General features: G+C 46.8%; 98 protein-coding genes, 1 tRNA gene, 1 pseudogene and 1 riboswitch (1 of these 101 running past the window's edge). Of the genes and pseudogenes, 41 read left to right on the forward strand and 59 right to left on the reverse strand.

The annotated features are described in order from the left end of the window. Positions 1–625 carry the 3' portion of a hypothetical protein gene (locus AC07KQ_RS13675; protein ID WP_003606211.1) on the forward strand. 548 nt of this gene lie to the left of the window's left edge, so the window shows 625 of its 1,173 coding nt (coding positions 549–1,173); its start codon lies beyond the left edge, outside the window; it ends in the stop codon at positions 623–625. A 160-nt stretch (positions 626–785) separates the two neighbouring features. Here AC07KQ_RS13675 and AC07KQ_RS13680 read toward each other — a convergent pair whose 3' ends face one another. The 9 genes from AC07KQ_RS13680 to yycF all read right to left on the reverse strand — a co-directional run bounded on the left by AC07KQ_RS13680 (position 786) and on the right by yycF (position 12,248). Continuing rightward, on the reverse strand, positions 786–2,633 hold the full coding sequence (locus AC07KQ_RS13680) for a heavy metal translocating P-type ATPase (protein WP_003568179.1): 1,848 nt from the start codon (positions 2,631–2,633) through the stop codon (positions 786–788). Positions 2,634–2,999: 366 nt separating this feature from the next. Continuing rightward, the gene (locus AC07KQ_RS13685) at positions 3,000–3,437 is read right to left on the reverse strand and encodes an Hsp20/alpha crystallin family protein (RefSeq protein ID WP_003571862.1); all 438 of its coding nucleotides are present in this window, start codon (positions 3,435–3,437) and stop codon (positions 3,000–3,002) included. A gap of 159 nt (positions 3,438–3,596) precedes the next feature. Beyond that, the gene (locus tag AC07KQ_RS13690) at positions 3,597–4,001 is read right to left on the reverse strand and encodes an iron-sulfur cluster biosynthesis family protein (protein ID WP_003568183.1); all 405 of its coding nucleotides are present in this window, start codon (positions 3,999–4,001) and stop codon (positions 3,597–3,599) included. A 612-nt stretch (positions 4,002–4,613) separates the two neighbouring features. Further along, positions 4,614–5,942 (reverse strand): S1C family serine protease, encoded by a 1,329-nt coding sequence (locus AC07KQ_RS13695; RefSeq protein WP_003571864.1) that lies wholly within the window; start codon positions 5,940–5,942, stop codon positions 4,614–4,616. Between the two features lie 509 nt (positions 5,943–6,451). After that, positions 6,452–7,270, reverse strand: a complete 819-nt coding sequence (locus AC07KQ_RS13700) for an MBL fold metallo-hydrolase (RefSeq protein ID WP_003568187.1) — start codon at positions 7,268–7,270, stop codon at positions 6,452–6,454. A 69-nt stretch (positions 7,271–7,339) separates the two neighbouring features. Then, positions 7,340–8,137, reverse strand: coding sequence for a two-component system regulatory protein YycI (locus tag AC07KQ_RS13705; protein WP_003568189.1), 798 nt, complete (start codon positions 8,135–8,137; stop codon positions 7,340–7,342). Positions 8,138–8,191: 54 nt separating this feature from the next. After that, complete coding sequence (locus AC07KQ_RS13710) at positions 8,192–9,619, reverse strand: YycH family regulatory protein (protein WP_003568191.1); 1,428 nt, start codon at positions 9,617–9,619, stop codon at positions 8,192–8,194. Further along, positions 9,609–11,519, reverse strand: coding sequence for a cell wall metabolism sensor histidine kinase WalK (gene walK, locus AC07KQ_RS13715; protein ID WP_003568194.1), 1,911 nt, complete (start codon positions 11,517–11,519; stop codon positions 9,609–9,611). The genes AC07KQ_RS13710 and walK overlap by 11 nt, the downstream gene beginning before the upstream one ends. Before the next feature lie 15 nt (positions 11,520–11,534). Next, a complete protein-coding gene (gene yycF / locus AC07KQ_RS13720; RefSeq protein WP_003658889.1) occupies positions 11,535–12,248 on the reverse strand; it encodes a response regulator YycF in 714 nt (237 codons plus the stop codon). Between the two features lie 578 nt (positions 12,249–12,826). Here yycF and AC07KQ_RS13725 point away from each other — a divergent pair. From AC07KQ_RS13725 to argH, 4 genes are all read left to right on the forward strand, one after another. Continuing rightward, positions 12,827–13,501, forward strand: coding sequence for an alpha/beta fold hydrolase (locus AC07KQ_RS13725; RefSeq protein ID WP_003568198.1), 675 nt, complete (start codon positions 12,827–12,829; stop codon positions 13,499–13,501). A 100-nt stretch (positions 13,502–13,601) separates the two neighbouring features. After that, entirely contained in the window at positions 13,602–15,050 is a 1,449-nt protein-coding gene (locus tag AC07KQ_RS13730; protein WP_003568200.1) for an ABC transporter substrate-binding protein/permease, read from the forward strand. A gap of 52 nt (positions 15,051–15,102) precedes the next feature. Next, complete coding sequence (locus AC07KQ_RS13735) at positions 15,103–16,323, forward strand: argininosuccinate synthase (RefSeq protein WP_003568202.1); 1,221 nt, start codon at positions 15,103–15,105, stop codon at positions 16,321–16,323. After that, positions 16,316–17,698, forward strand: coding sequence for an argininosuccinate lyase (gene argH / locus AC07KQ_RS13740; RefSeq protein WP_003568204.1), 1,383 nt, complete (start codon positions 16,316–16,318; stop codon positions 17,696–17,698). Before AC07KQ_RS13735 ends, argH begins: the two co-directional genes overlap by 8 nt. A gap of 354 nt (positions 17,699–18,052) precedes the next feature. On the opposite strand, the gene AC07KQ_RS13745 is transcribed toward argH, so the two are convergent. The 4 genes from AC07KQ_RS13745 to AC07KQ_RS13760 form a co-directional block, all read right to left on the reverse strand. Continuing rightward, positions 18,053–19,153, reverse strand: coding sequence for a DUF871 domain-containing protein (locus tag AC07KQ_RS13745; protein ID WP_003568208.1), 1,101 nt, complete (start codon positions 19,151–19,153; stop codon positions 18,053–18,055). Between the two features lie 12 nt (positions 19,154–19,165). Next, a complete protein-coding gene (locus tag AC07KQ_RS13750; protein WP_003568211.1) occupies positions 19,166–19,585 on the reverse strand; it encodes a DUF3284 domain-containing protein in 420 nt (139 codons plus the stop codon). Between the two features lie 55 nt (positions 19,586–19,640). Continuing rightward, the gene (locus AC07KQ_RS13755; protein WP_003568213.1) at positions 19,641–20,999 is read right to left on the reverse strand and encodes a PTS sugar transporter subunit IIC; all 1,359 of its coding nucleotides are present in this window, start codon (positions 20,997–20,999) and stop codon (positions 19,641–19,643) included. 168 nt (positions 21,000–21,167) lie between these two features. Continuing rightward, positions 21,168–21,878 carry a GntR family transcriptional regulator gene (locus tag AC07KQ_RS13760; RefSeq protein WP_003568214.1) on the reverse strand — a complete coding sequence of 237 codons (711 nt, stop codon included), beginning with the start codon at positions 21,876–21,878 and terminating at the stop codon, positions 21,168–21,170. A 116-nt stretch (positions 21,879–21,994) separates the two neighbouring features. Here AC07KQ_RS13760 and AC07KQ_RS13765 point away from each other — a divergent pair, with 116 nt between their 5' ends. Together AC07KQ_RS13765 and AC07KQ_RS13770 are read left to right on the forward strand one after the other, a co-directional pair. Then, entirely contained in the window at positions 21,995–22,327 is a 333-nt protein-coding gene (locus AC07KQ_RS13765; RefSeq protein WP_003568216.1) for a PTS sugar transporter subunit IIB, read from the forward strand. Further along, on the forward strand, positions 22,327–22,656 hold the full coding sequence (locus AC07KQ_RS13770; RefSeq protein ID WP_003568218.1) for a PTS lactose/cellobiose transporter subunit IIA: 330 nt from the start codon (positions 22,327–22,329) through the stop codon (positions 22,654–22,656). The genes AC07KQ_RS13765 and AC07KQ_RS13770 overlap by 1 nt, the downstream gene beginning before the upstream one ends. 143 nt (positions 22,657–22,799) lie before the next feature. Here AC07KQ_RS13770 and AC07KQ_RS13775 read toward each other — a convergent pair whose 3' ends face one another. Beyond that, positions 22,800–23,351, reverse strand: a complete 552-nt coding sequence (locus AC07KQ_RS13775; protein ID WP_003568219.1) for a GNAT family N-acetyltransferase — start codon at positions 23,349–23,351, stop codon at positions 22,800–22,802. 137 nt (positions 23,352–23,488) lie between these two features. Between AC07KQ_RS13775 and AC07KQ_RS13780 the strand changes: the two genes are divergently transcribed. The 6 genes from AC07KQ_RS13780 to AC07KQ_RS13805 all read left to right on the forward strand — a co-directional run bounded on the left by AC07KQ_RS13780 (position 23,489) and on the right by AC07KQ_RS13805 (position 29,670). After that, positions 23,489–23,953 carry an NUDIX hydrolase gene (locus AC07KQ_RS13780; protein ID WP_003568221.1) on the forward strand — a complete coding sequence of 155 codons (465 nt, stop codon included), beginning with the start codon at positions 23,489–23,491 and terminating at the stop codon, positions 23,951–23,953. Next, positions 23,950–24,471 (forward strand): kinase, encoded by a 522-nt coding sequence (locus AC07KQ_RS13785; protein ID WP_003568223.1) that lies wholly within the window; start codon positions 23,950–23,952, stop codon positions 24,469–24,471. Before AC07KQ_RS13780 ends, AC07KQ_RS13785 begins: the two co-directional genes overlap by 4 nt. A gap of 432 nt (positions 24,472–24,903) precedes the next feature. Beyond that, the gene (locus AC07KQ_RS13790) at positions 24,904–25,527 is read left to right on the forward strand and encodes a hydrolase (protein ID WP_003568226.1); all 624 of its coding nucleotides are present in this window, start codon (positions 24,904–24,906) and stop codon (positions 25,525–25,527) included. Positions 25,528–25,787: 260 nt separating this feature from the next. Beyond that, a complete protein-coding gene (locus AC07KQ_RS13795) occupies positions 25,788–27,209 on the forward strand; it encodes an MFS transporter (RefSeq protein WP_003568228.1) in 1,422 nt (473 codons plus the stop codon). Between the two features lie 277 nt (positions 27,210–27,486). Further along, positions 27,487–28,680 carry an MFS transporter gene (locus tag AC07KQ_RS13800; RefSeq protein WP_003568230.1) on the forward strand — a complete coding sequence of 398 codons (1,194 nt, stop codon included), beginning with the start codon at positions 27,487–27,489 and terminating at the stop codon, positions 28,678–28,680. 60 nt (positions 28,681–28,740) lie between these two features. Then, positions 28,741–29,670 carry an aldo/keto reductase gene (locus AC07KQ_RS13805; RefSeq protein ID WP_003568232.1) on the forward strand — a complete coding sequence of 310 codons (930 nt, stop codon included), beginning with the start codon at positions 28,741–28,743 and terminating at the stop codon, positions 29,668–29,670. Between the two features lie 125 nt (positions 29,671–29,795). On the opposite strand, the gene AC07KQ_RS13810 is transcribed toward AC07KQ_RS13805, so the two are convergent. The 5 genes from AC07KQ_RS13810 to AC07KQ_RS13830 all read right to left on the reverse strand — a co-directional run bounded on the left by AC07KQ_RS13810 (position 29,796) and on the right by AC07KQ_RS13830 (position 34,675). Further along, positions 29,796–30,161: a DUF956 family protein gene (locus AC07KQ_RS13810; RefSeq protein WP_003568234.1), complete on the reverse strand. Its 366-nt coding sequence runs from the start codon at positions 30,159–30,161 to the stop codon at positions 29,796–29,798. A 261-nt stretch (positions 30,162–30,422) separates the two neighbouring features. Beyond that, on the reverse strand, positions 30,423–31,334 hold the full coding sequence (locus AC07KQ_RS13815; RefSeq protein ID WP_003568236.1) for a PTS system mannose/fructose/sorbose family transporter subunit IID: 912 nt from the start codon (positions 31,332–31,334) through the stop codon (positions 30,423–30,425). Between the two features lie 17 nt (positions 31,335–31,351). After that, positions 31,352–32,167, reverse strand: coding sequence for a PTS mannose/fructose/sorbose transporter subunit IIC (locus AC07KQ_RS13820; RefSeq protein ID WP_003568238.1), 816 nt, complete (start codon positions 32,165–32,167; stop codon positions 31,352–31,354). Between the two features lie 27 nt (positions 32,168–32,194). Then, positions 32,195–33,169: a mannose/fructose/sorbose PTS transporter subunit IIA gene (locus AC07KQ_RS13825; protein WP_003568240.1), complete on the reverse strand. Its 975-nt coding sequence runs from the start codon at positions 33,167–33,169 to the stop codon at positions 32,195–32,197. Between the two features lie 234 nt (positions 33,170–33,403). Then, a complete protein-coding gene (locus tag AC07KQ_RS13830) occupies positions 33,404–34,675 on the reverse strand; it encodes an MFS transporter (RefSeq protein ID WP_003568242.1) in 1,272 nt (423 codons plus the stop codon). A 357-nt stretch (positions 34,676–35,032) separates the two neighbouring features. On the opposite strand from AC07KQ_RS13830, the gene AC07KQ_RS13835 reads away from it, so the two are divergent. Next, positions 35,033–36,052, forward strand: a complete 1,020-nt coding sequence (locus AC07KQ_RS13835) for a helix-turn-helix domain-containing protein (protein ID WP_003568246.1) — start codon at positions 35,033–35,035, stop codon at positions 36,050–36,052. Positions 36,053–36,218: 166 nt separating this feature from the next. Here AC07KQ_RS13835 and AC07KQ_RS13840 read toward each other — a convergent pair whose 3' ends face one another. Continuing rightward, positions 36,219–37,067, reverse strand: coding sequence for a helix-turn-helix domain-containing protein (locus AC07KQ_RS13840; protein ID WP_003568248.1), 849 nt, complete (start codon positions 37,065–37,067; stop codon positions 36,219–36,221). Continuing rightward, a complete protein-coding gene (locus AC07KQ_RS13845; protein WP_003568250.1) occupies positions 37,064–37,939 on the reverse strand; it encodes a helix-turn-helix domain-containing protein in 876 nt (291 codons plus the stop codon). Before AC07KQ_RS13845 ends, AC07KQ_RS13840 begins: the two co-directional genes overlap by 4 nt. A gap of 426 nt (positions 37,940–38,365) precedes the next feature. After that, a riboswitch (Lysine riboswitch) is annotated at positions 38,366–38,538 on the forward strand. 103 nt (positions 38,539–38,641) lie between these two features. On the opposite strand from AC07KQ_RS13845, the gene AC07KQ_RS13850 reads away from it, so the two are divergent. The 3 genes and pseudogenes from AC07KQ_RS13850 (at position 38,642) to AC07KQ_RS13860 (ending at position 41,345) form a co-directional block, all read left to right on the forward strand. Continuing rightward, positions 38,642–40,249: an ABC transporter permease subunit gene (locus AC07KQ_RS13850; RefSeq protein WP_003568253.1), complete on the forward strand. Its 1,608-nt coding sequence runs from the start codon at positions 38,642–38,644 to the stop codon at positions 40,247–40,249. 3 nt (positions 40,250–40,252) lie between these two features. Beyond that, positions 40,253–40,999 carry an amino acid ABC transporter ATP-binding protein gene (locus AC07KQ_RS13855; RefSeq protein ID WP_480156573.1) on the forward strand — a complete coding sequence of 249 codons (747 nt, stop codon included), beginning with the start codon at positions 40,253–40,255 and terminating at the stop codon, positions 40,997–40,999. A 147-nt stretch (positions 41,000–41,146) separates the two neighbouring features. Then, a pseudogene (locus AC07KQ_RS13860) lies at positions 41,147–41,345 on the forward strand (hypothetical protein). Positions 41,346–41,367: 22 nt separating this feature from the next. Here AC07KQ_RS13860 and AC07KQ_RS13865 read toward each other — a convergent pair. From AC07KQ_RS13865 to AC07KQ_RS13880, 4 genes are all read right to left on the reverse strand, one after another. Further along, on the reverse strand, positions 41,368–41,622 hold the full coding sequence (locus AC07KQ_RS13865) for a hypothetical protein (protein WP_003568256.1): 255 nt from the start codon (positions 41,620–41,622) through the stop codon (positions 41,368–41,370). Between the two features lie 25 nt (positions 41,623–41,647). After that, positions 41,648–42,922 carry an ABC transporter substrate-binding protein gene (locus AC07KQ_RS13870; protein WP_003568258.1) on the reverse strand — a complete coding sequence of 425 codons (1,275 nt, stop codon included), beginning with the start codon at positions 42,920–42,922 and terminating at the stop codon, positions 41,648–41,650. 180 nt (positions 42,923–43,102) lie between these two features. Then, the gene (locus tag AC07KQ_RS13875; protein WP_013246148.1) at positions 43,103–43,813 is read right to left on the reverse strand and encodes a DUF975 family protein; all 711 of its coding nucleotides are present in this window, start codon (positions 43,811–43,813) and stop codon (positions 43,103–43,105) included. A 72-nt stretch (positions 43,814–43,885) separates the two neighbouring features. Beyond that, positions 43,886–44,224, reverse strand: a complete 339-nt coding sequence (locus AC07KQ_RS13880) for an iron-sulfur cluster biosynthesis family protein (protein WP_003568263.1) — start codon at positions 44,222–44,224, stop codon at positions 43,886–43,888. A 157-nt stretch (positions 44,225–44,381) separates the two neighbouring features. Between AC07KQ_RS13880 and AC07KQ_RS13885 the strand changes: the two genes are divergently transcribed. The 5 genes from AC07KQ_RS13885 (at position 44,382) to AC07KQ_RS13905 (ending at position 48,648) form a co-directional block, all read left to right on the forward strand. After that, the gene (locus tag AC07KQ_RS13885; RefSeq protein ID WP_003568265.1) at positions 44,382–44,705 is read left to right on the forward strand and encodes a hypothetical protein; all 324 of its coding nucleotides are present in this window, start codon (positions 44,382–44,384) and stop codon (positions 44,703–44,705) included. A 181-nt stretch (positions 44,706–44,886) separates the two neighbouring features. Further along, positions 44,887–45,360, forward strand: a complete 474-nt coding sequence (locus AC07KQ_RS13890) for a PH domain-containing protein (RefSeq protein WP_003568267.1) — start codon at positions 44,887–44,889, stop codon at positions 45,358–45,360. Continuing rightward, positions 45,350–46,915, forward strand: a complete 1,566-nt coding sequence (locus AC07KQ_RS13895) for a PH domain-containing protein (RefSeq protein WP_003568269.1) — start codon at positions 45,350–45,352, stop codon at positions 46,913–46,915. The genes AC07KQ_RS13890 and AC07KQ_RS13895 overlap by 11 nt, the downstream gene beginning before the upstream one ends. Further along, the gene (locus tag AC07KQ_RS13900) at positions 46,905–47,681 is read left to right on the forward strand and encodes an AAA family ATPase (RefSeq protein ID WP_003568271.1); all 777 of its coding nucleotides are present in this window, start codon (positions 46,905–46,907) and stop codon (positions 47,679–47,681) included. The genes AC07KQ_RS13895 and AC07KQ_RS13900 overlap by 11 nt, the downstream gene beginning before the upstream one ends. 97 nt (positions 47,682–47,778) lie before the next feature. Then, complete coding sequence (locus AC07KQ_RS13905) at positions 47,779–48,648, forward strand: fructosamine kinase family protein (protein WP_013246149.1); 870 nt, start codon at positions 47,779–47,781, stop codon at positions 48,646–48,648. Between the two features lie 116 nt (positions 48,649–48,764). Here the strand turns inward: AC07KQ_RS13905 and AC07KQ_RS13910 are convergent, their stop codons facing one another. The 3 genes from AC07KQ_RS13910 to AC07KQ_RS13920 all read right to left on the reverse strand — a co-directional run bounded on the left by AC07KQ_RS13910 (position 48,765) and on the right by AC07KQ_RS13920 (position 52,615). After that, positions 48,765–49,505: an amino acid ABC transporter ATP-binding protein gene (locus tag AC07KQ_RS13910; RefSeq protein ID WP_003568275.1), complete on the reverse strand. Its 741-nt coding sequence runs from the start codon at positions 49,503–49,505 to the stop codon at positions 48,765–48,767. Continuing rightward, positions 49,502–50,911, reverse strand: coding sequence for an amino acid ABC transporter substrate-binding protein/permease (locus AC07KQ_RS13915; protein WP_223602832.1), 1,410 nt, complete (start codon positions 50,909–50,911; stop codon positions 49,502–49,504). The genes AC07KQ_RS13910 and AC07KQ_RS13915 overlap by 4 nt, the downstream gene beginning before the upstream one ends. A 243-nt stretch (positions 50,912–51,154) precedes the next feature. Further along, the gene (locus AC07KQ_RS13920; RefSeq protein ID WP_003571929.1) at positions 51,155–52,615 is read right to left on the reverse strand and encodes an ABC transporter substrate-binding protein/permease; all 1,461 of its coding nucleotides are present in this window, start codon (positions 52,613–52,615) and stop codon (positions 51,155–51,157) included. Between the two features lie 207 nt (positions 52,616–52,822). Between AC07KQ_RS13920 and AC07KQ_RS13925 the strand changes: the two genes are divergently transcribed. Beyond that, positions 52,823–53,371 carry a GNAT family N-acetyltransferase gene (locus tag AC07KQ_RS13925; RefSeq protein WP_003568281.1) on the forward strand — a complete coding sequence of 183 codons (549 nt, stop codon included), beginning with the start codon at positions 52,823–52,825 and terminating at the stop codon, positions 53,369–53,371. Positions 53,372–53,478: 107 nt separating this feature from the next. Here the strand turns inward: AC07KQ_RS13925 and AC07KQ_RS13930 are convergent, their stop codons facing one another. Then, complete coding sequence (locus AC07KQ_RS13930; protein WP_003568283.1) at positions 53,479–54,102, reverse strand: stage II sporulation protein M; 624 nt, start codon at positions 54,100–54,102, stop codon at positions 53,479–53,481. A gap of 365 nt (positions 54,103–54,467) precedes the next feature. Between AC07KQ_RS13930 and AC07KQ_RS13935 the strand changes: the two genes are divergently transcribed. From AC07KQ_RS13935 to AC07KQ_RS13960, 6 genes are all read left to right on the forward strand, one after another. Then, complete coding sequence (locus AC07KQ_RS13935; RefSeq protein ID WP_003571931.1) at positions 54,468–55,403, forward strand: AAA family ATPase; 936 nt, start codon at positions 54,468–54,470, stop codon at positions 55,401–55,403. Positions 55,404–55,407: 4 nt separating this feature from the next. After that, the gene (locus tag AC07KQ_RS13940; protein WP_003568287.1) at positions 55,408–56,400 is read left to right on the forward strand and encodes a DUF58 domain-containing protein; all 993 of its coding nucleotides are present in this window, start codon (positions 55,408–55,410) and stop codon (positions 56,398–56,400) included. Next, positions 56,393–58,555: a transglutaminase domain-containing protein gene (locus AC07KQ_RS13945; protein WP_003568288.1), complete on the forward strand. Its 2,163-nt coding sequence runs from the start codon at positions 56,393–56,395 to the stop codon at positions 58,553–58,555. The genes AC07KQ_RS13940 and AC07KQ_RS13945 overlap by 8 nt, the downstream gene beginning before the upstream one ends. 479 nt (positions 58,556–59,034) lie before the next feature. Continuing rightward, positions 59,035–60,144, forward strand: a complete 1,110-nt coding sequence (locus AC07KQ_RS13950) for a glycosyltransferase family 4 protein (protein ID WP_003568290.1) — start codon at positions 59,035–59,037, stop codon at positions 60,142–60,144. A gap of 165 nt (positions 60,145–60,309) precedes the next feature. After that, complete coding sequence (locus tag AC07KQ_RS13955; RefSeq protein WP_003568292.1) at positions 60,310–60,957, forward strand: sugar O-acetyltransferase; 648 nt, start codon at positions 60,310–60,312, stop codon at positions 60,955–60,957. 22 nt (positions 60,958–60,979) lie between these two features. Beyond that, positions 60,980–61,774 carry a Cof-type HAD-IIB family hydrolase gene (locus AC07KQ_RS13960; protein WP_003568295.1) on the forward strand — a complete coding sequence of 265 codons (795 nt, stop codon included), beginning with the start codon at positions 60,980–60,982 and terminating at the stop codon, positions 61,772–61,774. A 139-nt stretch (positions 61,775–61,913) separates the two neighbouring features. Here AC07KQ_RS13960 and AC07KQ_RS13965 read toward each other — a convergent pair whose 3' ends face one another. The 6 genes from AC07KQ_RS13965 to AC07KQ_RS13990 form a co-directional block, all read right to left on the reverse strand. Beyond that, positions 61,914–63,308: an aspartate ammonia-lyase gene (locus AC07KQ_RS13965; RefSeq protein WP_003568297.1), complete on the reverse strand. Its 1,395-nt coding sequence runs from the start codon at positions 63,306–63,308 to the stop codon at positions 61,914–61,916. Between the two features lie 154 nt (positions 63,309–63,462). Then, a complete protein-coding gene (locus AC07KQ_RS13970; RefSeq protein WP_003568299.1) occupies positions 63,463–64,047 on the reverse strand; it encodes a YdeI/OmpD-associated family protein in 585 nt (194 codons plus the stop codon). A 111-nt stretch (positions 64,048–64,158) separates the two neighbouring features. Then, the gene (locus AC07KQ_RS13975; RefSeq protein ID WP_003568301.1) at positions 64,159–64,578 is read right to left on the reverse strand and encodes a YjdF family protein; all 420 of its coding nucleotides are present in this window, start codon (positions 64,576–64,578) and stop codon (positions 64,159–64,161) included. A 650-nt stretch (positions 64,579–65,228) separates the two neighbouring features. Next, the gene (locus AC07KQ_RS13980; protein WP_003571934.1) at positions 65,229–66,407 is read right to left on the reverse strand and encodes an NAD(P)-dependent malic enzyme; all 1,179 of its coding nucleotides are present in this window, start codon (positions 66,405–66,407) and stop codon (positions 65,229–65,231) included. 192 nt (positions 66,408–66,599) lie between these two features. Beyond that, a complete protein-coding gene (locus tag AC07KQ_RS13985; protein WP_003568305.1) occupies positions 66,600–67,925 on the reverse strand; it encodes a 2-hydroxycarboxylate transporter family protein in 1,326 nt (441 codons plus the stop codon). Positions 67,926–68,221: 296 nt separating this feature from the next. After that, the gene (locus AC07KQ_RS13990; protein WP_013245374.1) at positions 68,222–69,466 is read right to left on the reverse strand and encodes an ISL3 family transposase; all 1,245 of its coding nucleotides are present in this window, start codon (positions 69,464–69,466) and stop codon (positions 68,222–68,224) included. Between the two features lie 138 nt (positions 69,467–69,604). Here AC07KQ_RS13990 and AC07KQ_RS13995 point away from each other — a divergent pair, with 138 nt between their 5' ends. Both AC07KQ_RS13995 and AC07KQ_RS14000 read left to right on the forward strand, forming a co-directional pair. Continuing rightward, a complete protein-coding gene (locus tag AC07KQ_RS13995) occupies positions 69,605–71,092 on the forward strand; it encodes a Spo0B domain-containing protein (protein WP_043926006.1) in 1,488 nt (495 codons plus the stop codon). Further along, on the forward strand, positions 71,070–71,759 hold the full coding sequence (locus AC07KQ_RS14000; protein WP_003568311.1) for a response regulator: 690 nt from the start codon (positions 71,070–71,072) through the stop codon (positions 71,757–71,759). Before AC07KQ_RS13995 ends, AC07KQ_RS14000 begins: the two co-directional genes overlap by 23 nt. 254 nt (positions 71,760–72,013) lie before the next feature. On the opposite strand, the gene AC07KQ_RS14005 is transcribed toward AC07KQ_RS14000, so the two are convergent. The 3 genes from AC07KQ_RS14005 to AC07KQ_RS14015 all read right to left on the reverse strand — a co-directional run bounded on the left by AC07KQ_RS14005 (position 72,014) and on the right by AC07KQ_RS14015 (position 74,156). Continuing rightward, positions 72,014–72,871, reverse strand: a complete 858-nt coding sequence (locus tag AC07KQ_RS14005; protein WP_003571944.1) for an NAD(P)-dependent oxidoreductase — start codon at positions 72,869–72,871, stop codon at positions 72,014–72,016. A 257-nt stretch (positions 72,872–73,128) separates the two neighbouring features. Continuing rightward, positions 73,129–73,638, reverse strand: coding sequence for a ClbS/DfsB family four-helix bundle protein (locus tag AC07KQ_RS14010; protein ID WP_003568315.1), 510 nt, complete (start codon positions 73,636–73,638; stop codon positions 73,129–73,131). Positions 73,639–73,757: 119 nt separating this feature from the next. Then, positions 73,758–74,156: a hypothetical protein gene (locus AC07KQ_RS14015; RefSeq protein WP_016385607.1), complete on the reverse strand. Its 399-nt coding sequence runs from the start codon at positions 74,154–74,156 to the stop codon at positions 73,758–73,760. Positions 74,157–74,346: 190 nt separating this feature from the next. On the opposite strand from AC07KQ_RS14015, the gene AC07KQ_RS14020 reads away from it, so the two are divergent. After that, on the forward strand, positions 74,347–75,645 hold the full coding sequence (locus AC07KQ_RS14020) for an APC family permease (RefSeq protein WP_274991151.1): 1,299 nt from the start codon (positions 74,347–74,349) through the stop codon (positions 75,643–75,645). A gap of 80 nt (positions 75,646–75,725) precedes the next feature. Here AC07KQ_RS14020 and AC07KQ_RS14025 read toward each other — a convergent pair whose 3' ends face one another. The 5 genes from AC07KQ_RS14025 to AC07KQ_RS14045 all read right to left on the reverse strand — a co-directional run bounded on the left by AC07KQ_RS14025 (position 75,726) and on the right by AC07KQ_RS14045 (position 80,878). Further along, positions 75,726–76,655: a DUF7916 family protein gene (locus tag AC07KQ_RS14025; RefSeq protein WP_003568321.1), complete on the reverse strand. Its 930-nt coding sequence runs from the start codon at positions 76,653–76,655 to the stop codon at positions 75,726–75,728. Positions 76,656–76,837: 182 nt separating this feature from the next. Next, positions 76,838–78,076, reverse strand: coding sequence for an MrcB family domain-containing protein (locus AC07KQ_RS14030; protein ID WP_003568323.1), 1,239 nt, complete (start codon positions 78,074–78,076; stop codon positions 76,838–76,840). 1,066 nt (positions 78,077–79,142) lie between these two features. Continuing rightward, positions 79,143–79,382, reverse strand: a complete 240-nt coding sequence (locus AC07KQ_RS14035) for a hypothetical protein (RefSeq protein WP_164998036.1) — start codon at positions 79,380–79,382, stop codon at positions 79,143–79,145. Between the two features lie 133 nt (positions 79,383–79,515). Then, positions 79,516–79,588: transfer RNA gene (locus AC07KQ_RS14040), tRNA-Lys, on the reverse strand. A gap of 369 nt (positions 79,589–79,957) precedes the next feature. Further along, positions 79,958–80,878 carry a ribose-phosphate diphosphokinase gene (locus AC07KQ_RS14045; RefSeq protein WP_003568380.1) on the reverse strand — a complete coding sequence of 307 codons (921 nt, stop codon included), beginning with the start codon at positions 80,876–80,878 and terminating at the stop codon, positions 79,958–79,960. A gap of 199 nt (positions 80,879–81,077) precedes the next feature. Between AC07KQ_RS14045 and AC07KQ_RS14050 the strand changes: the two genes are divergently transcribed. Then, positions 81,078–82,007 carry an alpha/beta hydrolase gene (locus AC07KQ_RS14050; protein WP_003568382.1) on the forward strand — a complete coding sequence of 310 codons (930 nt, stop codon included), beginning with the start codon at positions 81,078–81,080 and terminating at the stop codon, positions 82,005–82,007. 96 nt (positions 82,008–82,103) lie between these two features. Here the strand turns inward: AC07KQ_RS14050 and AC07KQ_RS14055 are convergent, their stop codons facing one another. From AC07KQ_RS14055 to AC07KQ_RS14075, 5 genes are all read right to left on the reverse strand, one after another. Next, positions 82,104–83,060: an alpha/beta hydrolase gene (locus AC07KQ_RS14055; protein WP_003571988.1), complete on the reverse strand. Its 957-nt coding sequence runs from the start codon at positions 83,058–83,060 to the stop codon at positions 82,104–82,106. A gap of 117 nt (positions 83,061–83,177) precedes the next feature. Then, positions 83,178–84,332 (reverse strand): mannitol-1-phosphate 5-dehydrogenase, encoded by a 1,155-nt coding sequence (locus AC07KQ_RS14060; protein WP_013246154.1) that lies wholly within the window; start codon positions 84,330–84,332, stop codon positions 83,178–83,180. A gap of 3 nt (positions 84,333–84,335) precedes the next feature. Next, positions 84,336–84,779, reverse strand: coding sequence for a PTS mannitol transporter subunit IIA (locus AC07KQ_RS14065; RefSeq protein ID WP_003658978.1), 444 nt, complete (start codon positions 84,777–84,779; stop codon positions 84,336–84,338). 4 nt (positions 84,780–84,783) lie between these two features. Then, on the reverse strand, positions 84,784–86,841 hold the full coding sequence (locus AC07KQ_RS14070) for a BglG family transcription antiterminator (RefSeq protein WP_003568390.1): 2,058 nt from the start codon (positions 86,839–86,841) through the stop codon (positions 84,784–84,786). Between the two features lie 36 nt (positions 86,842–86,877). Continuing rightward, on the reverse strand, positions 86,878–88,704 hold the full coding sequence (locus AC07KQ_RS14075; RefSeq protein WP_003568392.1) for a PTS mannitol transporter subunit IIBC: 1,827 nt from the start codon (positions 88,702–88,704) through the stop codon (positions 86,878–86,880). 401 nt (positions 88,705–89,105) lie between these two features. On the opposite strand from AC07KQ_RS14075, the gene nagB reads away from it, so the two are divergent. From nagB to AC07KQ_RS14110, 7 genes are all read left to right on the forward strand, one after another. Continuing rightward, the gene (gene nagB, locus AC07KQ_RS14080; protein WP_003571992.1) at positions 89,106–89,816 is read left to right on the forward strand and encodes a glucosamine-6-phosphate deaminase; all 711 of its coding nucleotides are present in this window, start codon (positions 89,106–89,108) and stop codon (positions 89,814–89,816) included. A gap of 290 nt (positions 89,817–90,106) precedes the next feature. Further along, entirely contained in the window at positions 90,107–90,892 is a 786-nt protein-coding gene (locus tag AC07KQ_RS14085; RefSeq protein WP_003568396.1) for a Cof-type HAD-IIB family hydrolase, read from the forward strand. A 342-nt stretch (positions 90,893–91,234) separates the two neighbouring features. Further along, on the forward strand, positions 91,235–91,495 hold the full coding sequence (locus AC07KQ_RS14090; protein WP_003568398.1) for a hypothetical protein: 261 nt from the start codon (positions 91,235–91,237) through the stop codon (positions 91,493–91,495). 10 nt (positions 91,496–91,505) lie between these two features. Next, positions 91,506–91,682 (forward strand): hypothetical protein, encoded by a 177-nt coding sequence (locus tag AC07KQ_RS14095; protein WP_003568400.1) that lies wholly within the window; start codon positions 91,506–91,508, stop codon positions 91,680–91,682. Between the two features lie 570 nt (positions 91,683–92,252). Further along, positions 92,253–93,317, forward strand: a complete 1,065-nt coding sequence (locus tag AC07KQ_RS14100) for an efflux RND transporter periplasmic adaptor subunit (RefSeq protein ID WP_013246156.1) — start codon at positions 92,253–92,255, stop codon at positions 93,315–93,317. Beyond that, positions 93,310–93,999 carry an ABC transporter ATP-binding protein gene (locus tag AC07KQ_RS14105; RefSeq protein ID WP_003568404.1) on the forward strand — a complete coding sequence of 230 codons (690 nt, stop codon included), beginning with the start codon at positions 93,310–93,312 and terminating at the stop codon, positions 93,997–93,999. The genes AC07KQ_RS14100 and AC07KQ_RS14105 overlap by 8 nt, the downstream gene beginning before the upstream one ends. After that, a complete protein-coding gene (locus AC07KQ_RS14110) occupies positions 93,986–95,176 on the forward strand; it encodes an ABC transporter permease (RefSeq protein WP_003571997.1) in 1,191 nt (396 codons plus the stop codon). The genes AC07KQ_RS14105 and AC07KQ_RS14110 overlap by 14 nt, the downstream gene beginning before the upstream one ends. A gap of 156 nt (positions 95,177–95,332) precedes the next feature. Here the strand turns inward: AC07KQ_RS14110 and AC07KQ_RS14115 are convergent, their stop codons facing one another. Next, positions 95,333–101,293, reverse strand: a complete 5,961-nt coding sequence (locus AC07KQ_RS14115) for an MBG domain-containing protein (RefSeq protein WP_013246158.1) — start codon at positions 101,291–101,293, stop codon at positions 95,333–95,335. Positions 101,294–102,016: 723 nt separating this feature from the next. Between AC07KQ_RS14115 and AC07KQ_RS14120 the strand changes: the two genes are divergently transcribed. Beyond that, positions 102,017–103,102, forward strand: a complete 1,086-nt coding sequence (locus AC07KQ_RS14120) for an iron-containing alcohol dehydrogenase family protein (RefSeq protein WP_003568411.1) — start codon at positions 102,017–102,019, stop codon at positions 103,100–103,102. Between the two features lie 143 nt (positions 103,103–103,245). Here AC07KQ_RS14120 and AC07KQ_RS14125 read toward each other — a convergent pair whose 3' ends face one another. From AC07KQ_RS14125 to rpmH, 10 genes are all read right to left on the reverse strand, one after another. Next, the gene (locus AC07KQ_RS14125; RefSeq protein ID WP_274991085.1) at positions 103,246–104,445 is read right to left on the reverse strand and encodes an amidohydrolase; all 1,200 of its coding nucleotides are present in this window, start codon (positions 104,443–104,445) and stop codon (positions 103,246–103,248) included. Then, complete coding sequence (locus AC07KQ_RS14130) at positions 104,442–104,930, reverse strand: threonine/serine exporter family protein (protein ID WP_480156574.1); 489 nt, start codon at positions 104,928–104,930, stop codon at positions 104,442–104,444. The genes AC07KQ_RS14125 and AC07KQ_RS14130 overlap by 4 nt, the downstream gene beginning before the upstream one ends. A 1-nt stretch (position 104,931) precedes the next feature. Further along, positions 104,932–105,696, reverse strand: a complete 765-nt coding sequence (locus AC07KQ_RS14135) for a threonine/serine exporter family protein (RefSeq protein ID WP_003568534.1) — start codon at positions 105,694–105,696, stop codon at positions 104,932–104,934. Positions 105,697–105,857: 161 nt separating this feature from the next. Then, positions 105,858–106,067 carry a hypothetical protein gene (locus tag AC07KQ_RS14140; RefSeq protein ID WP_003568420.1) on the reverse strand — a complete coding sequence of 70 codons (210 nt, stop codon included), beginning with the start codon at positions 106,065–106,067 and terminating at the stop codon, positions 105,858–105,860. Positions 106,068–106,329: 262 nt separating this feature from the next. Next, on the reverse strand, positions 106,330–108,231 hold the full coding sequence (gene mnmG / locus AC07KQ_RS14145) for a tRNA uridine-5-carboxymethylaminomethyl(34) synthesis enzyme MnmG (RefSeq protein WP_003568422.1): 1,902 nt from the start codon (positions 108,229–108,231) through the stop codon (positions 106,330–106,332). A gap of 41 nt (positions 108,232–108,272) precedes the next feature. After that, positions 108,273–109,661 (reverse strand): tRNA uridine-5-carboxymethylaminomethyl(34) synthesis GTPase MnmE, encoded by a 1,389-nt coding sequence (mnmE, locus tag AC07KQ_RS14150; RefSeq protein ID WP_003568424.1) that lies wholly within the window; start codon positions 109,659–109,661, stop codon positions 108,273–108,275. A 512-nt stretch (positions 109,662–110,173) separates the two neighbouring features. Continuing rightward, a complete protein-coding gene (jag, locus tag AC07KQ_RS14155) occupies positions 110,174–110,938 on the reverse strand; it encodes an RNA-binding cell elongation regulator Jag/EloR (RefSeq protein WP_003568429.1) in 765 nt (254 codons plus the stop codon). 17 nt (positions 110,939–110,955) lie between these two features. Beyond that, the gene (yidC, locus tag AC07KQ_RS14160) at positions 110,956–111,792 is read right to left on the reverse strand and encodes a membrane protein insertase YidC (protein ID WP_003568431.1); all 837 of its coding nucleotides are present in this window, start codon (positions 111,790–111,792) and stop codon (positions 110,956–110,958) included. Positions 111,793–111,936: 144 nt separating this feature from the next. Further along, entirely contained in the window at positions 111,937–112,293 is a 357-nt protein-coding gene (gene rnpA, locus AC07KQ_RS14165) for a ribonuclease P protein component (protein WP_003658992.1), read from the reverse strand. Positions 112,294–112,621: 328 nt separating this feature from the next. Beyond that, positions 112,622–112,762, reverse strand: coding sequence for a 50S ribosomal protein L34 (gene rpmH, locus AC07KQ_RS14170; RefSeq protein ID WP_003568442.1), 141 nt, complete (start codon positions 112,760–112,762; stop codon positions 112,622–112,624). Between the last annotated feature and the right edge of the window lie 920 nt (positions 112,763–113,682).

The following is a 113,682-nucleotide window of genomic DNA, read 5'->3' on the forward strand; positions in this document are numbered from 1 at the left end:
CCTAGCCATCAACGCCATTGAAAATGTCGAAAATCAGGACTTTGCCAAAAACGTGTTGCCATTGGTCCAAGTAGCGAAGAAATCACAAGCTAACAATGATACGACCGTGGCAATGGAATCGACAGACACATCTTCAACCAAGCAAACCGCAACTACTGGTCGGCAAAATCAGCAAGACACTGGTGAACCAGCTAGCGGCGTGTCTGGGAATCACGCGACAACTGCAGGTCAAGCTTCTGATCAAACAAGTCAACCGAGCCAGAAAGCTCCGAGTCAACCGACTACTTCACCGAGTGGGACAAGTTCAAGCACCGACAATAATGCTGGTGCAAGTGCTTCCTCGTCAATATCAGCATCAGCCAACAAAGCAGAGCCCATGACGGCCGTTTTGAGCGGCGGTTTGTATAAAACCTATGACGATGCAGTTGCATCCATCAAAATCCAAGGCAAAGCCGTTGATGACATGACGATCAGGTCTGTCACAATGAGCGACGGTTCCTTTCAGTGGACTTGGGGACCAAACGGCGACAGTGGTAGCAGTAGTTCAAAACCAAGTTCCTCTGCGCCATCTTCTTCCAATCCCACAGGGCAAGATGCAAACAAAAACAGTCAACCGCAGCATTAGACCTTTGCTACTTTCGAAAATCGCTGATAATGGCCTCTTCTCCCACCATCATCAGCGTTTCGCTACGTTATCATATCATTCAAACAACTTTTAAGTCTCACAAAAGACCCGCATCAGTTCGACAGCTACGTCGAATTGATGCGGGTCTTTGGGTTTTCTACTAGTTGATCTGCTGAATCTGTTCACGTTCAGCAGTTGCCCGGACAGGATCCACAAGTGCCTGCCGATGCAAGCCATTGCGCGCTCGCAGAGCATAGAGAATCGTCACGGTATCGACAACTTCTTGCAGCATTGCGCCAATAATTGTTGGAATGACACCGAAGCTGGCGATTAACATCAAACCTGTACAAATCGCAATGCCGATGAGGACCGCTTGCTTGGCAATGACCATGGTTTCCTTAGCAATTAAAGTGGCCGCAGCAACTTTCGCCAAATCGTCGCGCAGAACCACGGCATCAGCCGATTCGCTTGCCGCGGTTGCCCCATGTGCACCCATTGCAATGCCGACATCAGCAATCGCCAATGAAGGTGCATCATTGACACCATCACCAACCATCACAACTGGCCGGCCATCCTTAGGGACGTTATCCAAAACTTCAATCTTCTGTTGTGGCAATTGTTCCGCATAGACTTGGTCAATGCCGACCTGTGCCGCCACTTTATCAGCGATTGACTGCTGATCGCCAGAAATCATAATCAGCTTAGCATCATTTAATTCATGCAGTTTCGTCATCGTTTCTTTTGCTTCTGGACGAATCTGATCGGAAAATGTGATCGCACCTGCGTACTGGCCATCAACATTCACATACACGGCAGTCGTATCAACCGTAGCCTTCGTCCCAGCAAACTCGGCTTTACCGACCTTGACTTTGCGGCCATCCACCGTGGCATTAACGCCAAAGCTAGTTGTTTCCGACACATCTGTCGCTGGCAGCCGATCAGCTGTCGGCACAGCATCTGTCAGTGAACGCGCCAAAATATGAGTCGATTGACCTTCCGCACTTGCGGCTAGCTTCAAAAGCTGATCCTGTGAGAAACCGGCTTGTGGCAAAATCGTCGCAACTTTTAAAATACCGCGTGTCACGGTGCCGGTTTTATCAAAGGCAAAGGTTTTAGCATCACTTAACTTTTCTAGCGTAGTCCCTGACTTGACAATGATCCCGTTGCGGCTATTACGACTCATGCCGGAGACCATCGCAATTGGCGCGGCCAGAATCAGCGGACAAGGCGAGGCCACAACTAATACCTGTGCAAAGCGAACTGGGTCGCCAGAGAAGAACCAGCCAAGACCCGCAATCACATAAGCAATCAACGTAAATGGTACCGCATAACGATCAGCCATCCGAACAAAATGTGCTGGCCGCGCTTCAGATTCCTTAACCAGTTTAATAATCCCTTGATACTGACTATCTTCAGCCCGTTGCGTGACCTTAACAGTTAGGGCAGCGTCACCATTGACGGTCCCAGACATAATATCACTACCTGCGTTTTTGGCAACCGGTTTAGATTCACCCGTCAAACTGGCTTCATCCACCAAACTCTCACCTGCCAAAACCGTACCATCAACTGGCACGACTTCCTGCGGCTTAACCAAAATCGTTTCGCCAACTTGGACGGCCTCAACTTCAACATCTTTAACGTGTCCATCAACCATACGATGCGCGGTTGTCGGTGCATTTTCGAGTAATTGCTTTAATTCACTGCTTGCTTTTGTTGCTGCGTAGCTTTCAAGCGCATCGCCACCAGTCAGCATCAATAACACGATCATCGCAGCCCAATACTGGCCAACCGCCAAGGTGGCAACAACCGCCGTAATGGCAAGCAAGTCAACGCCGAAGTTACCAGAACGAATTGTCTTCACCATGCCCCAGAACATAATTAAAGCAATGATTGACCCCATCACCGTGATCAGCCCTTGCGCGATCAATGGTTGCTTTAAACCGAAAGCAAAGACTAGCGCAATGGCACTTACAGCAAGCACCATCATTAATTGCCAGTTCTTTTTCATCACTGCCACTCCCTTTTTCTAAGTACCCCAATTATAACCATTACAATCTGAAAGCACAACCTTTTTTAGAACGAATATAATCTGTCCCACTTAGATGCTCGACATTCATGGTTTCTATTAATTGAGCCATGACTAAACTCTTCTACCGAAAATCAACTCTATTGTCCATCATCCCCAACCAGTACGCTTAAACCGGCAATGATTGACCCCGTTAATTTTATGGCTTCCCTAATATTCACTTCACATTATACGCTTCTCATATGATAAGGCTCACATAACTTGCTTTTTTAACAAAATAAAAGACCGCACCATTAAAATCGGTACGGTCTCTCGTATATAGATGAAGCTAGGCAAATAATTCGTAGATCAATCAATGTTGATCTGATGATTGCCCTTTTGGTCGCTTGTCATTTTTGGCAGATCGATCGTCAGGACACCATCATTGACCTTGGCGCTAATCTGACCTTCATTGACATTTGGCAGCCGATAACTACGACTCATGCGGCCATAGCTACGTTCTGACATTAACATGTTACCGTCGTTATCAGCATGATCAGCCTGCTCCTCATGTTTAACGGCAATGCTGAGCACATCACGATCGTAACTCAGACTGATATTTTGCTTCTCAATGCCAGGCACATCAACTTTCACAACATACGCCTGATCGTTTTCCTGAATATCAGTCTTTAGAACCCGACTGCGATCAACATTTGCTGGTGTCAAGCTGTCAAAAAGATGACGACCCAAATCGTTAAAGAAAGGATCGCTCAGCCAATCATTACGACGCATCAAATCATTAGCCATATTCGAATACTTCCTTTCATATCGAAGGCATTTCATGTCTTCCCTACAACACCTTTAGTATACCACAAAAATTAGCACTCGCAAACGTCGAGTGCTAATTTTGTGGTCCTATTCAATGACTGGTTGATGCAAAAAGTGACTTAATAGCCCAGAGCTACCTTAGCAAATTTTGCCGCCCAGTTTTGTCATGTCATCCCGACGTTGTGCATCATTTTGTGGTAAGGCGGCGTCCTTATTCAAGGTCACAGCCCCATCAAGAATGCCGCTGTCATCACGCAGAGCCAACGATGCGTTTTTGAAATCAAGTGTCAGACCACTGCCGAAATAATCCGTTTCTGGGTCACCCGTTGTCAGTTTGAAACCAGCTTCGTTGTCCAGTGGCAGCGCATAATCTTGATCATCCTCATCGGCAACCACTAACTGATATTTATTTCCAATGGCACAAGAACCGCCAAGTTTGGAATATTTGCTTGAGCCGTCATCCAGTGCCAAGAATAACCGTTGATCCTGATTGACATGATCCTTCAAGTAAGTGACTGCTGCTGGTTTGATTGAGATTTGCATCCGAACCATCCTCTCTATTGAGTTGTGCACAACCTTTTTACCTTCTTTATCGTACTCACATTTCCAAATGAAGTCAAATTCGGAGTTTTTCGCAACGACCAACAGGTTATCCACACGTCTTATCCACATGTTTATAACTTCATACGCCAAATATAGTATTAAGTATTCGAATTGACACCAAATAGGCGATTTAAAAAATTCAAGCAAAAAATTTTTAAAAAGAAGTCATCCACAGTTTTTGATCGTTCGATTTCACAAACTTCAGCTCACGCATCCCGTTCCAGCCGCTGGGAACAAACGTTTTGTCACAAGTTAAAAAAGTTTATCCACAGGTTATCCCCAAGTCAGTGAATAACTTAGTCACACCCCAGAATCTTAGTTATGAACAGTATCCACAGAGTTATCCACAGGCAAAGCATCAATTTTAGGTAAAAGTTACCCACTCTTGACAAATCTTTTTCTTGAACTTTTCCACAGGTTGGCCCCTTGAATTTTCGGATAAAAGCTCAAAACTGCAGAGAAACCGCTTGCCACTAACTTCGCAAGTGCATCAAAAAATCCTCGATCCAGAAACGAACATTTTCTGACTCGAGGATTATCTATTTGTGTGATTTAGTTCTTAAGGTCGCTTGTCGTTTGCGACAGCTTCACAGAGACTGTCTGCTGTTCTCCGGCACGATACAAAGTCAATTTAATCGTGTCGCCCACCTTGTGTTTGTATAGCTGTGTATGCAAGGCTGCGGTGTTTGAGGTGCTTACCCCATCAAGGGCCGTGATCACATCATACTGCTTCAAACCAGCAGATTTAGCACTGCTGCCGCTGGTAAAGCCAGCAACCACAACACCATCCGTCACACTAGCAGGCAACTTCAGAACCGATTTCTGCTGTGTTGCAGAAACAGTGGATAAGTCACGAACTTCGATGCCAAGCGCTGGTCGAACCACTTTCCCGTTAGCAACGAGTTGATTGATGATTGAAACGACTTCATCACTTGGAATTGCGAAGCCCATGCCTTCAATGGTGGCATTACTGCCAGAGTTGCCGGATAATTTCATAGAGTTAATACCGACGACTTGCCCTGAAAGATTAATCAGCGGACCACCGGAATTCCCAGAATTAATCGCTGCATCCGTTTGAATAACCGTTGCCTGACCTGTTGTGTTACCACTGTCATCAGTGACATCCACTGTCCGACTCTTTGCGCTGACAATCCCTTGCGTCACACTTGTCGCGTATTGGGAACCGAGCGGAGAACCAATCGCTAAGACAGTTTGACCGGTAGCAATCTTGCTAGAATCTCCGAAGCTGGCTACTGTATTGACCTTGCTACCATCGATGGTCAGCACTGCCAAGTCAGACGTCGAGTCCGTTCCAACAAGACTGGCCGTTAGTTTCGTACCATCGCTCAAAATGACTTCCAACTTATCTGAACCACTAACAACATGGTTATTCGTCACGATATAAGCTTTGCCATCTTTCTTTTGATAAATGACACCCGATCCTTCACTGGCCTCTTGAAGACTGGACGAACTGCTCTGCGAACTACTACTGCTTTGACTGTCTTGTCCAAAAATACCTTCGAGACCGCCAAATGTGTCTAGACCATCACTGTTGCTCTCGGCTTTTTGCATATTCACAACGGAAACGACAGCGCCTTTAACCTTCGCAAAGGCTTGTTCCGATGCACTGCTTTCATTAACAGAAACGTTGGAAATCTTCGTCGTACCGGCTTTCCCTGACGTATCGGTTACACCGAGACTTTGACTGTGGTTGATTGCCAAATAGGCAGTCCCGCCGCCAACACCGCCACCTATCAAGGCTGCCACAACAGCAACAATCGCAATCTGCTTCCAGCCGCTATTCTTAGGCTTTTTTGGTGCCCGCTGTGGCTGTTGCTCGTTTTGTGGTGTCTCTTGAAAGTTATGACTTCCATTATCCATAACGGAATTCCTCCTTTAAACGCGCTCGTTTGCCCAGAAACTGACTCATAAGACCTAGCCGTTTGGCTGAGGCCGCTGATACATTGGTTTTTACCTGGACTAGTTCGCGCTCTATGGGCAGTTCTAACTCGCCCTGATTACATTTATAATTGTAAGGGGCGATTTTGACGAAATTATGAACAACCTCGGGATTTTTTAATACAGTCTCAGACCCGCGGTATCGCGATATTAGTTCGTGGGGTTGCTTATTTTTTTGCACCATCAATAAAAAATGAAAGGCAGTGAATATGCGACCGGATTTTTGGGTCGGGATATTCACTGCCTTGGGTAGCGTGTGGTAGCGTTGGATGACGGAAAATGCTTAAGACGCCACCGCTGTTGCTGCGGAAACGCGCTCGCAGTCGCAGAAACCTCCATGTAAGGACCTCAGGCGCAATGGCCAAAGCCCAGCCATCACGCCTGAGGCCACTTACATTCCGGTTTCTAAGCGCTCCTGCTCGCGCTTTGCTTTATACCACAAACAGCGGATCTGCAACTGCAGGATCGGTGTCGTAGATACGAAAGTCGTGATCGACGGCTAGGCCTTGTTGAGCTAATAGTGAAGCGACGGTTAGGTGTGCGAGTGGTTTATTATTGTTGTGCGGAGAAAGGTGTCCTAAATAAATGCGCTTGGTTCGCAGCCCGATAACATCCATCAAGGCATCAGCGCCGTCCTCATTGGAAAGATGGCCTTGGTCGCCTAAAATACGCTGTTTTAGTGGCCATGGATAAGGCCCCGTTCGTAACATCTCAAGATCATGGTTACATTCCATGACATAGGCATCTGCATCACGAATGGTACCTGCAACACGGTCAGAAACATACCCTGTGTCCGTTAGAATCGTGAAGGTTTTCCCGTCATGATGGAACTGATAGAACTGCGGCGCCGCAGCATCGTGTGAAACGCCGAAACTCTCAACATCCAAATCACCTAATGTCAACGTTGCGCCCATGTCAAAAAGCCGCAATTGGTCTTCTGGAATTTTGCCAACACTTTTGGGCAGTGCCGCAAAGGTTTTTGCATTCGCATACACACTCAGTTTCGGATAACGTCGTGCTAAAACACCGACACCACGGACATGATCACTGTGTTCATGGGTGATGAAGACACTATCGACATCTGTCAGGTCGCGCCCGATGCTTTGCATCAGCGTCTCGATCTTTTTGCCGGACAAGCCGGCGTCGACCAGCACCTTATGACCCGGCGTTTCAATATAGGTTGCGTTGCCTGAACTGCTGCTAGCAAGGACACTGACACGCATCCCAAAATCTTCGCCCACGATCAACATCTCCCATCTTCTACCATTTAACTGATGAACAAATTGATCATCCAGTTGTTATTTCATTACATTCTAACACTAATTGTCATTACGATTCTTCATAACGGTTCGGGTAATGGCATTCACGCGTTTAACCGTCACATTGCCGGTTGCACGGTTTTTAACACCGATATACCACGCTGGCACGTACACCGTGCTCCCCTTTGCATCTAACAAGTAACTATAGGCCAATTTAGTAGATACAATCGCGGAATTGTTCGGAATATCGTTATCTCGATACAACGTAATCACCGCATCCTGTTCACTCATTAAATTTAAGCGGTCGCGCAAAACACTTAACTTTGCAAGGTAAGTTTGGCTATAACTGACCAACCGATCGTCAACTACATGCAAGGTCACTGCAGCCCGCCGATCATAGATCAAGCCAGCCTTGGGGTGCTGAGCAAAGACAACACGTTCATCACTGGAAAGCGCCGGCGCATATTCGTATTCGCTGCCATGGTAAATACTGTCTTTCACAAATGTCGTCAGTTGGCGTATTTGCTGACTCTTTTTCAAAGTGATCGGCGTGTCTAAGCTTGCCTGCAACTCTTGGTAATCACCTTCACTGATGCTGACCTGTTGCTTCACCAACTTGCTGTGCGCAGCACTTAACGCTGTGTTCGCCTGACTTGCAAGATAATCGCCTTCTGGTGTTTGCTTGCTCAAATGCGGCAGCTTAATCTGGTCACGCGTAATGTCGGTGATCGTGGCGGCATCTCCACTTTTGGTTGTTGCCAAATCGACCTGCTGCGCCTGAAAAAAGCTAATGCCTAAGAAAATATTCAGACCGACAAACACGACTAGAAAAATCCATTCAATGCGTCGAAAATCCACAAGATCGCCTCCCTCAGCGTGCCCGAAGCTGCGTTGTTACGCTGTTAACATGACTTATTGCGACTGACTTGAACCTGATGTGCTGACACTCGCGCTTGCTGCATCATTACTCGGTGTAGCCGTGCTGGCAGCTGTTTGTTCACTAGCAGCATTAGCCTGCTGATCTGTTTGGTGATTGATCCAACTCTGATAATCGCGGTATTCGCCTTTCATCTCAATATAATACGTCGGCTGCAAATCGACCACTTGTTGATCATTGCTGCTGCCCGTCCATTGATAGCCAATCAAAATATCCGTAATTTGATTGGCGCGATAGCCAGCGGCTTCTAATTGACTCAGGATCGTCGCAGTTGCTGGCAAGGTCTGGGCAGCTTGATCGGTTGGGATCGGGACGGTCAAATTGGTGTTTGAGAAATTAATCTCTTCAGATGTCTGGGTATAGCGCACCGTAACATCCCCTTTTTGATAGCCATTAAAAATCGGAAAGCCCTGAACAAAGGTCTTATAAATAACAGCACTGCGACTTGCGTCATATTGAAAATAACGCATGCTGGCCAGATTGGTCATCTGCAAATCACTAAGCCCTTCAAACGTCGCATGGAAGAAATTAGCTAACCCAGTACTAGGAAAATTGGCCGCATAATTTTCAAACTCGATTGCCCCAGTGGATGAATCAGCTGTCATCCGCCGAGTTGATCCGGCGGTGTATAACGTACTATCGCCAATTTCTCGTGAATCCACGTTGCTGGCGGTTTTCGATGGCATTAACAGCGAAACATAGTAATTAGCACTCTGTTGATCCATCAGATAGGCATATGGCTGCAACTTAATTGGACGGGTGAAGAAAGCGACTTCGCTATTGCCCAAGCGTCTCTCCTCGACCGGAAAGGCCCCTGTAGCTTGTTTAGCCACCGCATCGCGTAACTTGTTGGTTGTAACGTTAGCCATTTTGGCCTCGTAAACCGTTCTTGTCGCGTCATTGATAAAAATCAGTTTATTGCCTGATCCATCTAAATCAAACAGGATCCGGTTAAAATGAAAATCAGCTGATTTTAGATTAGGCTGCTTGTTAAAGAACCATCGCTCAAAATGATTAAAACTCATCACGTCTTGGTAAACTAATTGTAGACTGCCATTTTGAGTCAAAAAGTTCTCATAGTTATTCTGCGAAACTTTTCCAATGGTTTTGATCTGTTGCATATGCCAACTTGCCATCTCTTGATGGACACGTGATCCCATACTGGCATTTGCCTGAAAGAGCATTTGCTTCTGGTCGCCATGCGTGTAGTACACGCGACTAGGAAGATAAACCGTTGCTTCCATCTTTTTAACATTGGGATCATTTTCAGTTGTGACCTGCATGCTTGAAGTGCTGCGCCGTTCCTGACGCGATGGATTACGCCAAATTAAGGATGTGAAAATAAAACTCAAGATCACCATGGCGATCAGGCTGATTCTTAAGATCCAATTACTAAGCTTCATCCCAATCATCACCTCCGTCTGTGATCGGTTCATACGGCAGTGAGATATAGAAGGTGCTGCCGCGGCCTTCTTGCGAATCGACCCAAATTCGGCCATGCAAGGCTTCAACAACTTCCTTCGAGATTGCCAATCCTAAACCGGTACCGCCTTGCTTGCGTGATCGTGCCTTGTCGACCCGATAGAAGCGATCGAAGATTTTGCCCAGATCTTGACGTGGAATGCCAAGTCCTTGATCACTAATCGATAGGATCACGTGGTCATGCGTCTGGAACAGCCTCGCCGTGATGGTCCCGCCATCCGGACTGTATTTAATCGCGTTGTTCATAATATTATCAATCACTTGCATAAATTTATCGGTATCAATTTCGACCCATAAGTCCTGATCAGTAATCTCGCGCTTAATCGAGTACCGTTTCTTTTGACCATCTGGCTGTGGCAGCGGTTGGGCCGTTTTGGCTTCACCCGTGTGTTCATTATCGGTTTTTAACATCATGTCAAAACGATCAAGCACATAATTGAAGAATTCGTTGAGATTAACGGTTTCCAAATTGAACTTGCTGGTGCCGGAATCAAGCCGTGACAAGCTCAAGAGATCATTAATCATCCGAATCATCCGATCCGTTTCTTCTTGGGTCACGTTGAGAAAACGTGGCGCCAGCTTTGGATCTTTCCACGCACCATCACTCAAAGCTTCAATGTAACTGCGAACTGATGTGAGGGGCGTCCGCAATTCATGTGACACATTGGAAACAAATTCCTTGCGATCACGATCAATCTTTTGTTGTTCGGTAACATCGTGCAAAACAGCGACCAAACCGGAAATAAACCCGGTTTCCCGCTGGATCAGACTAAAATCGACACGTAGAATCAATTCATGATCCAGTTGCTCCGAAAAGTCCAACAACAGTTCTGTTTGATGTTCCAGCAGATCGCGCAACGTGTAATCCTTAGCGATGTTCAACAGCTTTAGAATTGAAACACCGATGACATCTTCATTCTTGGTGTTCAGGAAATTCAGTGCCGTCTGGTTGATGATGATAACATTCCCACGCCGATCAGTCGCGATAACACCGTCCGTCATGTGAGCCAGCACACTATCCAACCGCCGACGTTCCGCTTCAGACGCCTCTTGTGCTTCTTCAACGCGAACACTGAGGTTGTTAACGGCAACTGCCAACTGACCCAGCTCGTCTTGTCCATAAATCCGAACCTGTCCAGAATAATCGCCGCGCGCCATGCGAATCGCTTGCTTCTTCATTTCATCAATTGGACGAGTAATAGCCCGGCTGATGACAATCGATAGTAAAGTGCCCAGTAAGCCAGCTACTAAACTTGAGATTAGGAAAATGCCCACGATTTTATTGATGCTATCGTAGGCCTGTTCCATAGATGCCGAAATGGCAATGGCGCCGATCACTGAATTGTTGTCGCCTGTCGCATTCGGATTTTTGATCGGGATCACTTTATAATAAGTTGATCCCGTTCGATCACGGTATTCATAACCTTCGTATTGCTGGCCAGAATACAATGTGTTTTTAATGCTGGAGTTAGCTGACTTTTGCCCCACATTGGTTTGCGCATTAATATCACTGTCGCCGCGAATAGTGCCCTTCGCATCAACCACTTGTAAATCCGCCGAGTTGGCAATATCTGCCTGGCTCAACGTGCTTTTAATATCATCATTGGCGCCTTCTGTATCAGTCCGCAACAAATCCGCGGCCAGCTTATCTTGAATATAGCTGTCCACGTTCACACTGGTCTTAAACTGCTCAATGTTTTGCTGCTCAAGGGTCTTAACAAAGTAAGCCCCAATTAACTCCAACGTCACGACTAGCAAGAGAATAAAGACGATCGCAATTTTGAAGTGGATTGACTGAAAGAAGCGAATCTTTTTATTCAACAGTGGTGCTCCTAATTATTCAGCATCGGGATTCCGCAGATAGTAACCGACACCGCGTCGAGTCACCAGCCATTCAGGGTGAGACGGGTTGTCTTCGATTTTTTCACGCAGACGGCGGACGGTCACATCGACGGTGCGGACATCACCAAAGTAATCGTAGCCCCAAACGGTTTGCAGCAGATGCTCACGGGTCATGACCTGCCCAAGGTGTCGAGCAAGGTAGTGCAGCAGCTCAAATTCACGGTGGGTTAATTCGATGTTTTCACCGCGTTTAGAGACTGTATAGGCATCGGGGTGAATCGTTAGATCTCCGACTTCTAATTCCTTGTTTGCTTCGTCTTCTTCATTGCTGGCTGCGTTGGATGATGCGGTTCGGCGCAAGTTAGCTTTGACACGTGCCACCAGTTCACGATTGGAAAATGGTTTGGTGACGTAATCGTCAGCACCGAGTTCCAACCCGAGCACTTTATCAATTTCTGAGTCCTTAGCTGTCAGCATAATAATTGGGGTGTCATGTTCTTTACGAATTTGTCGGGCGACTTCAAGCCCATCAATTTTTGGTAACATCAGATCAAGTAAAATTAAGTCGGGTGACTCTGCTTCGACTTTTTTCAAGGCTTCTTCGCCATCATAAGCGGTTACGACATCGTAACCTTCTTTATCCAAATTAAACTTGACGATATCAGAGATAGGCTTCTCATCGTCAACGACCAGGATTTTTTTCGCCATCATTGGCCCTCCTTGGTTTAAGATACACTACTATAGTATAACGGTTTTAGGGAAAGAGCGCGAGGGGCCCAGTTTGAAACCGAAGCATAAGCGGCCTTAAGCCTAAATGGCAGGACTTAGTTCATTTAAGCTTGAGGTTCTTATATGCAGGTTTCTGGGACCGCGAGCGCATTTTCTACAAGCACGTTAGGTCGCACTTCGATAGATTCCGGCTTGCATTAAATGCTGCTGCAAGCTGGCTCCGCGGCGATTGGGCTGGAACGCACTGGGCACGACTTTTAGCCAACGCGCAAGCCCGGCGCGCTGTCTAAAAGCTCGGCCTTTTCCTAAAGCGGGAAAACCACCCGCTTAAGGAAAATTTCAGTGCTGAGCCCATCGCCGCTCCGCCAGCTTGCCTTTCTATCCAATGTCTCAATATCACATCATTTCAAATCAGTGCTGTTAATTCATAAGCAAGCTTGAAAGGGTCAGTTAATAAACACTTCGCTATTGACCTCGTCTTCACACTAAACGCGCATCGCTATTCCGGTGCTTGCCGACATTTAATCACCCAATTATGAATTTTGGAGGTTGCTAATATGTTCTTTTATCATGATCAGCTCAGGCTTTACTATCAACGGCGCGGTTCGGGACCAGTGATCGTGTTGTTGCATGGGAATGGTGAGGACCATACGATTTTTGCTAACCTGATTGAGCAATTGGCACCGCTGTATACGGTGATTGCAGTGGATAGTCGCGATCATGGTCAGAGTTCGCGGACGAATCGCTTGAGTTATGATGCGATGACGGCAGATTTAGCGGCCCTGATCACTGGCTTGGAGCTTGAGCAGCCGATTTTACTTGGCTTTTCTGATGGCGCGATTGTGGCATTGCAGTTGGCGATTCGTCAACCCCAGTTAGCCGGCGCTTTAATTCTTGCTGGGGCGAATCTGACCCCGCAAGGCTTACGCTGGTATTCGCGAGTTGCTTTTCGGGTTGCTGCCGATTACCATCCGTCACCTAAAATGGCAATGATGCTCCATGAACCGCAAATCACACCGGCCATGTTGCATCGGGTGGCCATACCAACATTGGTCCTTGCAGGCAGTCGTGACTTGATTGCACGAAAAGAAACGCTCACCATTGCGACTAATATTCAAAACGCCGAGCTGCATATTCTTCCCGGTGAAAATCACAATTCTTACATCAAAGACAACGCGAAACTCTGGCAATTGATTCGGCCTTTTCTTGCTGGTTTAAACAGAACAGACTAAAGTTTAGCCTGTATTTTTTTTGCATATTTAACATTTTCCTTGCATATTCATATAAATGAGTATATATTCAATCCATAATCACAAATGAGGAGTGAAACATATGCGGGGAATCAAACATTGGGCCATGGCCTTCATTGCGCTGGTGGCTATGCTCGTCGGCTTCGCTGCAAATCAGCCGGTACCAACGGCGGCAGCAAGCGAGGATCTGGCGGCAATTCAAAAACGTGGTTACTTGGTTGTTGGTCTGTCAGCCGATTACGCACCACTTGAGTTCCATGCCACCCTCAATGGGGCCGATACCATTGTTGGTGCAGATATCTCCATGTCAAAACAGATCGCCAAAGACATGGGCGTGAAACTGCAGATCAAGGAAATGAACTTCACCGCCTTAATTGGTGCCTTGAAAACCGGCAAAATTGATTTGATCGTCTCCGGTATGTCAAAAACCCCTGAACGTGAAAAAGAAGTCAATTTTTCAACGCCTTACCTATATGAGACACAGGTTATGGTGATTCGGAAGGCTGATAAAGCCAAGTATAAATCGATCGCTGATTTTTCCGGCAAAAAGGTCGGGGCTCAAAAGCAAACGACGCAGGAGCAGCTTGCTAAAACGCAACTCCCAGGTGCCAAAATTTCAAGTCTCGACAAGGCCAATGATGTCATTGCTCAAGTCTCCTATAACAAGCTGGATGGTGCCGTTTTAGCCAGCACCATCGCTGATTCTTATGTGGCGCGGACACCAAGCTTAATGGTACTCAATCCGCATTTTGCTACCCCCAAAGCACCAACGGCCATTGCCGTCAGCAAACAAAATTCAGCCCTGCTCGCTCAGGTCAACAAGACAATCAGTAAGGTCAAAGGCGCCAAATACAAGACCTATCTGCAAGCCGCTTATAAACTACAGGATCAAAACCAAAGTTTCTGGGCTAAATATGGCAACTACTTCCTTCGTGGCGCACTCTACACTCTGATCTTTGCGGTTCTAACTGTTTTCTTCGGGACTGTGATTGGCACGCTGCTCGCCTTGATGAAACTAAGCCACAGTTGGTTTGCCAAGGCAATCGCGAACGTCTACATCGAATTCATTCGCGGTACCCCATTACTGGTGCAGGCTTTCATCGTCTTCTTCGGAACGCAAATTCTCGGTCTCGATCTTAGCGCATTCGTTGCCGGTGCCATCGCCATGGCCATCAACTCAGGTGCCTATGTTGCCGAAATCATTCGTGGTGGGATCAACTCCGTCCCGATCGGTCAAACCGAGGCCGCCCGTTCACTCGGACTCCATCAAGGTCAGGCCATGCGTTATGTCATCCTGCCGCAAGCCACCAAGAATATCTGGCCAGCGTTGGGTAATGAATTCGTCACCGATATCAAGGAAAGTTCCGTCTTGTCCGTGATCGGTGCCACTGAATTGATGTTTGAAGGAACCGTCGTTCAAGGTGCTTCATTCAAACCATTCTTACCGCTAGTTGTTGTGGCAATTCTCTACTTCATCATGACCTTCACCCTTTCACGCCTGCTGCGACTGATTGAAAAACGCTTTAATTAAGATCAAAGTAACGCTCAAATAGCACCTCAAAACTAAGGAGGATTTTTAACTCATGACAGAAAAAATCGTACTGGCATATTCAGGCGGCTTGGACACTTCGGTTGCCATCCCGTGGTTAAAAGACAAAGGCTATGAAGTGATTGCGGTGGTATTAAATGTCGGCCAGCCAAACGCCGACTTTGACGCCATTCAGCAAAAAGCACTGAACGTCGGTGCACTCGATTCGATTGTGGTTGACGCCCAAGATGAATTTGCCGATCACTATGTTGCCCCGGTCATTAAAGCTAATGCCTTATACGAAGGCGACTATCCGCTGGTTTCCGCCTTATCTCGGCCATTGATCATTGAACATCTGGTGAAAATTGCCCACGCGCAAAATGCCACAGCGATTGCCCATGGTTCAACCGGTAAAGGCAATGACCAAGTTCGCTTTGAAGCCGCGATCCACGCCTTGGACCCGGAAATGAAAATCGAAGCCCCGATCCGTGATTTTCACTGGTCCCGTGAGGAAGAAATTGATTACGCCAAGGAGCATAACGTCCCGGTACCAATTGGTAAAAAATCTCCTTATTCCATTGATGCCAACCTCTGGGGCCGTGCAAATGAAGCCGGCATTCTTGAAAATCCTTGGAATCAGGCACCAGATGATGCTTGGGGTATGACAGTTTCCCCGGAGGCCGCTCCTGATGACCCAACTTTTATTGATCTCACCTTCAAGCAAGGCGTTCCGGTGGCGTTAAATGATGAACCCATGGCACTGGCAACGATGATCAAGGAGCTAAACAAGCTGGCTGGCGACAATGGCATTGGCCGGATTGATAAAATCGAAAATCGGCTAGTTGGCATCAAGTCGCGTGAAGTCTATGAAGCACCAGCCGCTGCTGTCATTATGGCGGCCCACCACGATCTAGAAAACCTGACGCTTGAACGTGACGTTCAGCATTTTAAACCAACGATCGAAGATAAAATCACCAACATGATCTATGAAGCGCAGTGGATCTCACCGTTGTTTGATGCCTTGATGGCGTTCATCGACAAGACCCAGGCTGTTGTTAATGGCACAGTGAAAATGAAGCTTTACAAAGGCAACGCTACAGCCGTTGCTCGCAAATCCGCCCACAACTCGCTTTACGATGAAGATCTCGCGACTTACACAAGCGCTGATTCCTTCGATCAAGAAGCAGCAGCTGGCTTTATCAAACTCTGGACCTTGCCGACAACCGTTTTCGAGCAAGTCAACCATGTGCACTCCGAGGAAAAACAACATGACTGATAAGTTATGGGGCGGTCGGTTTACTGAAAAAGCGGCACACTGGGTTGATGCTTTTGGAGCCTCCATCGGTTTTGATCAGCAAATGGCCCAAGAAGATTTGGAGGGGTCGCTTGCACATGTCAAGATGCTGGGCAAAACCGGCATCATCCCCCAAGCCGATGCCGACACGATCACGGCGGGTTTGCAGCATCTGCAGAAGGAATTGGCTGCTGGCAAACTGCACTTCACGGTTGAAAATGAGGATATCCATCTTAATATGGAAGCCCTGTTGACCGCTGAAATCGGCCCCGTTGCTGGCAAACTGCACACTGCCCGCTCGCGCAATGATCAAGTCGCAACCGATCTGCACCTCTGGCTGAAACATCGCCTACCAACAATCAAAGAAGCTTTGACCAACCTGCAAACCGTGTTGGTTGGTCAAGCCAAGGTCCACGCAGCAACAATCATGCCCGGTTATACCCATATGCAACACGCCCAGCCGATCACTTATGGTCATTATTTGTTGGCGTATTTCGAAATGTTCCAGCGCGATTGGGAACGTTTCGACTTTACCCAAAAGCACACCGACATTTTGCCATTAGGGGCAGCCGCCCTCGCTGGTACGACCTTCCCGATTGACCGGACGCTGGTTGCTCAAGAGCTGGGATTTGACCAAATTTATCACAACAGCCTCGATGCTGTTTCAGACCGCGACTTTGCGCTTGAGTTTCTCAGCAATAGTGCCATTTTGATGCAGCACTTGAGTCGCATGGCAGAAGAGCTCATTCTTTGGTCCACTTACGAGTTTAATTACATTGAACTCGGCGATGATTTTTCAACCGGTAGCTCAATTATGCCGCAAAAAAAGAATCCTGATTTTGCGGAACTTATTCGTGGCAAAACTGGCCGTGTTTATGGCGCCTTAATGGGCTTGTTGACAACGATGAAGGCAATCCCGTTGGCTTACAACAAAGATATGCAAGAAGATAAAGAACCCATTTTCGATGCTTATAACACTATTCTTGGCTCTTTGCACATTTTCACTGGCATGTTAAGCGACCTGACCGTTCACGAAAAACGGATGGCAGAGGCAACCACGCATGACTTCAGCAATGCAACGGAGTTAGCGGATTACCTCGCGACAAAGGGTGTGCCATTCCGGCAGGCACATGCCATTGTTGGTGAGTTGGTACTCAAGGGGATCAAAACCAACACTGCCTTGCAGGAAATGCCGTTAAGCGAGTTGCAAGCAGCCGCACCGCAAATTCAGCAGGATGTTTACGCTGAATTAACGTCAAAGGCCGCCGTAGATCGCCGGACTTCGTTAGGTGGTACTGCGGTTAGCAATGTGTTGAAAGAAGTTGCTCGCGATGAGGAAATGATTGCTTCTCACTAGCGGTACGTGATCAACCTTGGCATTCACGAAATAATTGAGGTTGGAATATCGTTTTACAGGCACTAAAAGACGACTGGTTTCCCTACTACGTGGAGAAATCAGTCGTCTTTAGTTTTTTGATAAATAGCTCGTAGGAAGTCAAAGATCCCAGTGCCAAGGCGGCGCAATCGTAGGCCAGATGGGGCTCAGTTGCGCAAACAACACAGCGACCGGGCTTTGTCGCTGATGTTGTTAGGCGACTTCGAGACCGGTCTTTGGGCTCGAAGTGCCATCACCGCTCTAGCTATGCGTCGCCACCCCATCTGGCCGGAGATTGCGGAGTTTGGCACGGCAAAGAATCTTTAGCCTACCCTATTAAGCATTCGTTTTTTCAAGAACAAATGTTGACCACGGGCGAATAAGATCCAGAAAGCCTAGATCATCAGCACTGACTTGGCCAATTTTATTGCGCTGACCGTCATCGGCAAATGGCGTTAGCACAATTTGAAGCTCGCCTTTGTAACGGCCATAAGCATCATTCACAACAAGGATATCGCCGCGTTCAAAGGACTGGTGATTGTCATGCGGCGCAATGCTTTCTTTGCCATACTTCACCCGCGGTTGTGTATCGCGCAGTAAGTAGGCTGAGGCATCGCCACGGTAGAGATGCGGCGCTTCAAAGGCAATCTTCGCCTCAATTGGCAACATCCCCGGCAGCATATCAGCATGCAAAATCGGATATGCTGCCACGAAGTTAGCAGCCACCTGTTGCAACTCAGCTTCACTAGCAAAGGCATTGCCGATGATGACATCATCAATCAAACCGGTCATGACTAAGTGGCTGGTTTGGCTGGCGATGCTTCGATGGCGATCGCTTTCCATTGTTGGCAGACCATCATTAACCGCCCATGGACCGATCTTGCCGGTTGGCGAAGAGACAAACGCCGCTGTGTGCAGCCCATAATCACGATATTGCTGAGAGTACTCAGCAAAAATCTGATCACTTAATCCCGTAAAGGCTTGTGGATAAAAGTTATGACAGCCGAGCAGGTTGTCACGGTCCGGTTCATAGGCCATGATACTAGCCAAATAATTGGTTCCGTGACTCATATTCAGCTCAATCTTCAGCCCGTATGGATTACGCGTCATGCGCGCTTCTTCAGCACCGGTGAAACCTTCATCTAGTCGCAGTCCCCAAACATTGAGCTTTTTGAAAAAGCTCAGATCGTCATAGCTGATCTTTAGCTCTTTGAACAAGGCCGGATTGATGTCGACAATCGTTTGGAAGCCCAGTCGATTAGCATAATCAATGGTTTGGCTGAAAACAGCGAACAGATCCTCTCCGTCATCCCCATACATCTGCAATAACGAGGTGAAGATGCGGGTATAACCATATTTATGCGCCATTTCGAGATAGGCCTTGTTCTGATCAAAACTGCTTTGATCCGGATAGAGCGATATTCCTAGTCGTTTCATTGAAAATCCTTTCTAAGCCGTGTATTGTGCCGCCATCTGGCGAGACATCTTTTTGAACCGGTGCTTACGCTGCCAGTTGAGTAAAAAGCCGGCCGTACGATTGTTAGCTTTGCCTTTCGCGGTTTTGCCTTCAATCGTTTCCGTGTAATGTAAAGCCGTTTTGTTGTCACCAGCGTCGCTTAGCTGATAGTCAACCGTATAGTGATCACGATCAGTATCCAGTTCGTAAGCATAACGTTGGTTGGCAATGGCATGGGTTATCGTGAGTGTCCCAGTCATGCCATTAGCCCATTTCTTCTTGTAAGAGAAACCATTGAGACTGCCAGTTAACACCTCGCGGCCGGTATGGGCCTTGATGTCTTCCTGCGCGGATCGAATGAGTTGGCCATACATAAATGCTGCAGGCACCTTAAATGTCATTTGGATTTCCAAGTGAAAGCCACCTTTCTAAAAACGTTGTTCAGCCCAAAACCAGCGTGATGGGATGTTAGTCGAGTTCAGTCGGTTTGATCTTATTGGCTGCCTTAACAAATGGCACATAGATCAGGAAACCGATCACCATGTTGATTAATTGTAGCACGGCAGCACGCCAGTCCATCGTTGCAACCAAGGCGTTCAAGAACGGTGGCATTGACCAAACAATCTGGTTTTTAACTGGCCCAACAAGACCGTTCACAACGGCACCATAAGCAATGGAAACCATGACAACCGGTGCCAAAACAAACGGGATGAAGTAAATCGGATCAAGCACAATTGGCATCCCAAACATGACTGGTTCGTTAACGTTGAAGAAGCCCGGTGCAATCGATAATTTAGCAACCGCTCGCTGATCATCACGTTTTGAGAAGATCAGAATTGCAATCAACAAAAGCAAGGTTGAGCCCGCGCCACCGATCCAAGCGTACAGATCAAAAGAGTTACGCGTCCAAAGGTATGGCAGTGCCTGGCCTTTTTGGAAAGCATTGATGTTCGCTAACTGCGCAGTCAACCAGATGCCGTCCAAAATCGGTGCCAAAACATTGGTGCCATGAATTCCGAAGAACCAGAAAACCTGTACCAAAATCGTCATCAGCAGAACGGCACCATAACCCTGACTCAGATTCAACAATGGATCTTGTAAGACTCTGGCAATAAATTCAATAACCGTCGTGCCATATTGGGTGAATAGGTAGTTAATGATACCGACTGCGTATAGCGCAACAGCAGCAGGGACAATCCCAGTAAACGCATTAGCAACTGCTGGCGGTACGGAATCAGGCATTTTGATGGTGATGTGTTTCTTCATCAGCCAGATATAGATGGTAGCAGCAATGGCCCCCATCAGCATCACCGTGAAGAAACCATATGCGCCAAAGAACTTACCAAAATTGAAGAAGCCCCACATGCTGACATCCTTGCCGGTAACTGCTGCCCCAGCATCGGTCAGTGACTTGATCGCTGCTTTACCCAAGCCGGTTTTAACCGTCATGGTGAAGTTTTGCGGCAAGCTCATGATGAAGGTACCAAGCGTCACGATCCCCGCCGTGACTGGTTCGACCTTATACTGAACTGCCAGTTGGTACCCAAAAGTGAACGAGAAGATCAGGCCTAAAATTGCCAATGTCCCTGTCCAGACAACGGCGTTAATACCGATCAGCCATTGCATGGAATTAACAAAGCCCGTCCAGCCAAACTGGTTCGGGATATCACGAATCAAAGCGTTCAGCACCGTCGAGACAGCACCAGCCATCATGGCCGGCATGATGGCAATAAAAGCATCACGCAACGCAACCAGCCAACGAATTGAGCCAATTCTGGCAGCGATTGGGACAACATGTTTATTGAGCCAATTAATAAGTCCGTTCATTTTTATAACACTCCTTTTTAAGTGGGCGCGAGCAGGCACGGCGTGAAATCAAGACGTAGCTAGCTTTGACGGTCATGATCTGCTTTTGATCATTGTTTTTAAGCTGACAGCGTCAGATTCCGGCAACTGCAAACGCGCGAGCTATTAATTTGAACTGAGGTCCCCGCCTCATTGGTCCAAATCAATGTTGGTCGTGTGGTAATACAGTGTGAGACCTGGATAAACAAAATAAGTTCGAGAAAAGTTGAAGACTTTGCCGCTGGCTAGATAGTTAATCCCATCCAGACATAAAAGATCGCCTTTTCCGGATGTGGTCATCAGGTCAGCATATTCAGCCGGCAGCGGCCGAGACTGAATATAATTTTCGGTTGTGCTTCCAACCATGTCATAGGTGTTGCGCAAATAGGTAAAGATTGACCCCGCAGCAATTTCTGCCGAGAGATGCGGCACAATGATTTGTGGAAAGTATGATTCTTCCAAGTCGTACAACTGCCCTTTTAAATAGCGCAGACGCACAACCTGATAAACCGGATCGCCAACTGCTACGTTGCCGCGGCGGGCCAATGCCGCAGTTGCTGGTATCAAAGCAAATTTGACGACTTTCGATTTAAGCGGACCGCCTTTGACCATCGCGGTTTGATCAAACCCGATTGACATATTCAAGACGGCGCTTGATTGCTCCGAATGATCAATGACGTAGTAGCCACTGCCCTGCACTCTGCGCACGAGTCCATGGGCAAAAATGACATCCAGCGCCTTACGAATAGTGTTGCGGCTGGCTTGATAGCGATTCATCAGCACTTGCTCGGTCGGCAACTTCACTGGATACTTACCAGCCAGAATATCTTGAATCAATTGCTCTGCAATATCGTGATACATTTATGACCCCCTCCAAAGGTGTGGTTTTGAAAACGCTTGTAAAATTTGTACCTACGAATTATAATAGCACAAGAAACAGAAAACGATTACATTTTTTTAAAAAGGAGCCGAAAAAAATGGCAGAGAAAAAGATTATGTTGGTCTGCGCCGCTGGTATGTCAACAAGTATGCTGGTTGCACGCATGCAAAAAGCCGCCGAAAAAGATGGCGTTGAGGTCAATATTTTTGCAACCGCCGCTTCCGATGCAGACAACAAATTAGCTGAGGAAAAACCAGATGTTCTGATGTTAGGACCTCAAGTCCGCTATCTTGAAGGTCAATTCAAAAAGGATCTCGATATTCCGGTTGATGTGATTAACATGCAGGATTACGGCTTGATGAACGGCGAAAAAGTCCTCAAGGCGTCCTTGAAGGCAATTGCAGATGGTAAACAAGGAGAAGAAGCATAATGAGTGAAGAAGATCAGAACCTCGAAACTGTCATGGGCTTGATCATGAATGGTGGCAACGCCAAGAGTTCTGCCTTTGAAGCTATTCACGCAGCCAAAGCAGGCGATTTTGAAAAGGCCGACGAAAAGCTTAAAGAGTCCGACCACTTTCTGACTGAAGCCCACAACGTTCAAACAGGCATGTTAACTGCTGAAGCCCAAGGCGATCATGCTAATGTGACCTTGTTAATGGTTCATAGTCAGGATCATCTGATGAATGCCATCACCTTCCGCGATTTAGCTGGTGAAATGGTTGATTTGTACAAACGATTAAGCGAGAAAGAAGCCTAGGCAAACAAATAAGCCTTCGCCACGCGATGACGCATGAAGGCTTATTTGCAGTGGCCATTGTGAATAAACGGCTGTTATGAAATCCCAAATACTCGCACCAAAAAGGCGACTCAGCAAATGAGCCGCCTTTTTAATACTATATGTTATTTTTGCTGGCGACCTGCCTGCCATTCTTCCCGCAGAATGCCATACTTAACAGAGTCCCAGTAGCGATCCTGATAATAACGAACTTGTCGGACACGCGCTTCCTCCTGCATGCCAACTGCTTTAGCCAAACCGATCATCCGATCATTGCCTGACCAGGTGGTGATACCTAAATGCGGCAAGTTGACGAGTCCGAAGATGCGATCAATCCACTGATCCAGCGCATCTTGCCCATAACCTTTTCCCCAATCAGCCGAGTCATAGATAACGATGCCAAGATCCAGCCACCGCTGCAGATCGCCATCTTCATAATGGGCAGAGACGAGCCCAATCAAAACGCCGTTTGACCAAATGCCGTTGACAAACGGATTGGCAACCCATTGAAAGCCAGTTTGATTAGCCTGATTTTCCTGCAGTTCTTGTAGTGTCGGTACTTCTTGGTTAAAATACGGTCCGTCCCACTGATGCCATTCAGCCTTTGGATCAGAAAAAGCCACCTTCCACAGTGTTTCTAGATCTTCAGATTGAAAATGTTTTAGCGTCACTGTCATGCGTTCACCGCTCCTTTGATGTTTGTTAACAACATACCACAATTATTGCCCAGGAAATAATGCAATCGTCAACTATGTTAATGTCAGTTTAGCGGTAAACGATTCGAGTTAATCTTAGATAAGGAGTGAATCTCATAGTGGCAGATTATATTAAAGATATCCGGACAAAGGTTGGTCATGCGCCCTTGATTATGGCTGGCGTGATTGGCATCCTGACCGATCAGGCTGGGCGCGTTCTACTCCAACAACGCAGCGATTTTACCGGTGAATGGGGCTTGATTAGCGGGACGATCGAATACGGCGAAACCCCTGCCCAGACGATGGTGCGTGAATTCAAAGAAGAAACCAATCTGGAGGTTGAAGTTGTCCGGTTGCTTGGCGTTAATGGCAATCTCACCCTCACCTATCCAAATGGCGATGTTGCCCAATGGTTGTGCCCGGTGTTTCTTGTGAAACAATTAAGCGGTGTGTTAAATAGTGACAACAGTGAGACTGAAGCCTTAAAATTTTGGGATCCAGCAGCCGCTCCTGACCTGTTTAATCAACAACATCGGGAAGTCTTGGCGCACTTTATCGCAAATGAAACGGGGTATTTTGATTGAATCGATTGATCATTCTGCGTGGCAATTCAGGCAGTGGTAAAACCACCACTGCAACCGCCTTGCGTACCCAACTGGCCAATACGCTGCTAGTATCTCAAGACGTCGTGCGCCGTGACATGCTCGCCGAAAAAGACAAACCTGGCAATCCCACAATTGAACTAATTGAGACGATTGCTCGCTTTGGATTGCAGCATCAGCGAACTGTCATCCTTGAGGGGATTCTGTCGGCAGCACGCTATGGCGACATGTTGAAAACACTCATTGCAGAAGCTGATCAAAGTCTGGTTTACTACTATGACCTCTCGTTTGATGAGACTTTGCGCCGCCATGCCCATCGCGCAAAAGCCAAGGAATTCGGAGCCGACGTCATGCGTGACTGGTATTTGCCCCATGATCGTTTAAATGTGCCGACTGAGCAGCTCATTTCTGCCGATTGGTCGCAAACCATGGTCGTCAACCACATCTTGACCGATCTGGCTGGATTGAACAATACAGAATCTGTTAAACCCATTCACTGACAAAAGACAGCAACTCGCGGGCTCTTTTCCAAACTGATTTGATAGCGTCTTCTTGTCCTTAATGGCGGGCAAAATCAGCATTGGCATAATCGGGCAAAATATTATTGTTTTCATGGGTTTCGGACTAGAATGGGTTCGTAAAGGTTAGTTCATTATTAGTAATGGCTATAACGCGCTCGCAGTCGCAGAAGCCTGCACATACGGACCTTGAACCAGAATGGCCAAGTTCGAGCCATTCTGGTTCAAGCCCACTTATGCTCCGGCTTTTAAGCGCTCCTGCTCACGCTCGGTTCATAACGCGCTCGTCAGCACAGCAGCTTGCATGTAAGGACCCTGCTCGCAATGGTCAAAGTACGACCATCACGAACAGGCCCACTTACACTCCGGTTGCTAACCGTGCTGACTCACGCTCACTAAAAGGAGTGATTTTTGATGACAAGTTATCCACGCCGTGACCCGGTTACTGACCGGCTGCTCACCCCGGAAAATTCTGCTTTGATTCTGATTGACTACCAACCGACACAAATTGAATCCATCGGTTCCATGAACCATCACGCTTTGATCCAAAATGTTGTGATGACGGCCAAGTTGGCTAAAACGTACAATGTGCCAATTATTCTCTCTACTGTTAACGTTAAAAGCGGACGCAATAAAGACACCATCCCCGATTTAAAAAAAGCCCTCGGCGATATACCAAGTATTGATCGCTCTTCGATTAATGCTTGGCAAGATAAAGAGTTTGTCGAAGCAGTCAAGGCAACTGGCCGTAAGAACTTGGTTATCGCGGCCTTATGGACAGAAGCCTGCCTAACCTTCCCAACAATTGATGCTTTGGCTGAAGGCTATCATGTTTATCCTGTCGTGGATGCTGTTGGCGGCACCTCACAAATTGCTCATGAAACTGCTTTACGCCGCGTTGAACAAGCAGGTGCACAATTGACCACAAATGCCCAACTGGCTTGCGAATGGCAGCGCGACTGGAACCGAACCGACACTGTACCGGATTTTGTTAAACTGCTGCTAGGTGCAGGCGACTTTATCAATTTAGGCGACTAGCTTTTTAACAATATGACATGAACGGGGCTGATTAAAGCAGCCCCGTTTCGTTTCTTATCGCTTATGATGTGTACCTGCCGATGACATCGCATGATGCCATGAACAGGTACCTTATTTTATTGGTGAGCGTGAGCCAGAGCGGTTAGTCACCGGAGCGTAAGCGGCCTCTGGCGTAATGGCCGGTCTTTGGCCATTGCGACTGAGGTCCTTACACGCAGGTGACTGCTCTGGCAAACGCGTTATGGTTAGGGGGATTCAACATGCAACGTTCTGAAACGGCACCAAAACGTTGGTGGCTACTGGTCGCGCTGGGCTTTTTTGCCTTCATGACCAATCTCGACGGTTCAATTGTGAATATTGCCGTGCCAATTATGGCCAAGGATCTCAAAGTCCCCGCCAGTCAGATGGAATGGACCGTCTCGCTGTATTTAATCGTTTTAAGTGCGCTGCTATTGCCCTTTGGTAAACTTGGCGACCGCATCGGTAAGCAGCGGATTTTTAAATGGGGCACCGGTACATTTGTCTTAGGCTCCTTGATGGCTGGGATTAATCTCGGCTTTAATTTTTTGATGTTAGCCCGGATGATCCAGGCACTTGGCGGGGCGATGACTTTGGCGAATACGTACGGGATCGTCACCTCGACTTTCGCACTTGCTGAACGTGGCCGGGCAATGGGGGTTGTGAGTACCTTCGTCGCATTGGGTGGTGTCGCTGGTCCAAGTCTAGGCGGTTTGATTTTGGCCCATTTCAGTTGGCCAATGATTTTTCTCATCAACGTTCCTATTGGTTTAATCGCACTGGGTGTCTCCTTGTGGTCCATGAACAATGGCATCCCACAACGCGGTACGTACGATGGTTGGGGGATGATTTTGCAGGCAACAGCGATTGCAAGCGGTTTTTGGGGACTGAATCTTGCTCAGCAAAGCGGTTTTGACGATCCAGTTGTCCTCAGCACCCTTGCATTGGCAGTCGTTGCTCTCATCGCTTTTATCGTCTTTGAGCAACGGCAACAAACACCATTGCTTCCTTTGCGTATTTTCCGTGTCCGTATTTTCACACTCGGTGTGGTCACTGTCTTCTTCATCTTTATGGTGCAGTTTTTCAGCACAGTGCTGATGCCGTTCTACCTTGAAGATGCTCGTGGCCTGACACCAGGTACGGCTGGCACGCTATTATCACTTTATCCACTGATGATGGTCTTCTTCGCCCCGTTTGGCGGTTGGCTGGCCGATAAATGGAACGTCCCAGCAGTTGCTTTGCTCGGCAGCATTTTTATCGCTGTCGGCAGTCTTATCGGTGCCACGTTGAAATTAAACGCACCGTTGACCATTTACATCATCAGTACACTCCTTGTCGGCATCGGCAGCGGTCTTTTTCAATCCCCAATTGGCGATGTTGTCATGTCAGTTGTTCCGAAAAATCAGCTTGGCATCGCTGGCAGTTTCAATGCGCTCGCACGCAATCTTGGTATGGTCAGCGGCACGGCGGTTGCGACAACAGTGCTCTTTGGCACGATGAGTCAACTTGCTGGCAGCCGCGTAACGAACTATCCAACAGCACATCCCGAATTCTTTATCAGCGGTTTACAAGTTGCCATGATTGTCGCGGCTGTGCTCGCTATCCTCGGAGCCATCGCCATCGGCCTGACAATCAAACCGTGGCAGGCACACGAAAAAAACTAGTGTCAGTTTTCATGACAGTTCATCCGTCAGAACACCTCATCTTCCAATGAAAGCAGACGATTGTTTCGCCGGTAAATCAACGTTCGTGTAACAAGCCCACTTTCCCCTTCGGCTCAAAAAGTGCTAGCATAAAAGTATTGTGTCCGCTTGCACAGCGTCAGCAGACGTGCTTAGGAAGCATAACCTGAATGGCCGAGTTTTGACTATTTATGACTGGCATGCTTACATGTAGGTTGCTGCGACTGTGGGCGTATTCTAATGACGGAGGAAAACAGCCATGAAAAAGAACCACACCTCGACAGCCTGGTTGACTTGGGGCATCATGCTGGTCGGTGCCAATCTGCGGCTGCCCATCACGATGATCCCACCGTTGCTGCCGACAATTAAGCAAACACTCGGCCTGCCTGCATCCATGGCAGGTATGCTGACAACCATTCCATTGCTCATGTTCGCGCTGGCCTCACCGTTAATCGCCAAAATGGGTAATCGTCGTGGTAATGAGTGGAGCTTGCTGGTAGCGCTGGTTATCTTGTTGGCTGGTAGCCTGCTGCGAATCATTCCCAGCTTGACAGCTTTAATTGCTGGTACTTTGCTCATCGGATTTGGTATTTCTGGCGGTAATGTCCTTTTACCGGCAATCATCAAGGACCAATTTCCCCACGCTATCGGTGCTAAAACCAGTCTTTATACCGTGACGATGGGACTTATTGCGTCCCTCGGTACTGGACTCGCAGGATTGCTAAATCAGCAATTCAACATGCAGATCACGCTGGCAGCTTTTTCGTTAGTCGGCGTCTTTGGATTACTCGTCTGGGCGTTGGCCTTCCGCACACTACCAAAGAAAGCAGCCCGGCAAGGCGTCCAACGCAAAAATATCGCCGTTTCGCGATCCATGCTAGCGTGGTGGATCGCTTTATTCTTCGGCCTGCAAAGTTTTCTCTACTATTCTTTGCTGACTTGGCTGCCAAGTCTTTGGCAAGCGGCCGGTTTCTCCCAAATCGCGGCGGGTAATCTGGCTACCATTTTTCAGCTGAGCGGGATGCCGGCAACATTATCCATCCCATTCATTGCTGAGAAGCGCCATGGCCTCTTATATAGTGTCTGGGGCATCATGCTAGGCTTTGTACTAGGTGCTTTGGGTATTCTTATCCCTGGGGCGAACTTTGGCTTAAACGTTGTCTACGCGCTGCTCATGGGCGTTGCTTCTGGGGCCGCTTTTGCCATCTGCATTGTCTTTTTCCAGAAGAAAACCGCCGATGCTTATGAAACAGCTAGTCTCTCTGGCTTTGCTCAAAGTGTCGGCTACTTATTTGCGGCGGTTGGTCCAGTATTATACGGCTTCATCCAAACGGCTACAGGTTCGTGGGATTTATTGTTGTGGCTGACAGTCGGGCTAACGCTGCTGATGTTTGTGGCAGGGCTGATCATCAATGCGAACCATCGGATTTTTCCATCAAAGGTGAATAGATAGCGCTTGCAAGTTTCTATTACTTTTTTTACACTAAGCATGAATGGCTAAGGAGGTCACAAAATGGCAATGACAACGACAATTGGTAAAAGTACGGTCACAACCGGGAAACTAGGTTTAGGCACCAATAAAGTCGGCGGCCACAACTTGTTCCCTAATCTGCATGACGAAGATGGCATCGCCGTCGTGAAAGCCGCGCTTGACCACGGCATTGACATGCTCGATACCGCTTATATGTATGGTTTAGGACAGTCGGAAAAATTAATCGGTGAAGCCACACAAGGCTATGATCGCAGCAAAATTATTCTGGCAACCAAGGCAGCACAGGATCCGCACAATGATCTCAAACCAAATAACGATCCCAAATTTTTAACGCAGGCAATTGATGATGCTTTGTTACGCCTTAAAACCGATTACCTTGATATTTTCTATATTCATTTTCCTGATGACAAAACTGACAAAGCGGAGGCGGTCAATGCCATTGCCAATGCGCGCAAGGCCGGCAAGGTTCGGGCGATCGGCGTTTCTAACTTCTCATTAGACCAAATCAAAGAGGCCAACCAAGACAATCAGGTTGATGTCGTTGAAGACAATTACAGTTTGGTACATCGCGATGCTGAGCAAAACCTGTTCCCGTATTTGAATGAACACCAGATCAGTTTCGTCCCATACTTTCCACTCGCATCCGGCTTGTTAACTGGTAAGTATGGCCTTGATGATGCTGACAAGTTTAGTCGACGTTTCTCGGCAGATCAGTTCAAGACCATTCTTGCCGCTTTGCGAGAAGTCGATGGCATCGCTGATGCCCATCAGGCAACCTTGGCTCAGGTTTTCTTGGCTTGGTACATGAAGAATCCGGCCATTGCGGTTGTGATTCCCGGTGCCCGCCTACCTGAACAAGCTACAAGCAATGCTAAAGCTTTAGACGTCAATTTACGCGATGCTGAATATGCATCTATTGACGAGTTGTTCAAAAAATTCCGTACTGAATAATCGCGCATTGTTCTAGGCTACAGACTTCGCACAATCCAAAAAGCAGCCCGCTTCCAGCATGTCACACATGCGGAAACGAGCTGCTTCTTTTTATTATCGAAAAACGGATGGTGAGCAGGCATCACTCACTTTTTGCGTCTAAATGCCCGTTTGATAACCTGCCAAAACGTCAGTGATTGTACAATTTTATCTGCCGGGAAATGATTTCTGATGGCGCGCAAAACGCGTTTCGGATCTCTTGCCGCGAACGTATATGTCCCATTTTTCTTCGTTTTGATTGCAAACCGTGGGATCCATTTGCCTTTGAAGATCACCGACGCAATGACCAAATCAATCTCATTCCACGGGATCTGATAGAAATCGCGCACGTTTTTTTCGTTGAAAAATTCAAACCCCTTATCGCCGATCATGATCTTGCCATATGTCGGCATCCCCATGAAGGCCGTGCCTTCGACCACTAATTCGGACTTCGTGTTGATCGATTGAACCATTTTCCGCCATCCTTTTAAACTCATCTTGAACGTTTTTTTACTGATGGAGACGACTCGGTCTGTTCTCCAAACGCGCTCACAGGCCCAGAAACCTGCGTGTAAGGACCTCAGACATAAATGGCCAAAACCCCAGCCATTTATGTCTGAGGCCACTTACACTACGATTTCTAACCGCTCCTGTTCACGCTCTCCATTATAAAACAAAAGCCCAGACTTTGCGCCTGAGCTTCCGTGATTCTTTGTTCGTTTTAACGGTTGATATTACATCAAGCCGATAACGTGGAAGACAACCCCGACAACGAACAGGCCAAGGATAATCACAATTGGAGAAACCTTCTTCTTCAGTAACCACATGCAGAACAAGGTCAGCAGTAAGCCCATCAAACCAGGAATCAAGCTATCCAAGTTATCTTGCAACGTTAAGACCTTATTCTTGGTCAGTGACAGACCTTGAGATTGTAATTCCAAAGCCTTCTGAATACCCTTGGATCCACTTGGTAGTGAACTCCAGTCGATGTAAGCACCCTTTTGGTTAGGTACGTCTGATACGACTGGTGTGAATTTGACAGAAACCCAACGGTTAACCAGCGACCCTAAGATAAACATCCCAAGAATCGTGGCACCCTTCGTAACTTCTTGCAACAGACCACCGGAAAGGTCTTCGGTAATCTTGCTCCCAGCTTTGTAGCCAAATTCCTGCGTGTACCACAGGAAAGCCATACGAATTGCATTCCAAAGCACGAAGTACAAGATTGGTCCCATGATGTTACCAGCCATTGCCAATGATGCAGCTAAAGCACCAATAATTGGCTTAACCGTGAACCAGAACACTGGATCGCCGACACCAGCCAGCGGACCCATCATCCCAACTTTGACACCCTGAATCGCCTTGTCATCAATTGGCGCCCCATTGGCACGTTCTTCTTCCAGTGCCATAGTAACACCAATAATTGGTGATGCCAGATATGGATGCGTGTTAAAGAATTCTAGATGCCGTTTCAAAGCAGCGGAACGGTCTTCCTTGGTATGATACAAACGTTTCAGTGCCGGAATCAGGGTGTAAGCCCAGCCACCGTTCTGCATACGTTCGTAGTTCCAAGAACCTTGAATGAAGGTTGACCGCCACCAAACCTTGATTCGGTCGCTTTTAGTTAAATGAACTTCTTCAGCCATGTTTGTCAACCTCCTTCTTAGTAGTTGTCAATGATGTCGCCGACAGGATCACCAGCACCACTATTCGAGCTGCCGCCTTTGCTTGAGCCGCCGCCCATTTTGGACAGAGCCAAGTAAATCAACGCCAGAGAGATCCCGATGGCACCAAGGCCGATCAGGGTAATCTCTTTAACTGTTGCCAAAACAAAACCAAGCGCAAAGAATGGCCATACTTCACGGGTCGCCATCATGTTAATAACCATGGCATACCCAACGGCAACAACCATGCCCCCGCCAATGCCAAGGCCAGCGGTCAACCAGTCAGGCATTCTTTCAAGCAATGCCCGAACAGGACCAGCACCAACGGCTAGAATCAAGCCAGCTGGAATGGCAATACGCAGGCCTTGCATGCAGATCGCAATCCATTGCCACATATCAATCTTCCGGAAACTGCCTTCTTCAGCAGCTGCATCCATAAAGTGAACAATCGCGGTTGCCAAGGTACGTACCAAAGTGGTCAGCAACAAACCGGCAACAGCCAGTGGAACCGCAATCGCGATCGCTGAACTGATACCTTTTGTGCCCTGACCGCCAAGAACCAGAATAATAGCAGATGCAACAGATGCCAAAGCGGCATCAGGTGCGACAGCAGCGCCAATGTTGGCCCAACCTAAGGCAATCATTTCCAATTGGCCGCCTAGAATCAAGCAAGGTGCCAAATTGCCGGTCACAAGTCCGATCAACGTGCACGCGATAACTGGCTGATGGAAATGAAATTCATCCAAAATACCTTCCATACCAGCAAGGAATGACACGATGAGGACCAGAATGACTTGAATAAAGTTTAAAGTCATAAGTCTTCTTCCTCCGTTTCAAAAAAATTACTTCTGTGCATTCAGTTCGTCTTGGGCTTTCTTCAAAATTGCATCCATGTTCTCGGCATGGTCTGCAGGCACCTTGCGAACATCAAATTTGACACCGTCTTTTTCCAATTGATGGAAAGTGTCGATATCTTTTTGATCAAAGGCCAACACCTTGTTCGGCTGAACCTTACCAACTGAATGGGACATGGAACCAATGTTAAGTTCCTTGAGTGGAACGCCGCCTTCGATTGCTCGAAGTGCATCCTCAGGTGTTTCAAATAATAGCAATGCACGTTGCCCGCCGAAATGCTTATCGTCTTTAGCGATCTTAATCATCTGATCGATAGGAATAACATGCGCCTTAACGCCCGCTGGTGCAGCTTCCTTAATCAGATTCTTTCGCAAGTCGTCTTTAGCAACTGAATCAGAGACAACAATGATGCGTGTCGGGTTGGTTGTCTTGGTCCAGGTTGTGGCAACCTGACCATGTAGCAACCGAGAATCAACCCGCGCCAGAACATACTCAAGTGAGCCTGGCTGACCAGCATTCGAAGTAGTTGGTGCTGCTTGGGCAGCTGGCTTCGTCACTTTGTCCAGTGATTCTGGCTTGATCTTGATACCTTCACGTCCAGCATCGAGCAGATGTGCTGCAATATCCTGTGCAGAATCCATCGAAAGTCGTGAACCATACGCTTCAATCAGCATCGGTAAATTCAGTCCGGTCACGATTGCCCATTTATCCTTATGCGCCTCATAAATCGAGTTCGCTTGGTTAAATGGTGAGCCGCCCCATAAGTCGATCAAGAAAAGCACTTCATCGTCTGGGTCGAACTTAGCGATCGCATCTTCGAGGTGCTTGTGTAAGTCATCTGGACCTTCATCGGGCATGAAGGTCACAGCTTCGACTTTTTCTTGCTCACCGAAGATCATTTGACCGGATTGCTTGATGCCAGCAGCGAATTGGCCGTGACTAGCAAGAATAATTCCGACCATTTTTACGCCTCCTAAAAATTTGTGGTTGCCTTGAAAATAATATCTGCAATAAACGAAAATAATCTAAAAAACAAGGCTTCCCAATAGAATAGTATGACGTCCTTCGCACAGCTATGCAAGCATTTTCACTTGAAAAGGGTGCATAAAAAGAAGCGCATACATTCTCTATGCACTTCTGAAAAGCGATTTCGCTGAATTGGTCTATTGGTAAGTACCAATTTTGCCTATGTTGGATTAAGCCTTTTGCGAATATTGATCGGAATCGGTAAAGACTGGGTCCAAAATTTTAGTGCTCATCCAAATCAAAACCAAAAATAATCCTGTCGCCAACCCTGCCATAACGATCCAACTAACATGAGCACTAGCAAGGTTCGCAATCGTGAAGAAAATCACTTGTCCTACTGGCATGCCGATCAATGCTGCCAAGTTGACCACCCCTGCTGTCGTACCCATCTGCTGTTCAGGCACTTGCCGCATCATCACGGTGGCTAAACGTGGATTGATTTTGCCCATCAGATATGCTGTCATAAAGCTGAACCCCAGTGCCGCCACGATCGAATGGAGCAGGAAAAAGCTGCTGCTTAAACCCACTATGGCCGCCATCAGCAGACTTAGCAATTTGAACGTGCTCAAACGCTGCAAACCATCCTTGGCAAATAAAGCTCCAAAGATAAGGCCGACAGAAAACACAACATTGATGATTGCAACGGTGGTTCCAAAGTCGCGCAGCCATAGGTCTGGCTCCTGCACAAGCGTGATATTCATCAACCCGTCAACGGATGAGCCAAGCGTATTGACTAACATCGCGAAGAGAATAACCGCGAATAGGAATTGATTGCCAGTAAGAAACTTAAGAACTGCCCGGATGTTACCGATAACTGGCTGTGACTTGCCCGTTGTCACTGGCGGTTCTGCTTGCTTCAATTGCTTTTTTCGGAAGACAAGCGTCACAGCGGCTAGTAAGAAGGTCAACGCATTGAGCAAGCCAAAAAGTGCGTAATTGTGATTCAATAACACGATCAAGCTGGCTCCAAGCCCTTGAAAAACCAGTTGCACGGTTGAACTCGTTGCACTTTGGAAACTTAAGGCAGTGTTAAGCTCTTTTGCGGGAATCAAGCGATGCAGGAGCGGCAGCGTCAAACCATTGCCGTACTGACCTAACGAATCGGAAACAATATTGATTAAAAGTAATGATAGAAATAGCGGAAAACTGGCCGGTAGTAAAATCATGACCGCTAAACTTAGGAACAACAACATTTGTCCCAAACGGGTTGCCACCATGTGCCGAGTTTTAGCATGTGTCCGATCTGCCAGACTCCCAGTTAAAAGCGACAGCATGGTCGGCACGCTGGTTGCCATGGCGGCTAACGTCACCGCCAGACTTTTGAATGGCATAGTTGCGGCATAAATGATGAACACAATATTATAGAGGCTATCACCAATCCCACTTAACAAACTGGCATTTAAAATCGCACGATACCCGCGATTGGTAAGATATTCATGCATCTCAATCTTCCTCCTCAAGGTGCTTACTGGTTTCTAAACACGCCTATGAGTTTTCAAAACGCGTTCACTGCCGCAGAAACCTGCTCATAAGGACCGCAACCTTAAAAATGGCCAAAACCCTGCCATTTAAGGTTGCGCCCGCTTATGCTCCGGTTTCTAAACACGCCTATGAGTTTTCAAAACGCGTTTACTGCCGCAGAAACCTGCTCATAAGGACCGCAACCTTAAATGGCCAAACCCCCGCCATTTAAGGTTGCGCCCGCTTATGCTCCGGTTTCTAAACGCGCCAGTTCACGCTCTGCTTATTTGTATCTAGAGTGTACGCAGGGTAAAATCGGATTGAGGTGAAATTCCACTATGGTAGAAAAAATAAAGGCCACAAATGGTGCGGTTTTTCGGCAGTTGCGACATAATCATCAGCTAACCTTAGCGCAAGTGGCAGACGACCATAATTCGATTGCTTTTATCAGTAAATTTGAGCAAGGCAAGTCTAATATCAGCTTTTCGCGTTTAACCCATTTGCTGTCTCGCATTAATATCTCTGTCGAAGAATTTGTTTTTATCCGTGATCTTCAATCCGGCGTTGTGCCGACATCGAATGATCCTAATTTTGTGTACAACACCTTAACGCATCGCGCCTTTGTCGAAGTGCTTGACTATCAGAATCGCTTTTCAACTCAGGAACCGACACCAGCAGACTATGCTTATTTCCTCAAAAAGGAGCAGGAATGGCAAGCTCGTTATGCCCAAGACCACAACCGCCAAACCCGCTTCGAGCTGATCAGCATTCAACTTTTTCGGCTAACCATGATTGATCGGGTTAACCAATTAAACCAACCATCTCCATTCAAAAGTGTCGCTGACGCTATGGCCCAACTTCAGGCTTTGGCAAAGCCAGTCGTGAGTTATCTTTATTCGGTCGAAACATGGAACTACTTTGAACTCTATTGGTTTCGCCATCTTATGGTCGCCCTACCGACAGCCACGATTCAAAACCTACTGCCACTTGCCATCAAACGCTCGGAAAAGTATCGTGCTTTTAACCAAATTCGCAATATCCGAATCAGGACACTTTTTGCGGCCTTCTCCGTTTTTATTAATGATCGGCAGCTCACCGATGCGAAAAAAACGCTCGATACTGCCAAGACTTTATTGCATGACAGTGACGATTTGACCAACGCCGCTATGTTACTTTTTTTACGCGGTTGGTATCACGTCATTGCCGATCAGCCTGAAATTGGCTGGGAGTTGTGCCATCAGGCTATTAGCTTGGCACACATCCTTGACCAGCCTAAACAAGAACAACAGTTGCGTTATTCATTAGAATTTATTCATCAAAATGTCAACAATCCGGAAAAAAGTGCTTTCTTCCTTTAAACTTAATTATCGGCAGTTGAAGTTTCACGTGGAACTTTTGAGCATTTGCAAGACACGCTTCTGGCAATCTTCTCACTAATGGCGTCCTAATGGCGTCAAAAATCGGTACTGGAAAGTGTCTTTTCTCAGTACCGATTTTTGACTGCATGATTGCTGGCGCGGATCTTTAAGCTTCTTGGCTACACCCTTTTGCTGCTGCAAGCCGTTCAATTGCAGGAAGCCACGTCGCCGTCCATGCTGGTGCCCCCAATTGCGCCAGCATTTTTTTTAATTGCAAAAACTCTTGCCGTCCTTGTAACGCCACCACTTTGTCGGATGAATAAATCATAAGTAATCGTTTCACACAAGCAATCTGAAACTCAATGCCTAGATCACCAACAGTTGCTTGCCCGATAAGATTCAGAGCATTTCGTGCCTCAGTCAATTTACCCGCTGCCACATAGCGAAGCACAGCCGCTAGAAACGTGCGGTTAGCAAGATTAAAATGATCCTGCGGCGTGTTAGGACGTTGTATCTGATTTGAAAAAGCAGCTATCAGTTGACTCAGCTCATCCAGGCCAATAATTTTAGCCAATTGGACGGCAATCAGTCGTAATAGTAACGACCAGTCAGCCGTCGTCATCAGCAATGACTGCGCTTGTGATTGCTCATGCGGCAAAATTGAAAAGCGTTCCGGCGCGTCATTATGTAAGGTCAAATGTAACAACAGGCGTTGATTAACATTGGCGAGTGGCAATTGACGTAAAATGCTGGCCAATTCCTGAACGTCAGCGTGACGCGCAGCCGCCAAATAACGTTGTAAAAAAGGTTGCTTATCCCTAGAACGAGGTTTTGCAAACACATCCCAATCTAAATTCAACTGATCCAACAACAAAAAGAAACGATCAGCAGCTAACTGCGAGGTACCATTTTCAAACTTTGACAAACTTGACACCGATAAAATGCCATGCGCTGCCATTTTTAAAGTCAGTCCTCGTTCCCTACGTAATAACTTAAATTGTCTACCAATCGTCATCTCGCAGCCCCCTCCTCCTTAAGAAACCGCTGCCAACTAGTTGTTAACAATTGAGCAAAAAATGGTGACTCTAATAACCGCAAACTGGCTAACAGTTGCTCAACCGCTGCCGTTGCTGCTCGATGCTTACCGCGATGGTACACCAATAATTGCTGCTGATACCGAAGCATCAATCGGGAATAGAGATCATCCGGCGGCACTGGCATACTGGTCGCAATGGTTAGCAAGCGAACTGCTTCACTAAACTCACGCCGATGGATCAGTAACGCAATGCTATTCGTGAGAATCGCCCACAAATATTGATCGCGCGTCCGGTGACTCTCGGTTTTTGGCATATCCAGTAACATCCCTGCCACTAAACTAACCAACTGTTTACTGTCGAAAAGCACCAACGTCGCCGCAAAAAGATCCAGCTCATAAAGTCCCCAGTGCTTAATTCGTTTTAAGTAACGCATAACGTCAGTCTTCATGGCTGGTGTTGTTTGAAAACTCGGGTCACTGAACCCGTTGTGCGCCATGATGTTAATCTGATTAAGTCGGTAAAAAATAAGCCCCGTTTCCCGCCATAACCGATACTGTCGCTTAGCCAATGCCAGTAGCGCCGGTTTCCCAGCAACAGTCGCCCGGTTCACCTGCTGGAAAAAGTTATCCTGATTCAAGGCGCGGTATCCTTGTTGGATGGATTCAACGTCTTGATCAAACCGTGTTAATAATTTTAAAACAACTGCCGCACTCAGTTGCGTCTCCCCACGTTCAAACCGCGACAAAGTTGCAGCTGTCGTAATCCCAGCTGCAATTTCTTCTAATGAATCATTTTCCTCGAGACGTAAAGCCCGCAAATATGCCCCGATTTTGACATGTTCTTCTGGCATCAGCACCCGACCCTTTTATGAGAACTTTATTAGACAAACTTAACACGTTTTGCCATTTTTTCAAAATATCTTACTACTTATTGCACCTCAAATTTGAATATTTTTGTTTTTAAACGCTGCCTAAACATGGGTGCTAGTCCCAAGAATTTTTTACGCATTTTTCTGATAGACATCAGGCAGTAGCGAAAATTCAATGGACGCGGCCATGCCAGCGCCTTAGCCTTGGCGGTCGCTACTCCGAATTTTCACAAAACCAGCTCAGACTATCGAAGCGTGCCCAACAAGCATCAGAAGAGCGAATCCTTCTACTGTGCCATCTAAAACGTGTGAGCAGACGTAGAAACTGCACTTGCTCACGCTCTGCCATTATAAATTGACATCCATCCCTGACTCCGCTAAACTCAATTTTGACATTTAAATACACCACCAAGAAATAGAGGTTGCGGTGGGCAACGAAAACTGGGGAGTGCCGTATCATGTTGAACCAGTTGTAAGTGCCACCGCCGAAATGTTGCACGATATTCGGATCGTGCGCATTGGGCCATGGGTGCATAACCCATGGACTGTCGAAGCACTCGCTTCGGGGCGCTATGATTCTGGTTTATGACTAAAATCGATGGAATCGACCTTTATTGCGGTATCACAACACAATAAGGTCGATTTTTTGTTTCCAGCTCTATTTCCCACTACAAGAAGGGAGAAATGTCAGTTATGAAAAAGCATTGGGTTGCACGTTTAGGCGTGCTGGGGTTCGCCTTGAGCCTCTTACTAGGCAGTTTTGCTGCCACCCCGGTCAATGCTGCTAGTGATAGCGGCACGTTTAAAGTCGGCATGGAGGCTGGCTATGCGCCATTCAACTGGACGCAAACCACCAGCGCTAACAACGCCGTCAAGATTCAAGGTAGTCAGGAATACGCTAACGGCTACGATGTGCAGATTGCACGGAAGGTTGCCAAAGCCTTACACAAAAAGGTAGTCGTCGTCAAAACATCTTGGGACGGATTGCCACCAGCTCTGACTTCAGGCAAAATCGATGCCATCATCGCCGGCATGTCACCGACACCTGATCGTCGCAAGACCATCGATTTCAGTAATCCCTACTACATCTCCAACTTGACGATGGTTGTTCGCAAAGACAGCAAGTATGCCAAAGCCAAGAGCATTGCGGATTTTAAGGGTGCTAAAATCACCGCCCAGCTCAGCACCTATCATTATCAGGCGATCAATCAAATCAAGGGTGTCGTCAAGGAACCGGCTATGAACGATTTTCCAGCTATGCGTGTGGCCTTGGAATCCGGAACCATTGATGGTTACGTTTCCGAAGTGCCTGAAGGGATCACGGCAGAACGTGCTAATCCTAACTTGATGTATATCCATTTTGCAAAAGGTCAGGGTTTTAAAACCGATGCCAGTGACACGAATCTGGCGATTGGCTTGCGCAAGAATGATCCGAATAAAGCAAAGATCAATGAACTACTTGCCACAATTTCAAGTAAAGAACGAGCACAGCTGATGAATGAAGCTGTCGATAACCAGCCATCAACTGAGAGCAATGGCAACTGGTTCATCGCGATTATGAAGCAATATGGTCCAATGCTGTTACGCGGGACAGGCATGACCTTACTGATTTCCCTTGTTGGGACAATCGTCGGCTTTATCATCGGGTTGTTAGTCGGGATTATCCGGACAACTCCTAAGCCGAAAAAACTCGGTCAGCGCGGCTTACGCGCCGTGATCAACTGGCTGCTGTCGTTGTACATCGAAGTTTTCCGTGGCACGCCAATGATTGTTCAGGCCGCGGTCCTATATTATGGTGCCGCACAAGCTTGGCATTTGAACATGGACCGGACCACCGCTGCCTTATTGATTGTTTCGATCAACACTGGGGCCTATATTTCCGAAATTATCCGTGGTGGGATTATCTCGGTTGACGAAGGTCAATTCGAGGCTGCCAACGCTCTGGGAATGACCCATCTGCAAACCATGATGAAGGTTATTTTGCCTCAAGCCGTACGCAACTCACTGCCAGCTGTGACCAACGAATTTATTGTCAACATCAAGGATACGTCCGTTCTGTCCGTTATCTCTGTCTCCGAATTGTTCTTCAGTGGTGAGACAATTGCCGGACAAAGCTTCCAATTCTTCCACACCTATCTGATTGTCAGCGCCATCTATCTCATCATGACCTTCACAATCAGTCGCCTATTCCGATTAATTGAAAAGCATCTCGACGGGCCAAAAGATTACAACGTCATGACCAACCAGATGCAGGTCGAAACCCCGAAAACTCGTACGGCAAAGGAGGGCTAATCCATGGCAAACGAACCTTTAATCCAAGTCAAAAATTTAAAAAAGGCCTTTGGCAATCACGAAGTTTTGACCAACATCAATCTGGACGTGAATGCCGGTGAAGTCGTTTCGATCATTGGCCGTAGCGGCTCTGGGAAATCAACACTTTTGCGAAATATCAACCTTTTGGAAACCCCAACTGGCGGGGATATCCTTTTCCACGGAAAAAGTATTTTAAGCGATGAAGAGAAACTAAGCACTTATCGCGCCAAAGTTGGGATGGTCTTCCAGAGTTTCAATCTGTTCAACAACATGACGGTGTTGCAAAATGTGATGGTTCCGCAACAAACGGTTTTAAAGCGCGACGCTGCCACAGCTAAAGCGCACGCCCTCGACTTGTTGAAGCAGGTCGGGATGGATCCATTCATCGCTGCAAAACCGGACCAATTATCTGGCGGTCAAGAACAACGTGTCGCCATCGCGCGGGCTGAGGCGATGGATCCAGAAGTGTTGCTCTTCGACGAACCAACCAGTGCACTTGATCCGGAAATGGTCGATGATGTCTTAAACACGATGACTGCTTTGGCACATACTGGTTTAACCATGATCATTGTGACCCACGAAATGGCCTTCGCGCGCGAAGTGTCCGATCGGGTCTTCTTCATGAACAATGGCGTTATTGCCGAAGCAGGCACACCGGATCAGATCTTCGGCGATCCACAGCAACCTGAAACAAAAGAGTTCTTGAAACGGTACTTGAACCGAATCTAAACCTATGGCCCGATTCTTGGGCAACAAGAGCTTGAGACATAATTCTCAGTCAAACGAATAAAAAGGAACAATTTTCCGATTGTTGTGGGAAAAATTGTTCCTTTTTAGTTTCTCGTGGATTATTTTACTGCGATTTTAAAGACCGTAGTGCCAAGGCGAAGCAATCGTAGGCCAGATGGGGCTCAGCCGTGCAAACAACACAGCCACTGGGCTTTGTCGCTGATGTTGTTAGGCGACTTCGAGACCGCGGGCTTTGCGGGCTCGAAGCGCCGTCTCCGCTCTAGCTCCGCGTCGCCACCCCAGCTGGCCGGAGATTGCGGAGTTTGGCACGGCAAAGAACTTTTAACCAAGTCCCTTTTACAACGATTTTACTTTTTTGACTGCTGCTCACGCTTCTGCTTACGGTGTTCACTCCACGTATCCAAGCTCACCACAATAAGAAACAGGAAAAAGCCGCCAACGACCGATTCTAGTGTCAAAATCAAATAACGCATGGCCAAGTAGCCCTTACCGCCTGTGACATCCCGATAGCCGACGTAGCCAAATGTCATGAGAATAGCCAGTCCTAAAACCAGCAACGTGTACATCAGCGTTCGTTTTAAAATGCGTTTGAATGTCGTCATGCGGTGACCTGCTTTCTAATGAGTCTTACTTATTATCTTTCAAAATCGTATCAGCTTGCTTCTGCAAATTCGTCAGTACTGTTTTGGGCTCAGCATTTTTTGAAACGGTTTGGTCCACAGCATCAAGCAAGTTATTGCGGTACGTATTGTAACCAATAAATGGCGTTGAGGAGAACGCATCGTCATAAGCATCCACTGCTGCCTGATAGGTCGGATTCTCTTTCAAGTAGGCTTGATACGCGCTGGACTGGGTTGCGGTCTTCACAACCGGCACATAACCGCTAGCCTTAGCCCATTGCGTTTGAATCTTGGTGCTCATCAGGAATTTCATGAAGGTAACCGCACCTTTGATCTGATCAGCTGAAGCGCCTTTGAAAACGGAAATCCCATTGTTGCCCAGTACAGAACTGGCCTTGCCAGCAAAGCTTGGCATCACAGCGGTTCCCCAGTGCATGGACTTCGGCGCTGTTGCTGCAATTTGCTGAATTGTCGCACTAGAGCCAAACCCGGCAAAAATTTTACCTTGAACAAATGGCACGTTAAAATAATTGTCCAAGCCGGCAGTGACCGCCGTCTTATCTTTTAACATGGTCGTGATGGCGGTCATAGCCTTGATGCTGGCCGGTGTGTCAATTTTTGCCTGATACTTCGGCGTGATCAGGCGATTACCAGCATCATAGGCCAAGGTTTCAAATTCAAAATCATAACTTTTGTTGAATGCGACCCCAGTAATGCCGTCGTCTTTGAGCTGCTGACTCATTTTAGTCAGTTCTTCCCAAGTCTTGGGCACGCTGAGATGGTACTTATCCAAAATATCCTTGTTATAGAACATCAATCGTGTCCCAGTGGCAAATGGAATTTGGTAATATTTACCTTCATACTTCAAGTTTGTCGCAATGCCCGGATAAATGGCTTTGAGCTCATTTGCGGAAAATTGTGACTTCACCTGACTGTCAATGTTAACTAACATCCCGTCATGCACGTATTCAGGAATAATCGTATCAGTTACCTGCCCAATGGTTGGCAACGTGCGAGACTTCGCTGAAGCCAGATACTTTTTTTGTAGGTTATCATAAGACCCTTGCGAAGTAGCAACAACTTTGTACTGCTTTTGACTGCTGTTGAACGTCTTGATATAACCTTCAAGCGCCTTGTTATAATTTCCTGTCATGCGGTGCCAGAATGTAATCGTCACTGGCCCCTTCGTACTCTTTTGCGCTGAACTGCCGCTACCGCAAGCAACCAGCAGGACTGCCATCAACACTGTCGCAAACCCAAGCAACCAACGTCTCTTCATCATTTTCCCTCCATCATCGCGGTTTGTCGTGAACAGAGACAACTTGACCTATCCCTATTCGGATATAAGTGCGTTGTCGTCAACCACGAATAGTATACCAATACTTACCGGATCAAGGGGAACTAAAGTCAAAAAAAAAGAAAGCGTATGCCTTCTTTTTTAGCATGAAGCTATGGGATGATGTCAGGCTTGTTCTTCGGTCAATTTTAGATAGAAATTAGCCAGTGTCATCGTGCGATATGGTATGACCCAAATTGACGCTAAGCCAAACGTGATCATTTCCAACAACCACCAACCTAGGAAACTGAGGAGCAAAACGAAGAACTCCCACTTATGGCCGTACATCAATTGACGGCTGCGCGTGACAGCCTCGGTATAGCCAATTGGCTGGCCAGCATCAATGGCATCACGATAAATCAACTGGGCTTGTGAATAAGCCAATCCTTTGACAATCCCGGGAATAACCAATAACAACATCCACAGGCTGACCCAAACGACTTGCAGCAAACCGATCAGCAAGCTGCCGAGAAAATATTCGCCGCGTTCAAAAATTTTGAACATCTGCGTCCAGCTAAACCGGTGATCAGATCGACCGCGCAACCCGTCAATCATGGCGAAGCTGACACCGATCATGAGCAGCGCTGTCAGCAAACCGATAAATGTCACTGCTGTCTGCCACATTGCGATGTTGTTCCAATAACCATTTGTCATCATCCGCCGGCTGCCATGAGCCACGACACGGATACCAGCTCGATGCATATTTTCATTAAGCGGGAATGGCACCAGCGCCACAAAGGCTGTCAATAATAATGCCGGTAAACTAATCCGTAAATAATAGCTAAAGTTGGGATTCAGCTCAGCCTTGGCCTGATCTTTTAAAGAAGTACGATCCATAGATATTCCCCCTCTAACTGTGACAAGTCATCACAATCCTTGGGGTTATCATAACAGAAAAAGACGGTTGAGTTATACAAACTTCAACCGGACATTGGGATCAAGTTGCGGTTCACCGGGAACAATAGCAAAGTGATCACCGCTGACTGTTAATTCTGTTTCTGCTTTAAAAAACCCACTCGTATAACTTTTGATCAATACCGGCCCCACCGGCGAATCAAGGTGTGCATCATACACATCGGGCACATTGGTACGCGGTAGAATCAATAAATTGAATTTCGCCTGTCCTGATGTTTTTGATGGCCGTGAATAAGGACCAATACCGTCATTAATATCAAGGATTAGCGCCTTATCAGCATGTAACATCGGCGCCAATCGTGAGGCGGCCACAGCAGATACATTAAGCTCCATATTTTGCCCCCAAAAGTAAAATAATCCTTGTCACCAATATTATGGCGCCCGACCGATCAAGATACAACTCTCTTGTAAAAATTTCACCAAATGCCTAAAATTGGGTTAAACTGAATTTAACCCGATGTGATTTTATTCAGCTAGGACGAGGTGTGCCATGAATATTTATTCGGCTTTAAAGTTTATCCAAATCGATCATGAGCCAGTCAATCACCTGCAAGTTGTCATCACTGATCAAAGCGGCAAGCCTGATGCCGGCATGACCGACTTATTGGCTGACTGCTTGAACAAAATTGACATTTTCGTTGACCTTAGCACAACCGATCGGGTCAGCGATGTGATTGATGACCTCAATCTGCTCACCCCGCTGCCCTATGATGTCCTTGAAGAATATCAAAAAATTCTTGAGCAGCCGATCACCGGCGTCAATATTGCGATGAAAAAGCAGTTGATCGAGTTGATTTACGCACCAATGGTTTAGGTTTGTTTATTTTATCATAATAGCGCGGCCATTTTTACCGGTGTCTTATCCCGGCGAAGATGACGCGCTTTTTATGTGCCTGCGGAATCCCTTCTTTAGTGAAAAATCTTGCCTGATTCTTGTTGTAACAGTTTCACTTAGGTCTATTTTCTGCTATTCTGACGAAAACGGAGGCGAGGAAATGGAACAAACGGGACAAGCGCTACCAGCAACCATTCAACGAATTTGGCGGGCAAGTGCGGCGTTGTGGGCGCTAGTGCTCATGATCATCGGTTTGGGACTCATTGCCGCTTGGTTTTTCTGGCATTGGTCCTTTTGGCTTGGGTTGGGTCTTATTGGCATTGCGATTATTCAACTGCTGTTCCGATTAGCACTTGTGCCGTATCGCTATCGTTTTTGGCGCTACAACATCACGCCAACCGCGGTTTTCTTGCAAAAAGGCTTTTTCTTCCAAAAAAATGAAGCCATTCCGATTTCGCGGATTCAAAATGTCACGTTAGAAGCCGGTCCTTTACTTCAGTGGCAGACACTGCAACAAGTCAACATCGAAACCGCCAGCACCGCTCACGTGATTGATGGTGTGACGCGACCAGTGGCCGACCAATTGCGCAATCAAATCCTCCAATTGGCTCAGGAGGCGCGCGATGAAGACTGACCAACCGCAACGACTCGCGCCTGTCGCGCTACTAATTATTTGGATCAGAGGCTTTATTTCGTGGTGGCCGTTATTTGTTGGCGGAGGGCTTTCAATACTGCGCGCAGACATGAGCTTCAATCAATTTCTATTGTGGGGCGGCCTAATTGTTGGCGTTTTGGTACTCACCCTCATCTGGTCAATCCTGCATTATTTGCGATTTACCTATCTTGTTGCCCCGAACGGTCTGACCATCAACAGTGGTGTGTTGGTTCGTAAAGTCAATCACATCCCTTATGACCGTATTCAGACGGTACAACGGCAACAATGGTTTTTTCTAAAGCCACTCGGTCTCGAACAGGTTGCCATCGAAACAGCTGGCAAAGAATCAAAAAAAGCCGAAGGAATGCTCTCGGCCGTGCCAGTAGCCGTAGCTGATACCATCAACCGCTACCGTCAAGGAAACGTTCAGCCAGTGACACCTGATGCGACTGATAATCAGGCTATCCCTGCTGCACCCGATCAAACAAGCACCACCGCCGCACCAGCCGCGCCTGTGGCAGATGCGGCCTATAAAATCAACGGCCATGATCTTAATCAATACGCGCTCACTTCACTAGGCTTCATCCCCATCATTTCCGGGATTCTTTGGTTAACACAAAAAGCTCAAGAATACCTGCCAGATAGCTGGTACAAGAATGCTGAGCATGCCATCACTGGCTTAGCGGTTTACCTTATTATCGGTCTGACACTTATTATTCTCATTCTAGGTTTCCTGATCTCCTATTTGAATATTATTCAAAAATACTACCACTTCACTTTGGACCGAACCGGTGACGAACTACGAACCAGCCGCGGCTTTTTTCAAACCAATACGGTCAGTGCCCGACTGTCACGCTTGCAGGCGGTTCGCTTTAAGCAGAGCATTTTGCGGCAATGGCTGCATCTTAGCACCGTTCAGGCGTTATTAGCCTCAAGCGCCGCTGATGACCAGCAAAATAATGATCTGGTCCTGATGCCGGTTATCCCAGAACGGCAAGCACTCAGCAGCATGCGGGCATTCGTCAGCTGGTTGCCGGAAACATCACCGAAACTGCAACCAATCCCAGTTAGCAACCGCTGGTACTACATGCGCAACATGGTCCTAGGTCATCTGACACTACTGGTGTTGCCGGCTGTGCTCGCAAGTGTGTTTTGGTTGCACGTCAGTTGGTGGCTGTGGCTGGTACTGGCTGGCTTGATTTGGTTAGTCGTCATGGCGTTGCAAGGTCAATATGCGGCAACCACAGCCGCCATTGCTATTGCGCCACCTAAGCAACTTATCATTCAAGTCGGTGAAATGTGGACAAGGCAACGTTATTTTGTCCGTAAAAAAGACATTCAAGCCATGACGATCAAACAATCTATCTGGATGAAGGCGCGTGGCGTTGCCCATTTAGAGGTGCATATTCGCAAAGGCAACAGCGATCAGACAGTCAACTCCCGCTATATGGCCGTTGATTTGGCCAAGCAGATTATGACTTGGTATCAGCCATTACCATCAGTGCCGCAAGAAGGAGACAATCATGCTGCTTAATCGTATCCAGTACACCCCGCCAAAATCAAAAACCGCGTATCCATTCAACTTGCCTTGGCAAGCTTCCTTTCGTGACCTGACATTGTCGCAACCCGTCACGATTTTGACAGGCGACAATGGTAGTGGCAAGTCTACTTTGCTGAATGCTATTGCTGCTAATTACAATGCAATCCTCATGAGTGGGGCTTCCCTTGATGAGGACCCGGAATATCAAAATAGCCGTGCCTTAGCCCGTTGTCTCAAGTTGACTTGGCAATATCGGACGAAGGCAGGCTTTTTCTTTCGGGCAGACGATTTTATCTCATTCATTCGCGCAACCCGTGGCCGGATCAAATACGCGCAGACACAGCTTGAGCAACTGGCACCCGATAGTTTGGAACGCTTGCCTTATCTCAATACACTCAGTGCCATTCACCATCTTTATCAAGTTGATCTCGACAAGCTTTCCCATGGTCAGGCGTTCCTTGCTTTATTTCGTGCTCGACTGCGCCCAAATGCACTTTACCTGCTAGATGAACCAGAATCACCGCTCACGCCGGAAAATCAGCTCAGTCTATTAGCCTTACTACATGATGCGGTAGAAAATGGCTCGCAGTTTATCATTAGTACACATTCGCCGATTCTCATGGCCTATCCGAATGCGCAACTACTGGCGTTGGGTGACACACTAACACCCACTCAATATGATCAAATCGAACATGTCGCTTTTCTACGTCACTTTTTAGATGATCCGCAACGATTTATTTATCACCTGTTAAACGACTGACCCGTTGCAATCACACACCTGGCTGTTCTAAGGTGGGGGCGAGCGATCTCCAGCGCGGGTAACTACGCTGGAGATCGCGTTAATGAGGAGGAATAATATGCTGACTTCATCTTGGATCAAACAATTACCGCTGACCGCCATCACGCAAGTCACCCCGGTTGGTGGCGGTGACGTCAATCAGGCATACCGGATCGATACGGCGACAAAGCCTTACTTTTTGCTGGTTCAACCGGGTTATCCTGCTGATTTTTATGCTGGCGAAATAGCTGGCTTAAAAGCATTTGACGAGGCACAAATCTTAGCACCGCGTGTCATTGCTAATGGTCAAATTGAAGGCGATGGTTTTCTGCTACTCAGTTTCCTTACCAGCGGCAATGGGTCGCAGCGCGATTTAGGGCGATTAGTCGCGCATTTGCATCAACATCATGAACCAAACGGCCGATTCGGCTTTGACTACCCTTATGCGGGCACCAGCGTCTCATTTACCAACACCTGGACCGATTCATGGGCAGATCTATTCATTCACCAACGCTTGGACAGACTCGCCGCACACCTGCTTAAAAAGGAGCTGTGGCAAGCCGACGATGAAGCAACCTTCCAACAGGTGCGCACCATCATCAGCAAAACACTGGCCCATCATCACAGCGATGCTTCCCTGCTGCACGGTGACTTATGGGGTGGCAACTACATGTTTACTGCCGATGGTCAGCCAGCTCTGATTGATCCTGCAGCAGTATATGGTGATCGCGAACTCGATATCGGGGTAACGACAGTTTTTGGCGGATTCACCCAAGACTTTTACACTGGCTATCAAGAAGTCTACCCACTTGATGCTGGTTATCACTTCCGCCTTGACTTTTACCGGCTGTATTATCTGATGGTTCATCTTGATAAGTTCGGCATGGGTTACGCTGGCAGTGTGGCCGCAGTGATGAATCAAATTCTCGATCATGGCTTAGCTGAATAAATCGCTTCGCTATGTATTTTCGAAACGAAAACTATTTCCCAGGAAATTAAAACAGCAAAACGGCCAACCCACTAGTTGATGGATTGGCCGTTTTGCTATCTTCTAAAAATCAATATTTAAGCGTTCAGCACCTTGTTCAGGAAGCTCTTGGTCCGTTCTTCCTTTGGATGCTCGAAAATGTCTTCAGGCGTGCCTTGTTCAAGGATAGTGCCATTGTCAAAGAAGACAACCCGATCAGCCACTTCTTTGGCGAAGCCCATTTCATGAGTCACGATGACCATCGTCATGCCTTGCTTGGCCAGCCGCCGCATAACACCTAGCACATCGCCGACCATTTCTGGATCCAACGCACTGGTCGGTTCATCAAACAGCATGATATCAGGATGCATCGCCAACGCCCGCGCAATCGCCACACGTTGCTGTTGCCCACCAGAAAGCTGAGCTGGCATCGCATCTGCCTTGTCCGTCAAACCAACAACTTCCAACATGGCTTTTGCCTGCTTGATGGCTTCCTCCTTGCTGGCGATTCCCAGCTCGGTTGGCGCCAAGGTCACATTACCCATCACTGACATGTTCGGGAACAGATTAAAATGCTGGAACACCATCCCGATTTTTTCACGAACTTTGTTGATGTTGGTGCCTTTATGGGCAATATCTTCACCATCAATCAAGATCTCACCGCTTGTGACGGTTTCAAGACCGTTGATCATGCGCAAGACGGTACTTTTCCCCGCACCGGATGCTCCGATCATAACGACCACTTCATTGTTCGCCACATTCAGATTGACACCCTTGACCACATCATTGTCACCGTAACTCTTGTGCACATTTTTCATTTCAACGCGATAATCGCTCATGCCTTCACCTTCTTCTGAACCCAGTTACTCAGCCAGGTCAATAACGTAATAATAATCAAGTAAATCAAGGCGACCATCGTCCAGATCTTGAACCCTTCCATGTTGCGGGCAATGATGATCTTCCCGGTTTGGGTCAGTTCCAGCAAGCCGATGATCGACAGGATTGAGGTATCCTTCAATGTAATAATAAATTGGTTGATGAAACTTGGAATCATGATTTTGATTCCTTGCGGCAAAATAACCTTCCGCATCGCTTTACCAAATGGTAGGCCTAGACTTCGCGCCGCTTCCATCTGGCCCGGATCAACCGCCTGAATACCGCCCTTGACGAAGGCCGCTGTGTACGCCCCTTCGTTCAAGGTCAAAGTTACGATCCCAGCAATGAATGCTGGTACTTTTGATCCAATCAGGCTTGGCACCCCGGTATAGATAAACAGAGCCAAAACCATCAGTGGAAGACCGCGGAAAATGTAAATGAAGGTCGTCGCGACCCCTTGTGCAAATTTATTTGGCAAAACGCCTAACAATCCAACAAGAATCCCAACCAAGGTAGCGAAGAAAATGGCGACAACCGTGAGAACCATTGTCTCTTCCAGGCCGCTCATTAAGGTGCCCCAGTTAGCCTTCAACAAACCGAAGAAAGAACGATCAGTTGTTTGCGCATTGCCAGCGGCAGTTTTTTGGGACTTTGCACTGCCGTTGCCAAGATAACGTTCAATGATCTTATCGTATTGGCCGTTTGCCCGAAGTTTCTTCAAGCCAGCGTTAAACTTCGTGATGAGCGCCCGATTATTCTTCGAAGCTGCAAAGCCGTATGAACCTTCACGGGCTGGCTTACCGATAATTTTCAAGGCCATGCCATTGTTGATCCCGTACTGCATCACCGGTTGATCTTCAAAACAAGCAGCTGAATTACCTGTGATGACGTCCTGATACATATTGTTCGAATCATCAAATGTCACCGTTGAAAAACCGTATTTGTCTTTAATACTGTTGGCATAATCCGCAGAATCAGTCCCGGTCTTAACCGCAACTCGCTTACCGCGCAAATCTTTTAGCGACTTGATAGTCCCTTTTTTTGCCACCGCCATGACCACGCCTGATTTGTAGTAAGGATCACTCATCAAAAACTTTTGTTGCCGCTCAGGTGTAATCGACATGCCAGCAATGACACCATCGATTTGCTTAGCTTCAAGTGCTTGAACCGCCGCATTGAATCCCAGCGGCTTGATCTCAACTTTAAAACCTTCCGTTTTGGCAATTGCCTTAATGAGATCAAGGTCAATACCGACGTACTTGTTATCCTGGTTCGCAAACTCAAACGGTGCAAAGGTCACATCCGTCCCGATTGTATATGTTTTTTGTGCCGCTGCCACTGACTTGCCGGGTAATAAAGCTCCCAGCATTAAAGGCAGGGCGATTAGCAGCCCTAGCAGCCATTTTCGTTTCAACCCTAACACCACGCTTTCTATGATATCCGATTGCAAACTCGTTTAGCTTGCAACAAATGCGCTTTCTGCCCACGATCAGGCTGACTTAAGCGACCTTAATTAAAAAAACTACTTTTTATGCTAGCGGAAAGCAACAGTCGCTGTCCAGTCCTGATGTTAGATTAATTGACATTTGTCACATTATTTTACGCCAACGGTCTAGGCCTCCATACGCCGTTGAACCCAATTACTGAGCCAAGTTAATAGCGTAATAATGATCAAGTAAATCAAAGCAACCATGGTCCAAATCTTAAAGCCTTCCATGTTGCGCGCAATGATAATTTTCCCAGTTTGGGTCAATTCAAGAATACCAATGATTGAGAGAATGGACGTATCTTTAAGGGTAATAATGAATTGGTTGATGAAGCTCGGAATCATAATTTTGATCCCTTGTGGCAAAATCACGCGCCGCATCGCTTTTCCAAAAGGCAATCCCAGACTGCGTGCGGCTTCCATTTGACCATCATCAACCGCCTGAATCCCACCTTTGACGAAGGCCGCGGTGTACGCACCTTCGTTTAAGGTCAAGGTGATGATCCCAGCCACGAATGCCGGAATTTTTGAACCGATTAGACTTGGCACGCCTGTGTAAATGAATAAGGCCAATACCAGCAGCGGTAATCCGCGGAAAATGTAGATAAATGTCGTGGCTACACCGCGAGCAAACTGATTTGGCAAAACGCCAAGCAAGCCCACAAGAATCCCGACAACGGTTGCGAAGAAGATCGCGACAATCGTCACAATCATGGTTTCTTTCAAGCCACCCATCAAGGTTCCCCAGTTTTCGCGCAATAATCCGAGAAAACTGCGATCACTATCTTGAGTCTTGGCACTGGTTTGTTTTTGGGCGGCTTGTGTGCCATTGCCTAAATACTTGGCAACGATTTTGGCATATGTACCGTCAGCTTTGACCTTTTTGAGTCCGGCATTGAATCGTTGATCAAGATGATCGCTACGATCCTTTTGTGTTGCAAAACCGTAATAACTGGCCTTACTTTCTGGACCAGCCAGCTTGAGCTTCAACCCTGTGGCGATGGCATATTGCAGAACCGGTTTATCATCAAAACAAGCGACCGAATTGCCAGTGATGACATCCTGATACATATTGTTGGAATCATCGAAGGTCACCGTGGTAAAACCATACTTTGCCTTCAAACTTAAAGCATAGTCTGCAGCTGCCGTCCCAGTTTTCAAGGCCACACGTTTGCCGCGTAAATCCTTCAAACTTTTGACTTCGCTATTTTGCCCCACGGCCATGGCAACCGCCGTTTTGTAATAAGGATCACTCATGGCAAACTTTTGCTGCCGCTCAGGAGTAATCTGCATACCAGCAATGACACCATCAATCTGATTAGCTTCCAAGGCCTGCACAGCTGCATTGAACCCCAAAGGTTTGATATCAACCTTGAAACCCTCGGCCTTTGCAATTGCCTGCATCAGGTCAATATCGATCCCGACATACTGATTATTTTTATCCGCAAACTCAAACGGGGCATACGTGACATCTGTGCCGATCACATAAGTTTTCTCGGCCGCCTGCGTTGACACCGGTGAGCCTAGCACGACCGCCAGCATCAACGCCATGACCCCAGCAACGCACCACTTCCAAACTCGTCTCATGAAAACACCATCTTTCTCATTTAGTTCCTGTTTCTTTCAAAAATTGCTAATGACGCATGCTACTTCAATTCATGTGTTTTGAGACCTGTAAACCCAGCTCCCATTCACAGCTTACAAGTGTACCGATTTTTCTAAAGGTTGTCTACGCGCAAGAAAAGCAAGATTGCTTTATACTAAGAGAAACTTAAAGAAAAATGTGGTGACCTTATGTTTAGCTACCTAATCGACTATGATTTGAAACTTTCCCTACCGCGACCGGAAATCGACGGTCCCCTTTTATTCGAACAAATTGAGACTAGCCGCGATTCGTTGGCTGCCTACTTGCCTTGGGTCGTAACGACACTGACTGCCGACGACGAAATCAACTTTTTAAATACAACACTCAAGCTTTTTGGTGCAAGGACTGCCTTGCATCTGACCATTTATCAAGCCGATGCTCCAGTTGGCATGATCAGTTTGAACACGATCGACACCTTGGTTCGCCATAAAGCCGACATTGGTTACTGGCTAACCATTCCCGAACGCGGCAAAGGCATTATGCACAAATCCATTGAAGCATTGGCCGATATTGCCTTCCACGATTACGACCTAAATAAGCTAACCATCAATGCCGCTGTGGCAAACCGCGCGAGCAATGCCGTTGCCGAAAAAGCCGGCTTTCATCTCGATGGCACTTTGCGTCAAGACGATCAACGAGCTGACGGCACCTTCTTAGATGTGAATACTTATTCGCTGTTGCGTTCGGAGTGGGCTTAATTGTTTCATGCGAAACAATTGTCACCTCCAGCTCACCACGCCATATGAAAACCCCGCTTGCAAAATCAGCATGCGGGGTTTATTTTTGCGCCCTATTTCTAATTAGGTCAATGTACAAGCAGTCGCAGCAACGCTGGCGTCACAAAGCCTTCGATTAAGGCAGCAACGGCAATCATCGGAATGATGATGCAAACATACTGTAGTGCAATAGCCTTCACATCTAACGACGACTTTCGATAATATGGATCGGCAAAAAAACGCTTGATTGACTGGCGAAGGGCCTTGTTGACTTGAGCAGCGAGCGCGACGCCGATAATCAAAGCACTCATCTCCAGAATACCATGTGGCAAAATGCCTAAGACAAACGCTGCCAAAGCACCACCGATACCCAGCTTAGCGGCATAAATGCCTAGCACCAAGCCGACAGAAGCACAGGTGAGATAATACGAAATCCAGTATAGAAAAGGAATCGGAATCATACCAATGATCATGAGGCCAAAGGCAACGCGTTCGTTATTCACTAAAATGGCCCAAAATGCACTGAGACTGTCGTGAGTATTAGCAAACTTGCCAGAGAGGCCAGTAAAAATACCACGAACAAAGTTGGGGTTCGCGCCCATGACCAGATATGTCACCAGACCAACAAAAATGGTGACACCAAAGAAAATGAGCCAACCGATCAATAGATAATGGCCAATAACATTCAAATTGTATCCGAGCCGTTTCTTCATAGGTTGCCCCTCTTTCCTAATAACAGATGCTAGGGTAAGTATACTCCAGGGTGGAAAGGGTGGCTATTTTGAGGGTTTGGCGGTATGTATCATTTTTCTCCTAATCAGGCCTTCTCCTATTATCCAAGCTTAGTTTCCATCAGTTCTCACTAGCCGTTACTTATCCAACATCGTGCCACGAACTGGGACGTTTGGCGTCGCCTATTTTCTTGTTCTGCCTTAGCACTAAAATTAAGATGACGCTCTGAATAAATGCCTTTATAAACTATAAACAGCGTTTCACATCTTTCGCCATGCCAGCCGTCAGTTCGCATGCTTGCTGTTTAGCTTTTTTTCGTGAATAATGACGGCATGGAGGTGTCATGATGGAAGTCAATGAAGCACAAGCCATTTTTGATGCAGCGCGGGATCAAGTAGCGACGATTGTGGTGGGCAAATCTATGCCGATCACATTGACTTTCACCGCCTTACTTGCAGGTGGTCATGTGTTGTTCGAGGATATTCCCGGTGTTGGGAAAACCACCCTCGTTCAAGCGATGGCAAAAACCTTAGCGGTGCCATTTTCCCGCATTCAATTCACACCTGATATGCTGCCAAGTGATGTTCTTGGCACATCAATCTTTAATCGGGCCACTAATCAATTCGAATTTCAAAAAGGACCTATTTTTACCAGTATTTTATTAGCAGATGAAATCAATCGCGCCACGCCACGAACACAGGCCGCCTTGTTAGAAGCCATGGGTGAAGGACGGGTTACAACGGATGGTCATACCTATCAGCTAGCCCCTGACTTTTTTGTCATGGCAACTGAGAACCCGACTGATTATGCAGGGACTTACCCGCTCCCTGAAGCACAGTTGGACCGGTTCATGCTTCGCCTCTCACTTGGCTACCCAGATGCTGACGCGGAAAAAAGTTTGCTGCTAACGCCTGATCGTAAAACGATGATTGCTCAATTAACACCTAGACTAGACGCATCGTTACTAGCTGAAACCAAAAAACTCGTGGCTAACGTGACGGTCAGCGATGCAATCGCCAGTTACGTTCTCGCGCTAGTACAGGCAACCCGACACGACAACCGTGTTCGGCTAGGTATCAGCCCGCGTGGTGGCATTGCCTTGGTCACTGCCGCCAAAGCCTTCGCTACGCTTAACGGACGTACTTACGTTGATCCAAGCGATATTCAAACGCTACTTGATCCTGTTTTTGGTCATCGGCTCATTGCCAAGGATCCGACACTTTCGACGGCAACGATCTTAGCAGATATTCTGCAAAACACCGCCGTTCCGATTCGGGGGTGAGCACATGAACTGGCGCAACTTTTTTATCAATGCTGGCATTTTGCTTGTGCTCAGCCTGCTGATCGTTTTTGGCGTGGCATTTAACTCATCTACCAGCTGGTTTGCCAGTGACTTTGCTATCCTGATACTACTACTTGCGATACCGCTATTGTGGCCATTGAAAAACACACTGCGTTTCACAGCAGATAATCCTGACATGATCGCCGATAGACCGGTAACGCGCCTTTTCACGCTGACTCATGGCAGATGGCTACCTAATCTTTTTCTGCTTGACAGTGCCAAAACACATACATGGCATTTGCCAATCGGACAACGGACAGCCAAAATCAGTTTAACCTTACAGCGCGGCATTTATGAGCAGTTACCGATGACCGTCACCGTGACTGATTTATTCGGCTGGTTTCGTAAAACACTACCCTTGCGTTTAGCCACACCGATCACTGTTGGCCCCGCACGCAGACCAGAAGCTGCCGCACGAATTGCAGATGACTTTTCGCAAAAAATGTCCGCTGCTGACGCTGGCTTGCCCAGTGACCGCATTAAAAATTTCCGCGATTATTTCCCGGGTGATAATATTCAACAAATCGCTTGGAAAGTCAGTGCACATGCCGATACGCTGATTGTTCATGACGATGAGCATGAAGGTCAAGCCAGCTGGACATTACTGCTATTGGTCACACCAACGCTGTCACTCGAACCTGCCTTGAGCTTATTCGCAAGTCTCATGGACACAGGCATCTTCAGCGGGAACGGCTATCTGCTAGACAGTCGGTTAACCTCCGTCATACAAGGACGGCAAAACACATCGCTAGCCAACTTTGAGCCTGACGGTACCGCCACGCCTGATTCTTTAGCTGCTTTGACCACCCCACAACATCAGCATCGCGCCTATCTTATTTTAACTGCTGATACACAGGCCGCAGTGCCTTTCACACATGCACTGGCTCCGGCTGCTACAACACTAGTCGACTTGTCTGGAGGTGATGACCATGCCTAAATGGCTACAACGTCTCCTTACCATTTTGCTGACATGGTGGTTATTGGCACTTTTTGTACAGCCTTTCTCGGTGATTAATCCGATAGCACATCCTCGTGAACTCGCAGGCTATGTTGTCATCATCAGCTTAATTAGTTATCTTGCCGCATTATGGCCACGGGCTTGGCCAATTTGGCTAACCACTGCTTTCTTGAGCATGATCGTTGGCCTTTGGGCAATACTGCCGCTTAAACAGCATTTTGGTATTACCTGGTTTAACACTTATGTCCAAACCTTCAATACCGCGACTAGGCGGTTTTTGCAAGTTGGTGGCGTGGATGTCCCTGCGACCCTCAGCATGACATTGATTGTAGCTCTTGTCGCCTTTCTACTATTAATAACCGTTGTTCTCCAACTTTATCCTGGCGCAGTGGCCATTGTGCTCAGTTATTTACTTGCTGTACATGTTTTCAATGGCAGCGACCTGACGACACAATTTTTCCAGCTCGCTGTTGTTACCGGGTTGTTGGCTGTTTTGCACCTTTATCACACCCGCTGGCGAGCGTTTTTAATTGGCAGTCTTAGTATTGTTGGCTTAACCCTTGGACTCATGTGGCTCAGCACCAGCACTCCGTTGAATGACTGGTTAACTAATATCTCTGTTCCTGCGCGCGAACGACTCAATCAGCGAGGCTTCTATGCCAGCCTTGAAGCTTACGCTAACGGCTCAGGCCGCACAGGATTCACCGAAAACAGTCGTGTTTTAGGCGGTCCGGTATATGATGATCCCACACCAGTATTCACCGCCACCAGTCGTGAAGCTCATTATTATCGCGTCGAGGTTGACTCATTTTATACAGGAACGGGTTGGCGACCATCTACATTTCAGACGCAAGCTGCTCCTTTAGACGGTGCTATTATGCGTGATCCATCGGCTCGAGTCGATTATGGTCAAGCAACGTCAGTGAAACTAGTTTTTAACGGCGGTAAAACCTTTTTGCCATTACCATATGGGCAATTAACTTTTACTGGCGGTAAACCAGACCCCACGACCGATTTTTTGCTTAACTCAGCCACACAAAGGATAACTGCGAGCGATGATCAACGCTTCGAACGCCTCGATATCCAGGTGCAGCAAAAACAGTTTACCGATACGCAACTCGAAACTGCTACGAGTTCAACTCAGTTAATTTCATCTAGTTATTTACGGCTTCCTAGTTCACTACCGCAACGAGTTAGAACACTGGCAAAAAGAATCACAGCTGATGCCAAAACACCTTATGAAAAAGTCATCGCCATTCAAACTTACTTGCGCTCAGATCCGCGCTTCACCTATTCAAAAACAGATGCACAGCAAACACCGGCAAATCGTGACTATGTTGATTACTTTCTGTTCGATTCACCTATTGGTTACTGTGATAATTTTTCCAGTGCTATGGTTGTCCTATGCCGCAGCATTAACCTGCCAGCACGATGGGCCAAAGGATTTAATACTGGCACTTTTGAAGGTGGAAGTGGCGCGAACAAACAATACATCATTCGCAATAGCAATGCACACTCTTGGCCGGAAATTTATTTCAACAATTTAGGCTGGGTTCCCTTCGAACCAACACCAGGATTCAGCAATCCGGCCACCCCTGATGATCCTGTAATGCCTTCCGCGGCAAGCAATACAGCCTCACAATCAGCCAGCAGTTCAGCAGTCAGCTCAGCAGTATCTTCGTCAGAATCGCGTTCCATTGTGAGCGCCTCATCTACTCAACCGAAACCGTCTTCTCGATCGTCTCTCGGCAGCTTTCATTGGACAGCTATCATCGTTTTGACTGTCGTCTTGACTTTATGCATTGTCTTAATCTGGCAACTACCAGCGCTGGTGGCGTTCACCATTAGTTTCAATTTGACACAGAGAAACTTTCCCCGCCGTTATCGTTTGTTACTTTGGTCATTACGGCGCGTGACACGACGCCAGTCAAGTCAACCATTGACAGTCTATGCACACCGTATTGATACACGATTAGGCGATCAACGACACTTCACCACGCTCACGCATGCTTACGAAGCTTGGGCTTTTGGACATGTCGCAATTCATCCTGACCCGCTCACAACATCCCTAAAATCCTTGAGCACGCAGCTTGCCCAATACGCACGACGCAAATTCCACGTGAAACAAAATTAACTTTACGCAATAATCGTTCCACATGAAACACAGCAGCATCTCTGCTGTGTTTTTTGAGTGTTTAACAAAAATACTCGGTTTTTACATACCACTAATGCCGGTACTATTTCCAAAAAAGTTTCCCTTACTTTCCTAGAAATTCTCGTTAAATTATTCATCCCTATTCATTGTCATAAGCACCATCTGAAGGTTTCACATGAAACATAACACCTATTATTCATGGAAATATCACAATTCATTCTTTTACGGCTCGTCTACCCCGTGAGAACCTTGCTATACCAACATTTAACAGAAAATCCTTGCACTTACTAATAAAAAGCGAGTATGATAATACAAACAGTTTCTGAGTAGACCTTAGAAATTGTTTGGCCCCTGCTGCTATTCTTTTAGCAGCCGTGCCTTTTCGACTGGACTCTGCAGTTAGATCGTGACGTACTCAGAAGAAAGGGGGGAGCCGCTGACTTTAGCGGCGAACACTTATGAAAGTTATGATCGTACTTGAAAACATCGTCATGGACGGTGTTAAACGCGCATCAACTGTTTTAGGAAATGATCTCGTTAAACACTATGATGTCAGTTTCTATAGTTTAGCAGATGCCCCTGCATATTTTGAATTGGACGCCCCGCTGCTTATTGCTCCGCGTCCGACAGATCCCAAGCTGCTTAACTTCTTTGGGAGCGACCCATATACACATTATCGTGATCAAATTAATGACTTGATTATGACGATTCGTGACCAGCATTTTCAGGCTGTGATTTTGCCTGCTGGTTTGACGACCAGCTTCGCACCGCTCATCAAGCAGGCATTACCAGATGTCAATCTGATTGGCTGGATGCACAATAACTACGCAACGTACATGGAAGATTACTACGTTCAAATGCAAGCTGAGTTTGAAGGCGGCTTGCAAGCTGTTGATACCTTGGTCACCCTCACTGAAAGTGACCTAAATTCTTACAAGCGTTTCAATCCGAACACGGTTAAAATTTATAATCCCCTCACCCTCGTCCCAACTGGTGAGGCAAATCTTGACGCACACCGGATCGCCTTCACTGGGCGCATTGCGATTGCCCACAAAGGTATCGACTTCTTACTCGAAGCCGCCGCATCTTTACCAAATGACTGGCAAATTGCGATTGCCGGCTCAGGCACTGATGAAGATATGAAAAATTTCTACGATTTGATTGACTATTTCCATGTGGCCGACAAGTTAATCTACCAAGGCCCACTGAAAGACCAAGCCTTACGCGATCATTATCGTAATGCTTCAATCTTCGTATCGACCTCTCGTTGGGAAGGTATGCCGTTAGTTATCGGTGAAGCCATGGCTTCTGGCTTACCTATCGTAGCAATGGAAAATACTGGCTCACGCGAATATCTTGGCAACAATGACTACGGTTTACTCACAAAGGCACAAGACGTCCCTGATTTCGTTGATAATCTCAAAAAGATGATGTCACAGCCAGCATTACGGCATCATTATGCCCATCAAAGTCTCGAACGTGCCAGTCACTTTAGCCCCGAAACCATTGTGAGTCAATGGATGCCGATTATCGAACATCAACCAACCCGTGTTTCAGTTACTGGTTAACCAAGCCCCGATGCAAGCGCCTGTTGCATCGGCTTTTTTGTGAGCGCGTTATGATGATGCACGCACAATCCCAATTAAAAATCGTCCCATAACGACTCTAGTTTGGTCATGACAGCCAAGATTCGGTACAATGAGCTTATCTTAAGTATGGAGGCTCTAACCAATATGGAATCAATGAAGCAAAGAATGCTTGGTGGCAAACTGTATAAAGCAAACGATCCAGAGATCAGCGTTGAGAGTCAGCGAGGCAGTGATCTCGTCTGGCAGTTTAATCATTTAGCCCCTGATAAAAAAGCAGAACGAGCTGCGGTTTTAAAACAATTATTTCATGCATTTGGAGACAATAACTACATTGAGCCTCCTTTCTACGTTGACTACGGTGCTCACACGTCAATCGGTGATCATTTTTATGCCAACACAGATTGTGTTTTCTTGGATACCGCGCCAATTACCATTGGCAACCGGGTTTATTTAGCGCCTAAAGTGAGTTTATTTACAGCCGGCCACCCAATTGATGCCGCTATCCGCGGTGAAGATTTAGAATATGGTAAGCCTATCAAAATTGGCGATGATGTCTGGATTGGCGGCGGCGTCATTATTAATCCAGGTGTGACCATCGGCAGCGATGTTGTTATCGGTTCTGGATCGGTGGTCACAAAAGACGTTCCTGATCATGTCATCGTTGCTGGCAATCCTGCTCGCATGATTCGGCGGATTACTGATAAAGATCATGCCCAGTGGCAACAACAAAAAGATGAGTTCTTAACCTGGCAGCAACAGGCTGATGAAAGCCAACAATCAAAGCAGTCTTAACTGACCATTAACGGAGAGAACAATGTTCAAATTAATAGCAACAGACATGGATGGCACCTTTTTGAGAGACGACATGACCTATGATCGCGATTTTTTTGCGACGTTACATGAAAAAATGCAAGCGCAAGGCATTCAGTGGGTGGTGGCCAGTGGTAATCAATACTTTCAGCTGACTTCCTTTTTTGAAGCTTTCCCTGATACGATTTATGTTGCTGAAAACGGCGCCTACATTCGCGATGCTAACAAAGTGTATGCTTTAAGTTCTTTTGAAAACGGTACCATTCAACCAATTCTGACTAAACTAACTAGCATACCTGATCTCAAAATTCTTGTCTGTGGTCAATCAAGCGCCTATGCCCTGAAAACTACTGATGCTGTCCATATCGCAACGGCACGACAATACTACAAGCAATTACGTCTAGTTGATACTTTCGACAATCTCGATGATCGCATTTTAAAATTTGCCATTAGTTGTCCTCCAGAAAAAACCGCGGCTATTGTTGCCGAAATGCGCCAACTGTTGGTTGGCTTGGGAGAACCGACAAGCAGCGGCCACGGCGACATTGATATCATTCAACCCGGGATGAACAAAGCTGCCGGATTGGCAACACTTGGTCGGCATCTAAACATTCAACTTGCTGACATGTGCGCTTTTGGCGATGGCGGCAACGATTTAGAAATGCTACGGGAAGTTGGTCTTGGTGTGGCGATGGCAAATGCAACACCAACAGTACTGGCAGTCGCCGACACAACCACTAAGAGCAATCAGGAACAAGGTGTCTTGCAGTTTATGCATCATCTGTTATCTGAACCCTGAAGCCCTTGTTGGAAGCAGCCACTAAAAAGGAGGCCGCATGCATCTCGATTTTGCGATGCATGCGGCCCCTTTTTTGTGTTCCACGTGAAACTCACTCGAATACGCGGACGTTTCACGTGGAACTAGGCTTAACAAATCCCTACTTTTCAGCAATTGATAAGTCTGGCACTGTTTCCTGATTCGTCATGACCATTGGCGAAAACAATCGCGCGATCATCGCAGCCGACAGCTTATGTTCCGAGCGCAACAAGTCAGGAATAGCAACGTGCTGCTTCATGCTGTGCTGAATCAATCTAGCCGTCGCCTCATAACCAAGATACGGGCTTAAAACTGTGGCACTGATAGCCGAATGGTGAACCGCGGTTTCACACTGCTCACGATTAACCGTCAGCCCAGCCACACAGTTTGACGTTAAGGTTGCAATGCCGCGAGCCAAGTACCGCTCCCCTTGCAACAAATCACGGAAAATAATCGGCTCAAAAGCATTCAGTTCAAGCTGTCCGGCTTCGGCTGCCATACTGATCGTGACATCTTGGCCAATCACCTGAAAGGCAATTTGATTAACGACTTCTGGAATGACAGGATTGACCTTTCCTGGCATAATCGATGAACCAGCCTGTTTTGCTGGTAAATGTAACTCATTAAGTCCCGCCTGTGGACCACTGCTTAACAAGCGAAGATCATTGGCTACTTTTGACAAGTCAGTGGCAAGTCCCTTCATAGCACCAGAGAAGGCCACCAAAACGTCGCAGTTCTGCGTTGCATCAATAAAATCCTCAGCTGACTTCAATTGCAGATCAATCAATTGATTAACCTGACGAATAATATGACTACGGTAATAAGGCGACGCATTCAACCCAGTTCCAATCGCCGTACCGCCTAAGTTAACCGCCTGTAAATCGGCCGCAGCCCGTGTCAACCGGGCTAAGTCTCGACGGAACAAGCTGGCATACGCGTGAAAACTGTGTCCATATGTTGTAGGAACAGCGTCTTGCAGTTGCGTGCGACCCACTTTAACAACATCCGCAAACTCATGTGCTTTAGCGTCCAAGGTTTTGATCAAAAACGTTAATGCTTGTTTCAGCGGTGGCAATGCCTGTAATGCTGCCATCTTTCCGGCTGTTGGATAAGTATCATTGGTCGACTGGCTCTGATTAACATCATCATTTGGATGAACGCGAATCGTTTTGAGCTCAGCGCTGGCCAAATTGGCGACGACTTCATTGACGTTCATATTCACGGAAGTCCCAGCGCTGCCTTGAATCGCAGGCGCGACCAACGCATCTTGATGTTCCCCCATCAGCAAGCTGTTGCACGCAGCAACAATCGCCCGCGACTTTCGAACATCTAACGTACCTGCAGCTGCATTCACTTGTGCAGCTGCTTTTTTAATGATGATCAGACTTTTGAAAAGTAGCGGATCAGTCCGCTCTGTACTGATCGGGAAATTCGTTAGCGCACGGGTCGTGTGAATTCCATATAAGACATCCTCATCAATTGCCAACTTACCAATACAATCTTCCTCGATACGCATTGTGAACTTCCTTTCATATACCAATATTTACTTTATCAGTATAATCGGGTAAAAACGTGCGTCAACGTTTGTTGTTAGGTAGTCTGACAACACCTATAAAAAGTATACCAATTTAAAAAATCACTGTGATGAAGCTTAAATGCGTTAAACGTATTCATTTAACAGGTAACCGTCCGCCGTCACGCCATTGCCCGATCATTTGCTGTGCTTGACAGGCGTTAGCAAACTTTGTCAGCCGTTGACGAAATAATTTAGGCTGGTGACTTTTGATTTGAATCGTGTCACAACGGACTCGTTGATACAAAGGCGGACACGACTGAAAATACTGCCACGCACCCGGACGACGTTTAAGTGCTCGAATAATTCTGGGATCAAACTTGAAATGACGCGGGTTCATATCAGGCAAAACAGCATACCCAGCTGCCGTCATCTTCCCTAAGTGAATCATGCGGCGAAATCGTTCTTTATTCAATTCCGACCACGCGCTCCCCACTTTTCTTGGTACAAAGCGCTGCGATGCTGGTTGATCAGGTGCCAACTTTTTGTAGGTACTGTCGATCCAGCCAAAACACATGGCTTCTTCCACGGCGTCAACATACCAAAACGTGTCATCCTGTTTTGGTACACCACGTTTAACGTCTACCCAACATTCCGAGGCGTCTTGATAGTGAGCTGTTAACCAACTACGAAATTGGTGGCGATTTGCTACCGTTAGATGATTGACGATTTTTCTAGTCAATAAATCTGCCTCCTCACATAACAACTTTCAATGGTCATTTTACAAAAAAATCTACGCGACGTATTTATCCGCGTAGATTTTTCACCTAATTTATTGATGCTGAATTGCCCATCAATGTCCCTGATGTTTTTCTAAACGTTTCGCCTGCTTCTTCAAGCGAACCTCACAAGCGTGCTGGTCTTTCAGTTGCTTGCGTCGTTGCTTTTTCACCTGTAAATTTCGCTTGTGTGCTAGCTTCAAAAAAGTTGTTGCTTGGGTCCTTTTAGCGTTACGGACTTCTTTTCGAGCCTGACGACTACGCCTTTTTGGACTTATTGTCATCTTTAACTTGGGGAGAATAACATCCTGTGCGGCTACCCAATGTAGGTCTTCCCATCGTTGTTGAATTAAATGTAACAACTCACTTGCTGTCGGGGCTTGTGTCCCAAATGTGACTTTAGCAACACGATACGTGTCTCCCATTGTTTGTTCGAACAATCCGCGATAAAAAGGTCGTTCAAAATAAACTGTTAGCTTGCCTTGAATTGTCAAACTAACACCTCCTTTAAGATTTTCACGCAATCTGGACATCCAAGGAGGAAGGATACTGACAGCCTAAGCCGCGTCTGGACTACCAACCAGACTGTGTTTTTGATAGCGCAATGTTATTGTCTGACTTTGATAAAGGTCCTGTCAAGCCAAGCTAGTGTATGACAATATCAATGTCTCTTACCAAGTGCATATAAGTCCGTTTAGCCTCACTACTACATAGGTACTTAGTCAGCTGTGGACTGCCTTGTTAGCCATCGATAAGTCACTACTTCCGTAAAAATAAGCAGTAGTATCCCAATAACCAGAATGAATCCTTTCATAGATACCAATTCATGTCCAGCATGTAGCCTCGTCATGGTGACAAGGCCGCCCAACAAAAGCAAATGCACGGGAAATAATTTCCGATATTTTTTTGAAAGCTTCATTTTTATGCAACAACTCGTCAGCTTTTAAAATTTTTGCTGTCACCCTATAGGACCGACATGCCAAGATTTCGAGTCATTTCTTCACCTCCTGCAGCATCTAGTGTAACGGACGACACGCATGATAACGTCAGAAAAAAATAAACGTTCTGCTTTCTATGATTAACGTCAATATTCAAAAAACCTCCCCACTAAGTTGACCCTTGCCAGGAGGTTTCAATATTGCTTTTAAGCTTCTGCTGTTGCTTCTGCCGCGTGCCGGACACTTTCCGCCACGACTTCCGCAACATCCCCGTCAAAAGCATTAGGAATGATGTTGGTGGTCGATAGCTCTGCATCCGGAATCAAACTTGCGATGCCCTTCGCCGCAGCGATTTGCATGTCAATGGTGATCTTGCGTGCGCGTGCATCCAAAGCGCCACGGAAAATGCCTGGGAAAGCAAGCACATTATTGATCTGATTGGCAAAGTCGCTACGCCCAGTGCCGACAATATAAGCACCTGCGGCCAATGCTTCATCCGGGAAAATTTCTGGTTCCGGATTTGCCATCGCGAAGATAATCGGCTTGTCCGCCATTGTCTTGATCCATTCTGGCTTCAAAACATGCGGCGCGGATACCCCTACGAAAACATCTGCACCTTGCAGCGCATCTTCCAAGGTGCCAGTCCGATTTTCATGATTCGTGATTTTCGCAATGGCGGCATGGTGTGGCGGTAGTTGATCGGCATTCTTTTCAGCTAAGATACCAACCTTGTCGACCACCATGATATGCTTAACGCCAGCGGCCAAGAAGCGCCGGGCAACAGATAGTCCAGCAGAACCGCCACCGTTGACAACGACCCTGATATCGCCAATATCCTTTCCAGCGACTTTCAGTGCATTGTATAGCGCGGCAAGAACCACAATGGCAGTTCCATGCTGATCGTCATGGAATACCGGAATATCTAGCTCCTCGATCAATCGCGCCTCAATTTCAAAGCAACGCGGCGCACTGATGTCCTCAAGGTTAATTCCGCCAAACGTTGGGGCCACTGCCTTAACTGCCGCAATAATCTCTTCAGTATCCTGCGTATCAAGCACAATCGGAATTGAATCAACTTTTGCAAACCGCTTGAACAACGCGGCTTTACCTTCCATAACTGGCATAGCAGCTTCAGCACCGATGTTTCCCAAGCCTAGTACCGCTGAACCGTCACTGATGACTGCAACCGTGTTTTTCTTGGTCGTCAGGTCATAAACTAAAGTCTTGTCTTTTGCAATTGCCGAGGAAACCGCACCAACTCCCGGTGTATAAGCAATACTGAGATCATCCCGCGTCTCAATCGGGACCTTTGAGACAACACTGAGTTTGCCGCCAAATTCTTTTGCCTGATCCAGTGCCAGTTGATTAAAATCTTTCTTTGCCATGAGTCTTTTCCCCCTTGTTTAAAGTGCGCTCCCAAGTCCTGAAACTGGACTGGTCCACGCTCCACCTAAACGCGATCGCTGGCCCAGAAACCTGCGTGTAAGGACCTTGGTCGCAATGGTCAAAGCCCGACCATAACGCCCTAGGCCACTTACTCTCCGGTTTCTAACCGGGCCGACTCACGCTCTATCTAATTATGAAAGCATCCGTAGAATCGCAGTCATTGAGATAACAGTGATGGCACCACCCAAGCGTGTTGCGACCTGCGCAAATGGCATGAGGTTCATGCGGTTCGCCGTACTCAGAATCGCCACGTCGCCGGTTCCGCCCATGCCGCTTTGACAGGCTGTCACGATGGCCGTTTCAATCGGATTCATATTCAAGAACCGAGCCACGAAGAAGCCGGTTGAAACAACCGTCAACACAACACTGATCACGACGATAAAATATTGCCAACTTAGCATACCAACCACATCTTTTAGCGGAATGTATAAGAGACCAAGTCCCGCCATCAATGGGAAAGTGAAATTACTGGAAATAAATTTATACAATTGCTTAGCGCCACGTTGCGTTTCCCCTGGGATAACGTTGAGATATTTCAAAATTGCGGCAGCAACAATCATCAGCACTGGTCCTGGGAAGCCTGTGATGGACTGAAGCAACATGCCCAAGATGAATAAAGTACAGGCGGTCAAGACGCCAGCGCCCATCATTTTCAAATCAATTTCGCCGGTATCGTCTTTCATCGCATCGGCGAGGTCATCTTCGGCCCCGTTTAATCGAACCAGCTGCCCTTGGCCTGACAACTCTGGCCGCTTTTCCCCTAATCGATTCAATAAACCTGAACACATAATCGCGAAAAAGTTTCCAATAATCGTCGCCGGAATAAGCTGAGCGACAAGCGCGCCGCTGGTCGTGCCTGTGATCGTGCTGTATCCTAGAGATAGCGGTAAAATACCTTCACCAATACCGCCTGCCAATACTGGCGTGACGATGAAGAACATCGTGTGTTTCCATTCCAAACCTAGTAATACGCCAACCAGTGTCCCGACACCCATTGCAAGAATCATGCCGAGCATCATTGGAATAATCATCCGCATCAATCCTTGAATCAGAATTTTACGGTTCATTCCCAAAATACTGCCGCAGACAAGACAGGCAATATAGAAATAAAGAAAGTTTGCTTGTTTCATGAGCATGTCTGCAGCTTTTAACACATTCGGATTCATCGCATTGTAGAAAACGAGAATCGAAGGTACCAACAGCGATAAAATCGCCGGACCGCCAAAGTTCTTCACAATCGGAATATTGGCTCCGATCGTACCTAATAACCAACCCAACGTCAGAATGACCGCAAACCCGCCGAGCATGTTAACTGGCAGTTGCTGCATCACACCGGCAAGGACGATGATCGCTGCCATCACGATATAAACTGGCAATGGTACCGACCCTACCTTGAAGTCCATCCACTTTTTCTGCGGACTCGTTGATTTGTTGGGTGTAACCGTCTTGTTCTCCATGTTTCCTTACCCCCAATCTTTTGTTACTTACAGCATATTGTAAGCGCTTCATTAGGGGAAGATTATTTAACTTATTAAACCATAAACCCATTTATTTAAGCGATTGTTTTACTATTCACAAGATGGTTTCTCTACTGAACAGGAGTATGATCATGAAAATAAAAGGATGGCGGCTATGGGGCTGGCTCTCATTAATTTTTACTTCCACCTTGTTATTAGGCTCTGCGTCAACTGGTGTTGAAGAATAAATTTATCATTTGAGGCGGTTCTCCATTTGGGGAGCCGTCTTTGTCATGTTATGCCGTGATTTGGTAGATTCGTTTGAAGAAGTTCAGCTGATTCTTGAAGCCAAAACAGGATCGTTTGAGTGACTTGATGAGGCGGTTAACGCCTTCGATCGGACCGTTGGAATAAGGGCTGGTGACAGCGGCGAGAACAGCGACTTTGTGTCGCTTAAGCGTCGCGATCGTCATGTCCATTGCCGTACCGTTTGGCTCGTAAGTAGCTAACAGGTTTGCCAGTTCCGCGGGATGTTTCTTCACCATCAAAGCATCATGAAGTGCTAAGTAGGTCTCGTAGGTTTGCTTGAGCTTGGGCTCAGTATCAAGTGCGATATCGATGGCCTCCTGTTGCGTGACGTATTCATTCAAACCAAACAGGAACTGTTTGTGTTTAGCGTCAGGCGCGGTTTGATGAAAAAGCCGCCAGTTTGTCTTCATGATCTTATAAGGACGGCTGTGTTTGTCATCAAGCTGTTTGAGCGCTTGGACGCGTACCTGATCAAGGGCACGAGCCGCAAGTTGAATGATATGGAACCGATCAATGACGACTTGGGCCTTGGGGAAAACCTCATGAATAATCGTTTGATAAGCTGCATTCATGTCCATGGTGACCGTCTGGACCCGAGTGCGGTCAGCGAGTGAATAATGAGCGATGAAAAAATTTTTAATCGTGCGGTTGAATCGATCACCAAGCAAGGCAATCAGACGATGTGAATCGGCATCAAGACAGATAAACGACATCATGCCATGAGTGGAACGGAACTCATCAAAGCAGAGTCGCGTGGGTAGCCGGCGAGCCGGTCGGAGTTTGAGATTTTGGTCAATGATCCGTTGAACCGAGGAGGCTGAGATTCCGATAATACGGGCGATGGTTTTGACTGGCAACCGTTCATGCGCTAACTTCATGATTCGCTCTGTCATGTGAGCGGCGATCGTGTGGTTGGGTTGCACGAGTGGCGTCTTGGCACTGACTGTGTGGTAACAGTTATGACAGCGCCATCGTTGCTTGTGCAAGTCAATGACTGTCGGCATTTCAACCCCGTTGAGGACGCGCACGTGGGCCGTGTAAAACCCGTTAGGGTGCAAGGCCTCAAAGCCACACAGTGGGCACCGGGTTAACCGGTAAGTCAGCTCGGCATCAATCACATGATACTGGCGGCGACGTACCCCGTTGCCGCGATATTCATGACGAACAAAGGCAACTTTGATATTATGGTCTGGTATTCCAAGGACGGACAGTGTAGGATCGTATTGGGACATTTACTCATAACCTCGCTTGCTTTTGGTTTCGACGCTAACAAGCATAGCATGGACACTGAGTAGGTGTCTTTTTGCGTTATCCAAAAAGGGCCTACACGTTCAGTGTTGATTATTTCTCAACACCAGAAAGTGTAGACCCTGTTATTAACGGTTCTAACTGTTTATGGTTTGACCATGCTGGAAAACCGTCAGCAATTTGAAAGCCGTGAAGGTCAATTGTTGATCTCAATTGGCCGTCAGTTAGCAAAGGATCCCCGTGTAACCGCCGCACTTGAAGCAAACAAGGCTGATTCAGCCACGCGCACCTACGCAGGGACTGTCGAGAAAAATTTTGATTTAGATTTTGTTGTCATCATGAATATGCAAGGCATTCGCCTGACGCATCCCGATCCCAAACAAATCAATCGACATTTTCAAGGTGGTGATGAAGTGACTGCCTTGCGCGGTCATGAGCATGTTTCGGTTCGGCGCGGAACCTTGGGCCGCTCACTGCGCGGATTCGTCCCAGTGTATCGCCAAGGCAAAGAGATCGGTGTTGTGGCACTAGGCATTAAGGTCACCTCACTGCAAACACTCATCAAGACCTCGCAAGATGGCTTCCGGCTGGCGCTATTCGCCGGTACGATCATGGGCCTGCTGACAGCGTTTTTAGTCGCCTACTATATTAAGCATCAGCTTCATGACCTTGAGCCCAAAGAAATTGCTAGGCTGCTTGAAGAACGCAATGCAATGCTTGAAGAAACCAAGGATCCTGTCATTGTGATTGATTTGCACCAAGTCATCATGCTCATCAACAAAGCCGCTGCCAAGCTGCAAAATCACCTTATAACCGAAAGCGCCTTTATTGGCCAGCCATTGACGACCTTGATTGCCAACCCTGAACGTGTCAATCTGAATGTTAAAACCGAGCAGTTTTATCAACAGGATGGCCAGGATTATCTTTTCTCTGCCGCACCTATTATGGTGAAAAAACAAAAAATAGGTTACGTTATCTTTCTACGAAACGCTACCGAAGCGATCTTTGTCGCCGATCAGTTGGCCAACACCACCGCCTATGCCAACGCACTGCAAAGCCAGTCACATGGATTCATGAATAAGCTGCACGTGATTTACGGCTTGGTGGCAATAAAACAATATGACGAATTGGCCATCTACTTGCAAGATTTGTTAAAACCAGAGCAAGAATTTGCAAATCGCTTGGCCTTGCTGGTCAAAAATCCACTCGTTGCCGGCTTCATGATTGGTGAACGCGAAAAGTTTGCCGAGCGCAAAACGACCCTCGACTTTGAAATTTCCCCCGAACTACCACCTAATCCTAATACCCAAGAAACCAAAACGCTGTTAACATTAAGCCGCTATCTACATTTCGGGCTACTGCAGCACGATTTGCCGGACACCATTTTGATCCAGCTAGAGTACGCACAGAATCGTCTCACGATCGCCTATCATTTAGACGAACCAGCCAAACGAACGGACTTTATCTCGCTTATTCATCAAGACTACTTCCAACAACTGCTGACGGAGTTGAACGGCTCAGTCACCGTTAGCTCAACCGATCCGCTGACACTAACATTAACCGTGGACTACCACGAGGAGGCTCAAAATGACGAACATCCTAATCGTTGAAGATGATCCAATGGTGCAATTTATCCACCGCAATTATTTAGAAAAAATCGGTACTTTTGACACCATCTACTCTTCAGAAACCATCGCTGAAGCAAAAAAACTCTTAGCCAGCCGATCCATCCAACTCGTTTTACTCGACATTCGCCTCAAAGACGGCAACGGCATTGATTTTTTAACCGACCTGCGCCGCACCAAACAAACCGTTGATGTGATCCTCATCACCGCGGCAAACGAGGTCAACATTGTCAATGATGCCTTGCACTTAGGCGTGATTGACTACCTCATCAAACCATTCACGTTGGAACGCTTCGAAAAAAGTATTCAACGTTACAGAACCAAGCATCAAGCATTGGTAACTGATCAGCTTAATCAAAGTCAACTCGACACGTATTTCGAACCACAAACAACCATCCCTCCGACAGTCGATCTAGACAAAGGCCTGAGCAAAGCCACGTTGCAACTCATTCAAGGCGCCATTAAACAACTCCCGCAACCATTTACCGTCGCACAATTAACGACAGAAACCGGTCTCTCGCATGTTTCTGTCCGGAAATATTTAAGTTTTCTAGAGGATCATCATTTTCTGAAAGGCGATACGATTTATCGCAAGACAGGCCGACCTTATAAAACTTATCAGATGGTCACGGCACCCCATGCGCTGTCGTAAACATCATTCAAATCTTTAAAAAGGCAGTGATCTTAAATACTAAGATCACTGCCTTTTTGTTGTTAATGATTAAGGTTGCTTACATACAATGAACGCTGATACTGTATTTCCTAAAATAGATAAGTTTCACGTGGAACTCCTCAGAAAATTAAGGCCTACATTTGGTTCCACGTGAAACTCGCTGCCACTTTCCACAAAGACCGGTTCACACACCCGTTAAAGATGTCTGAAACGGTCCATTGGCACCGTTTCTCCTATTTTTTCGACGCTTCAGGCAAAGCCGTATTTTTGTTCGTAATATCAATAAACTGTGCTTCACCTGCTACTGAATCAACGGCTTTTTGTAGACGACGCATGGCGGCGCTTGCAATTGGCAAATCTACAAAGTCCTTGGTCGCATTGTCTAGTTCGACTTCATCGGCTACGGAATCTTTTAGCGGCCGCGGATTGCTTTCATCTAAAGCGCGGATCACAACTGGCTTCAATGGGCCCATCTGGAGCAAGTCGAGTGTTGTTTGGTAGTCAATATCATAGGCATCGGCTAAGTCAAGTGTCTCACGAATGCCGGCCTCTGCTGCCATGATGGCAACATTCGTGATCAATTTCAGTTTTGCACCATTTCCCTGCTCACCGACATATTTTACAGTGCCAAACGTTTTCAAGATAGGTGTAACATCAGCAACCGCCTGTTTGTCGCCAGCGGCAATCAGAACCAAGCCAGCTTCACGTGCATACTTCACGCCGCCAATCATTGGCACATCTAGTAGATGGGTCTTGGTCGGCATGACGGCTTGAATCGCAGTAATCTTACGCGGGTCCAAAGTTGAGGTCACAATCAGCGTACTCCCCGGCTGCAAATAATGCACAATACCCGGAGTTTCAGTGGTCCCAATATGAAGTGCTGGCACATCGTCTGACATGACCGATGTGATAATGACCTTGGACGCTGTCACAGCATCTTCCAATGAAGTTGCAGTGCGAACGTGATCTCCCGCTACTGCCGCCATCTTGGCGGGCACTTTATCCCAAACTGTGACGTCATAGCCAGCCTTGGCCAAATGTGGCACCATATGACTGCCCATATCGCCAACACCAATAAATGTTATTTTCATGTTCTTCTTCCTTCCCGATCGAAAATATTCACCTAGGCAATAGATACTTAAAAAACAAGTCTTTTTCTTGAAGAAGCATTTGATCAAGAAATTCATTGCCAGCTAAATTCGATTAAAACAGGATCAATAACACCTGTACCCATTAACTTAGCATGATTGAAAAGCGATTTCAATAACACAGCTCGGTACGAGTCATTGTCGTCTTTTTTCCCTCCACCTTACCTGTTTGATGCCAACAAAAAGTGTTCCTAATAGGTTTACAGTGCTAATTTTTTCCATTTACGAATTTTCGGTCGAAAATTTGTAAACGGCGCAACACTATTGATGTGAATCCACTTCCACAACGGCCATTGCGTCTTGGTCGTAGCCCACCTCCGAACGCCTGCATCGAAAAGCTCCGATTGTGATAACGTCTCGATCCAAGTACACAACTCCTTGACCAGCAGATCAAGCGCAGCAAGTTGGTCTTGAAGGCTTTGTTGACCATAGTGCTCATAAAAAGATTGATACAAACCACCTAGGTTATTCCATTTATAGCCCGGTGCGGGCGTTTCAACCTCAATACCAGCAACCTCATCGCGATCCCAGCTCAGCAACAAGTTGAGCCAACCCAATTGGTATGACAGCATTTCTGACGGTGTCTTATCAACCCCTTCAACCAGCAACTCGCGCTTTTCTTCGGGGATATCGGTAAATTCCGCCCTAAATTTCGCATAGCGCTCTTCGATCGTGTCCAGCAAGGCTTGTTTATCGGCGTATGTTTTCAACTTGATCAGCTCCTTTAGCTAAAGCGTACCAAGTCACGTCGAAGGTTGCTACTCTTTTAGGATAATAAGAAGCCTTTCATTCTCTTTATCAAAGAGCAACAGGCACTGATTCAAGAACCTTATTCTAGTGCCTTTCCAGAAACTCGTGTCAAACTCACCGTCAACACATTATCGGCCGTTGTATTGTAATCAGCCAACATGCCCTTCACGATCCCTCGCGATGGGCCATGCGTGCTGGTCGTTTCCTCGTAATTTTGAATCCATGTGCTGACTGCATTAAATCCGAATTCGAATCCTTCAAAAACCTGCATGTAAACCGAGGAGCGTGGATTTGTTGCCACAATTGTGATTTTCAAAACCCGGCCATCAGCGATCTGCATGGTTAGCTTGATCAACCCATCATCGATGAAAATGACGTCGCCATCTGCGGCAGTCTGCGGAAGTTTATACGCCGTCAGTCGCATGTTTTCGTTATAAACCCGTTGTACGTAATCGTAACTGCCCAAGTCTCTTTGCATTCTTATTCAAAACCTTTCTGTTAGAATATGGCTTATCATTTGGTGTTTGCGAATACACATCAACCTTTCAAATTGACGTGTGGTAGCTTCCACAGTGTACCGTTTAGTGCCAGAAATAAGAATTAATTAGCTCACCCGTTCCTTGCCTAACGACTAAAACACTCACTAAAGCAATGAAGGAATGACTACGATGCGAAAACCATCCGGGCGTCACCGCGGTACGAACAAAACCTTATCCTTTGCAAGTGTCATTCTGCTTGGGATCAATGGCATCATTGGATCCGGTATCTTTTTGTTGCCAGGCACACTTTATCAAGAAGCTGGCTTGGGTAGTGTCAGCGCGATTGTTTTGGCTGGACTCAGTACAACGTTAATTGCACTGAGTTACGTTATGCTCGCCTCTAAAATAGACGATGATGGCGGTGCGTGGGTCTATTCAAATCGCGCTTTTGGCGCTTTTGTCGGCTTTCAAACAGGTTGGTTTGGATGGTTTCTGGGCGTGATTACCATTGCGGCTGAATTGGCCGCTTTTCTCACTGCATTGGGCGGATTAATACCCGTTGTCAAGCAACGAAGCGTCTATATTAGCGTGGCCTTAGTGATCATTGCTGCTTTAATCGCCATTAATTTAATCGGACCAAATATCCTCACGTTCATCGATAATATCTCCAGTGCCTTGAAGATCATCATTCTCATCGCGGTGATTGCTGCCGGTGGCTATTTCATCAGTACACACGGCCTGCACGTATGCCAGGCGCAAGCAGTTTCATCAGATTTTCGCACAGCTTTCTCGACAGCATTCTATATGTTTACCGGCTTTTCATTCCTGCCAGTTGCCGCGAACAAAATGAAAAATCCAAAAAAAACACTCCCACGCGCCCTCATGGTGGTCATGTTGATCGTTATTGCCATCTATGGCATGGCTCAAATGACGACGATCGTTATTCTCAGCACCAATCTGACTGCTGAAACCTTACCAGTCGCGGCAGCGTTCGCCGCAGTTGTTGGTACCATCGGAAAAACGGTGGTGATATTAGGTATGCTCATCTCCATTCTGGGTGTTGCTGTCGCCGTTTCTTTCGATACGCCAATCGAAATGGCTTCATTAGCAACCGAAAAAACTTTGCTACCAGCAGTATTCGGGCGAACCAACAAAAGTGGTGCCCCATTTGTCGCTATCTGGTTGACAATCGGTATTGCCGCATTGCTAGTGGTATCTGGCAGCTACCTATTTTTAGTCAACCTGATCGTATTTAGTGCCTTTCTTCAATACATCACGACCATCCTAGCATGGTTCAAATTACGGCATGATCCAACCCTACCCGCTGGTATTCACCTACCAATGGCGCCACTTTTAATGGGATTTGCCTTATTGCTGATCGGCTATCTAATGACCAGTGCGACATGGCTGACTTGGCTGATTGCCGTGATCGTTGCATTGATCGGCAGCGTCATCTACGCCACCGACACCCGCAGACGAGGTGAATGACGCAGCTTGCTGGTTTGTAAAAGTCACAAAAATAACCGGCTGAAAGCTCTGCCGGTTATTTTAACAACATGTTGTTATCGTTACCGATTAATGGACCTCGCCATTCTCTGTATGGTGTGCCGCTCGCCACGGATCGCCTTGCTGACTGCGTATAAGTTATCGACAGGTGATTCGAATCCCCATGCAGAATCGCCCACATGCTGCATATCAACGCCACAGATTTTATTTCGAATCGCCATCTCCTGCAACACATGACTGCCGCTGCCTTCTTGACTCGTGCCAATCGCACTCATCACCAAACCACCCAAGCGATGAACAACTTTCACAACCGCCTTCAAGTCAGCTTCATCAAATCCCGGAATTGATCCAACCGCCGGCGCCAAAATCACATCTGCACCTGCTTCAATAAACTTTTTCGCCGTCTCTTCCGTCATGAGCGGTTCGTCAACACCAGAAGCATGCATTTTCCCTGCAATAATTAGGCCGGTAAAATACTTCTTGGCTAACGCAATACTGCGAATGGTCGCTTCATTTGTAACGCCAGTACCCGGATTACCGGTCAGCACCATGAACTGAAAACCCATTTCTTCGGCTTTTTTGATGACCGCCTCACTGGCAGTGCATCCTGGCAAAATGGCAATTTGATTTTCCATCATTTTGGGATTGTCGCCAATCGGTTCAATATTAATTCCAATTGGTCGGCCAACCAGTTTTCGCAGTCTCGTGATGCTCTCTTTGCCGTCATGCTTAGGCGCGCTGTATAAATCTCTTTCACCAGGATATAGGCCAAAAATTTTGGGATCATCAACATCAAGGCGATTGCAAAGAATCATATCAGCGCCAAATGCTGCAGCAATTTCGGCTGTGGTAATACTGTCCAAATTCTCTTGCGTCACGATATTTTCGCTAACGATAATCCGCCCTTCGCTAGCCTTGATGCTTTCCTTAAGCTGCTGCCCATCAAACGTCATGACCTCGCTTGTACTGGCACTTAGTAGTCGTTTCACCATTTTGTTCATTGCCTCCTATTGGTTGTCTTTTAATTAATAGTAGCACCTTGCAGTCTAAAGTATGTTACTTCAAATATGGACATCTAGCCGATTCCTTCTCAATATATTTGAAGCAACACCAAATAAAGATAACCACGATTTGCAAGCATTCTATTGGCTCATAAGCAGTGGCTATCTTTTTATTATTTCTTAGCACCTTTATCAAATCTAGCAACATATGTTTGAGGGCTAATATCCAACTGTTGAGAGAGATCACCTTTGATCTCATAGAACTTTCCTGGGACATGGCCATTTCTAGGGAGATCATAGACTCGAACCAATACATATTGGTTCTTATTTTCTTTTGAAAATTTCATTTCGTTTTGGGACAAGAAAAATGGTAAATTACCGTGCCCCCAAGTTGTTTTGACTTCAATATATTTTAAACTACCATTCGGATAAAAAGATTTAATGTCATAACCCAATCCATCCCCTTGCGTTTGAGATACATGCTCAACTTGATTAGCTAGCTCTACCTTGCCCGCATCAATCAAAGATTTCTTTTCTTTTTTTAATACCAGTATTTCTCCCAAAAACCCAACTCTTGTGTTGTCTCGCTGTAGTTCCGCGTAATCTCTGCTTCTTGCCAAGAAACCTGGATTAGAATCCTGTAAAATTCCGCTCGGTTGTGGGGCTTTTTCCAAATCCATATTAGTAAGGGAAGAATAATCTATCTTTTTCTCGGATTTAGTATTTAGTTGAGAATCAACAGGCAATTGACATTTTTTAGTTGATCTTAAAATGTAGGCGATTGAAATTTCTAAATCATCAGGTGAAAATAATTGGCGCTTTAGTTCTTCGAGAACGGTTCTCATTGCAAGCAAGTCACTTATTAGCGTAACATTATCCGGTAAGTTGTCTCTCCGGTATTCGATATTCAAAATAGAACCTTGTTCGTATCCCCTTGGCAACTTTGTATTTTTAAACTGTGATGCATGTAAATCAATACTGTCACCAGTCATCGAATCCGTTGTCCTAGTCAGTCTGGATCGCCAATATTCCGATACTTTCGTTATATTTTCAAGTGCTGATTTTCCACTATATTTATTTTGATAGAAATTCCATCCCTGATTGAGTGATAAATATACAGTTTTTAAATCAGCCGAGAATAAATAAACAAGATCAAATCCTTTTTTTGCACTCATTGAAATTTCATGATCGAACAAGCCAATCCATGGTATGGTTGCCCATTCACCCATGCCTGCAGACCCCTTAGAAGAGTATCTTTCCCCCAAAACAAGTTCACTATTTTCAATTTGTGTTAGACCCTTTTTTATAATGCTAACTAGCGGATCCCCTTTTCCCTGTCTTTCATTAAAACCAGTAGGCTTCCGTATTGGATAATGTTCAAACACATATTTTATTAACTCTTTTAAATTCACGTCAATTCCTCCTTATTTTCGAGATAATTTTGTAAAAGGCTCACGCTAACACTGAACCGAAACCAATTGTACTATTATTTTAATCCTTCCAAAAAATAACAACAAAGCGGTTCATGCATTGCGAAGAATGTGGTATACACTTTCTGGTGTTGAGAAATAATCAACGCTGACAAGGTACGACTTTTTTCGATAACACGATGGACACCTGCTCAGAGTTCATACCCTTCTCGTTAGCGTCGAAACCAAAAGCAAGCGAGGTCATGAGTAAATGTCCGAAAACGATCTTACACTGCATGTCCTCGGAAAAACAGATACTAGTATCAAAGTCGCCTCTATTCGCCGTGAATATCGAGACAACAGGACGCACTGACGCCAGTATCATATTATTGAGCTTACCGGCTAATCTGATGGCTTTGAGGCGTGGTCATAACTGCCGCAAAACACATGGCGAAACTGGCTTATAAACGATTAATCGTCACCGTAATCGCGCATATTGTTAGGATCTCATCTTCTTTAGGCCAACAAATCCATAAATTAGAGTCTCAAACTGTTTCCCATTCGCCACCTGTCCCCAGTCTCTGCTTTGACGAGTTTGTTCGACTGTCGTTTATCTGTCTTGAAACGGTGTCGCATCAACCGGTGCCTCTATTGGACAACTGGTTAATCGTAGAATTAAGGTCTTCTTCATCGCTTACTATTCACTCACAGAACGCCTTCAGGTACAGATCATCAACATGGAAATGAACTTCCCTAACAAGACCATTGTCCACGAAGTTTCCCTAAATGCGCAGGTTATCATTAATCGGGTCTATATCGTCCAGTTTACGACCCAGCCTTGACCCAATGCACGTTCAGGAGATCAAACAGCCCAATGACAAACCCAGTCGACCCTGTAAGGCACGGCGGCTTTTCCATCGAACCGCTCCTGATGCCAAATAAAAAAGTTTCCTGCTGTGCTTAAACGAATATGTAATGCAATAGAAGACATATCGATATCGCATTCGATACTGAGCTAAGCTCAAGCAAGTCTACATGACGCCGACTGCCTTGTCATACTTATTAGCACCTACGAACCAAAGGGCACACCAATGGGCATGACGATATCAACACTAAGGCGCTGTTCGCCTCGCCGTAACCACCCCATGCTCTCTTCCTCTCTCCAACGAGCCATCGAAGGGGTACCATCCCGCTCAAACGCTCCTGTTTCCGCTTCAAGAACCTGCTGAACTTCTTCAAGAAGGTTCACCAAACCGCAGCAGAACATGACAAAGATGGCTCCCCAAAAAGAGAGCCATTCATATGACATATTTATCTTCAACACAAGTTGACGCAGAACCTTTTAATGCTTCGATAACAGTTTTTATAGCTTTAAAAGTAACGAAAAACCGCGACCCACAAGCATTTCTATCTGCCTGTGGGTCGCGGTTACGTTTATATTCTGGGTGGTCAGGGGATCGAACCCTGGACCCACGGATTAAGAGTCCGTTGCTCTGCCAGCTGAGCTAACCACCCATGCTGCTTATGTCTGTCGCGCTTCACGACTTAAATATAATATCATGTACCCCTTACTGGCGCAAGTGTTTTGCAAATCTTTTTTCAAAGAATGTGACAAAAAGCTGCCTGCTGCATTGTGTCATCAAGCGGTTAGGCAGCGATTTCGTCGGTTACTGGCAATTTGCTGATGGTCATTTGACGAGTGGTTGTTCACGCTCTTATTTCGTGATAATGTGCTCGCATTCGCCTTGCATGTAAAGACCTTGAAGTCGCATGACCAAAACTTGGCCATTTGGCTTCAAGGCCACTTACGCTCCGGTTTAAATGCGCTCCTGCTCGCGCTCACAAAAAAAGACGGCCATCGCCGCCTTATTTCACTAACTTATTCTAGAACAAAACATGAATGGATTGATTGCTGTTGATCAGTTTGATCGCCTTGCCAAGCATTGGACCGACCGAGATCTGATCTAAGCCTTCGAATTTGTGCTTAGGATCGAGCTTAATGGTATCAGTGATGACGACCCGCTTGAGTCCCAGATGCTTGATGCGATCAACAGCGCCACGGGAGAATACGCCGTGGGTGGCTGCCGCGTAGACATCAAGTGCACCTGCTTCACTCAGGGCTTTGTAAGAGTCCACGATGCGATCGCCGGTATCGATTAGGTCATCAATCACGATGGCGTGCATGCCAGCAACGTCCCCGATAACCCCGATGTGCTCTTGATCGCGCTTATCAACAATAGCAATTGGCGTATGTAATTCTTCAGCCAATGCCCGCGCTTGTTTGGTACCACTGTGATCAGGCGCGATGACAACGACATTATCGCCAAGATCTAGCTTCTTGAAGTAATCGCCGATCAAGTGGTGGGCCTTGAGATGGTCAACTGGGATATCGAAAAAGCCTTGAATCTGATCCGCATGAAGTTCAACAGCAATGATCCGATTAACGCCATCCATCTCCAGCATGTTAGCAACAAGTTTGGCTGTGATTGGCTCACGGGAGCGCGCCTTGCGATCAGCCCGTGCGTAGCCATAATAAGGAATCACGACATTAATATGGTGAGCACTCGCCCGCCGCAACGCATCAACCATGATCATAAGTTCCATGAAGTTCTCATTAACCGGATCAGAGACCGACTGGATCACATATACATCAGCGCCACGAACACTTTCCGGTAGTTCAATTTGAACTTCCCCATCAGCAAAATGATTCACTCGAGCTGGCGACAGCGGTAGCCCGACCTCTTCCGCAATCTTTTCAGCTAATGGCCGGTTCCCATTAAGACTGAATAATTTTAATTCGTGCATCGATTTCTCCCTTTTTCGTATTTAACGGTCTGCACCGTCATTATACGAGAAAAGGCAAGAAATTGCGACTGATTATCCAATGCGGTAAAGTAATATCATAACATTTGCAGATTCATAAGCAGCGCTCCAGCAGGCGGCACCCCGGTCTCCGCCGTGCTTTGCCCTGACTGCAAGACTTGGAAATGGGAGGCACTGAGTCATGAAACAAAGCCATTTGATCGGCCTTGCAACCCCACTGTTATTATCGGCTGGCACGTTAGCGACCGCCGAAAGCTTTTATCAATATGCATTTCGCCGCATTAACTATATTCCAGACGCGCGGCGTTCGATGCAAAAGTATGCGGCTTCATATTATCGCCATGTCCACTGGGTCGAAAGTCAGGCCAATATTGAGGCATGGCATATGACAGCCCCGGATAATCAACGACTTGAAGCTCTTTGGTTGCCACATCCCGGCAGTAAAAAAGCGGTGATTGTGGGCCACGGTTACAAAGGTACTGGGATTACGATGAGCAACTTTGCCCACATGTTTTACGATCTAGGCTTCAATGTCCTGCTACCGGATGATCGCGGGCATGGTGAATCGGATGGCCAATACATTAGTTTCGGCTGGCTGGATCGGCTGGATTATTTGGGTTGGCTGCAACGTATCATTGATCGAATCGGTGCAGACAGTCAACTGCTGTTGTTTGGTACCAGCATGGGTGGTGCCACAGTTTCGTTGGTGGCAGGCGAACCCAGTTTGCCAAAACAAGTGAAGGCTGTCATTGAAGACTGCGGCTACACCGATGTTGAAACCGAGCTGGCCTACTTACTGAAAAAGCAGTTTCACCTGCCACCAATGCCGTTGGTGCCACTGGCAAGTTTTCTTAACTATCGCCGGTTAGGTTATCCTCTACGCGTTGTCAACGTCCGCCAAGCACTCACCCGTAACCACTTGCCACTATTGGTTATTCACGGTGCGGAAGATGTCTATGTACCAACGAAAATGGGTCGGCAAAATTATGCGGCTTCTGCGGGTCCTAAAGCCCTCTGGATCGTTCCGGGCGCTGCGCACGCGGAAAGCTACTGGATCAACCCGGAAGCTTATCAGGCACACGTCAAACGTTTTCTAGATATCTTTTTCTAACTGCCGCTTTGTAACCATCACAAAAATGGATCGTCTGAATGATCACCACCATTCAAACGATCCATTTTAATGTCTAATCAAAAAGCGCAGCACAGTCTAGAGGTCGCCCTCATCATCTGCTTCAGCCTCATCGCGTTGGTTACTGAGCACATCGAATTGACGCAACATGGCCAAATTTGTCTCGATACTTTCCGGCCATTCCCAATGTTGAACATTAAAAACGTGCTTAAGGTGCGGACCGGCGCTGGCTGGCCACAATTTGGTCGTATAGGTCACCTTATCGGCAGCAAACACTTCTAGCAAAGCCTGACTTTGCAAATAGAAGCTGTCATTTTGGCCGCCAATCAGCATGAATGGCGGTAACTTGAGGTCTTTGGCAACTTGAGAAAAGTTAAGGTGGTCAGCCAATGCAGCATCGCCACCGCTCAGCTTATCAAGATAAAAAGCGGCCATATCGCTCATATCACCAGCAGCTTCTGGCAGTTTGCCAGGTTCAGCGACTGGGCACACCAAGGCCACCAAAGTGAAATTGAAATTAACCCGATCAACGCCAAAAAGTTCTTGCAGCTCTTCGCTTTGCTGAATGCAGGCCACTAGTGACGCTAGATGGCCGCCTGCCGAGTCACCGGTCAATAGAACATGATCGAGATCAAAGCCGCGCTGCGGGCCAAAATGTGACAACCAACGTAAGCTAGCAAAGATGTCTTGAATCTGCCCGCGCACATCGACATCTGGCAGCAAGCGATACCCCATGCCCATCACGGCATAACCTTGACTCGCCAAATAGCGGCAATAATTTCGGTTGAGATTGCGATCGCCATAAAACCAGCCGCCGCCATGAACATCAATCACAGTTGGCAACGTCGCATTGCGGCGTTTTGCCGGATAATATAAGTTCAAGGTCTGCTGCGGGTCAGCAGAGTTTTCATACCGGTATTCCGTTTCCCAGTGGACATCCTCTGGCACCCGTTCATCCGCATACCGCGCCTTATCGCGCGCTGCCGTCTGCGCCCAGCCTGCCTGAATTTTTGCTAAAATGTCATCATCTGCCATTACCAAGGCCTCCATTTCACCATGTTCAAATCGCATTAAAAGATTAATCCCATCTTAACGCAAAAAGACTGCCAGTGAGTCAACTGACAGTCTAATCGTATGAATTAACCTTATCTATTAACGATCTTTGGACTTAACGCTAGCTTCGACTTCATCAATCAAGCCAGCATCTTTCAAACCGGTCACTTCTTTGATAACATCCACCAGCGGCTGATCCTTCAGCATCGCTTGCAACTTCACAGCTTCGGCATCATTAGGTTCAACATAATGGAACATCATGCCAACGGTGTCCATCAAAACGCTGTAATTCAAACCGCGTTCCTTCAATTCGCGAATTGGGCGAATAAAGCGTTCGTCGTAACCTAGTTTGCGGATTGGTGTCCGGGCAACTCGAGAAATATCATCTGAGATGTACGGATTCTGGAAACGTTGCAACACCCGATTTTGATAGTTTTCGAGGTCTTTTTCGTCAAAATTCTTGAACTCTGACAACAACAACGAACGGGTTTCGGCCAGCGCACCCTTTGCCTGATTGAAGACTTTAGGATCCTTGATGGCATCGCCAATTGTCGTGTAGCCAAGGTACTTGCCGGTGTAAGCCGTGGTAGCGTGACCAGTGTTGACGGAGAAGAGTTTCCGTTCGATATAAGGTTCCAGGTCGGGCACATAGTCTACAGTCTTGAGTTTCAGATCCTTGTTCTTCATCTGACTCTCGTCAACAACCCATTCCTTGAAATCTTCAACACTAACGGCCAAGGGATCATCGTGCTTTTGTTGCGGCACGATTCGATCAACCGCGGCGTTAGGGAAGCCAACGTACGTATCAACAAAGGTCTTGCCGGCGTCATCGAGATGCTCGTAGACACTCTTCTTAAGTGACTGGGAGCCACCGATCATATTTTCACATGCAATCACATCTAATGCCTGATGATTGTTGGCTGCATCACGTGCCTGCAAGCCTTGGGCAATTAGCGGTGCAATGATTGGCAGAATCTTCGGACCAATGGCGGTGGTCACCAGATCAGCCTGCGCAATTGCCTTCACAACTGCCTCGGGATCCTTGGCATTGTTCAACCCGTCAACATTGTCCACATGAATCTTCTTCTCACCGGGCGCTGCTAAGGTGATCGTATATTCGCCGCGTTGGTTTAACGCATTGATGATCGTCTCGTTAACATCGACAAAATTGATTTTGAAACCGTTAGCGGCAAGTGTTTCACCGATAAATCCGCGACCAATATTACCTGCACCAAAATGTACTGCTTCCATCATAATTTATTCAACTTCCTTTAGTAAATTGACGATTTCCTCCGGCGTTTGGGCGTCGGCAAGTTTCTGAACATTTTCAACATCACTGCAATAAAGCGCAATTTGCGACAACAATTTGAGATGTTCGCCATTTAAGCCAGCAATCCCAAAAACAACCGTGACCAAGTTCTCATCAGCCGGATCATCCGACCAGTCAACACCCCATGGATATTGCACAATCGAAATAGCCGTCGACTTAATATATTTCATCCCGGCCTCAGTGCCGTGAGGAATAGCAATGAAGTTACCCATATACACAGAAACATCGCGATTCCGATCAAGCATCGAATCAATATAAGCTGGTTCGACATTACCATTGTCGACCAAGAGTTGGCCGGCCTGACGAATGGCTTCTTCCTTGGTCTTTGCTTCCTGACCAAGTTTGATCGTTTTAACGTCTAGTCCTTTCATCATGTCACCTTCGATCAATTTTTTTGATTTCATTCATAAATACTTCTGTGATGATTTGATACAACTGGCTATAATGCCCTTTTTCAAAAAGTTGTAAATTCGTTGTTGACGCAATCAGCTTTGCGCTGACAGCGCTCAATAGCGTTAGTGTTTCCTGAGCAACTGGGTTCGGTGTCAAAAGTAGCAATACCCGATGCAACATGATCGTGCCCATATCCATGGCTGGAAGCGACAGCGGCGTTTTTAAATCGAATGCGCCGATGTAAGGCACTGTCACACCCTGACTACTGGTATGGATCATAGCGAGTCCGGTATCGGGAATCCCAACTGGCGCTAATTCTAGTCGCTTTAGCAAGGCGTCTTTGACGACCGGCGCTTCTGCCACCACGTCTGGTAAATGTGCTAGCATGGCATCGATTGTCGCTTCTGAGGTTGTCACCGCTTCGGTGATCTCTGTCACAGCGAAGTGCTGTAACATGTCATCAGCTGCTAATACCATGGTTTTGAGACTTTCAAACGCCGTCACAGTCTGATCTAATGACGGTTGTCTTTGCTGGATCGCTTCTTTCGGCTTGACCTGTTGCAATAACCGTCTGATTTCAGTAATCTCATCACGCGCCAAGATTGGCGTGATGACAAGATACTGATGCTTGAATCCCGGCAATGGCATCGTCGCAAGAATCAAACCGTAATGTGCCAGATTCTGGTTCGGCAGATCACTAACCTGAATGATTTTGATCTCTCGAATTTCCGGCACCTGTACACGTAGCTTCCCAGCAATCAGACTGCCGGTCCCCGGGCCATCGCTCGTAATCAGCAAGACAGCTGCTGGCACTTCGGTGTGGGTATGGTCCAAGACTGAAGCAAAGTACAACACCAGATACCCGAGCGCATTTCCAGTAAAGGCACCGCGACCAAAAACATCGTCAGCCGCTTGTTGAACTGCGTGGTAAAGTTCAGGATAATCGTCGCGCAGATGAGCCAGCACTGGATTCGTCATCGTGACGCCTGGCAGCCAATCACCGCCAGCGGTTCGTTGGACATGAGCCAACAGCGATGAGTAAAGCTGCGTATTCCCGAAAAATTTCCCGGGAAATGATCTGGCAACTTCACGAATCAATTCCTGCACTTCAAGGTTAACCGTTAAATCAAACGGATCAACTGGTTCTCCAGCCAAGCCACCGCGAATGGTACTGAGCTCCACGGCAAGAAACTGATAATCGCCAACGCGGACTTTCTGGCGAATCGCGGAGTCCATCTCCGCCAGAAACTCGAGAGCCAATTGTTGGTCCTGGAAAAGCCGTTCCTGGTCGAAATGGCGTTGCGCTTCAACATGCTGATCTTCTCGCAATCGGCGGGTATTAACTGCTACTGTCAGTAACACCGCTTTGCGCTGGTTGTCGCTGAGATCCGCCAACGCCTTGATGCGCAACAAAGCCGCGTTTGCTGCCAGTAACTCTTCCTGCGGTAATCGTTCAACAAAATAATGTGTGACTGGATCGAATGTCTGCTGAGGATCACGGAGAAAGCGGAAGAAAACGTACGGATTAATCTCAGCATTCAACACGCCTACCAATACTCGGCGAATATCGCCTTCCGCACCATCAATCCAGATACCGGCAGCTTTTTGGCGATTTAATTGCAGATGATATTCATTCAAAGCGGGTTCAAGAATATCCAGATCTTGCTTAATGGTGGTGACACTCACGTCAACCGCTGCCGCTAACGCCGTCATTGTTTCCGGACCGTTGGCATTCAGCAACCGTAATGTTAAAGCACTTTGTCGTTGGCTAGGATCAAATGTCACCACCTGATCCTGTTTTGCCAAAGTCGCGGTTAAGGTAGCCAAATCATTGGTATCCCCGACCAACCGATACGTGCTGCCAGTGCCTTTATCGAGTTTTAAACCGATTGTGGCGATGTCACTTTCCAATTGCGAAAGCTCACGGTAAATGGTCCGACGGCTGACACCCAGCTGCCGTTCCAGCTCATCTCGGCTAACACCGGCGGGCTGACTCATCATGAGTCTGATCATTTCCTGTTCACGATTCGTTAGTAACATATTTTTCGCCTCAAGCGGCCGCAACACCGACCGAACTTATTTCATCTTCTCAATAAGCTTATCATAGTTCGTTGCGTTCAAGAGGCCATCAACGGTGTAGACCTGAACATTGGCAAACTGCAATTTAACGCGACGTGCTGTTTCTTTCGAAGCAATAATCAGCACATTGTCCTTGTCATCAATCTCGCCGATTGCGACATTACGAACTTTCACGTCTTTATTCAGTTTCCGTAATTCAGCACGGAATGTCGCCTGTGCCATGGTTGCGGAACCAATGTTTTGATCATGATGCAGGAAGTCAACTTCGGTAATCTTATCGAGATCAAGTTCCTTTAATTCGTCTTCCGGTGTTTCTTGTTTAGCTTTAGACGTCTCAGTTGCTGGCATTGCCTCGTCAGTACCGCCAACTGCTTCAGCCTTCAAGCTTGCGATGATTTCATCATACTTCGGACTGTTCAGGAAATTATCAACCGCAATATGAGCGGCATCAGGTGTCTTGTCCTTAGCCCGATCAGCTAATTCTTCTTGTGTCACAACCAGCAGTCCTGGCTTGTCTTGCAGGTTACTGATTGCTGTGTTGGTAACCGAAAGATCCAGGCCTGCCTTCTTTACCTTGTCGCGCAAGATGGAAGCACCCATGGCACTGGAACCCATGCCGGCATCGCAAGCAAAGATAATCTGCTTAATGCCCTTGGCGGCTGACATCACATCTTTAGCTGCCGCAACATTTTGCTGACCCTTAGCTTCAGCCTTCATGGACTTCATTTTGGCTTCGCTTTCGGCTAATTCGTCACCGCTTGCGCTCTTATCGCGGCGTAAAATGACAGCCGAGATCAGGAAAGAAACAAGTGTAGCACCTGTGACACCAACAATTAAACCAATATAATTCCCAATGTTAACCGGTGACATTGCGAATAATGCGAAGATAGAACCTGGAGATGGTGAGCTCTTCAAACCAACATTGAAGATGGAGAAAAGTGTCGTCCCAGTAACACCACCAGCCATAACAGACAGGAACAGTGCTGGCTTCATCAAAACATATGGGAAATAGATTTCGTGAATCCCGCCAAGGAAGTGAATGATGATGGCGGAAGGTGCGGAACCTTTAGCAGATCCCTTACCAAACAGCGCAAATGCTAACAAAACACCAAGGCCTGGACCTGGATCAGGTTCCAGTAAGAACAGGATTGACTTACCATGTTCGGCTGCCGCCTGAATCCCAAGCGGTGTCAAAATCCCCTGATTGATCGCATTATTTAGGAACAAAATCTTTGCGGGTTCAATAAAGACGTTTGCTACCCACAACAACCCGTGATTGATAATCCAATCAACCCCAGTTGCCATGCCGTTAGTCAACGTAGAAATAATTGGACCCATTAGGAAGAAGCCAACGATTGCTAGCAACATCCCAATAATGCCGGCACTAAAGTTGTTGACCAACATTTCAAAGCCTTGTTTGATCTTATCTTGAAAACGGTCGTCCCACTTCTTAATACACCAGCCACCAAGTGGACCCATCACCATTGCGCCAATAAACATTGGCACATCAGTACCGACGATGACCCCCATGGCAGCAATCGCACCAACAACGCCGCCACGATGACCTGCCACCATCGAACCGCCTGAAAAAGCGATCAGTAATGGTAACAGATAAGTTACCATTGGCGAAATCATTTTTGCGAGCTGAGCGTTTGGATACCAACCACCTTTAAGAAAGATGGCTGTAATAAGACCCCAAGCAATAAAGGCACCGATGTTTGGCAACACCATGCCAGAAAGCTTGGTTCCGAATGATTGCATACCGGCTTTCAGATTAAATTTCTTTTTTTCTGCTGCCGGCGTGTTTGCTGTTTTTGCACCCAAGGCAAACACACTCCTTTCCCTTATTTACAAGTATTATTGTAACCGCTTCATGTAATCGCTGACAAAAGCTTCTTTGGCACAGTTGTCTGTGCCAAACATTCAGGTTGAATCCCCAGCTAACAGTTTACTAAGGAAAGCATCTGGTTTAAAACCATAACAGTGTACGTTAACTGTTTCACAAGTTATGGAAAACGCTACCGCTGTCTACTTTTTTGCTCGCATCATACTGAGGACGCTGTTATCTGATGTTGTTATCTACTATATGTCAGTTGTGCCTGACGCCCTATCGACTCAGCATAAACACAGAAAATCAAAATTTTCGGCATTACGGTATAGACCACTATTGACATGGAGGTTTTTTGATGCTACATTGGACTAGACCAGATAGGGGGATATCAATGATGGATGTAAAAATTTTTGATAACGATACAGAAGCAGGCAAGTACGCATTTGATTTGATCAAGCAAGGTATGGATAACGGTGCCAAAGTGCTCGGCTTGGCTACCGGCAGCACACCAGTCACCATGTACAAAGCAATGGTTAATAGTGATGTTGATTTCAGCAACATGACTTCCATTAACTTGGATGAATATGTTGGGTTGGCTCCAGACAATGACCAGAGCTACCGTTACTTCATGCAGAGTAACCTCTTCGACAAAAAGCCATTCAAGGAAACCTTTGTTCCAAACGGCTTGGCTAAGGATCCTGAAGAAGAAACCACGCGTTACAACAAAGTAATCGCAGACCATCCGATCGACATCCAAGTACTTGGCATTGGCCGTAACGGTCACATTGGCTTCAACGAACCCGGTTCACCATTTGACGCAGAAACCCGCAAAGTACCGCTGACCCAAAGCACCATTGACGCTAACGCCCGGTTCTTTGCAAGTGAAGATGACGTACCTCGCTACGCCTACTCCATGGGGATCGGCTCAATCTTGAAGAGCAAGAAGATTTTGCTGTTAGCCTTTGGCGAAAACAAGGCAGATGCTGTCAAAAAAATGATTGAAGGCCCTGTCACTAACGATGTGCCAGCGTCCGCACTGCAAAAGCATTCAGATGTTGTTGTCATCTTGGACAAAGCAGCTGCAAGCAAGCTGAGCAAGAAATAAGCTATTTCTTTCAATCAGCTGAGATGAAACAGGCCGATGCTCATCGGCCTGTTTTTTTATGGAAGTGTGGCTAACCCATTTAGAAAACGGCGTGTAAGCAGCCTTGGCTGTGATGACCGGGTTTTGGTCATGACCCCCTTGCAAGCAGGTTTCCGGGCTGACAAGCGTGTGAATCCCTTTCACCCCAGTAGTATCCGTCTTTTCCTGTAAGCGTTTCGATTTCTTGCCCTCTGCCGTGCGTATTCCATGGTAGAATGAGGCCATCACAACATTTAGTAACGGAGGAAATTATGTACAAAGCTGTCGTTTTTTTTGATTTAGATCAAACGCTGCTCAATGATGACAAACAGGTGCCACCCGAAAATGTTGCTGCGCTCAAAGCCCTTGAAGCCAACCAGATTCTGCCGGTCATTGCGACTGGCAGAAATTACTACGAACTGGCTGACATTATGGCAGCAACTGGGGTCCGCAGTGCAATTGCTGCTAATGGTGGTGACATTTTTCTTGACGGCGATCACATTTTTCAAAGTGTGATTGGCGAGCCGCAACTCACCCGTTTTCTCAATACGAGTGCAGCACAAGACATTCAAGTTGCCATGTACAACAGTGAAGCATCGGCGCTGACCGGCCATAATCAGCTCACAACCGATAACTATGCGCAGGTGCGGCAAACACCGCCGCCGGTCAAGCCATCTTTCTACGAGCATGAAGCAATCTGTATGATGTTAATGTTTGTACCATGGACCGATGCAGGTGACCAGATTGGGAAACAATTCATCCAAGATTTCCCAGAAATGACGTTCTACCGCAACTCGCATTATACGTTTGATGTTGTCAATCATGGCATTTCCAAAGGCAGTGGCATGGCCATCCTGTTAAATCAGCCATCCTTACGTGGTCTGCCAACTTACGCATTTGGCGACGGTTATAATGACATTCCGTTGTTGCAAGCAGCTGACACCGGAATTGCGATGGGGAACGCTTATCCAAAAGTTGCGGCTGTTGCGGATTATCAAACGGACGATTATCGCGAAAACGGTATTCCAAATGCACTTGCACATTTTAACTTGATTTAATTTTTAATGCGTAAAAACACATCAATATTAGCCTATTGGTGTGCTTTTTTTATGGCGCTTATCCAGCAGCATTTTCCGCTAAATTTCGGTTGACTTTGCAAACGTATGTTCCCATAATAATAAGTGTGAACTGTGAACTTAAAAATTTAATTTTAGGTGCAAAAACACTGTCATATTAAGGTTTGTAACACTTGCTATACCGTGTTGGCCAATTAAAGTCAAGACCGCGGCAGCGCAAATTTTCTGCTATACTCAAAGCATGCTGTGCGTTATTTGGGCGTGGTCGAAACACCGATCAATAATCGTACAACAGCGCAAAATCTGCTGATGGAGGGGTCTCTCATGTTAGAACAATCGACAATGCATCCGGTGGTTTGGATCAATCAACATACTTATATCAGTATCGTCAAAAATGCGGATTATAATTTAGAAGTCTGGGAGATTACCGACGAAAATCGGCAGCATCGGATGGCCCGGATGAATTACAAATATCACCGTGATAACTTTGCCGGATTCATCTATCGACTCTTCCCACAGATCGACTTGATTCAAATTCACAACATTCAAAAGAAGATCAACCCGTATTTCGACTTAGAGGTTTAGAGGTGTACACATGGATAGTCTGGTTATTCAGCTTCTGATCATGGTCGTTGTTGCTTTGCTGGTAACACTGCTCGTCATTTTTTCAGAATGGCGCGCTAAAAATTTTAAAGCTTGGCAACTCGGTGTTCAATCGGTTGTCGCCGTGGTCTTACTGGGCGTTGGTATTAGCCTGCTAACAGTTAGATGAGGCAACTTGGTAAAACAGCCAAGTCTGTTCTGAGGCTGGCACACTTGAGCTTTCAACATGTTGCAGGATTTAAAAAAATTATTATTCACTATATAGTTGGTCGCTTTGCGTTATAAAGCGGCCTTTTCGTTTGGTTACACGTGGAACAAAAGGCCTTCTTCTCGTCTAATATGACCCAAGAACCGCAATATAATGGATTTTATTTTTGGCATCGGATGATTGGCCTTCGCAGTTGATGCCATTGATCACTACTTTTCTTCAAAATTAAATGACTTGGCTGATGCCCTCCCTCTTTATGCAACACCCTTTAGCAAATAAAACGCGCAAAATACAGCATTCGAATTCCTTGAAGACGACCCAAGATGTTAAAATTCGACATCGCATTTGTCGCAAAATTGACCATTTTGATGTATTAAAATCCGAATACCCGCGAATTGAAGCAATTTTAAGCCTGTCAAAATAAGGACACTTTTCCGCCAAATAGCGTTTTTATTAATGGACGTCATCCAATTCTATCCGTATACTTGCACCAACAAAGCGATTAGGGAAGCACTTTCAGGAGGGGCAAGTATGAATAAAGGACGATCAAAGGGTAAAGGTATTTCGCAACGCATGGTGATCATTGGCATTGGTGCATTAGCCATGATTGGCGTCACCGTTTTTTTCCTAGTCACATCCAAAAAACCGACATCATCACCCGCACCGACAACGATAGCCACCTTCCAAGTGAAGAAGCATGAGTTACGAGTTCCGGGACAGGTACAGGCCGTACGTACGCAAAAAATCGACATTCCTGAAGGCACCGTCCAAAACATGACGGTTAAAAATGGCGATAGTGTGACGCTTGATCAACAACTTTTGACGGTTTACAAGCCTGACGTACAAGCAAAAATTGATGAAGCTTCACGTGCGCTTGAAAAACAACAACGCAGTCAAGCCACACTTGATCAGCAAATCAGCCAAATCAAAGCTACTTTAAGTAAGACCGCCGCCGATGATCCACAGAAGTCCGTCTTGCAGACACAACTTGATGAGGCGCAGAATAATCGCCAAGATTCGGCTGATGCCATCACCCAATCGAATCAGAATATCGCTAAATTAAAGCAAAGTCTGAATACGGTGGTTAAGGCTCCCTTTGCAGGTCGGCTGTACATTGACTATCAAGCAAATGGCAGTCAGACCATCACGGAAACCTCGGCTGAAGTTGAAGCCGTTGGTGAGGTCTCCGAATTTGATTATTCAAGTGTTAAAATCGGTCAATCTGCAACCGTACAGGCGCTGGCAAGCAAAACAAAGCAAGCGACAGACATCAATTTTATTAGCAGTGATCCGGCTAAATCCAGCAAGCCGAATCTCGCCAAGTATGAACTCACGACGAAATTACGTGACGGCTTTTTAAACGGCCAATCCATCACCATCACGATTCCCCTAAGCGGTTTGTTAATTCCCAAAGAAGCGGTTAAGGACGGGGCCGTTTTCAAAATCGTCAATAAACGCGCCATCCGAACTAAAGTAACCTATGTGGCAAAAGACGATATGTATGAAGTCTCAGATGGCCTCAGCAGCGGCGACCGCATTCTTCAAAAACCCGACAAAACAATCAAAGACGGGGCGAAGGTGAACGTTGATGATTGATTTACGGCATGTCAACAAAAGCTATCTGCAAGGCGACACAGCCTTCCCGGTGCTTAAAGATATCAACTTACACATTGATGAAGGCGAGTTCGTCGCAATTATGGGCCCGTCTGGCTCTGGCAAAACCACATTAATCAATATTATTGGCTTCCTTGATACAGCTTTTGAGGGCGACTACCTTTTTCAAAACGAAAATGTCGCCGCCTTTAATCGCGCCACTGCGTCAAAAATGCGAAATCAGCATGTCGGCTTTGTCTTTCAAAATTTCAGCCTGATCAATAACTTGAACATTTTTGAAAATGTCCTTATTCCTCTGAGTTATGGTGGCAATCGACGAAGTGATGTTAAAGACAAAATCACTGAGTTGCTGCATTCTGTTGGCCTAGTCGATGTTGAAACGAAATTACCGCGCAATTTATCTGGCGGCCAGCAGCAGCGGGTGGCAATCGCTCGTGCCCTTGCAAATTCGCCGCAATTCTTAATTGCCGATGAACCGACCGGCGCCTTAGACAGCCATACTTCGGCAGAGATCATGCGACTCTTTAAAACACTCCATCAACAAGGCGTGACCATCATTATGGTGACGCATGATGAACACGTGGCGCTACAAAGTGATCGCATGATTAAAGTATTAGACGGGCAGATCATCAGTGACACGGAGGTTAGCCATGCGAATAACTGAATTAATTCGAATTTCTTTCCGTGCGCTAACCGCTAACAAACGCCGCAGCCTCCTAACCATGCTTGGCATTGTCATCGGTATCACTTCTGTTGTAACCATCATGGCACTCGGTAACGGTATCAAAGCTGCCACACTCAAAAATTTGCAAACTGATCAATCTGGCCAACAAACGGCTGAAATCACCTTCCTTCCTGAAAGTAGCACTGCCTCCACGGCTGGTTTTAAGGAAGATGATGTGGATCTCGCCTATCAAACCGCTCCAGACAAAATCAAAAAAGTGACTATCAAACATGAAAAAGAGCGCCTACAACTGAATGGTCAGTTAGCCAATCAAGATACGATGCTATCTGCCACACTTGTTACATCCATGCCTAAAGTGCAACTTGCAGCTGGAAACAAATTAACTACCGATTCCTTACAAACAGATGGACATGATGTGCTTTTGTCGAAAAAGTTAGCTAAAAAGGTCTTTCATGGCAATGCGGCCGCGTTGACGTCATCTGTTTTTATCGGGAAGCGAAGTTACAACATTGTTGGTATTTTCAACACGCCTAAAGAGTCCTATTCAGCTTTAGATGTTGACGTTTTAATTCCTGAAAAGGCTTATACCGCTGGCCAGTTAAACCCAGGAGGGCAAAAATTGGCCATCACCTTCCAACGTGGCAGTGACATTTCCCAGTTGGCAAACGCCATCGTTCGTCAGTTGAAGAAATCTGGTACTGAACGCCGCAATGGCTCGTACCAATATTTTGATTATGGTGAATTACTAAAAGGCATCGGTAATGTGATCAGCGGGTTAACGTTGTTCGTCGGGGCCATTGCGGGTATTTCGCTACTGATCGCAGGTGTCGGTGTCATGAACATGATGTACATTTCCGCCTCCGAACGTTCACAGGAAATTGGCATCAGAATGGCCGTTGGCGCTACCCCGGCAGAAATTATGAAACAGTTTCTGTTAGAGTCAGTCATGCTGACATTAACCGGCGGCGTTGTGGGTCTTGTTCTCGGTGGCTTGATTGCCTGGATGATCACAGCATTCTTGCCATTTAAGCCCGTCATAACGCTTGGTTCCATCATCGGCACCTTTGCAATTTCCAGCATTGTCGGCATTGTTTTTGGCATCCTGCCAGCTAAAAGTGCTGCCAATAAGAACTTGATCGATATTCTGAAATCATAAAAATGCTCCCATCTAAGTGGTAGTATGAAGCTTTCTATTTCTACATTGAAAGTTCTTGAACCAACGAAAAAAACGGTTAGATCTGCGAGATCTAACCGTTTTTTATACGCTATTACTGCTACTGCTTTTAGCCAAAAGACGTCATTGCTGAAGACATCATTCCGAGCGCTTCTTATTGCGAGCCCCTGCTAACCCAAACAAGCTCGCTATGCTAGTCAAGATCAGCCCAACAATAGACAAATCATTCGCCGATGTATCACCTGTTTGCGGTAGCTGATGAGTCGTTTTCACAGGTGTTTGCTGATTAATTGACAGACTAGGTCGACCAGTAACACTCGGCACTTTGCCTGTCTCATGACCAGTACTCGTACCGGTATTTGTGCCAGTGCCGGTATCTGTACCAGTACCTGTATCAGGAAGCGGCCCTGATTTCGCAACGATTTCAAAGACCGCTTGCTGGGTATCGACATTTTCAAGCAGATAATTTGGCAGCAACGCTTGGATACGCTTGAGGCCGCCTGCGCTAAGTGTCACGGCGTAACGACCAACAACAATTGGGGCAATACCATCAGCAAAAGCCAAGTCACTGTCTTCAAGTATGATGTGACTACCATCCGTAAAAATCAATTCGAAATGTTGAGCATTCAGTTCTCCAGGTTGGCCATCATAGATTTTTTGCTGCATGCCGCTGAGCTGTCCTGACAAAACCGCGGGTGTGATCGTAATGGTACCATTCATTGTTGTGTCGTTAATTTGATAATTAGGACCAAGTGCAACCAGCACTTTAGCAATGCCACTAGCACTTAATCGATACGTGTAGGTGCCAACATTAACGCTATCATTGGCAACATCTATATCTGCATTCGTTAAGGCGACTGTTTGTGCACCAGTTGGTCGTTGAACTGTTACCAGTAATCCACTAGCTTGGCTTGCTCGGGTAACCCCGTCATACTGGAAATGACCATTATTAACGGTGGCCACGACTGTCAGTGGCGTGATGGTGATCGTGCCGGTCAATGCGTTCAAATCGGTTTCATTAAGTGCATAGTTGGTGCCGGCTGCTGCTTTCAACTTCGCTATTCCTGAATGACTAAGATGATAATGATACGTGCCAGTTGTCGTGTTATCGCCGTCAACAACAATGTCCTGCGTCGTCAATGCAACAGTTAGCCTAGCAGTCCCGCGCGAGAGGTAAACGACGCCATTGAGACCTGACGCTTCACTTGCCCTTGTACGACCATCATAAACAAATGTCGTATCATTTACCGTTGCAGTTCCTTCAGCCGGGGTGATCGTAATAATACCCATTAATGCTGCTAGATCATCTGCTTTCAATTGATAATTTGGTCCAGCTACTTGTTGAAGTTTCATGATGGCGTCAGTACTTAGCCGGTAGTGGTAACTGCCAACATTGACACCATCATCAGCAACCACGATATCTGAAGCGTCTAACTTAATTGATGTTGTATCGTCGCCAAGCTTAACCACTGCTGTTAACCCTTGAGCCTGACTCGCCTTTGTTTGGCCATCATACATAAATGAACCATCATTCAAATCAGCGGTTGTTGTTGCCGGTGTAATGTTAATGTTGCCCGTCAATTTTGCTAATTCTGAAACTGTTAACTGATAGTTGCTGCCGACTGCCTGTTGTAGTTTTGCTATACCGGTGGCGGTCAGCGTGTACCGGTAACTCTCAACATTCACACCGTCATTGCCAACAACAAAGTCGGCTGGCGCCAAGATTACTGGCACCGTTGCACTGCCAACTGTGACGTTTGCAGTCAAGCCTTGTGCCTGACTTGCCTTCGTCTTCCCATCATAAACAAACGATGTGTCACTGAGATTTACGGCACCTTCAGCTGGCGTAATCGTGATCGTACCAGTCAGTTTTGCCAGTTCAGAAGCGTCTAACTGATAGTTGCTGCCGACTGCCTGTTGTAGTTTTGCCATACCGGTGTTTGTAAGGCTGTACTGGTAACTCCCAACATTCACACCATCATTGCTAACAACAAAATCCGTTGACGTCAAGGTTACTGGCACCGTTGCACTGCCAACTGTGACCTTTGCGGTCAAGCCTTGTGCCTGACCGGCTTTCGTCTTCCCATCATAAACAAACGAAGTATTGGTCAGAGTTGCGGTGCTTGCTGCAGGCGTAATCGTGATTGTACCAATCAATTTTGCCAGCTCAGAAGCATTTAGCTGATAATTGCTGCCGGCTGCCTGTTGTAGTTTTGCTATACCGGTGGCGGTCAGCGTGTACTGGTAACTCCCAACATTCACACCATCATTGGCAACAACAATGTCGGCGGACGTCAAGATCACCGGCACCGTGACATTGCCAATTGTGACATCGCCGGTCAAACCTTGTGCCTGACTTGCCTCCGTCTGCCCGTCATAAATAAATGAGTCATCACGCAACTCCGCAGTGCCTTGTGCTGGTGCAATCGTAATCGTGCCTGTTAAGCTGCTCAGCAAGTCACTTGGCAACTGATAATTGGTATTCAACGCCTGCTTGACTTTCGCTACACCACTCTGACTCAGTTGATATTGATAATCACCGACATTGACGCTGTCCGATCCCACCACAATATCAGTCGAGCTAAGATCAACAACTGTCGTGCCAGAACCGGCCGTTAATGTTAACTGCAATCCTGAAGCCTGACTAGCAGTCGTTTTGCCATCATATACAAATTGTGTCCCATTAACAGTTGCAGTTGCAGTGGCAGGTGTGATCGTGATAACCCCTGGGTGAGTATTGATATCTGTCTGATCAATCGTGACTTCATCACCCAAAATCGCTTGAATACGTGTCAATCCACTACCATTAAGAAGATATCGATACGTACCTACATCTGGTGAGTCTGCTTCAACAAGTGAAATATCTGTCGAAGTCAAATCAATGGCTTGCTGTGAGCCATCACTCAAAGTCACATTAAGAACCAGTTTTGGCGCCTGACTGGCCAATGTCATGCCATCATAAGTGAACCCACTATTATTCAACTGACCTGTAGCTGTGAGACCGATGATAAGTTGTGCCGTACTCGTACCGGTAAAATTATAGTTAGCCGCTGACTCACCAGCACCATTTGTCAATTCAGCAATCCGCGCCCATGCCGCCTTTGAAAGTTCAACACGGTAGACACCCGTTTTCGCCAATGCATCAGCAGCAATCTGGTTGCCAGATGCATCAAAAAAATTAAGGTCACTCAGTTGTAAAGCACCAGCATTGAAGCCATTCCCAAGACTCAGAGAAAAGGCCGTCAGATCCACCGTAATCGGTTGACCCGTCGCAGTTGCCGTTTGAGTACCAGTCAACGAATATGACGCCGCCAGCCGTTGATTATAAAAAATTTTAGCTGAGCCACTTTCAGCCCCATACGCGTAAGTGACTGTATACCAAGTCACCTGATCACTAGGCACACTGCCTGTGACAACACCGTCTCTATCTTTAGAGGCGATCACAGCCCCGTTCTGGTCCGTTACAGTCCAAGTCAAATCGCTAAGTGGTATCTCAATGATCTCAGTGCCATTCTTTTTCACTGCGCCGCCAAAGTTCAGTTCTGGTTTCCAAACCTGACCCGTGAAAAGGTTAATGTCATGGGCATGGATAACGGGGTCATTCAGATGAACCTTGTAAAGACCAGTGTACGTTGTGCCATCTGCCGCCTTTAATGACCAATTAAAACTGAATTGTTCAGTTCCCGCAGGCATCGTAAAGGATTTTGTCGCGGTATTAAAGGCCACGCCGGTTCCCTGAATATTCGAAACCACAATTTGATCCTGACTGACACCTGAAATCGCCACACTAAATAGATCACGCAAACTAACATGAGCAGAATCTGTATAGGCGTCGGCATTTTGATTTAGAGCATCCGGGGTCGTCGGCACAGCCGTCGCGGCATGCAAAACTGTGATCCGGTTATTGGAAAACGCCTCTTGGTCAATTGTCGGTGTCCCAGCAATCGCCACTTCAGGAATCAGATTAGCATTAAAAGCTTTAGCACCAATGGCAGTCACACTCGCTGGGATATTGAGCGCATTTAAGATGATGTTTGCTTCAAACGCCTCTTGGCCTATTGTCTGCAGACCTGTCCCCAAGGTTAAGTTGCTAATTGAGTTATAGACAAACGCATATTTGCCAATCGCGGTGACACTATCCGGCACAGCCAAACCATTTTGAATCTTATTGTAGCCAAAAGCACTGTCGCCAATTGTCTGTAACCCGTCATTTAAAGTTAGTGCCGGGATTTTGTTGCCGACAAACGCCGCATTTTTAATTATCTTCAAATTTGGTGGCAACACAATTGCATTGTTAATCGTATTATAGGCAAAAGTACTGTCACCAATTGACTCAAGTGCTGTTGCCCGACTGAAGTCAACATTTTGCAACGGTCCAAACTCAGTAAAAGCTAGATCACCAATTGTCTGTAGATTAGGACCAAATGCTACTTGGATGAGGTGTCCACCGTAAAAAGCTTGATCCCCAATTTGTTCAAGTGAGTCTGGTAAATTAATCGCCGTCGCACTGGAAAATGTGAATGCCTGAAAGCCCAATGTTGTCAGCCGACTATTGTCTGCGATTGCAACCGTCCCTAGTTTTGACCCATAAAAAGCCGATCCATCAATGACGCTGATGTTCGCCGGTATTGTCAGCGTCGGAATTTGATTGCCAGGATTATCCTGCCCATTAATGTCAGGCAGGTCCTTCATGTTTTGGATAAATTGAAAAGCGCCGCCTGTAATCGTCTGAACATCAGGACCAAACATCAGATTATCCGTGAAGAGATGGAAGAAGGCTTGGTTGCTAATCGTTGCTGCATCGACGGTCACATTCGTAATGCGTGCATAGCCAAAAGCAGTTTCAGCAAGCGTTGTTGCCTTGCCGCCCAGCGTCAGCGATGTAGCCTTAGTACCGTAAAAGGCATTCTTACCGATCGTCGCTGATCCTGCCACATTAATCGTCTCATTAATGGTTTCGTAGGCAAACGCCGCTTCGCCAATATTAGCAACTTCATCATCCAACGTCAGCGACTCGGCCTTAAGCCCATAAAAAGCATTTTGACCGATTGTTGCCGGACCTGCGACACTGACCGCACCAGTAATCGTGGCATAGGCAAAAGACGACTCACCAATGTTCCCTGCACCGTTCAATGTAATCGCACTCGCATTGACACCGGCAAAAGCCTCTTTACCAATAACAGCCGCATTATCGACGGTGATCCCACCAGTGAATTTACTATAGGCAAAGGCTGAAGCACCAATTGTCGTGACCGTAGAGGCAACATGTAAGCTAGTCAAATTACTTAAGTTAAAGAATGCAACATCCTGAATCGCAGTCACCGTATAAGCTTGACCATTATACGAGACAGTTGGCCCAATATTAATGTCGGTAAGCGTTGCACCAGAGTCATGACCCGTAACGGTTGCCGTTTTGGTTGTCTCATCAAAACTGTAAGTTAAACCGTCAACCGTTGCGTCAGTTGTCGTGGTATTGGCTGTTACTGTAGGTTGAGCAGCAGCTGTCGCAACCGGTTGGGCTTGGCTACTGGCCGACTGCTGTGCACTGGAAGCTTGGCTGTTCGCGGCTGAAGACGCTGCTGTTTCACTAGCAGTAGCAGCCTGTGTAGCAGCTTGGTCTGCAGCCGCGGTTGATTGAGCCGCCCCAGACCCCGAGGCCACCTGTGCCGAGGTTGCTGAGGCTACCTGTGACGCATCAGTTGTCTGTTCAGGGACAGCCGGCTGACTCGTAAGTGTTTGCGCTGCTGATGAACTGGATGTTTGACTGCTAGCCGCGCTCGCCGCAGATGAAGCCTTGACAGCCTCGCCGGAGTTAGTAGCATTCACAGCATTGCTTGATGTTGTCGCTTGATCACTAGTCACCGCACTTTGAGATGTCGCTGGCTCCGCTGCCTGTGACGTTGCCGTTACTTGTGTCTGTGGCGAGCTTGTATCCGCCTTAACTTCATGACCTGGTTGAAAAAAGGCTGGTATAAACAGTAAAGCAGCTCCGGCAATAAGCCACCGCTTTTTTGCTTTATACATCCGAAAACGGACATGAACCGTCTGTTCCGCCTGTCGAGCCAATTGAATCCGTTTAGAATCTAGTTTCAAGATCATGATCCTCCTACAGCCATGTTAATAGCGATTCCCGTCACGACGCTTAACGAACCATCTTAGAAACGATGATTCACTTGGAAACAGTAAGCGTGTAGAATCTGTTTTTCATTATATAACTGATTTTATTAAAAAAACGGAAAATTCCGTAGCCAATTTTCAGAAAATAATTTTATAAATATTGCGATAGAATCAGTCTGAAACCGGCATTAACTTAAGTGTTTGTTTTTTAATGTATCGCCGATCCTCTGTTGTTTCTGCAAATCAGCTGCATCTTCGCTCACAATAAAAAAACACGATGTTGGTCAACGATCCATCGTGTCTTTTGACAAGTATCTTTTTAGAGCAGACCCTACTTACCAATTTTGGCGCAGCTGCTTCTTTTAATCGTGCCGGACTCATCAGCAACTCGTTTCGCTCGTAACCTTAAACCCCTGCCTGGGACCTTGGCCACATTCACCACACCAACAATAGATCAATGAATTGTTAACTCGCTTAAGTTGAGCTTCTGACCACACTTATCTTCAAAGCTTTTCATCATTCTATCAGTATATTTTTAATTAAGATTCGTTTGTTTGCATTCTAAACAAATGGCAAGCATTTTGTTGTAATCGTAACAACAAGGCTTTGCAGATTGTTTTCATTTTCTAGTTGACTTCATACAGAACATCGCGTATGTTAAAAATTATCACATAAGATGAGATTTACATGAGAGGAGTTTTGTCGATGAAGTTAGATTTGGAACTACGCCCTGGGGCAAATCGTTTTGTGAGTGAGTCAGGTGCCTTGGCATACTTAGATACGATCTTAGCGGATTTTAATCAACCAGTTGTGATTACCGGCGAAAAAAGTTTTGCTGCTTTCGCCAAGGTTTATCCCGGCGAACTGAGCCTGCCAGTCTACCATTACGACGGCTCCGCCAGTGATGAAAATGGCCACGAACTTGCACAGGAAATCGGTCATGCTGATGCCGTGGTAGGAATCGGTGCTGGTCGCTTGATCGATACCGCCAAAGTTGCGGCCGAAGCCTTGGGTGCTGAGCTCATCAGCATCCCCACCTTGGCCTCTAACTGTGCGCCATTCACACCGCTTGCTGCGATTTATCATCCGCAAGGTCATACCTTTAGTTACGTTGAATATTTTAAAAAATCTGCCTATATTACTTTGGTAGACTATAACCTCTTATTGTCCACCCCACATGATTTCTTTGTTGCTGGAATTGGCGATACCTTGGCCAAATGGTATGAGATGGACGGCATTACCCGTGATAAAGTGGATCAGTTAAAGGCATACGGCCAGTTGAGTCGTGCCGCGGCCAAAACGATTCAAAAGATTCTCTTTAAAGATGCTGAACAGGCCTTGGCCGATTTGGATGCCGGCCGCGACACCCCGGCTTTTGAGGCGGTTGCCGATACCATTATCGGCTTGGCTGGTGAAGTCGGTGGCTTCGGCGGCATTGATGGTCGCGCTGCCGGTGCTCACGCCACTCACAATGGCCTCTCCTACTTACCAGAAACTCATGCCATCTTGCACGGTTCAAAAGTGGCTTACGGCATTCTGGTGCAACTGGCTGAAACCGGCGATGATACCGAAATTCGCAACTTGATTCCATTCTATGAAAAAATCGGTTTGCCATTGAACCTTGAAGATTTGCATGTCACCGATCAAGTCGATGAAAAGATTAAGCAAGTGGCCGAATTCGCCGCTAAACCAGATGAAACCTTCATCTTGGTTGATCCAACTTTAACCCCTGCCAAAGTAGCAGATGCGATGACAAAAGTGGAACAAGTCACCAGTGAGCCAGCAGCTTAAAGTCCGAAATCGGACAATCTAATGAATACTGTTTCACAAAAATTTTAAAAAACCTTGCAGCCCTCTTAAAATGGTTGCAAGGTTTTTTCGTTTTTGTATGAAAGCATCCCTATCAAACAATGACCGCGCAAAGTCCTACCTGTTCATCGCGTTGTCGATTCATTTTGCAAATACCCTAACGCCGCCGCGCCAACAGCCTTGGCAGCAATCAGAATCGCATCTTCGTCCATCATAAAGTCGGGACTGTGGTGAGGATGATTAGAGCCGTCTGGCAGCTGACAGCCAATGTAGAAGAAACTGCTTGGTACCTTTTGGGCAAAATACGCAAAATCTTCGGATGGGTCTTGAACGCCAGTGTCCTTAATGGCCTTAATCTCCGGAATATTTGCTGCTTTGATCGCGGCCATCGCATTTTCGGTTAAGGTCGCATCATTCATCAAAACCGGATAATTGTCATCATAGTCCAGCTTTGTTTTAACCCCAAACATGGTTTCTAGTCCTTGGTTCATGGTGACGATCTGTTGTCGAATCGTTTTGCGCGTTGTTTCCTTCATCATCCGGACATCGCCTTTCAATACAACGTCTTGCTTAATCGCATTGAAAGAACCAGCGCCGTCAAATGAGCCGATGGTGACGCTTGCCGTGTCAAAAGGATCAACTCGCCGCGACACAATCGTTTGCAGTGCCGTCACCAAATAGCTGCCAGCCACGATAGCATCGTTGCTCAGGTGCGGCATAGAAGCGTGTCCGCCTTTGCCGATAATCGTATCGGTAAAGTTGGCCCGCCCGGTTTGGGTTGCGCCTGTATGGTAGCTAATCAACCCTGTCGGCATCGATGACATGACATGAACGCCTAACACATTATCAACGCCTTCGAGAACCCCTGCTGCTATCATCCCCTTGGCACCACCTGGAGAGACTTCCTCAGCGGGCTGGTGAATGATTCGAATGGTACCGGCCAATTTGGCTTTGATCTTGATCAATTCTTTAGCCAACACCAGCAAATAAGCCGTATGCGCATCATGGCCACACGCATGCATCACCCCAGGATTCTGAGACTTGAACGACAGGTCGTTATCCTCTTGAATCGCCAAGGCATCAAAATCCGCCCGCAACGCTAACGTCGGTCCCGGTTGACCGCCTTGAATATCAACGTACATGCCATAGCCCTCCCCACACGGCGTCACGGGGACGTTCAAGGCTGCATAATATTGTTTGATATAAGCAGCCGTTTGTTTCTCATGAAACGAAATTTCCGGATGGGCATGGAGATGCCGCCGAATCGCAAGCATTTCTGATTCATCGGCAGCCAGTGTCTGCATCAATTGTTCTGTTAAAGTCATGGTCTTTTTCCTCTCTGTGATTTTGTCTGAACTTTCGGCAACTTTGCAATTAGGCGAACAAGTTGCGGTCGAACGGCCTTAAAAATAACCTCCGCGACCACAAAACCGACTGCCAGTGCCATCGCAATCAAAATGACGTTATAGATTTGCCGCGCAGCACTCGCGGCTTTTCCCATGGTGAAACTGCGCGCACCTAGGTAAGCAATGCCGCCTGGCACCAGTGATACAAGACTTGGTATGTAAATCGTATTAACCGGCACCCGGTGACGAATAGCAAAATAATTCCCCAGCAATCCGATGATCACCGTGGCCGTGAAGTTCGGCAATATGAGGCTGTGATCCTGCAGGCTGATGAGCCAGTATGCACACCACGAAACGCCGCCTGTGATCCCAGCTGGCAGCAAGGCGCGTTTGGGGATGTTGGTGATGACGCCAAACCCGATGCTCGACAAGACGCTAATCAGAAATTCAATTAATAAGCGCATGCTAGCGCCCTCCCCAAACATTATTCAGTACAATCGCAATAACGACCCCAGAACCAATCGCGCCAGCTACAAAAATGGCGTCTACAGTGCGAACAATGCCGCTGATGATTTGCCGCGAAAGAATTTCCCGAATCGCATTGGTGATGGCCACCCCAGGAACCAACGGCATGAGGGCACTAATAATAATATTGCCGGAACTATCGCCCCACCCGATGCTCACCAGTAATTCCGCTAAAATGGCCACCACAAAGGCACCAGTCGCTTCTTTGAAATAAGGCGTCGTCGTGCGGCGACCGACATACTCAGCCGCAAGATAACCAAAAATACCAACAAAAAAGGCTAAAGCCAAATCACCATTTGTCGCTTTGAAAAGCAGCATTGGCGCGACCGAAACCCAACCGGCGCCCAGAATCCGCGCCCACCATGGGAAATTAATGACTTGGTGATCAATTCGCGCAACTTCTTGCTTAAGGGCTTCAAATGTTATCCGATGAGCGACGAATTCACGTGACAGTTGATTCAACTCATCGACCTTTTGCAAGTTGAATCCGCCTAATGTTGATTTGATTAAGCGCGTACGACTTTCGTTCTCCAAACTGACAAAAACTGCCGTAATCGTGGCATAACACGCAACGCTTGCCCCTGCCGCATGCCCGATATATTCCACGGTTGTCTCAATCCGTGATGTCTCGGCGCCGGCATTCAGTAAAATCTCTCCCACCTTGCCGCAGACTTCTAAAATTTCCTCTGTTCCTGGTTGACTCATCGCGTTTGCTCCTCAAGATCGCGTTTCCGCATTTTGCATTTTATTAATTGTCGGCTTTTTTGATAGCGGTGGCAAGTGATGACATTAGGCAATAGCCAGCAAATTTTTCTGAAAAGGTTTTTCATTTATTAACCCCTTAAACAAATGAAAACACAAGCGCGTTATGGCGTGTTAAAACCAATGAAAGAAATAAATAACAAAACATAACCAATGCCTAAAAATGCGATTATCAGCAGTAGCGCCAAAGCCAGTTTCACTGCTAATGAAAAATCTTTTCTGCGCAAAATGACGACTATCCCAAGTCCTAATAAGATGAGCACCAGAAATAAAAAGAAAAAAAGTAGTGCTCTAGATGTCCAAAAGCCTAACATGGTTACCACTCCTCTAATTTCATCTTGCTACTTAGCCGTTCCCCACTTTTTAAATCGATAATTCGCCGACAGTGACAAGGCAAAAAAACGTCATGTCCAGTAGACTTTTTCAGCTTATCAAAGGTTGCTTCAAAGCACAAAACTGTTGCTTCTCATGATCACGCGCCCCCGTCCAAGGCTACTTACACGTCGGTCTCTCCCCGGGCTGGCTTGGCATCAAAAAAACCGAATCGCCAGCTAGTTTGGCAATTCGGTTTCCAATTTATTGGGCCACTTTACTAATGCGTCCCTGCTCAATGTACACTGACAAAATCGCCACATCGGCAGGATTGACGCCGCTGATACGACTCGCCTGCGCAATGGTTTCTGGCTGGATTTTAACCAACTTCTGACGTGCTTCAGTTGCCAAACCATTGATGGCCGCGTAGTTAATACGTAGCGGAATCTTTTTGCCTTCTAGGCGCTTCAGTTTGGCGACACTGGCTTCTTCCTTTGCAATATAGCCAGCATACTTAATTTGAATCTCAACCTGCTCAATGACACGATGATCCAAAGTCGGATTATCTGGCAAGAATTGCGCCATCGTCTGATAGTCGATTTCCGGCCGCTTCAGGAAGTCGCTAGCCAAGACGCCATCCTTAAGTGGCGCATAATGATGGGCCTCTAGCCATGGATTCACGTCTTTAGGCTTCAACCGGGTCGTATTCAGCCGGTTAAGTTCAGTTTCAATGGCCTGACGCTTTGCCAAAAATTCAGCATAGCGCTCATCGCTAATTAAACCAAGCTCATGGCCCATTGGTGTCAGCCGCAGATCGGCATTGTCATGGCGCAACAAAAGTCGATATTCAGCACGGCTGGTCAACAGGCGATAAGGTTCATTCGTGCCCTTAGTCACCAAATCATCAATCATCACACCAATATAGGCATCGGAACGCTTGAGCGTGAACGGCCCTTTGCCTTGGGCACGCAACGCCGCATTGATGCCAGCCATAATGCCTTGGCCAGCTGCTTCTTCATAGCCGCTGGTACCATTCATCTGGCCGGCAGTGAAAAGATTATCAACGACTTTGGTTTCTAACGTGGCCTTCAGTTGCCATGGCTCGATCACATCGTACTCAATTGCATACCCGGCACGCATGAGTTCGGCATGTTCCAACCCAGCCACACTATGCAGCATTTTCAGTTGAATTTCTTCTGGCATAGAAGTCGAAAAATCACCGACATAGTATTCGGAGGTATCGCGACCTTCTGGCTCTAAAAACAGTTGATGCCGCGGCTTGTCAGCAAAACGAACGATCTTATCCTCAATTGATGGGCAATAGCGCGGGCCAACCCCTTTGATCACACCGGAAAACATTGGCGCCCGATCCAAATTATCGCGAATAATTTGATGGGTCGTTGCATTAGTGTAAGTCATCCAGCAACTAAGCTGATCCTTCAAATAAACTGAATCCGGCGTCGTGAAGCTAAAATGATTCGGAGTCTTATCGCCAGGCTGTTCCTCGGTTTTATCAAATTCGATGGTGTTGCCATTGACTCGCGGCGGAGTCCCGGTTTTAAATCGCCGCAATTTGAAGCCGAGCTGTTCAAGATTTTCTGACAGCTTGATACTTGGCAGGCTGTTATTAGGGCCAGAACTGTACATCAACTCACCGATGATAATCTTGCCGCGAGAACTGGTGCCTGCGGTCAAAACAACACTCTTGGCCCGATACATTGCGCCAGTTGCCGCCACGATACCGACAGCTTGGCCATTTTCGACGAGCACCTCAGTAGCGAGGCCTTGACGCAGATCCAGATTTGGCGTGTTTTCAATCACGTGTTTCATGCTGCGGTGATAGGCTGCCTTATCAGCCTGGGCCCGTAATGCACGAACGGCTGGGCCCTTGCCGGTGTTAAGCATCCGCATCTGAATATATGTTCGATCAATATTCTTGCCCATTTCACCACCGAGTGCATCAATTTCACGCACTACGATTCCCTTGGCTGGGCCGCCCAGACTTGGATTACACGGCATAAACGCCAGCATTTCCAAGCTGATCGTCAATAGTAACGTCTTTTGGCCCATCCGCGCGGCTGCCAAAGCGGCCTCACAACCAGCGTGACCAGCACCAACAACGATGACATCATAGGTACCGGCTTCAAATTTTTTGACATCAGGCATTCGATTTCCTCCATGAATAAGTTTCTAATTGGCACTGAGCTTTACTTGCCCAAGCAGAATTGACTAAACAATTGGGTGATTAGTTCATCTGGCGCACTTTCACCAGTAATTTCACCAAGTTTATCCCACGCCGCAGTCATGTCGATTTGCACGAGATCAATTGGCATACCAGCATGGATTCCGGCGATCACAGCGTCCAAGCTCTTGTTGGCTTGGCGTAATAGCCCGATCTGCCGAGCGTTGGAAACCATCACTGTTGTTTGGCTATTTTCGATGCCGCCGAAGAACAACTTCGCAATCCGTTCGTCTAAGGCATCCATGCCTGCGCTAGTCGGGATAGCGGTCTTGATGATTTCATCCGGCGAAACCAACTTCAACAAGGCGGTGGTATCTAGCTGTGCAGGTAAGTCCTGTTTATTCAAAACGATAATCCGTTTTTTATTAGCTGTTGCTTGAATGAGCTGTTCGTCTTCATCCGTCAATGGTTCACTTTGATCCAACACTAGCAAAATCAAATCGGCTTGTGTGATGGCTTGACGTGAGCGTTCAACACCGATTTTCTCGACTTTGTCAGTCGTGTCATGAATACCGGCTGTGTCGACCAGTTTTAGCGGGACACCACGCACGTTGACATACTCCTCTAGCACATCACGAGTCGTACCAGCTACATCGGTCACAATCGCTTTATCCTCATGCAACATGTGATTTAACAGCGAACTTTTTCCAACGTTGGGACGGCCAACAATTGCGGTGGCTAAACCTTCGCGCAAGACCTTGCCTTGACTGGCGGTACTCAGCAAATTGCTGATAGCTTTTTGAACGGTTTGCGCCTTTTCAAGCAGCATTTTGGTGGTCATTTCATCAGTATCATACTCAGGATAGTCAATGTTGACTTCCACCTGTGCCAACACTTCGAGGATTTCCTGACGAAGGCGCTTGATCAATGTATGCAGATTACCGTCTAGCTGATTGACTGCCACCTGCATCGCCCGATCGGTTTTGGCTCGAATCAGATCCATGACCGACTCAGCTTCTGTGAGATCAATGCGGCCGTTCAGGAATGCCCGCTTGGTGAACTCACCTGGCTCAGCCATCCGTGCGCCTTCGCCTAAGAGCAACTGCAAAATGCGGTTAGTGGCAACAATACCGCCATGACAATTAATCTCGACAACATCTTCACGGGTAAAGGTCTTAGGTGCCAACATGACACTAACCATGACCTCATCAATCAACTCGCCGCTTTCAGGGTCGACAATATGGCCATAATGAATCGTATGGCTTTTAACCTGCGAGAGGTCTTTTCCCTTGAAAACTTGATTAGCTGTCGCTACGGCTGTCTCACCGCTGAGCCGAACGATGCTGATAGCACCTTCGCCAGGCGGGGTGGAGATGGCAGCGATGGTGTCGTACGCAGTGATAGATGCAGACATTTGAAAGACTCCTTTTTGAGATGATTCGGTAAGAAAAATGAGTTGATGGGATTGGACATGGCAGGCGACTGAGGCGGACGAGTGATGTGGCGACCTCTGAAACACGCAATGGAATTGTAGAGCCTGCATGTAGGGATTTGTGTGATAAAGGCCAATCCCTTCATGGCCTCTGAAACGCGCAATCAGGCGCATCTCGGCTATGCGAAGGACAGTCCAACCAGATGGCCCAAAGCCCAGACTTTCTGGTTAGGGGGCTAGGCGGTTCCGAAACGCGCAATCAGGCGCAGAAACCTGCACATAAGGACATCAGACCTAAATGGCAAAACCAGCCATTTAGGTCTGATGCCACTTATGCTCCGGTTTCTAACCGCGTCTGATTGCGCTCTACAAAAAAAGCGCAAAATCCAGTCTTTCCCCCTATCAGGGAAAGACTGGATAAAGCACTTTGACTACTTCATCGTTATTAAACTGTGACTATCATACTTAAGCAACGGTCACTTGTCAAAAGTTAGTTACGGTCTTTTGGGTGTGACTACGACATATCGCCGAGGATCGACGCCTTCTGAATGGGTCTCAACGTACGTATTGTCCACAAGTGTCGTATGAATCGTTTTGCGTTCAAATGATGGCATCGGGTCGAGATAGACGGCTTTGCCAGTTGCTAAAACCTCGCGAGCGGTGCGTTCTGCTAAACGTGTGACGGTCGCCTGCCGTCGTTCGCGATAATCGCCGACATCAAGCATGATTGTCCATTTACTTTTGGCATAATGATTGAACTCAGTTTGGGCTAAGTATTGAATTGCATTGATGATTTTGCCATGCTTACCGATCAACAGGCCTTCTTCATCTGTTTTCAACTGAAATGTGACCGTGTTACCTTGCCGTTCACTTGTGACTTGAGTGTCGATCCCCATACCAGTGGTGATGTCTTCCAGATAACTCTGCACCATGGCCAATGCGGTTTGATTATCTCGCTTTTTGGTGGTGATATCGTTGAAAGCACTGGCAATTTTCTTGCCTGCACCATCAGTTAAAGCCGTTGCAAGTTTTTTCCCTGCCCGCGGTTTGGCAGGCGGATCGTCGCTTGGCGTCGGATCAGCGTCTATCGGCGGCTCCAAGGGTTTTAAATTAACAATCGCTGGCTTACGCATCAAGCCCAGAAATCCGTTCTTATTTTCTTGAACGACTTCAACGCTAACGGCATCACGCGGCAAGCCAAGCTGCTTGAGACCAGTTTCGATGGCTTTTTGAATCGTACTGCCTTGAAAGGTTGGCATCTTGCTTCCTCCCGTTGTTATTTACGCCGTTTGGTTGCTTTTTTGTACGCTCGCTTGAGTGCCCGTTCTTTTTCTTTTTCAGCCTGCGCTTTTGCTTCACGTTCGCGGCGAATCTTGAATGGGTTCTGGATCAGCAACTGCTGAATCATTGAAAAGGCATTGGTAACTACCCAGTAAATGGCCAGCGCACTTGGCAAGGTAATTGAGAAAACGAAAATCATGACAGGCGAGACGATCATCATGAGCCAGCTGCTAGAATTACGCGTTGGTTGTGCCATCATGGATAAGACACTAGTACCCAACGTGAATAAAGTTGCCAGAATCTGCATAATCCACAACGGATCTGGTTGTGACAGGTTCATCCAAAGGAAAGTACCCGTTTGCAGTGATGATGTGCGCAAAATTGCTTGATACAGCGCAATCAGGAATGGCATCTGGATCACAATCGGCAGACAGCCCATCACTGGGTTAACCCCAGCTGAAGCATAAAGTTTCTGTGTTTCATCACGCAGTCGTGTCTGGGTTTCCGTATCCTTTGAACTGTACTTCTTTTGTAGTTCTTTTAGCTGCGGCGCAATTTCCTGCTGTTTGGACATGCTCTTGATTGACATGTAACTCAGCGGGAAAATCAAAATTCGGATGATCAAGGTGAAGGCAATAATCCCGACACCAGGGTTGCCACCGAACAAATTCGCCAGCCAGATAACAAATTGACCGGCTGTGTAGACAACATAGCGATCCCAGAACCCCGTACTATTTTGCGTAACGGGTCCGGTTCCGCAGGCCGTCAAAATGAAGACCAGACTTAGCATGCTCAAAATGACGAGCACACGTTTGATTTGACGATTTTTCACAAATGATCCCTCTCTTTTTTAAACGCGGTCGCTAGGCGCAGAAATCTGCACAGAAGGACCTCAAATTTAAATGGCTAAAGCCCAGCCATTTAGATTTGAGTCCGCTTATGCTCCGGTTTCTAAACGCGCCTGCTCACGCTCTGGTCAGATGACCTCGATGTCTTCGTTCAGGATGCCAGCCAATCGCATGACATGAATCAAATTTTTCTTGGTGCCAGCCATGTCGAGCTGGTTAGCAGATTTACGTGCAATAACCAAAAAATCGGTTTGCGCGTCAATATTAGGTTTTAACTCCTGTAAACTTTGCCGAATATAGCGCTTAATCTGGTTACGCATGACCGCAGTGTGGCCAACTTTCTTCCCCACTGAGATACCAACACGAAAATGCGGTTGGTCGCGTTTCATGTGATAGATCACAAAATTGCGGTTGGCAACCGAATCGCCATGGTCAAACACATTCTGAAATTCAGCTTCTTTTTTGATCCGATATGACTTGCGCAATGATGCTCCCTCACAATCTGGTTCTAAGTATACAAGATGACTCGGTGTTTTCCTATATGTATCAGCGGTTTGTTGCTGGTTTCTAATCTGCACATTGAAATTAAGCTGTTGAGCAGAAAATGAACGGCAACGACCAACGATTGGGCCATTGCCGTTCATTGGGGTCATGCTGCTGCCGCCGAAACGCGCAAACAAGCGCAGAAACCTGCACGTAAGGACCTAAGTCGCAATGACCAAAGACCGGTCATCACGACTTAGGCCGCTTACGCTCCGGTTCCTAACTGCGTTTGTTTGCGCTCTAAAAAAAACCACTGACGCGGTCAGTGGCTTAGGCAGATAATACTTTACGTCCTTTAGCGCGACGGCGTGCTAAAACTTTGCGGCCGTTCTTTGTGCTCATCCGCTTCATGAAACCATGAACACGTTCACGGTGACGTTTCTTTGGTTGGAAAGTCCGTTTGGTTGTCATTGACGACACCTCCTATGAAAAACGATTTATCTTATTAAGATGACTTGCATTATCAGACATCATCCGAGTTTACACGAGGAAGCAACTATCGTCAAGGTTTTTTCCATTGAAAGCAGGATCTCATGATGATGACACGACATCCACAGATAGTTATGAACCTGTGGATAACTTGTGTCTCAAATTTTTAGGTTTCGGTCATTTCCACAAACCAATCACAGGAAATTCGCAGATAAACAGGGGTGTGAAGAAAGTTATCCACAAGCTGTCAAAGCCCTGTTCATATCTTGTGAAACACTTACTGCTACAAGGTTTTTGTTCCACAGTGTCAATGTGCATAACTGCGAATTTATTGTCATCACGCTTTCGTTGTCCCCGACCCTGGGGATAGTCTGTTCGCACCCTGTTCATTTCTCAATTTTTTGTTTGTGGAAAACTGTGCTTTCTGTGGAAAACTTACGCCAGCAATGCTAAACTTATTTTTACAGAGCGTGAATTGGCGCGTTCAGTAACCGAAGTGTAAGCGGCCTTGACTGTGATGACCGGGCTTTGGTCATTGCAGTCAAGGTTCTTACACGCAGGTTGCTGCGCCAATGAACGCGTTTTGGCAGAGCGCTCGCATGCCCGGTTAGAAACCGGAACATAAGTGGCCTCGAGTCTAAATGGCTGCTCTTTGGCCATTTAGACTCGAGGTCCTTATGTGGAGATTTCTGGACATGCGAGCGCGTTTCAGCAGAGCGTGAATTGGCGCGTTGAATAATCGGCGTGTATTGGCCTTGCCTGTGATGACCGGGCTTTGGTCATTGCAGTCAAGGTTCTTACACGCAGGTTTCGGTGCCAATGAGCGCGTTTTTATATAGGAATGTCCGTCAGCATAGCTATAAGCTGGTTTGCTACCGGACATAATTGGAGGAGGGGCATGA

Source organism: Lacticaseibacillus sp. YLM2-1 (genome assembly GCF_056583465.1).

Coding starts and splice junctions, on each gene's coding strand:
- AC07KQ_RS14135 (WP_003568534.1), bottom strand. CDS start 105,696: ATGAGTCAACCAGGAACAGAGGAAATTTTAGAAGTCTGCGGCAAGGTG.
- AC07KQ_RS13875 (WP_013246148.1), bottom strand. CDS start 43,813: ATGGATCGTACTTCTTTAAAAGATCAGGCCAAGGCTGAGCTGAATCCC.
- rpmH (WP_003568442.1), bottom strand. CDS start 112,762: ATGACAACCAAACGGACTTTCCAACCAAAGAAACGTCACCGTGAACGT.
- AC07KQ_RS13765 (WP_003568216.1), top strand. CDS start 21,995: ATGGCAGAGAAAAAGATTATGTTGGTCTGCGCCGCTGGTATGTCAACA.
- AC07KQ_RS13680 (WP_003568179.1), bottom strand. CDS start 2,633: ATGAAAAAGAACTGGCAATTAATGATGGTGCTTGCTGTAAGTGCCATT.
- AC07KQ_RS13940 (WP_003568287.1), top strand. CDS start 55,408: ATGAACTGGCGCAACTTTTTTATCAATGCTGGCATTTTGCTTGTGCTC.
- AC07KQ_RS13870 (WP_003568258.1), bottom strand. CDS start 42,922: ATGATGAAGAGACGTTGGTTGCTTGGGTTTGCGACAGTGTTGATGGCA.
- AC07KQ_RS13725 (WP_003568198.1), top strand. CDS start 12,827: ATGTTCTTTTATCATGATCAGCTCAGGCTTTACTATCAACGGCGCGGT.
- AC07KQ_RS13930 (WP_003568283.1), bottom strand. CDS start 54,102: ATGAAGAAACGGCTCGGATACAATTTGAATGTTATTGGCCATTATCTA.
- AC07KQ_RS14050 (WP_003568382.1), top strand. CDS start 81,078: ATGAAACAAAGCCATTTGATCGGCCTTGCAACCCCACTGTTATTATCG.
- AC07KQ_RS13840 (WP_003568248.1), bottom strand. CDS start 37,067: ATGACGATTGGTAGACAATTTAAGTTATTACGTAGGGAACGAGGACTG.
- AC07KQ_RS13885 (WP_003568265.1), top strand. CDS start 44,382: ATGAATATTTATTCGGCTTTAAAGTTTATCCAAATCGATCATGAGCCA.
- AC07KQ_RS13710 (WP_003568191.1), bottom strand. CDS start 9,619: ATGAAGCTTAGTAATTGGATCTTAAGAATCAGCCTGATCGCCATGGTG.
- AC07KQ_RS13955 (WP_003568292.1), top strand. CDS start 60,310: ATGGAATCAATGAAGCAAAGAATGCTTGGTGGCAAACTGTATAAAGCA.
- AC07KQ_RS14035 (WP_164998036.1), bottom strand. CDS start 79,382: ATGTCATATGAATGGCTCTCTTTTTGGGGAGCCATCTTTGTCATGTTC.
- argH (WP_003568204.1), top strand. CDS start 16,316: ATGACTGATAAGTTATGGGGCGGTCGGTTTACTGAAAAAGCGGCACAC.
- AC07KQ_RS14070 (WP_003568390.1), bottom strand. CDS start 86,841: ATGTTACTAACGAATCGTGAACAGGAAATGATCAGACTCATGATGAGT.
- AC07KQ_RS13760 (WP_003568214.1), bottom strand. CDS start 21,878: ATGTATCACGATATTGCAGAGCAATTGATTCAAGATATTCTGGCTGGT.
- AC07KQ_RS14055 (WP_003571988.1), bottom strand. CDS start 83,060: ATGGCAGATGATGACATTTTAGCAAAAATTCAGGCAGGCTGGGCGCAG.
- AC07KQ_RS14125 (WP_274991085.1), bottom strand. CDS start 104,445: ATGACTTTAACAGAACAATTGATGCAGACACTGGCTGCCGATGAATCA.
- AC07KQ_RS13690 (WP_003568183.1), bottom strand. CDS start 4,001: ATGCAAATCTCAATCAAACCAGCAGCAGTCACTTACTTGAAGGATCAT.
- AC07KQ_RS13845 (WP_003568250.1), bottom strand. CDS start 37,939: ATGCCAGAAGAACATGTCAAAATCGGGGCATATTTGCGGGCTTTACGT.
- AC07KQ_RS13805 (WP_003568232.1), top strand. CDS start 28,741: ATGGCAATGACAACGACAATTGGTAAAAGTACGGTCACAACCGGGAAA.
- AC07KQ_RS13815 (WP_003568236.1), bottom strand. CDS start 31,334: ATGGCTGAAGAAGTTCATTTAACTAAAAGCGACCGAATCAAGGTTTGG.
- AC07KQ_RS13865 (WP_003568256.1), bottom strand. CDS start 41,622: ATGACGACATTCAAACGCATTTTAAAACGAACGCTGATGTACACGTTG.
- AC07KQ_RS13820 (WP_003568238.1), bottom strand. CDS start 32,167: ATGACTTTAAACTTTATTCAAGTCATTCTGGTCCTCATCGTGTCATTC.
- AC07KQ_RS13755 (WP_003568213.1), bottom strand. CDS start 20,999: ATGAACGGACTTATTAATTGGCTCAATAAACATGTTGTCCCAATCGCT.
- AC07KQ_RS14115 (WP_013246158.1), bottom strand. CDS start 101,293: ATGATCTTGAAACTAGATTCTAAACGGATTCAATTGGCTCGACAGGCG.
- AC07KQ_RS13700 (WP_003568187.1), bottom strand. CDS start 7,270: ATGTTGATCGTGGGCGAAGATTTTGGGATGCGTGTCAGTGTCCTTGCT.
- AC07KQ_RS14090 (WP_003568398.1), top strand. CDS start 91,235: ATGTTAGAACAATCGACAATGCATCCGGTGGTTTGGATCAATCAACAT.
- AC07KQ_RS13830 (WP_003568242.1), bottom strand. CDS start 34,675: ATGCATGAATATCTTACCAATCGCGGGTATCGTGCGATTTTAAATGCC.
- AC07KQ_RS14015 (WP_016385607.1), bottom strand. CDS start 74,156: ATGCAAAGAGACTTGGGCAGTTACGATTACGTACAACGGGTTTATAAC.
- AC07KQ_RS14120 (WP_003568411.1), top strand. CDS start 102,017: ATGAAGTTAGATTTGGAACTACGCCCTGGGGCAAATCGTTTTGTGAGT.
- AC07KQ_RS13980 (WP_003571934.1), bottom strand. CDS start 66,407: ATGGCAAAGAAAGATTTTAATCAACTGGCACTGGATCAGGCAAAAGAA.
- mnmE (WP_003568424.1), bottom strand. CDS start 109,661: ATGTCTGCATCTATCACTGCGTACGACACCATCGCTGCCATCTCCACC.
- AC07KQ_RS13910 (WP_003568275.1), bottom strand. CDS start 49,505: ATGAGCGATTATCGCGTTGAAATGAAAAATGTGCACAAGAGTTACGGT.
- AC07KQ_RS13735 (WP_003568202.1), top strand. CDS start 15,103: ATGACAGAAAAAATCGTACTGGCATATTCAGGCGGCTTGGACACTTCG.
- AC07KQ_RS13850 (WP_003568253.1), top strand. CDS start 38,642: ATGTCAGTTATGAAAAAGCATTGGGTTGCACGTTTAGGCGTGCTGGGG.
- AC07KQ_RS14060 (WP_013246154.1), bottom strand. CDS start 84,332: ATGATGGAAGCAGTACATTTTGGTGCAGGTAATATTGGTCGCGGATTT.
- yycF (WP_003658889.1), bottom strand. CDS start 12,248: ATGGCGAAAAAAATCCTGGTCGTTGACGATGAGAAGCCTATCTCTGAT.
- AC07KQ_RS13775 (WP_003568219.1), bottom strand. CDS start 23,351: ATGACAGTGACGCTAAAACATTTTCAATCTGAAGATCTAGAAACACTG.
- AC07KQ_RS13770 (WP_003568218.1), top strand. CDS start 22,327: ATGAGTGAAGAAGATCAGAACCTCGAAACTGTCATGGGCTTGATCATG.
- AC07KQ_RS13920 (WP_003571929.1), bottom strand. CDS start 52,615: ATGAGACGAGTTTGGAAGTGGTGCGTTGCTGGGGTCATGGCGTTGATG.
- AC07KQ_RS14000 (WP_003568311.1), top strand. CDS start 71,070: ATGACGAACATCCTAATCGTTGAAGATGATCCAATGGTGCAATTTATC.
- AC07KQ_RS14005 (WP_003571944.1), bottom strand. CDS start 72,871: ATGAAAATAACATTTATTGGTGTTGGCGATATGGGCAGTCATATGGTG.
- AC07KQ_RS14085 (WP_003568396.1), top strand. CDS start 90,107: ATGTACAAAGCTGTCGTTTTTTTTGATTTAGATCAAACGCTGCTCAAT.
- AC07KQ_RS14020 (WP_274991151.1), top strand. CDS start 74,347: ATGCGAAAACCATCCGGGCGTCACCGCGGTACGAACAAAACCTTATCC.
- AC07KQ_RS13795 (WP_003568228.1), top strand. CDS start 25,788: ATGCAACGTTCTGAAACGGCACCAAAACGTTGGTGGCTACTGGTCGCG.
- AC07KQ_RS13900 (WP_003568271.1), top strand. CDS start 46,905: ATGCTGCTTAATCGTATCCAGTACACCCCGCCAAAATCAAAAACCGCG.
- AC07KQ_RS13730 (WP_003568200.1), top strand. CDS start 13,602: ATGCGGGGAATCAAACATTGGGCCATGGCCTTCATTGCGCTGGTGGCT.
- AC07KQ_RS13990 (WP_013245374.1), bottom strand. CDS start 69,466: ATGTCCCAATACGATCCTACACTGTCCGTCCTTGGAATACCAGACCAT.
- AC07KQ_RS13790 (WP_003568226.1), top strand. CDS start 24,904: ATGACAAGTTATCCACGCCGTGACCCGGTTACTGACCGGCTGCTCACC.
- AC07KQ_RS13890 (WP_003568267.1), top strand. CDS start 44,887: ATGGAACAAACGGGACAAGCGCTACCAGCAACCATTCAACGAATTTGG.
- AC07KQ_RS13945 (WP_003568288.1), top strand. CDS start 56,393: ATGCCTAAATGGCTACAACGTCTCCTTACCATTTTGCTGACATGGTGG.
- AC07KQ_RS14100 (WP_013246156.1), top strand. CDS start 92,253: ATGAATAAAGGACGATCAAAGGGTAAAGGTATTTCGCAACGCATGGTG.
- mnmG (WP_003568422.1), bottom strand. CDS start 108,231: ATGCCTGATGTCAAAAAATTTGAAGCCGGTACCTATGATGTCATCGTT.
- AC07KQ_RS13685 (WP_003571862.1), bottom strand. CDS start 3,437: ATGGCTAATGATTTGATGCGTCGTAATGATTGGCTGAGCGATCCTTTC.
- AC07KQ_RS13895 (WP_003568269.1), top strand. CDS start 45,350: ATGAAGACTGACCAACCGCAACGACTCGCGCCTGTCGCGCTACTAATT.
- AC07KQ_RS13935 (WP_003571931.1), top strand. CDS start 54,468: ATGGAAGTCAATGAAGCACAAGCCATTTTTGATGCAGCGCGGGATCAA.
- AC07KQ_RS13905 (WP_013246149.1), top strand. CDS start 47,779: ATGCTGACTTCATCTTGGATCAAACAATTACCGCTGACCGCCATCACG.
- nagB (WP_003571992.1), top strand. CDS start 89,106: ATGGATGTAAAAATTTTTGATAACGATACAGAAGCAGGCAAGTACGCA.
- AC07KQ_RS13745 (WP_003568208.1), bottom strand. CDS start 19,153: ATGAAACGACTAGGAATATCGCTCTATCCGGATCAAAGCAGTTTTGAT.
- AC07KQ_RS13985 (WP_003568305.1), bottom strand. CDS start 67,925: ATGGAGAACAAGACGGTTACACCCAACAAATCAACGAGTCCGCAGAAA.
- AC07KQ_RS13915 (WP_223602832.1), bottom strand. CDS start 50,911: ATGCTGGGAGCTTTATTACCCGGCAAGTCAGTGGCAGCGGCACAAAAA.
- jag (WP_003568429.1), bottom strand. CDS start 110,938: ATGCCAACCTTTCAAGGCAGTACGATTCAAAAAGCCATCGAAACTGGT.
- AC07KQ_RS13810 (WP_003568234.1), bottom strand. CDS start 30,161: ATGGTTCAATCGATCAACACGAAGTCCGAATTAGTGGTCGAAGGCACG.
- AC07KQ_RS13855 (WP_480156573.1), top strand. CDS start 40,253: ATGGCAAACGAACCTTTAATCCAAGTCAAAAATTTAAAAAAGGCCTTT.
- AC07KQ_RS13800 (WP_003568230.1), top strand. CDS start 27,487: ATGAAAAAGAACCACACCTCGACAGCCTGGTTGACTTGGGGCATCATG.
- AC07KQ_RS14105 (WP_003568404.1), top strand. CDS start 93,310: ATGATTGATTTACGGCATGTCAACAAAAGCTATCTGCAAGGCGACACA.
- AC07KQ_RS14045 (WP_003568380.1), bottom strand. CDS start 80,878: ATGCACGAATTAAAATTATTCAGTCTTAATGGGAACCGGCCATTAGCT.
- AC07KQ_RS13695 (WP_003571864.1), bottom strand. CDS start 5,942: ATGGATAATGGAAGTCATAACTTTCAAGAGACACCACAAAACGAGCAA.
- AC07KQ_RS13925 (WP_003568281.1), top strand. CDS start 52,823: ATGTTTAGCTACCTAATCGACTATGATTTGAAACTTTCCCTACCGCGA.
- AC07KQ_RS14095 (WP_003568400.1), top strand. CDS start 91,506: ATGGATAGTCTGGTTATTCAGCTTCTGATCATGGTCGTTGTTGCTTTG.
- AC07KQ_RS14025 (WP_003568321.1), bottom strand. CDS start 76,655: ATGGTGAAACGACTACTAAGTGCCAGTACAAGCGAGGTCATGACGTTT.
- AC07KQ_RS14140 (WP_003568420.1), bottom strand. CDS start 106,067: ATGTTAGGCTTTTGGACATCTAGAGCACTACTTTTTTTCTTTTTATTT.
- AC07KQ_RS13950 (WP_003568290.1), top strand. CDS start 59,035: ATGAAAGTTATGATCGTACTTGAAAACATCGTCATGGACGGTGTTAAA.
- AC07KQ_RS13965 (WP_003568297.1), bottom strand. CDS start 63,308: ATGCGTATCGAGGAAGATTGTATTGGTAAGTTGGCAATTGATGAGGAT.
- AC07KQ_RS14110 (WP_003571997.1), top strand. CDS start 93,986: ATGCGAATAACTGAATTAATTCGAATTTCTTTCCGTGCGCTAACCGCT.
- AC07KQ_RS14130 (WP_480156574.1), bottom strand. CDS start 104,930: ATGCGCTTATTAATTGAATTTCTGATTAGCGTCTTGTCGAGCATCGGG.
- AC07KQ_RS13880 (WP_003568263.1), bottom strand. CDS start 44,224: ATGGAGCTTAATGTATCTGCTGTGGCCGCCTCACGATTGGCGCCGATG.
- AC07KQ_RS13960 (WP_003568295.1), top strand. CDS start 60,980: ATGTTCAAATTAATAGCAACAGACATGGATGGCACCTTTTTGAGAGAC.
- AC07KQ_RS13825 (WP_003568240.1), bottom strand. CDS start 33,169: ATGGTCGGAATTATTCTTGCTAGTCACGGCCAATTCGCTGCTGGCATC.
- AC07KQ_RS13835 (WP_003568246.1), top strand. CDS start 35,033: ATGGTAGAAAAAATAAAGGCCACAAATGGTGCGGTTTTTCGGCAGTTG.
- AC07KQ_RS14065 (WP_003658978.1), bottom strand. CDS start 84,779: ATGAAAGGACTAGACGTTAAAACGATCAAACTTGGTCAGGAAGCAAAG.